We start from the raw sequence: 114009 nt of genomic DNA, 5'->3' as shown, positions 1-114009 counted from the left end.
GGCGTATCGCGGCGCGCCCGTCGCCGACGCGGAGGAGCACCTGATCGGGCTCATGGAGCACTCGGTGCTCGGGCAGCGCTACGTCTACGACGGGCTGCAGGACGAGGCCGTCCTGGATTGCTTCCGGCGGGCGCTGTGCGGTCAGCAGCAGCAGGCCGAGCTCGAGATCGTCGACGCGGAGGGAAAGCCGGCAGGCAGCCGTGCCCAGTCCGTCACGCTGAGTCTCGAGGTCGATGAGGGCGAAGAGCTGCCGAGCGCCGAGACGCTGCTGGACGGTGCGCCGTTCACCGTCGTGCGGACCGTCGGCGAGCTGGATGGCACCGTGCGTCTCGTGGCGGCCTGGTCCGACGGCAGCGGCGTCGTCGCGGCGTACTGAGACGGCCTGAGACGGCGTACCGGACTGAGACTGCGTACCGGAACTCGTTGCTGTCACTGGGGAGTTGCGTCCGATGAGCGTGGTCCCAGGCTGGAGGGGAGCGCCGGTCGGGAAGCTCGAGAGGGCCTATGGTCGGCTGCTTCCACTCCACTTTACATAACGTACATTATCGGCGGTTCATCGGGAGGGGTGGAGCGGTCGATCTCGTGCAGCTCGCTCTGCGCACTCTCGATGAGCAGAGCGCCACATGCCGGCAGACGCCTCTCAGCGCGTCTGGACGAACTTCAGCTGGTGCCCCTCGGGATCGCGCACCCAGGCGAACCGAAGCCTGCCATCCGGCGAGTGCGTCGGCTCGACCAGATTGCGTGCGCCGACGGAGACCGCGCGCTCATGGGCCGCGTCCACGTCCTCGCACCACAGTGCGATCTCCGCGGACGGTGTACCCGGTGTCGTCACGCCCAGCCTCACGAGCTCGTTCGCTGTCGCCGCCGACGTCAGCCCGATCCGCGTGCCCGCGGCGTCGATCTCCACATGGGTCGGCGGACCGTCCTGCGGCGTGCGAAACGCTTCAGCGAAGCCGAACGCCGTGTAGAACGCGAGGCACTGCTCGACGTCCTCGCAGAAGAGGTTCACCTGGATCTGACTGACCTGGACCTGTGTGACCGGGTTCATGATTCGAGCGTACGACGCTCGCGGCGGGCCCGACGCTCCATGAGCCACACGATGACGACGGCGAGCACGTCGACCGCGATGAAGAACAGCATGAACGGCCCACCCATGCCCACCGAACGATCGATGGTGAAGCCGCCGCCGTCGGCGAACAGGGCCGCCAGCAGCATCATCACCACGTTGTTCGCGACGTGGAAGGCGATCGGAGCCTCGAGCCCTCTGCTGATCACGGCCATGGCGGCCATGCTGGCGCCGAACAAGGTGTAGTAGGCGAACAGCCACGGATCGGCGGACAGATGCACGGTGCCGAACACGAGGCTGGAGCCGGCCAGCCCGACGACGACGGCCGCGCGGGCCGGCCGGATCCACGAAGCCACGGCCGGCATGATGGCCCCGCGGAACGTGATCTCCTCGGCGGCGGCCTGCAGCGGCGTCGTCAGCACGACGGCCGCGATCAGGGCGATCGTCGTGCCCGAGACGGCGAAGCCGCCGACGCCTGCCGTCGAGGGGTCGACCAGCGACATCACGGCAGTGGCCACGAGGACGAGGGCGCCGAAGATCACCAGGTACAGCCCGCCACGACCGAACCGGACGCGCCCGTCCGCCTGGAGCAGCCGACGCCATGGGGTGCGGCTCAGCCAGGCGGTCAGGATCAGGGTGGGCACCGCCATGATGACGAGGCTGGCATTCGTCGCCAGCAGCATCAGCGGCGTCATCTGCAGGTTCTCCGGATCACGGTCGAACAGCAGCACCTCGGCGATCATCGCGGCGATGCCGAGCACGAAGCTCGTCCCGACCATGAGGACCACCGCGGCGACGACGATCACCAGAGGCTTCCACCAGCTCATCCGGACATGCGCACCGAACGGCCGGTTCGGGGCGGGATGGGATAAGTGGGCGGAGCCGGTCGGCAGACCGGGCGCCGCGGGGGCTGCGCCGTCCGGGGCGACGGCGGGTGCGGTTCCGACGGGCTGCCGCGGCATCGACGTATGCGGGCCGGGGGTCTGATCCGGGCCGGGGCTCGGATGGGGACGAGCTGAGGAGGAGGATGCGATGTTCATGCTCCCAGGCTGGCGCCTCTCCCCTGGCTCTGCCATGGCGTTTCGGCGGCTCAGCGCTCCGTCCCGTGGCCGGTGTTCGACGCCGCCGCCTACGACCTTCGTCGTCCCCGCCCGTCGGATGGGGTGATGAGTCAGCCGCGCACGGCGGTCGCGCCGCTCCCCCGGCCCGCGGCGATGAACCAGCACACCGAGATCGTGCAGCCGATCACCATCGTCACCGCCATCGGCAGCGAGGAATGCGTGCCCGCGATGCCCACCAGGGGTGCCGCGATGGAGGCGGCGAAGGAGAAGCCCAGGCCCAGCATCGCCGAACCGGTCCCGGCGAACTCCCGCGCCTGATCGGCGGCCAGAGCGCCGCCGTTGCCGAAGATCAGCCCCTGCGGGGCCACGGTGAAGAAGAACGCCGGCAGCACGATCCAGGCGGGCGTATCCAGGAACAGGCTGCCGATCAGCAGAGAGAAGCTCGCCGAGGACACCAGGATCAGGCCCACCCGGATCAGGCGGCGCGGATGGATCGTATGCGTCAGGCGCGCCGAGAGCAGGGACAGCGCCATCATTCCGCAGGAGTTGATCGCGAAGCTCACCGAGTACTCGGTGGAGGTGAACCCGAGCATCTCCTGGACCACGAACGACGACGCGGAGACGTAGGCCATCAGCGCGAACGCGGAGAAGGCGTTGACCAGCATGTAGGCGACGAAGATCCGTCGGCCCAGCAGCGTGCGGCAGTTTCGCAGGAACGTATGGAATCCCCCGGAATGGCGGCGCGAGACCGGCAGCGATTCGGGAATCCGCACCAGCACACCGATCAGCGACAGCAGGGACATGCCCGCGATTACCAGGAAGATCTCGCGCCACTGACCGACGATCAGGATGAGGCCGCCCAGCAGCGGCGCGACGATCGGGGCGATGCCGCCGACGCCCTGCATGATGTTCATGGTGCGGAACAGCTCGGGGCCGTCGGTCATGTCGATCAGCACGGCGCGACCCAGCACCATCCCGAATCCCCCGCCGATGCCCTGGATGACGCGCAGCACCAGCAGCATCTCGGCGCTGGAGGCGAAGGCGCAGCCGAGCGAGGCGAGCAGGCACAGCACGATGCCCAGCAGCAGCGGGGCTCGCCGGCCCAGACGGTCCGAGAGCGGGCCGGCCACCACCTGGCCGCTGGCAGTGCCGAGGAAGAACGCGGTGATGGTCAGCTGCATCCGCGAGGCCGTGGTGCCGAGTTCGTCGGCGACCTCCGGGAAGGCCGGGATGTACATGTCGGTGGCCAGCGGGCCGATCGCGCTGAGAGTAGTCAGCACGACGATCACCATCACGGTGACCTTGTCCCGCGTGCGCCTCAGATCCGCTTCGCTGGGCAGATGCGCGATGTCGTGATCGGCCGGATCCTCCATCACCGGGATGGCACCGGTGATGGTCGGGATCGAACCGGTGGTGGTCGTAGGGATCGAGCCTGTGGAGGTCAGGGGTTCATCGCGATGATCGTCACGGTCGTCATCGCGCCGGGGGTCGGGGGCGGCGGAAGCCACGGGGGTCCTTTCACGCTGAAGGGGTCGCGCCGCGCGGCCACGGAGAGACCGTGGAGGGGAGGCGGCGCGAGCCCTCCATGCTATGACCGGGCTGTACAGCGCTGGAAGAGGATTTCCCTGGGTGAGATCTCGGCACTCTGCCCGGGTCCCGACCCGGGGTCCCAGCTGGGATCAGAGCGCGGGGCGGGCTGGGGCCGACGTCGCCGGAGCGATGCCGCCGGTTCCCTCCAGATCGGCGAGTCGCGCCTGGTAGGTGGGGTCGGTGCGCTTGAGCCAGCGGATCACTGCTGAGGTCACCGGGATCATGAGGTACTGGACGGCGACCTTGTAGACGAACCCGAGAATCGTGTACTCGGCCCACTGCTCGACGGTGGTGATACCGATCGCGGCCGAGGCGATGGTGCAGAAGATGATGGTGTCGACCAGTTCTCCCAGGCCGCTCGAGGTGAACAGCCGGCCGATGAGGCCCCGCTCCCCCATGCGCCGCTTCATGCGGCTGACCACGAACGAGTTCAGGGACTGGCCGGCGAGGAACCCGGCGAGCCCGGCGAGGACCACGATCCAGACAGGGCCCAGGGCCAGTTCCAGGGCTTCCTGCTTGGCCTGGCCGTAGTCGTCGCCCAGCGGCGGCAGGGCGATGATCACCCAGTAGCTGAGGGAGGCGAGGATGCTGACGGAGAAGGAGGTGAGGACCGCGCGGCGGGCTGCGCGGGGGCCGTACAGCTCGGTGACGATGTCGCCGAGGACGTAGGCGAGGGGGAAGAGGAAGAAGCCGCCGTCGGTGATGATCTCGAAGCCGATGCCGGGGATGGTGCCGAAGCTGACCCCCTTGGCGGCGCCGATGCCGGAGAGGATCACCACGGTGACCATGGCGGCGAGGAGGATGTCGAAGTGGGAGCTGCCCCGGTCGGCGTAGACGGCGCCGGCCGGGCTTCCAGACGGGACGGGCGGGGTGGTCTGCGGAGTGCTGTCGGTGGTGTTCACCGAGGCAGAGTACACAGCCGGCCGGGTCGCAGCCACGTGACTGCGACCCGGCCGGAGCGGGACGCGGGGTGCGGTGTCGGAGTTCTCAGATACCGATCGCGTCGTAGTCGGAATCGCCGACGAAGCTCTCGAACTGCTCCTCGCTGCCGTGCCAGAGATTGGAGTCCCCGGCGAACGGTCCCGAGGAGGAGTACTGCCACATCTCCCAGGCCCACCAGCGGCCCGGAAGCACGGTGGGCGGATCCTCGCGATATGCCGCCAGGAACAGCGGCGAGTTCACGGGAGTCCAGTCCCCCACCACGTCGTTCCACCAGTTGAGGTTGGTGTACAGCACGGGACGGCGGCCCGTGTGCTCGAGGTACCGATTGGAGAAGCCCATGATCCACTCGCGCATCTCCTGCGCGGTATAGCCGTAGTTGCGCGGCAGGCCTGTGTACTCCTCGAGGTCGACGAGGCCGGGCAGGGTGCGCCCGTCGTCGCTCCAGCCTCCCCCGTTGTTGACGAAGAAGTCCACCTGCTCCTCGGGCCCTCCGGAATCGGGGCGGGCGAAGTGGTAGCCGCCGCGCACCAGGCCGGCATTGCCGGCCCCGAGGTACTGGTGGTTGAACGCCGGGCTGCGGTACGAGCGGCCCTCGGTGGCTTTGACGTAGGCGAAGCGGGAGCCGGCTGCGGCCTGGGCGGCCCAGTCGACCTCACCCTGCCAGCCGGAGACGTCCTGACCGTAGATACCGGCGGCGTTGGCAGCGGGTGCGAGCACAGCGGCGGTGCCGGCGCTGAGGGCGGCAGCACCCAGCACGCCACCGCGCAGGACGGAACGGCGGGAGGAGGCGGTGGCCGGTGGGCTCGCGGGAGGCGCGAGGTGTCGGGGACGGTAGGGAGGCATGTCAGTCTCCTGGGGAAGCGGGGAAGCGCAGTGCGACGGATGCCACACCGGCTCCACCGTATGCAAGCGCGCAACCGGCGCGGCGACCTGCGCAACTACGGCGTGTCGTGGCGAAACGGACACGCCGCGCGATCTGTGGTCACTGCGAGGGTGCTTGTGTGTCGCTCTGCCCCGTCGTGCGGGGTTCGACGAAGGCGCGCAGGGTCCCCAGGATGGTGGTCGCGGCGAGCGAGGTGATGTCCCGCCCGTCCATCTGTTCGCGCACCATGAGATCGACGAACACGCCCACCAGCAGCTGGGCGAGATCCTCCGGCGGCAGCAGCGGGCGGTCCCCCGCCTCCTCGATGCGCGTGGTCAGCAGCTTGCCGATCTCGTCCCGCAGCCGCTCGCGCTGGACGGCGAGCTCGGCCCGCATGGTCGTATCCCGCAGCGATCGCGCGATGGCATCGGAGTACAGCAGGTACCACTGGCGCCCGAAGGGCCGGATCCCCTCGAAGACCGCGATCATCACCTCCGCGTCGTCGATCTCGGAGATGCTCTGGGGCTCCGCGGGGTCGGTGCGGGTCGAGACCAGGGCATTGGCGACCGCCGAGTTCGCGATGGCCAGCATCTCTTCGGTGACCGAGGCGAACAGTGCGGCGAAGACCTCCTCCTTGGTGGAGAAGTTGGAGTAGAACGCCCCTCGCGTGAAGCCGGCTGCGCGGACCAGGTCGTCCACGGTCGCGCCGTCGATGCCCTTCTCGACGAAGACGTCGAGCGAGGCGCGCACCAGCTTCGTGCGGGTGTTCTCCTTGCGCCGGGTGTCCGCGGACTCGGGCAGCGGGTCGAACAGTTCGGTCATGGGGTCCTCGGAACGTCGGGGAGGGATCGTGTGCAAGGCCTCACATTCGACGGTGAGGAGGAGGGCTCGCGTGACTCCAGAGTATCCCATCGATACACTCCTGTATCGAATGCAGGAATGTTCTGGATGCGGATCCTGGTCCCGTCGGCCCCCGTCGCTGCCCTGACCGGGCCGCACGCACCGACAGGCCGGTTCTCCCCTCGATGGACGGGGCCTCCCTGCGTTCGGGGCTGCAGCGCGTCCTGCGCCGCAGTCGCCCGCTGTTCTGCTGTCTCCGCTTCACCGCTGCGCCCCTTCGGAGGTCTCGTGTCCTCGTTCCTGTACCGCCTCGGCCGCACCATGGCCACCCTGCGATGGAGGATCGTCGCACTCTGGACCGTCCTGCTCGTCGGCGTCGGCGGGCTCGCCGTCGGGCTCGGCGGGACCTTCTCCAACGAGTTCGAGATCCCCGGCACCGAGGCCCAGAGCGGCATCGACAACCTCGCCAACCGCTTCCCCGAGATGGGTGGCGCCTCCGGCACCCTGGTGCTGCAGGGGGACGACGGCGGCACGGTCGATGAGCACCAGGACCAGATCGAGGACCTCATGGCCGAGATCGGGGAGGTCGAGGGCGTCGCCTCCTCCCCCTCCCCGTTCGACGACGTCTCCCCCGGCACCCGCTCCGACGATGACACCGCGATCCTCGCCCAGTTCCAGATGGACGGACAGATCGGCGAGTTCCCCGAGGAGTCCGTCGAGCAGATCGAGGACATCGCCGCCGAGGCCGACGCCGGCCCGCTCGAGGTCAGTCTGGGCGGACAGGTCCTCCAGGAGACCGGCGTCTCCTTCAGCATCGGCGAGGTCATCGGCATCATCGCCGCCCTGATCATCCTCGCGATCGTCTTCCGCGCGCTCGTGCCCGCCGTGATCCCGATCCTCACCGCGATCATGGGCGTGGGCACCTCCATGGCCGGCGTCATGGCGCTCTCGGCCGGGATCGACATGCCCTCGGTGACCACGTCCCTGGGCGCCATGCTGGGCCTGGCAGTGGGCATCGACTACGCGCTGTTCATCCTCTCCCGCCACCGCGACCAGCTGGGCCGAGGCGAGGACGTGCGCGAATCCATCGGCGAATCGCTGGCCACCTCCGGCAGCGCGGTGATCTTCGCGGGGCTGACCGTGATCATCGCCCTGGTGGGCCTGTTCGTCACCGGCATCCCGTTCCTGACCATCATGGGCGTCGCGGCCGCCGCGACCGTCGCCCTGTCGGTCGTGGTCGCCCTGACGCTGCTGCCCGCGATCATGGGCATCCTCGGGGAGCGGCTGCGCCCACGCCGGGCGCGCCGGCTGATGGCCGAGAACGGCGGCGTGATGCCCGACCGGGCCACCGGCGCCGCGGAATCGAGAGCGAGGTCCGCCGGCCGCGTCAGCACCGCCTGGGTGCGCCTGGCCACCAAGGTGCCGGCCCTGACGATCCTGGTGGTCGTCCTCGGCCTCGGCGCCCTGGCCATCCCGATCAAGGACCTCCAGCTCGCCCTGCCCGACCAGGGCACCGACGCCGAGGGCTCCTCGACCCGCGAGACCTACGACCTCATCGCCTCGGAATTCGGCCCCGGCCACAACGGGCCCCTGCTGGTGACCGCGGACATCATCAACACCACCGACCCCCTCGGCGTCGTCGACGAGCTCGAGGCCGACATCTCCTCCCTCGACGGGGTCCAGGAGATCCAGCTGGCCACCCCCAACCAGGGCGCCGACCTCGCCGTCATCGTCGTCATCCCCGAGGGCGGGCCCACCGCCCAGTCCACCAAGGACCTCGTCCACGAGATCCGCGCCGACGCCGGCTCCTGGGAGCAGGACCTGGGGATCTCCGAGGTCACCGTCACCGGCAACACCGCCGTCGGCATCGACGTCACCGAGAAGCTCACCGGAGCGCTGCTGCCCTTCGGAATCTTCGTCGTCGGCCTCTCCCTGATCCTGCTCGCCCTCGTCTTCCGCTCCGTATGGGTGCCGATCAAGGCGTCCGTCGGCTACCTGCTCTCCGTCGGCGCCGCCTTCGGGGTCACGGCGATGGTCTTCGAGTACGGCTGGTTCAACGGGCCGCTGAACGTCTCGGTCAACGGCCCCGTCGTCGCCTTCATGCCGATCATGGTGATGGGTGTCCTCTTCGGGCTCGCCATGGACTACGAGATGTTCCTGGTCACCCGCATGCGCGAGGAATTCGTCCACACCGGCGACGCCAAGGAGGCGATCGAGCGGGGCTTCACCGCCAGCGCCCCCGTGGTGATCGCCGCCGCGCTGATCATGGTCTCGGTATTCGCCGGGTTCGTCACCTCCGGCGAGTTCATGCTCCAGCCCATCGCGGTGGGACTGGCCGCCGGCGTGCTGGTGGACGCCTTCGTGGTCCGCATGACCCTGGTCCCCGCCGTGCTCGCCCTGCTGGGCCGCCACGCCTGGTGGCTGCCCCGCTGGCTGGACCGGGCACTGCCCATGGTCGACGCTGAGGGCGAGGGCCTCAAGGCCGTCCTCGAGCACCGCCGCTGGACCGAGCAGCACGGAGTCCACGCCCTGCGTCTCGAGCGCACCGTCGCGCCCCTGCTCGGCGCCGAGGGCACGATCGGCCCGCTGACCGGTCAGGTCGCCCCCGGCACGCTGCTCGTGGTGCGCTCGGCCGACGACGCCGCCCGCGCCTCGTTCCTCTCGCTGGTCGCCGGCCGGCTCGAGCCCTCCTCCGGGATCCTCGCCGTCCACGACCGCCTCGCGCCCGACGACCTCGCCGCCATCCAGTCCCGCGTCCACTGGGTCCCCTCCGGGGCGGACGTCGCCGCACGGCTGCGGGAGGTCGACGGCCGCGGGGCCGGCCGCGCCCTGATCGTCATCGAACGGCTCGAGGACCTGGCCCACTCCGCCACCACCGCCGACGACACGCTGGTCGAACGCCTCGACGAGCTCCTGGCCCACGGGGCCACGATCGTCACCGGCTCCCGCTCCCCCGACCCCGTCGAGGCCGAGCACCATCTCGCGCGCACCCTGCGCGATCCGCGCCGCCTGCTCGCTCTGACCATCCAGCGCTCCAGCACCGCCGTTGCCGAAGGCTCCGCCGTCTCCGTTCCTGAAGGAGCACTCGTATGACCCGCCTGGCCCACCCCCGCACCCTGATCGTCGTGCTCGTGCTGCCCCTGCTCGTGGCCGGTCTGGGCCTGTGGGCGCTCAGCGGGCGCGTCGAGGCGCTCGAGACCGTGCCCGCCGCCGTCGTCAACCTCGACGAGGGCGCCGAGATCCAGGACGAGAACGGCGAGACCCAGCAGGTGCCGCTGGGACGCATGCTCGCCGGCGGCCTCACCCACCCCGAGACCGTCGAGGACCAGCAGACCCCGGAGACCACCGGCTTCGACTGGCAGCTGACCTCCCAGGACGACGCCGAACAGGGCCTCGAGGACGGCACCTACGCCGCCGTCGTCGTCATCCCCGAGGACTTCTCCGAGCGCCTGACCACGATCGGCACGCCGGAGTCCACCCAGGCGATCCTCGAGGTCACCACCAACGACGCCAGCGGACAGATCAACGCCATGATCGCCACCGCCGTGGCGGAGGCCTCGGCCTCCACCGTCGGCGGCCAGATGGCCGAGCAGTATCTCGACGGGCTCTACCTCGGGTTCAACGACATCAAGGACGGATTCGAGGACGCAGCCGACGGGTCCGACGACCTCGCCGAGGGCACCTCCGAGCTCGAGGACGGCACCCAGGATCTGGCCGACGGAGCCGGCGAGCTCTCCGACGGCGCCACCCAGGCCGCCGAGGGCACGCGAGAATTCTCCGGCGGCGTGTGGAGCCTGGCCGACGGCGCCGGCCAGACCGCGGACGGCACCCAGGACCTGGCCGACGGGCTGGACGAGCTGGCCACCGGCGCCGACGGGGCCGCGGACGGCACCGAGGACCTCGCCACCGGGCTGGACGATCTCGCCACCGGCGCCGAGGATCTCGCAGGCGGCGTCTCGGACCTGCAGGCCGGGATGAACGGCACCGACTCCGAGCCCGGCATCCTCGACGGGGCAGACGCGCTCGCCGCCGGCGTGGAGGGCGACGGCACCGCGGAGAACCCGGGCCTGGTCGAGGGCTCCGAGCAGCTCGCCACCGGCGTGGAGACCTTCGCCGACGGGGTCGAGGAAGCCGGAGCGGCCGTCTCCGGCGACGGCAGCGCGGAGAACCCGGGCCTGGTGCCGACCGCACAGAGCGTGGCCGACGGCGCCGAGGAGCTGGCCGACGGCGCGCAGCAGACCGCCGACGGCGCCACCGAGCTCGGCAGCGGCGCTCAGAGCGTCGCCGACGGCGCGGGCGAACTGGCCGCCGGGATCGAGGGTGAGGGCACCGAGCAGGACCCGGGCATGGTCCCGCTCGCCGAGCAGATGCTGGCCACCGCCGAGTCGATGCTGGCCGAGAACCCCGATGATCCGAACGCGCAGATTCTGAAAGCGCAGGCCGAGGGCATGCTCGGCTACGCCGAGGGCGTCGAGACGGGCCTGAACGGTGATGGCAGCGCGGAGAACCCGGGCCTGGTCGCAGGCACCGAGCAGGTGGCCGCCGGGCTGAACGGGGACGGCTCGGAGGAGAATCCCGGTCTCGGAGCGGGCGCTCAGCAGCTCGCCGCCGGCCTGAACGGCACCGCGGATCAGCCGGGCCTGGTCCAGGGCGCCCAGGGCGTGGTCACTTATGCCGAGGGCGTCGAGACTGCCTTCGAGGGCGACGGCACCCAGGACAACCCCGGCTTGACGGCCGCCGCGGACCAGCTCGCCACCGGCGCCCGCGCCTCCGCCGACGGGGCCCCCGCTCTCGTCGACGGCGTCACCGGCCTGCAGGACGGGCTGCACGAGTACGCCGCCGGCGTCGACCAGCTCGCCGAGGGAGCCGACCAGCTCGCCACCGGTGCCCGCGCCAGCGCCGACGGCTCCGGAGAGCTGGCCGACGGGCTCGATGATCTGGCGGAAGGCACCCGCACGAGCGCGGACGGCGCCGATGAGCTCGCCGAGGGCACCGGCCAGCTGGCCGACGGCGCCACCGAGCTCGGCGAGGGCTCCGACCAGCTCGCCGACGGCAGTGAAGAGCTCGCCGACGGCACCAGTGACCTGGCAGATGGTTCCGAGGAGCTCGCCGATGGGACCGGAGAGCTCGCCGACGGCACCGACGAGCTCGCGGACGGCCTCCATGAGGGCGCCGACGGGGTCCCCAGCTACAGCGAGTCCGAGCGGGCCCGCATGAGCGAGATGGCCACGAACCCGGTCGCGACGGACGCCGAGCGCGAGAACGCGGCCGACGACGCCTCCACGGCCACGTTCCCCTTCGTCACGGCGCTCGCGCTGTGGCTGGGAGCGTTCGCGAGCTTCCTGCTGCTGCCGGCCCTGTCCCGGAAGCTGCTGGACCGGGCGGTGCCGATGGGCATGGTGGTGCTGCGCTCCCTGGCCCCCGCGGTGGTGATCGCCGTGGTCCAGACCGTCGCGGTCCTCGCCGTGCTCACGGCCGTGGGCGTCTCCCCCGTCTCCCCGCTGGCCGTGGGGGTGGTCGCCTTCGCCGGGGCGGTGATGTTCGCGGCCCTGCACCAGGCGCTGATGACGGTGCTGGGAGACCGGATCGGACGGATCACCTCGATCGTGGTGATGGTGCTGCAGGTGGTGACGCTGGTGGGCATCGTCCCCGTGGCCAGCGCTCCCCCGCTGCTCGCCTCGGTCAGCTCCTTGATGCCGCTGCCGATCGTCACGCAGGGGCTGGTCCACGCCGCCCTGGGCGGGACGCTCGTGACGACCTCCGGCACGCTGCTGTCGATCCTCGCCTGGGCGCTGGTCTCCCTCGCCCTGACGTTCGTCGCCTCCCGGTCCGCGCGCCGCGCCGATCGCTCCGAGCGGGTCGCGATGGGGGCCGTGCCCTCCCCCGCGTGAGGCGATAGCGCCGGACGGTCGGGCTCACAGCACGTCCGTGAGCGGTTCCCGGCGATCCGGGCTCGCCGGGAACCGCTGCTCACTGGAAGTCCCTGGACCTGCCCGCCGCAGGCAGGTCCAGGGACGCCACGTCGTCGGCCATCAGGTTCACCGCGCCGCTGCGGTTCTCCACAATCCCGCGCAGCACGATCGCTCGGGAGGTGCGCAGCAGCACCCGGTGACGGTGCCAGAACCCCTGGGAGCAGACCACGTTGAGGATCCCGGTCTCGTCCTCGAGGCTGAGGAAGGTGACGTTCCCGGCGGTCGCGGGCCGCTGGCGGTGGGTGATCACCCCGGCCACCCGGATCCGGGAGGAGTCCTCCGCCGCCCGGGTGCCCTCGATGCTCAGCACCTTCTCGGCCGTGAGCTGTTCGCGCACGAGCGCCATGGGGTGCTCATCCAGCGTGATCCCGGTGGCCCAGGCATCGGCGGAGGCCAGCTCGGTATCGCTCATGCCGGGCAGCATCGGGGCCCGGGCCCCCACCGCCAGGTGCGGCAGCGTCTCCGGGGACTCCTGGGCGGCGGCCCCGGCGGACCACAGCGCCTGCCGGCGGGAGCTGGCCAGCTGATCGAGAGCGCCCGCGGTGGCCAGCGCCTCGAGCTGGCGGGCGCTGAGCTGGACCCGTCGGGCCAGATCCGGGACCGAGACGAAAGGGCCGTGCTCCTCGCGCTCGGCGACGATCGCCTCCGCGGTCTCGGTGCTGATCGAGCGCACCTGGTCCAGCCCCAGCCGGATCGCCGGGCCCTGCGCGGCCGCCTCCCCCTGGACCTGCTGGCGCGGCGGATCGACCCGGTACCCGTGGTGATCGGCGTCGGTCTCCAGATCGGTGCGGGCGCGGCTGGCCAGCACGTCCGGGCCCCGGGTGAGCACGCCGTGCCGGCGCGCATCGGCCACCAGCGACTGCGGCGAATAGAAGCCCATCGGCTGGGAGCGCAGCAGCGCCGCCGTGAACGCCGCCGGATAGTGGCACTTCAGGTACGAGCTGGCATAGACCAGGTAGGCGAAGGAGTAGGCGTGGGACTCGGGGAAGCCGTAGTTGGCGAAGGCCAGCAGCTTGCGGTGGACCGCCTCGGCGTCCTCCCCCGTGATCCCGTGCGCCGCCATCCCCGCGAACAGCGCGTCGGAGAGCTCGAGCATCTTCTCGGTGGAGCGCTTGGATCCCATCGCGCGGCGCAGCCGGTCGGCCTGGGCGGGCGTGAAGTCGGCGACGTCGACCACCATCTGCATCAGCTGCTCCTGGAACAGCGGGATCCCCAGGGTGCGGCCCAGGGACTTCTCCAGCAGCGGATGGATGAAGGTGACCTCCTCCTCGCCGGCGCGGCGACGGATGTAGGGGTGGACGGAGCCGCCCTGGATGGGGCCGGGCCGGATCAGGGCCACCTCCACCACCAGGTCGTAGAACTCCCGGGGCCGCAGCCGCGGCAAGGTGGAGATCTGGGCACGGGACTCCACCTGGAACACGCCCACGCTGTCCCCGGCGCACAGCATGTCGTAGACCGCCGGGTCCTCCTGCGGCAGGGTGCGCAGCTCGAAGCGCTGGCCGTGGTGCTCGGCGACCAGGGCCAGGGCATGATCCAGGGCGGTGAGCATCCCCAGCCCCAGCAGATCGAACTTGACCAGGCCCGCCTCGGCGCAGTCGTCCTTGTCCCACTGCAGCACGCTGCGGTCCTCCATCGCCGCCCACTGCACGGGGCACACCTCGATCACCGGGCGGTCGCACAGCACCATCCCCCCGGAGTGGATGCCCAGGTGGCGCGGGGCATCGCGCAGCGACCGGGCGAGGTCGACCACGTCCTGGGGGATCTCCGCCCCGGCCAGTGAGGAGAAGGAACGCTCGACGCGGCGGGAGAAGCCGTCCTGCGCGCCGGTGTCGTAGCCGAGCGCCCGGGCGGCATCGCGCACCGCGAGCTTGGCGCGATAGGTGATGACGTTGGCGACCTGCGCGGCGTTCTCCCGGCCGTAGCGCTCGTAGACGTACTGGATGACCTCCTCGCGGCGGTCGGAGGCGATGTCGATGTCGATGTCCGGCGGGCCGTCCCGCTCCGGGGCCAGGAACCGTTCGAACAGCAGCTGGTGGCCGACGGGCTCGACCGCCGTGATGCCCAGCGCGTAGCAGACCGCGGAGTTCGCGGCCGAGCCGCGCCCCTGGGCGAGGATCCCCTCATCCAGGCAGAACGCGATGATGTCGTGGACGATCAGGAAGTATCCGGGAAAGCCCAGGCCGGTGATGACCTCCAGCTCGTGATCGATCTGCGCCCACGCCCCGGGAACCCGCTCGGGGGTCTCGGGCGTGGGCCGGGGGCCGTAGCGCTCGCGGCCCTCGATCTCGACCAGCTCGATCAGCCAGCTGGTCTCGTCGTGCCCGGCCGGCACCGGGAACGGGGGCAGGTTCGGAGCGAGCAGGTGGAGGTCCAGGGCGCAGTCCCGGCCCAGCCGCGCGGCGGCCGAGATCGCGCGCGGGTAGCGGGGCAGCAGCTGGACCATCTCCTCGCCGCTGCGCAGATGAGCGGGGCGGGAGGAGAGGTAGGGATCCGCCTCGGCCAGCGGCACCCCGGCGCGCAGCGCGGCATGGGTGTCGGCCACATGCTTGTCGACCGGCCGCGCGTAGTGGGCGTTGGTGGTGGCCACCAGCGGCAGGGAGATCTCGTCGAGCCCGTGGGACTCCCGCACCAGGCGAGCACCCTGGGCCAGGGCGTCGTGGAGCTCGTCGGCCGCTCCCCCGCCGCCGGCGACCAGCTCGACGGCCACATTGCCCGCGCCGAACAGCTCCAGCAGCCGGGCGATCGCCTCGGCCGCGGCCTGGGCCGCACCCTCCAGATCCCCCACCTCCAGGTGCGGGGCGACGGCGCGGGTCACCGATCCCTTGCGGCAGCCGGTGAGGATCTGCCAGTGCCCCTCCCGCGCCGCACGGCTCAGCTCGGCCAGCCGGTAGCGGGGGGTGCCCTTCTCCCCGCTGTCGAGGTGGGCGCGGGCGATGGCCGCCGACAGCTGCCGGTACCCGTCCGTGTCGCGCACCAGCACCAGCAGGTGCTCCCCGTCCGGGTCGCTGATGCCGGTGCGGGGCGCGGAGGTCACCGGGGTGGCGCTCGCCGCCTCGGAGCCCGGTTCGAGACCGAGGGTGAGCTCGGCCCCGAACACCGTGGCGATGCCCTGCTCCCCCGCGGTGCGTGCGAAGCGCACCGCGCCGGGCAGTCCGTCGTGATCCACGAGGGTGATGGCCCCCAGTCCCAGCCGGGCGGCCTGCTCGACCATGTCCTCCGGGCTCGAGGCGCCGTCGAGGAAGCTGAAATGCGAATGGGCGTGCAGCTCGGCGTAATCGACGCTCGCGGTCGGGCGGTAGGTGTCGCCGGCCGGCGCGGCGGGCTTCTCGACGACGACCGGCGGGGTCGTCACCTGGGCAGGGCGGTCCGAGAGGATCGCCTCGAGATCCTTCCACGCGGGCGGCCCCAGGAACCATCCGGCCATCGCTCTTCTCCTCCGACTCTGCTCTCTGACTGGTCTCCTACCGCTCGTTCCTCGCAGTACGTCGATCAGACTCTGCTCTCTGACTGGTCTCCTACCGCTCGTTCCTCGCAGTACGTCGATCAGTCGTACAGTCCTTCCAGCGACCAGCGGCCGGTGCGGGACAGGGCCAGCACGGCGGTCTCCTCCGCGCTCGCGCCGCGCACCACCAGCTGCAGACGGGCCGAGCGGTTGCCGTCGCGGGTCCACCAGCGCTCGTCGATCACGGTGGGAGCACCGTGGGCGAGCACCGGGTGCGGGGAGCCGGCGCGCAGCCCCGTCCGCTGCAGCAGAGGCGTCCCGGGCGCGGCGACCAGAAGACGGGCGGGCGGGGCGCTGAGCAGACCGCGGGCGGTGACCACGACGGGCCGCCCCTCGGCGTCCTCGAGGGCGACCGCCGGCGGCTCGCGGAACACCGTGGCGGGCACGGGGCGCGGCAGCGACCCCGGCCAGGGGCCCTCACGCCGGGCAGGCTTCTCCGCACGCCAGGGCACCAGCTGCACCTCCTCGGCCAGCAGCCGTCCTCCGACCACGGCGGGGACCTGGACCGCGTCCTCCCCCGCCAGACCCTGAGCACGGGCGAAGGCCCGCGAGGCCCGCTGAGCCGCCTCCCCCGCGCTGCCCCACAGCGCCGGGGCGCTCTCCCCCGCCGGCGCCAGCTGCAGCGGGTGCAGACCGAGCCGGGTGATCGCGCCGGTCGCCGGTCCCCCGAGCCGCGAGCGGGTGATCCAGCCGTCGCACTGCCAGCGGATGCGGTCGACGACGTCGGCGACGCTCAGCGCGCCGTCGTGCCGCCAGGTGCGCTCCATCTCCTCGCCGCCCTCGGTGCGCGCCACGATCCGCAGCCGCGTGCACACCAGGCCGCGGTCCACCAGCATCCCGTGCAGCTCCTCGGCCAGCGGACGCGCGATGAAGGCCGCCTGGTCGGTGCGCACCAGCGGCGTCTCCAGGGTGGTCTCGGCCAGGATCGGCTGAGTGGGATGGTGCGTGGCGGGCGGGGCCGGCTCCTGGCCGCGGGCCAGCAGGTGCAGCGTGGCGACATCGGGACCGAAACGATCGGCGACCGCGGCGGAGGGCAGGGCCGCGAGATCCCCCAGGGTGGCGATCCCCAGACGCTGGAGCAGGTCCACCGTCTCGGCCAGATCCAGCCGGCGTCCGGGCCGGGTCGCGGCGGGCTGGCCGCGATGGCCCCACCCGGGGCCGACGGGGGCGCTGCCGAGCGCGGCGATCGGGTGCGGGGCGAGGTAGTCGGCGCTGCGGCCGGGGTGGACGATGCGTCCGGGCGTGGCTGCCAGCAGCGCTGCGAAGGGACCGTCGGCGATCCCGACGCTGCAGTCCCAGCCGGTGAGGTCGGCGACGGCATCGATGATCGCCTCGGCCAGGGCCTCCTCCCCGCCGTGGTGGCGAGAGGGGCCGCGGGCCGCCATCAGCACGGTGCCCGGCCGCAGCACGTCGACCCCCGCGGCGACGGTGTCCACGGCGGCGGCGACCAGCTCGAACAGGGAGGACTCATGCTCCCGGTCGGCCTCCAGCACCAGCGCCTCGGGGCAGGCCGCGCGGGCGGCCCGGAGCTTCATCCCCGGCAGCGCCCCGGCCTCCCGGGCGGCGGCTCCCGCATGGGTGAGGCGATACTGGTCGACGAGGATCACCGGATCATGGGCGGGGTCGATCGTCCCGTCGGCCCCGTCGGTCTCGAGGCGACGCTGATGGCGGTCCAGCGCCGCGACCAGCGGCCAGTCCGGGACGATGACGGCGACGGTCCGGGTGGCGGCGTTCCTCTCGAGGGTGCTCATCCCGCCCTCCGCGCATCGTGCAGGGTGAGGTGGGAGGCGACGGGAGCGATGTCCGCGCGCTCCGTGGAGGAGGCGGCACCCGCAGGCCCCCGCGGCGCGGCGGGCGCGGTCGAGGGTGCATCCGCCGTCGCGGAGACGGCCTCGACCATCCCTCCGGCGTGCGGGAGCAGGACCTCGACCTCCTGGTGCCCGGCGATGCCGCGACCGGTGGAGGCGACTGCGAGCCGGCGTCGGCGCAGACGCCCCGAGCCCTGGCCGAGCCCGTGCCAGACGCGGGTGGTGGAGGTCAGGGTGATGTCTGCCCGGCCGGGGGGACGTGCGGCCAGGACCAGGGTGTCCGCACTGCGCACCCGGCTGAGCAGACTGCGCCACAGCGCTGGGGTGAGCTCGAGGTCGGGGCCGAGCACGAGCACTCCCACTCCGTCGGCCAGAGCGGTGAGCACCTGCGGACGCTGCTCCCCCGAGGCCGGGGCGAGGGCGAGACGCTCGGGATCCAGCCCGGCATCGAGGGCGGAGCGGAGCCCGAGATCGGGCATCCCCGCCACCGCGCACCAGGAGTCCTCCCCTGCCGCGGCGACCGCGAGGGCGAGCAGCAGCGACGTGGTGGCGGCCCCTTCGACCGCCACCGAGCCGCCCGCGCTCAGACCGGCGTGAGGGAAGAGGCCGGCCAGCGGGGCCGGGACCGGCAGCAGGGTCCCGGAGACCTGACCGGGCGCGATGGGAGCCGGGGCGGAGGCAGGTGAGGCGGAGGTCGAGGTGCCTGCGGGAGCGGCTCCCGGGGGCGCAGGGGCAGCGGACCTCCCGCCCTCGAGACTGCGCAAAGCGGTGCGATCGATCGGTCCGCCCCACCGGGCGGCGCTGCGTTCGGCCGCGCCGAGAGCCGCGCGGGCGCGATGAAGCCGCTCCTCCTGCGTCGCCTGCGGGACTGCCGCGCTCATGGTCACCTCCGTACCGCCACCCTCCTCGTCGTTCGAACAACAGTTCGAATGCTACGCCCGGATGGAGGTGTGCTCAAGAGAGGGGGTCTTCACATCGAACAACAGTGCGAAGACTCGCAGGAGGGTCCGACAGACGGCGCTGGGCACTCGCGGCCGCCGGCCGGACTCTTTGCGATGATGAGTCCAAGCCCACCGACGTACCCCCACGGAGAGGACCGCTCATGCGCGCACTGGTGCTGCAGGAGAAGAACCGCATGTCCATCGAGGAGGTCGAGCCCGCCGGGTCGCCGGGGCCCGGTGAGGTTCGCATCGCGATGCACACGGTCGGGATCTGCGCCTCTGACGTGCACTATTGGACCGACGGCAAGATCGGCCCGTTCGTCGTCAAGGAGCCCATGGTGCTGGGCCACGAGGGCGCCGGCACCGTGGTCGAGGTCGGCGAGGGCGTCACCCACCTCTCCCCCGGTGATCGCGTGGCGATGGAGCCCGGCGTGCCGGATCCTTCCTCGCGGGCCGTGCGCGAGGGCAACTACAACGTCGATCCCGGGGTCCGGTTCTGGGCCACTCCTCCGGTCGACGGGTGCCTGACCGATGAGGTCGTCCACCCCGCGTCGTACACGTACAAGCTCCCCGAATCCCTGAGCTTCGCCGAGGGCGCGCTCATCGAGCCGTTCTCCGTGGGAATGTTCGCCGCCACCAAGGCCGGCATCGCTCCGGGTGATGTCGCCGCGATCGTGGGCAGCGGCACCATCGGGATCATGACCGCTCTGGCTGCACGCGCCGGCGGCGCCAGCCGTGTGTTCATCAGCGATGTCCAGCCCCAGAAGCTCGAACTGCTCGACGGACTGGAGGGCATCGTCCCCGTCGACGCCACCCAGGAGGACCTCGGGGAGCGGGTGCGCGCGGAGACCGGCGGATGGGGACCTCAGGTCGTCTTCGAGGCCTCCGGCGCCGCCCCTGCCTACAAGAACCTCTGGTCCCTGCCGGCGCCCGGCGGCCGGATCGTGCTGGTGGGCATGCCGGTCGACCCGGTGCCCTTCGACATCGCCACCGCGCAGAGCCGAGGCGTCTCGATCGAGACGGTGTTCCGCTACGCCAACGTGTACCAGAAGGCGATCGACCTCGCCGCGAGCGATGCCGTGGACCTCAGCCGCTTCGTCTCGCAGTCCTTCGCCTTCGAGGACTCCGTGCAGGCCTTCGAACGGTTCCTCGAAGGACGGCCGACGGACGTGAAGCTGCAGATCACCCTCTGAGACGCGCCATTCCCTGCGACGCGAATCCCTGAGGCGCGAACTCGCCAGGGGCCCGGACAGCGATCACCAGCACGCAAGATCCGTGGAACCGTGGGAATGCGTCCCCAGTTCCCACGGTTTCGCGGAATTCACGCGGTGTCGGAGGCGTGGTTCTCTCCGGGGGCCGCGAGAGCTGCTCGCCGCTGCCAGAACACGACCGCGCTGGCGGCCGCGACGTTCAGTGAGTCGACGCCGCCGGCCATCGGGATCACCACGTGCTCGTCGGCCGCCTTCAGCGTGGCGTTCGTCAGGCCGTGCCCTTCTGCCCCGAGGACGAACGCGACCTTGCGGCCGCCACGCAGGTCGACCTGGTCCAGCGCGACCGCGCTGTCGGTGAGCGCCAGAGCGAGGACGTCGAAACCGGCATCGTGCAGCAGGTCGACGCCGTCGTGCGGCCCGTCCTCCCCTGGTGGGTGCGGCGCATGCGGCCAGGCTCCCAGGCGCGTCCACGGCACCTGGAACACGGTGCCCATCGAGACGCGGATGGACCGGCGGTAGAGCGGGTCGGCGCAGCGCGGGGAGACCAGCACCGCGTCGACGCCGAGAGCGGCGGCGGAGCGGAACATCGCTCCCACGTTGGTGTGGTCGACGATGTCCTCGAGCACGGCGACGGTGCGGGCCGTGGCCAGCACGTCGGCGGTGCGGGGCAGCTGCGGGCGCTGCATCGAGGCCAGGGCCCCGCGGTGGAGATGGAACCCGGTCAGCTGCTCGATCAGCGCCTCCTCGCCCACGAACACGGCAGCGTCGGGGAAGCGCGTGTACAGCGGGGCGAACCGCTCCAGCCACTTCTCGCTCATGAGGAACGAGCGCGGCTGCATGCCTGCCTCGATCGCGCGCGAGATCACCTCATAGCTCTCGGCCATGAACAGGCCGCGCTCGACCTCCACGCGCGAGCGCAGCCGCACGTCGGTCATGCGCAGGTAGTCATCCAGCGCCGGATCCGAGAGATCGGTGATCCGGTGCAGCTGCGGGTCGGGCACAGCGGGGTCAGTCCAGCGACAGGGAGCGCGCGGTGAAGCGGTCCCCGTGCTGCTCGGCCACCAGGGGCAGCCCGAAGGTGCGCGTGAGGTTCTCCGACGTCAGGGTCTCTTCGATCGGGCCGGCGGCGACGAGGCCGCCGTCGCGGAGCAGCGCCACGTGGGTGTAGCCGGGCGGAATCTCCTCGACGTGGTGGGTGACCAGTACGGTCACCGGCGTGGCGGGGTCCTTCGCCAGGCGGCCGAGTGTGCGCACCAGCGATTCCCGGCCGCCGAGATCCAGGCCCGCGGCGGGCTCGTCCAGCAGCAGCAGCTCGGGGTCGGTCATGAGGGCACGCGCCGCCAGGACGCGCTTGCGCTCCCCCGTGGACAGCGTGCCGAACATGCGCTCGGCGAGGTCACCGACGCCGAAGGCGGCCAGCAGGGTGCGGGCACGCTGGAGGTCGATGTCGTCGTAGGCTTCGCGCCACCGGCCTACGACCCCGTATCCCGCGGTGACCACGACGTTCTGCGCGGTCTCGTCCGCCGGGATGGTGTCGGCCAGCTCCTGGCTGGCCAGTCCGATCATCGGGCGCAGTTCGAAGATGTCGACCTTGCCGAGCTGTTCGCCGATGATCCGCACCGTGCCGCTGGTGGGGTGCATGCGCGCGGCGAGCAGGAGGATCAGGGTCGACTTCCCGGCGCCGTTGGGCCCCAGGACCGCCCAGCGCTCGCCCTCGGCGATGTCCAGGGAGAGGGAGTCGAGAATGTTGTGTCCCGAGCGGCGGACGACGACATCGGTCAGTGAAGCTGCTGCGACGGCCATGGTCCGAGCCTATCGTCCGGATCCGTGCCCACGTGACGCGCCGGCGCCGGTTCGAGACGTCGGAGTGCTCACGTGCCGCCCCTCATGCAGGGGCATGTGCACGCGCTCGCACCCTCGACGATCGCGCCCGATCCGCGGCCGCGTATGGAGCGCGCGTGACCTCTAGACTGACCGCGCCCGAACCGCCGATCCAGGAGGTCGATGTGCCGCACCGCCCCGTCTCTGTGCACGCCCCGCGAGGGTCGGTCGCGGCCGCTGTGATCCGCGAGGGCATCGACGCCCTGCTCAGCACCTACGGCGAGAACCTGTCCCTGGAGTTCCCCGCCGACGTTCTGGCCGACGCGGAGCGCGCAGCGGCCCGCGACATCGCCGGCGCCGAGCGCACCGACCGCACCGGTGTCCCGTTCGTGACCCTGGATCCGGAAAGCTCCACGGACCTCGACCAGGCGATGCATCTAGAACGCCGGGGCGAGGGTTTCCGGGTGCTGTACGCCATCGCCGACGTGCCCGCGTTCGTCGAGCTCGACAGTCCGCTCGATCACGAGGCGCGGCGCCGCGGGGAGACCGTCTATCTCCCCGATCGTCGGATCCCGTTGCACCCCGAGGTGCTCTCCGAGGGCGCCGCCTCGCTGCTTCCCGGGCAGAGCACGCCGGCTTTCGTCTGGGTGCTCGATCTCGATGCCGACGGCGAGATCCAGCGCATCGACCTGGAGCGTTCGCAGGTGCGGTCGATCGAGAAGCTCAGCTACGACCGGGTCCAGGACGATCTCGACCAGGGCACGGGCCACCCCACGATGACCCTGCTGCAGGAGATCGGCGAGCTGCGCGCCCAGCGCGAGGCGGACCGCGGAGGCGCAAGTCTGAACGTGCCCGAGCAGGAGATCATCGCCGAGGGCGACCTGGTACGACTGACCTGGCGCCGCCCCCGCCCCATCGAGGACGCCAACGCACAGATCTCGCTGATGACCGGGATGGCCGCTGCCCAGCTGATGCTGGAGCACGGCGCGGGGATCCTGCGCACCATGCCACCGGCACAGCAGCGGGCAATCGATCGCTTCCGACGCCAGAGCGAGATCCTCGGCGTCCCCTGGCGCCACGACCAGGCCTACGGGGAGTACCTGCGCTCCCTGGACTGGCGCGAACCGGCCCACCTCGCTCTGCTGAACCAGGCCACCTCCCTGTTCCGCGGCGCCGACTACGCGGCCTTCACGAGCAGGGAGGAGATCCCCGAGGATCCTGCCCAGGCCGCGATCGCCGCCCCGTACGCACACACCACGGCGCCGCTGCGCCGGCTGGTGGACCGCTTCGTGCTGCTGGTGTGCCACGCGCATGTCCAGGGGCGCCGGCCGGAACCGGAGCTGCTCGCCGCCCTCGGGCAGATCCCCGATGCCATGCGCTGCACGGGCTCGACGGCGGGCGAGCTGGAACGGCGGGCGATCGACCTGGTCGAGACCGCGGCGCTGGCGGCCTTCGAGGGCGAGACGTTCGAGGCCGCCGTGATCGAGCGCCGGGAGGCGAGCGGATCCGGCGACGGCGGCACCGCGACGCCGACCCGGGTCGAGGTCCAGCTGACCGACCCGCCGGTCACCGCCTGGGTGCCGATGGACGCCGAGATGGGCGAGGTCGTCCGCGTGCGGCTGGAGTCCGTCGAGGCGACGGCGGGCCGCGCGGTGTTCGTCCCCCTCCAGGAGGGTGCCGCATGAGCGCGGCGGGACCGTCGGCCCGGGATCTCGTCGCCCTTCCCCGCGCCGCCGTGCTGATGCTGTGGGCCTCCGCCTACCTGCGCGGGAACCTCGGCCCCGATGACGCCGCCGAGATGAGCTACGGCGTCGGGCGCAGCGGGCCCGGGGACGGAGGCGAGGACCTCTTCACCTGGATGACCGGGCTGCGACGGCTGCCCCTGGCGCAGCTGCGGCTGGTGCTCCCCGTGCCCGGCCGTATCGCCGGCCTGGTCGGCCCCCCGGCGGCTCTCCCGGCTGCCCTCGAATCTGAACAGGCGATCGTGGTCACCGGCGCCGGGATCGCCGACCACACCCTGATTCCCACGGTCGCGCCGGTCACCGATCCGGGCGGCATGGTCCACGCCGTGACCTGGGAGCGCTTCGACGCCCCCGTGGGCTCGCAGGTCACCCCGGCCGCCACCTCGGGGCACGCCCGGGAGGAGCTGCTGCGCGCCATGCGCCGCGTGGCCGAGGGGAGCATCGACCTGGACCTGGTGCCCGACGAACCGGTCGAGTCCGCGCGGATCCCGCCGACATGGACCTCGACCGCGCTCCCCCGCCATGTCGACGACAGCGCGGCACACCTGCTGGTGCTCGCGGCTCGCACGCTGATCCTGACCCGCTCGGAGATCGACGAGGGCTCGGGCCACACCGTGCATCTCTCGGAGGCCCTGGCACGACGCGGACTGCTGGACGAGCTCCACGATGTCGCCCGGGGTGCGCTCGTGGAAGCGGTCGAGCGCATCGTGGCCGCGGAGATGGGCTGACCACGACCGGTCGCCGCCCTCCGAGGCGCCGTGGCGGTCGGGCGGCCAGACAGACACCGATCGCTCCGTCCGCTCCGACCGCTCCGTCCGCCCAGAGCAGCCCTCAGCGCCGCTGTGCGAGCACAGTCCGGTAGACGTCCAGCGTGCGCTCGGCGATCGAGGTCCACGAGAAGTGCTCCGAAGCGCGCCGGCGGGAGGCCTCCCCCATCTGCTTCGCTCGCGCAGGATCGGCGAGCATCCGGGTCAGTGCCTCGGTGAGGTCGGCGACGAAGCGGTCCGGGTCGACCGGGGTGCCCGTGCCGTCGCCGACCTGATCGATCGGCACCAGGTACCCGGTCTCCCCGTCGGCCACGACCTCGGGGATCCCGCCGGTGGCGGAGGCGACCACGGGGGTGCCGCAGGCCATCGCCTCGAGATTCACGATGCCCAGCGGTTCGTACACGCTCGGGCACACGAAGGTGGTCGCGTGGGTGAGGACCTGGGTGAGCTCATGGCGGGGCAGGTGCTCGGAGATCAGATGGACGTTCCCCCGCTCCGCCGCGAGCTGGCTCACCAGGTCGTTGACCTCCGCGGCGATCTCTGCGGTGTCCGGCGCGCCGGCGCACAGGACCACCTGGTGATCGGCGGGCAGGTCGCGCACCGCGCGCAGGAAGTAGGGAAGCCCCTTCTGCCGGGTGATGCGGCCGACGAACACGATCGTCGGCGCCTCCGGGTCGATGCCGCGGGAGGTCAGCGCGGAGGTCTCCGGATTCGGCGCCCACTGCTCGATGTCGATGCCGTTGTGGACGACGTGGACCCGTGCCGGGTCGACCGTGGGGTAGGCGCGCAGGATGTCCTCGCGCATCCCGCCGGAGACGGCGATCACTCCGGCGGCGCCCTCGTAGGCGGTGCGCTCGGCGAACGAGCTGACCCGGTACCCGCCGCCGAGCTGCTCCGCCTTCCACGGCCGCAGCGGCTCGAGCGAATGCGCGGAGAGCACGTGCGGCATGCCGTGCAGCAGCGAGGCCATGTGCCCGGCGAAGTTGGCGTACCAGGTGTGGGAGTGGACCAGGTCCGCCCCGGCGCAGTCCGCTGCGATCAGCAGGTCCGTCCCCAGCGTGGTCAGGGAGGCGTTGGCACCCTCGAGCTCGACAGGGGCGGCGTACGAGGAGGTGCCGGGCTCGTCCCGCTGGGCGCCGAATGCGCGCACACGGACGTCTATATGGGGTCGCAGCACCCGGGTCAGCTCGGCCACGTGCACCCCGGCGCCGCCGTACACCTCCGGCGGATACTCCTTGGTGAGCAGATCCACGCGCATCTCGGACTCCCTCTCTGCTCGGGCCCAGCGCCTCGAGCGTCCCATTGTGCCGGTCCCGGCGTGATGGCTGCCACGTCTGGACTATCCTCGCACCATGTCGTCCAAGAAGGTCCTCGCCATCGTTCTCGCCGGCGGCGAGGGGAAGCGGCTGATGCCCCTGACCCTCGACCGGGCCAAGCCCGCCGTACCCTTCGGCGGCATCTATCGTCTGATCGACTTCGCCCTGTCGAACATCGTCAACTCCGGGTACCTGCGCATCGTGGTGCTGACGCAGTACAAGTCGCACTCCCTGGACAAGCACATCGCCTCCACCTGGCGTATGAGCTCCCTGCTGGGCAACTACGTCGCTCCCGTGCCCGCGCAGCAGCGTATGGGCAAGCACTGGTACCGCGGCTCCTCCGACGCGATCTACCAGTCCCTGAACCTCATCCACGAGGAGAAGCCGGATTACGTGGTCGTCGTCGGCGCCGACCATGTCTATCGCATGGACTTCTCCCAGATGCTCGATGCTCACATCGAATCCGGCAGGCCCTGCACGGTCGCCGCGATCCGTCAGCCCATCGACCAGTCCGACCAGTTCGGCGTGATCGAGACCGACCCGTCGGACCCGACGGCGATCAAGGCGTTCGTCGAGAAGCCGACCCAGACCGAGGGGCTCGCCGATGATCCCGGCTCCATCCTCGCCTCGATGGGCAACTACATCTTCACCGCCGACGCGCTGGTCGAGGCCGTCACCCGGGACGCGCAGGACGACTCCAGCAAGCACGACATGGGCGGCGACATCGTGCCCTACTTCGTCCAGCAGCAGGCGGCCGGCGTCTACGACTTCATCCACAACGATGTCCCCGGCTCCACCGACCGCGACCGCGACTACTGGCGCGACGTCGGGACCCTGGACGCGTTCTACGACGCCCACATGGACCTGATCGCTATCCACCCGGTGTTCAACCTGTACAACGACGCGTGGCAGACGTTCACCGGTCACCGCACGGTGCCGCCGGCGAAGTTCGTCCACGCCGGTCCGGGGCGCGTGGGCACCGCGGTCGATTCGATCATCTCCCCCGGAGTGGTCGTCTCCGGATCGCAGATCTCGAACTCGGTGGTCTCGCCCGGGGTGCGGCTGAACTCGTGGTCGACGGTCTCGGACTCGGTGATCATGGACGGTGTCTCCGTGGGCCGCCACAGCCAGATCCACCGCGCGATCCTCGACAAGAACATCGTGGTCCCGCCGCGCACGCAGATCGGGCTGGATCCGGAGGCCGACCGCGCCCGCGGCTGGGTCGTCACCGACTCGGGGATCACCGTGATCGGCAAGGGAACGGTCATCGAGCCGTGAGCGCGGAGGCCTCGCCGACCACGCACGCCTCGCCGGCCACCGAGGTGGCCGGGCTCCTGGTCTCCGATGTCGACTCGACGTTCCTGACCCAGGAGGTCATCGAGCTGGTGGCCGACCATGCGGGAGTGCGCGACCGGGTCGAGGAGATCACCGCCGCCGCGATGCGCGGAGAGCTCGATTTCTCCCAGTCGCTGCGCGCGCGGGTGGCGCTGCTCGAGGGACTCGACGAGTCCGTGCTCGCGCAGGTGCGCGACGTGCTGGAGCCAACGCCCGGAGTGCTCGAGCTCGTCGACCGCGCGAAGACCGCCGGCTGGAAGATCGCTCTCGTCTCCGGCGGGTTCCACGAGGTGATCGACGAGCTGGCCGCCTCAGCCGGCGTCGATCACGTGCTCGCCAACCGCTTCGAGACGGTCCAGGGGCGCTTCACCGGGAACGTGGCCGGGCCGATCATCGACGGGGCCGCGAAGCGCCGCACCCTCGAGCAGCTCGCCGAAAACTACGCGATCCCCGCCTCCCGCGTGGTGGCGATGGGCGACGGCGCCAACGACCGCGAGATGCTGAGGGCGGCCGGCACCGGGATCGCGTTCCGGGCGAAGCCGGCGCTGCGCGAGGTGGCCGACGTGATCCTGGACGGCGAATCGCTGCTGGATGCGTGGCCGCACCTGGAGGCAACCGCCCGGAGCTGAAGGTCAGGGCCGCACGATGGTGTGCAGCGTCAGCGTCTTCTCCTCGAGCTGATCCCAGTGCGCCAGATCGCCCGAGAGGACGCCCATTCCGCCGGTGGGCATCCCGATGCGCGCCTGGGCGACCGATCCCGGGTCTGAGTCGTCGCCGGCCAGTAGTGAGACCAGCGAGGCCATCGTCGGCTCATGCCCGACGACCATCACCACGGGATGCTTGTCCTTGACGTCGTGCAGCAGGGAGAGCACCTCGCCCGCACCGCCGCTGTAGATGTCCTCGTGGAGGGTGACCTTGCCGTCGAAGTCGGGCATCGCGGCCCGCACGGCGTCCCACGTCTGCGTCGTGCGCAGTGCGTCCGAGACCAGCACGCGGGAGACCCGGACGTTCTGCGACTCGAGGTACTCCCCCACCAGCCGCGCCTGGGACCGTCCCCGCTCGGCGAGCGGACGCTCATGGTCCGGTTGTCCGGAACCGCTGTCCGCCTTGCCGTGGCGCATCAGCAGCAGCAGGCGGGAGTCGGGGTCGGAGGATGACATGGGGGTACGTTCACGCCTTTGTTCGAGGGTCTGCAGTCGATCCGGATGCGGATCAGTGTCCCATGCCGAGACCACCGTCGACCGGGATCACGGCGCCGGAGATGTAGGCGGCGTCGTCGCTGGCGACGAAGGCCACCACGCGGGCCACCTCGTCCGGCTCGGCGAACCGTCCCGCCGGGATCGCCGCACGGTAGGTGGACTGCTGGTCCTCGGACAGCGCCTGGGTCATCTCGGTGTCGATGTAGCCGGGGGCGACCACGTTGGCCGTGATGCCCCGGGAGCCGAGCTCACGGGTCAGCGCACGGGCGATGCCGATGAGGCCCGACTTCGAGGCCGCGTAGTTGACCTGTCCGGGAGAGCCGTACAGGCCCACCACGGAGCTGATCAGCACGATGCGGCCCTTCTTCTTGCGGATCATGGACTTGATGACGCGCTTGACGGTGCGGAATGAACCGGTGAGGTTCGTGTCCAGCACCGACTCGAAGGAGTCGTCACTCATCCGCATCAGCAGCTGATCATCCGTGATCCCGGCGTTGGCCACCAGCACCTCGATGGGGCCGTGAGCCTCCTCAGCGGCCTTGATCGCCGCATCGAGACTGTCGCCGTCGGTAACGTCGGCGCCGACGGTGAGGGCACCATCAGGACCGCCTTCACCGGACCTGCTGGTCACGGCCACCTTGTCGCCGCGGCGGAGGAACTCCTCCGCGATGGATCGTCCGATGCCCCGGTTCCCACCGGTGATCAGGACACTGCGCGGCTCGGGGGTGGCGTCGGTCATCGTGGCTCCTTGCTGCGAAATCAGTTGAGAGGACGTGCGGAGTGCTGCCCCGCAGGCGTCGTGGGCATGCACGGCCCGTCCACTGGAGACAGCAGGCCTCGTGGGGCGGGCGTGCTCTACGATACGGGGCGAGACAGTGTCGGGATCCTCGGGGGAAGCCCGTCCAGGAACGTCAGCCTCCGGAAGGTGCTACCAGATGGCATATCGCTTCAACCCTCCGCCCAACTGGCCGATCGAGGACCCGAACTGGACCCCACCGCCGGGATGGCAGCCGGACCCGTCGTGGGGCCCCGCTCCCGAGGGGTGGAACTTCTGGATCGAAGCAGGTCCGGGTGAGGCGGCCTCGGGCCAGGACGAGCCGGCCGGCGGTGCTCCGGCATCCCAGCAGGAAGCATCCGCTCCCGAGGAAGGAGCCTCGCTGGAGGATGAGGCACCGCTCGACGAGGACGCCACCCGCGTCGGCTCTTCGGGACCCGCCACCGGAGCCGCTGAGCCGGCACCGGCCTCGGACGGCTCGGGAGCCCATGCGGCGCGCGGCGGTACCGGTGCGGACTCGCGCCCGGAGGCTTCTGGCGCGGAGACGGCAACCGGCGCACCGGAGCCGGAGGAGGCCGCGTCTCTCGAGGAACCGCCCGTGGAGCCGGCCGATCAGGACGTGCAGAATACCCCCGCCGCCGACACCGGCGCTGGCGCGGAGGATGAGGCGACTCGTGTCGCCGCTCCCGCCCAGCAGCCCGGGGGGACAGCCCCCGATGACGGCACTCGGGTGAGCGGTCGCCGTGCGCAGTACGGCCCGGTGGGCTCAGACGACGACGCGACGCGGCTGGCGGGCTCCGGCCAGGCCGGCGGTCCGGTGGATCCGGCCGACGACGCGACGCGGGTGGCGGGCTCCGGCCAGGCCGGCGGTCCGGTGGATCCGGCCGACGACGCGACGCGGGTGGCGGGCTCCGCTCAGCCCGACGACGCCGTCTCCGGTGATGGATCCGCGACGGACGACGGAACGGGCCCGGAGGCGGGCGAGTCCTCGGGGTCGGGCTCCGAGACCGCTGAGTACACGGGCCCCGATCTCGACTCGGACCTGGCGCAGCAGACGCCGTACGAGAGCGCCGGGCCCGTCTCCGGCGATGATGCCTACGCAGGTGCCGGCGACAGCACGGGCGGAGCCTCGCAGGACCACGGTGGCGGGTCCGCCGCGGCAGCGGGGCCGGCCGGTGGCGCCGCCGCATACGGCGCCCAGAGCGGCCCCGCTCAGGGTGGTGCCGACAATGGCTTCGGCCAGCCGTCGCCGAGCCAGGGCTATGGTCAGGCCTCGCCGGATCAGGGCTACGATCAGTCGTCGCCGAGCCAGGGCTATGGTCAGGCCTCGCCGAACCAGGGCTACGGCCAGCCGTCGCCGAGCCAGGGCTTTGGTCCGAGTTCAGCGAGTGGTGCGCCGGGCGACGACACCGGCTCTGGCTGGACAGCGACCACAGCACCGGGCGAGAAGCCCCAGAAGGGCGTCATCGCCCGGTTCTGGTGGGTCGGATGCATCGTCCTGCTCCTCATCGCCGCCCTGATCGCCGCCATCGCCGGCGTCGCGTTCTTCAGCCTCCGGGACTCCGGTCCAGATGCGGGCGGCAGCCCCAGCGAGGAGTCGTCGCAGGAGACCGCCACCGATCAGGAGAGCCCCACGGACGGGCAGAGCCCCACGGAGGAGGAAGGCGGAGGGGCGGCATCCCCGGATCCGACCACTCCCCTTCCCACCATCAGCTCCGACGCCGAGGAGAAGGAAGTCACCGGCGAGAACGGTTCGGGAACCCTCGCTGTCGACATGGAGTGGCTTCCGCCCGAAGATCTCCCCAGCATGTACGGCGGCACTGTCGAGGCGGGCGAGAACAGTGAGTACCTCGTCGTGACGGCGAAGATGACTGTCACCGAAGGGGCCATGGAATTCCCGAGCTACGGCCTCGCGGTCACCACGCCGTACGGCGGCAACATCTCCGCCGCCTCCGCGAGTTACGGGCTGGACGAGTCGGGTCTCGACTACGACAGCTCCTACGAGTTCCAGGCCGGTGAGGAATACACCGTCAAGCTCCTCTTCGATGCCAAGCGGGCCGGCGGCATGAAGCTCGAGTACAACAACTACACCGACGTATACACCTGGGACGTCCCTGCGTGAGCACGCGCTTCAACCCTCCGCCGAACTGGCCGGAGCCGCCCCACGAGGAGTGGACCCCGCCGGCCGACTTCCGGCCCCAGCCCGACTGGGGGCCGGTGCCGGCCGGATGGCGCTTGTGGCTGACCGGGAAGGAGAGCGGCAGGGATGAGGCTCCACTGCAGGACTCGGAGGACGTCCCGGCCAGTGGGGCTCGGCCGCGTCAGCGCGTGGAGGCGTATCCGGTCTCGGTGATCAACCCGGGAATGTGGGCCGAGAACCACCTCGAACAGGAGGACTACGGGTTCCCGCCCGCCAAGCCCGTCAAGGACCGCCCGCGGCTTCGCCTCGGAGTGACGATCACCGTCACCGCGCTCGGCTTCGTGCTGGCCGCACTGACCGCGGTCATGTTCGTGCTGCTGGTCGACTTCGCGATCGAGGACCTCCCGGAGATGGTCTCCGGGGCGGCCGGGTATCTCGACGGCGCGATGCATGTCCCCGGCGCGACCGGGTTGCCGCACGCCATGATCGGGGCGGAGGGAGCCGCGGGCGCCAGCGCGTCCGCGTCCTGGGCCGGATGAACCGGGGGTCGGCACGTCGGCGCGTGCTCCTCGGCCGCGAGACCCTGATCGGCCTGGTCGTGGTCGTGCTCGCCGCGGCGATATGTGTGGCGCTGGGATTCTGGCAGTACGGTCGCTTCGAGGACCGCCGCGATCAGGCGGCCGTGGTCGAGACGAACTACGAGGCCGCCCCGGTCCCCCTCGAACAGGTGCTTCCGGAGCCCGACGCCGCCCTGGCGTCCGATGCGGACTGGACCCCGGTGCAGATGCGCGGCAGCTACTGCGCCGAACCGGACTGCGTGCTGTATGTCCGCAACCGCCAGCTCTCCGGGCATGTCGGCTTCTGGCAGCTGGTCCCGTTCCGCGCCGACGACGGCACCTCGCTGCTCGTCGTGCGCGGCTGGGTCGAATCGCACAGTGAGGAGTCCAGCCCGGCCGATCCGCCGCCGGTGCCCGAGGGAGAGCGGACGATCACCGTGCGGCTGCGCCCTGCCGAACCGGTCCTGGACCGCGAGATGCCCCCGGGACAGGTACATTCGGTCAATCCGCCGCAGATCGCGGGGGTCCTCCCTGACGACGGGACCTCGCTGGTCAGGACGGCCTACGGGGAGCTCGTGTCGGAGAGCCCCTCCGCACCGCGTCCGGAGAGTCTCCCGTCCCCGGATACCTCGCTGGGATCCCACCTCTCCTATGCCGTCCAGTGGTGGGTCTTCGCCCTGCTCTTCCCCGCTGCCCTGATCTATCGCACCCGGCGTGCACTGCAGGATCTCGAGGCCGACGAGGCTGACGGGACCGACGAGGCCGCCTACAGCAAGCGTGACCGTACCCGCGACCACCGCGCCCGCCTCCGGCAACGGACCCGGCGGCGGGGCCACGACGAGGAGGAAGAGGATGCCCTCATCGACCAGCAGGAGCAATGACCGGCGCAGGGTGACGGGCTCCCGGTTCCTGCCCGGGCGGCGCCCGCGCCGCATCGCCCACCGTGGGTTCGCGCCGGACGGCGCCGAGAACACCCTGCGTGCCTTCGAGGCCGCGCTGGAGGCGGGAGCCGACATGCTCGAGACCGACGTACGGGCCACTGCCGACGGGCTGGCTCTCACCGTCCACGACGAAGATCTGCAGCGGGTCGCCGGTGACCCGCGCCGGATCGACCAGCTGACGGCCCACGAGGCCGGCTCCGTGCGCCTGGCCGGCGATGAGCCGCTGGCGATGCTCGAGGACGTGCTGGGAACGTTCGTCGACGTCCCGGTCAACGTCGACATCAAGGCGTCCTCGGCGATCGGGCCCGCTGTTGCGGCGATCGCCCGCACCCGCAGTGCGCACCGGATCTGCCTGGGCGGTTTCGACGAGTCCGTGGCGCGCAAGGCCGTGGCCACGGTGCGCGCGTCCACCGGGGTGACGCCGGTGCGCAGCCCGGCCCGCCGCACCGTCGCCTCGTTCTACGCCGCACGCGCCGTCGAGGCGCCCGACGCGGTCATCCGCCGCCTGCTCGCCTCGTACGGTGCTCTCCAGGTCCCCCTGAGCTACAAGGGTCTGCCGGTGGCCACCCCGGCCAACATCGCCGCGGCCCATCGCGTCGGGTGCGAGGTGCATGTGTGGACGGTCAATGACCGTGTGACCATGCAGAATCTGCTGGCCAGCGGCGTGGATGGTATCATCACCAATCGCGTCGACGTGCTCTCGGAGCTGCTCGACGGCGAGTGACCACAGGTCACCAGCCATCGCGGCGCGAGCACCCCGGAACCGTGCCGGTCGGGAACAATCCCGGCCCCCGGGGCGTTGACCCCTTAAGACCTCCCGGGCGGCACTCCGCCCGAACCACCATCCCCCGGCAGGAAGCGAGAACCGCATGAACAGCCGCAGCCTGCGAGGCACCCGACTGGGCTCCCTCTCCATGGAGACCGACGAGGGCGTCCTCGCCGCACCGCGCCAGGAGGCGATCTACGACTGCCCCAACGGCCACACGATCGTGCTCCCGTTCTCGGTCGAGGCCGATGTGCCCGGCGCGTGGGAGTGCCGTTGCGGCGCTTCGGCCGTGCTCCGTGACCACGACAAGCCCGAGGCGAAGCCCGGCAAGCCCGTGCGCACCCACTGGGACATGCTCCTGGAGCGTCGCAGCGAGGAGGAGCTCCAGGTCCTCCTGGACCAGCGCCTGGAGCTGCTGCGTGCCGGCAAGCTCCACCAGCGCCGCAACCTCTGAGGGTCCCAGGCCCGTCCGATACGCCCCTGCGCCCCCGTCCCGCCGATCGGCGGGGCGGGGGCGCAGGCACGCGGTTCCGGGTGGCGGGCCCGAGCCGACGTTCCGGGTGGCGGGCCCGAGCCGACAGTGTGCTGGCCGCGACCCGAGCCGACAGTGTGCTGGCCGACCCGAGCCGACAGTGTGCTGGGTGGCCGGCTCGACCCGCCAGGGTGCAGGGCTCGCCGACGCCGCATGGGCGCGCGAACCGCCGAATTCAGTCCTGGGTGATCGTGGGCGGCGGACCGTCACGGCGGGTGGCCGGATCGCCCGCGCCCGCGCCGTGCGCGGTGTTCCGTGAGGAGCGCTCCGTCTTCTCGGCCTCGAGGATGATCTCCCCGTCGATCACGCCGTTGCCGGTGCGCCGGTAGAGGACTCTGCGAGCTCCGTCGGAGCCGCTGCCCAGACCCATCGCCTTGACCGAACGGCGCTGGACCGGCGTGAACAGCAGCACGATTCCCAGCAGATCGGTGAGGATGCCGGGGAAGAAGAAGAACAAGGCCGCGAGCATCGTGAAGGCAGGACGCGAGAGGTGGTCCTGGACGTCTCCCCGGCCGCGCACAGCGCGCACCAGGGACCGCAGCCGCACGGCCGACTGCTGGCCGGCGGCCACCAGCAGGGCGACGGCGATGACCCAGCCCACGGCGATGATCAGCACCGACCACCACAGGCTCGAGTTGACCCCGATCAGGACGAGGATGGCGAGCTCGGCAAGGCCCAGTACCACGATCGCGATCGGCAGCAGCGTACCCAGCCACGACCGCGAGGTCTTCCGCGGCGACGTACTCGATGGAGTGCTCACGCGGTTTCCCTTCCTTCGTCCCATCCGGCGTCCACCGGAGGGATCCAGGCTAGCGCAGGCGTCCGAATAGCTGCTGGGTGCGCCGTGACAGCCCCCAGAGCGTGACCAGCACCAGAGCCTCCCGGACGATGCGCGGCGACATCTTGCTCGCGCCCTCCGTCCGCTCGTCGAAATCGATGGGCACCTCGCAGATCACCGCCCTCTCGTCCCGGGCCCGCCGGGTCATGTCCACCTGGAAGCAGTACCCCTGCGAGGCGATGCGCCCCGCCACGATCCGCTCGAGCAGCTCTGCGCGGAAGACCCGGAAACCGGCGGTCGCGTCGTGCACGCCCAGTCCCATCAGCACCCGGACGTAGCGGTTCGCTCCCCGCGAGAGCAGGAGGCGGGTCAGCGGCCAGTCATGGACGCGGCCCCCCGGTACCCAGCGGGACCCGATGGCGAGATCCGCGCCCCGGCGCACGGCCTCCAGCAGCGACGGAAGCTGTTCGGGCCGGTGGGAGGCGTCGGCGTCCATCTCCACCAGCTGCTGATAGCCGCGCTCCAGCCCCCACCGGAAGCCTGCGAGATAGGCGGGGCCGAGTCCCTCCTTGCCCGCTCGGTGGAGCACGTGGACGTGGTCGTCCTCGCGAGCGACGGCGTCGGCCCATTCGCCCGTGCCGTCCGGGGACGAGTCATCGACCACCAGCACATGGGCCGCGGGCACCGCCTCCCGCAGCCGCGCCAGCGTGCCGGGCAGCGCCGTGCGCTCGTCGTAGGTGGGGATCACGACGAGGGAGGGCGGCAGCGGTGCGGTCGATGGCCGCGGGCCCGGATCCGACCCGCGCGGGCTCATCCGTCCCTCCCGCGCCGGCTCCCGCCGCGGCCGCGCGACGGCGCCAGCGCCCGCCGACGGCTCGTGAGCGCGGCGAGGAACCCGGCCGCGCCGAGGGCGGAGATCCCGATGGCTATCCACGGGCCCGCCGCCACGGCGGGGGTGATGCCCGTGCGCAGCGGGACATCAGCGACCACGGAGCCCTGGTCCCAGTGGTCGACGAAGTCGAGCCGGCGGCCCTCCGGCGTGTAGATCGCCGAGTGGCCGACGGTCGAGACGTGGACGACGCTGCGGCCGGAGACGACAGCCATGACCTTCGCCTCGGCGAGCTGCTGTATCGCTTCGTGGGAATCGCCGAACAGGGCGTTGTTGGACTGGACCACGATGACCTCGGCGCCGTCCCGGACGACGTCCCGGACCAGGCCGTCGTAGGCGATCTCGAAGCAGATCAGGACGCCGGCGGTGTCCTGCCCCTGACCGAGGGCCGCCAGGTCCATCGTGCCGACCTCCTCCCCCGGGATCATGTCGCGGGAGACCAGGTCGACCTTGTCGCTGAAGGTCCGGAAGAAGTCGCGGTACGGGATGTACTCCCCGAAGGGGACCGGATGGCGCTTGGAGTACACGTAGGGCGAGGAGCCGTCGGGCGTGTAGAGCACCGACTGGTTCAGGCGCTCGGTCTCGCCGACGGCCGTCTGGGTGCCGATGAGGATGGGGGCGTCCGCGGCCGCCGAGGCCTCGGTGAGCTGCTGGGCCAGCGACGGATCCTGCCGCGGGTCGTAGCCGGTGGAGTCCTCGGGCCACACGAGGAGATCGAGCTCGTTCCCGGAGGCCTCCGCCTGGTCGATGGTGTCCTGCGTGACCGAGAGGTGGTTGTCGAAGACGTCCTCCGGCATCGCCAGCGTGGCCGGGTCGATCCGGTCCATCGACCCCTGGATGCCGCCGATCGCCATCGTCGGGCGGTCCGCAGGGGCACGGTTGACGGGGAACGGGACCACCACGGTCGAGAGGATCGCGGCGACGGCGACCGCGAGCGGCCACACGCCGGAGAATCCGATCAGCCCCCGGTGCCGGCGTCCCGTCAGCGACAGCGCACCGTGCAGCACCATCTGTCCCAGCAGGGCGACGGTGAAGGCGAGCCCGGGCACCCCGATCCAGGGCCCCAGGTTCAGCAGCGGCGAGTCCTGCAGCGCGAAGGCGCTGGACCCCCACGGAAGTCCTCCCCACGGCACGTGGCTGCGCAGGCTCTCCACGCCCGTCCACAGCGCGGCGACCACGATCGCGGAGGCGACGGTCAGGCCGCGGCGGAGCATCACCGTGCGGGCGAGCAGACCGAAGACGACGATGTAGAGCGCCTCGAAGATGCCCAGTGCGATCCACGGCATGGTGCCCGCGTAGGTGTCCGCCCAGACGGTCAGCGGGATGAAGAAGGCGAGGCCCCAGGCGAACGAGACCAGCGTCGCCACCCAGATCGAACGCACCAGCAGGCCCGCGGACAGCAGCGCGATCGCCACCGGCAGCAGCATCCACATCCCGTAGGGAGGGAACGCCAGCAGGGCGCAGCCGCCACCGGCGACGCCGCACACCAGAGCCGCCGGCCACGGCGTGGGGTCGAAGTCGTCGCGAGTGCGCCCCCGGGACGCTGCTGCGGCGGGGGCTCGGGTGGTCGCCGTCATCCCAGGACCTGCTCGAGGCGGTCGTGGACCACGATGCCACCGACCACCGTGCGCAGGGCGCGGGGCGTCCCCTGGTCCAGGTCCGGCAGCAGCGGGGTGCGCGAGCGCGGGTCCGTGGACCAGGTCTCGACGCGCTCGGCGCGCGACTGCACCGTGAGGTCCCACGGCTCCCAGAGGACGAACGTGGCCTCGATACCGGTCTGCAGGGATCCGGGATGCCGGCGGCCGGCGACGCGCTGCCCACCGCGGGTGGCGGCGAGGAAGGCGGCGCGGTCGCTGATGCGCTGCGCGGCCGGGCTGTGGCGGGCGGCGGCTCGGACCCAGTCCCAGGGGTCGGCGGCATCGCTGCGTCCCGCGGAGCCGAAGGCCAGCGGGACGCCCGCGGCCAGCAGGTCGAGGTAGTCGGCGCTCTCGGCGACCGGGGCGATGACGCGCACCCCGTCCCGCTCCCCCGTGGGACCGGGCAGGCGAAGCACGATCCCTCGTGCAGCGGCCTCGGCGTCCCCGGCGGGATCCGGCGCCGTGCCGTCCGAGGTCGCCGCGGCGTCGACGAACCCCGGGGTGACCAGACAGCCCGTCGCGTCCACCACGTCGGCGCCGTCGTGGATCCGGCGCGCCGTGTCCTCCGGGCCCGTCCACGCGATCAGTCCGTCCGCCACCAGCATCGCGGCGGCCTCGGGATCCTGGGCGCTGTAGAGGACGATCCCGGTGTAGAGCACGGGAGCGGCACGGTCGGTCGCGGTGCGGTCGTTCTCGGTCACGCGCTCCAGGGTCTCGTGCGCACCTGGGAGAACGCTCATCGATCGATCTCCTGGGCGACCAGCCCGCGTCGCACTCCCTGGATGGCGGCACGCGCGATCGCTCCGAGGCGCTCGTCGGCGGTGAGCTGGTCGAGCAGATCGATGACCTGCCGGCAATGGCGCACGAAGTCCCCGGGAGGCAGATCGCTGCCGTCCAGGGCGGCCGCGAGATGCGCCCCGCGGGCCCATCGGTGCACGATCGCCGCGACCGCCGGATCCGGCGGCGGGGTGGGATCGATGCCGTGGCGCGACTCCGCGCTCTGGAGCTCGGCCGCGATCCGGGCGGAGGCCGCCAGCGCGGCGTCGACCGCGGGATCGTCGATGACCTCCGGGGCCCGGTCGTCCCGGCGGGCCTCATGCACCGCGGCGGAGACCACTGCAGCCAGACCGGCGGGGTCCAGCCCGGTCCAGGCCCCGTGCTCCAGGCATTCCGCGATCAGGAGGTCACGGTCGCTGAACAGCCGCCGCAGCCGCAGCCCACTGGTCGTCGGCCGCAGCGTCTCCTCCCGCGTCTGCCCGAACTCACCGGACTGGTGCGCGTCCCCGCGGTCCGGGGGACTGTCCGCGGCCTCGGGGTGTGCTGGATCGTCGCGGTCCTCCGTCCCGTCCGCGCCCTCGCTCGTCCGTGCCAGGTAGCCCAGCTCGACCAGCAGATCGGCCAGGCGATCGAACTGGCGGGCCAGGGAGCTGGTGCGGCCCTGGATGCGCCGCTGGACGCCCTCGAGGTCGGTGCGGGCCTTCCGCCAGCGACCCACCCAGCGCAGGTGCGAGGCGAGATCCGGGCAGTCGCCGCAGGGGTGCGCGGCCAGCTCCTCCCGCAGCCGGAGCAGGGTCTCATCGGTCGCGGCGGTGGACGGCGGGCGCTCCGCCCGCCGGCGCACTTCCCGGCGGGCGTCATCATCGTGCCCGGCCAGACGCTGACGCAGAGCCGCGGCGGTGTCCTTGCGGACCTTGCCGCTGCCGAGCGCCTCGGGACGGGGCAGACGCAAGCTGTCGATGACCGCCGGCGGGGACTTCACGTCTCCCGGGCGCAGGCTGCGGCGGCGGCCCTCGGTGTCCAGCAGATCGATCTGCGGCCCCCCGAGCACGGAGCGGTCCACGTCCAGGACCACGCCGTAGCCGCGGCGCTTGCCGCCGGGCAGCGCGATGATCTCGCCTCGGCGCAGCCCGCCGAGCACCGAGCGGGTACGGTCCTGCTGCGCCGCGGACCGGGCGCGGGAGAGGGACTTCTCCCGCTCGGCGATGCGCTCCTGGATGCTCGCGTACTCGAGCAGATCACCGTGATCGCAGGTGATGGCCTCCCGATACGACTCGGCGGTGTCCTCGAGCTCGCGGGCGCGGCGGGCGAGCCCGACCACGGAACGGTCGGCCTGGAACTGGGCGAAGCTCATCTCGAGGCTCTCGCGGGCCCGGGAGAGATCGAACCGGTCCAGCAGGTTGACCGCCATGTTCGGCGTGGGGCGGAACGCGGAGTGCAGCGGGTAGGTGCGCCGTGAGGCCAGTGAGCCGACGGCATCCGCGTCGAACCCGGGCCCGGCGACCACGATGGCGTGGCCCTCGGTGTCGATACCGCGACGGCCGGCACGGCCGGTCAGCTGCGTGTACTCCCCCGGTGTCAGATCGGCGTGCTCGACGCCGTTGAACTTCACCAGCTTCTCGAGCACGACGGAGCGGGCGGGCATGTTGATGCCCAGCGCCAGGGTCTCGGTGGCGAAGACGACCTTGACCAGGCCGCGCGCGAACAGCTCCTCGACCACGGTCTTCAGCAGGGGCAGGATCCCGGCATGATGGGCGGCGTAGCCATCCAGGACGGCGCGCCGGAACGCAGCGATCCCCAGGACCTCCTCGTCCTCGACGCCGATCCCCTCGAGCCGCTCATCGAGGACAGCACGGATCTCGCGGCGCTCCTCGTCGTCGGTCAGCCGCAGCCGGGCCCTCGCGCACTGCTGGACCGCGCCCTCGCAGCCCGCGCGGGAGAAGATGAACAGGATCGCCGGCAGCAGTGCGGCGTCGTCGAGCAGGCTGATGATCTCGGGGCGTCGCAGCGGACGCGGGATGCCGCCGTACCCGCGATCAGCGCCACCTGCGCTGTCGCGTCCGCCGCGGTTGCCTTCGCGTCCGCCGCCTCGGGGGCCGCCGCGATCGCCGCGGCCGCCGCGCTTGTGCGGGGGCCGGTGCTGACCGGACCCGCGGGGACGATGCCTCCCGCGCGTGCCCTTGCGTCCGCTCGGTGATCGGCCGCGGCCGCCTCCGGAGCGTTCGTCCACCGGCAGCGAGAACGAGGTGACGCGCTCGATCTCCGGGTTCACCTGGCGCTGCCCGCGAGCGCCGGGGCCGTGGGAGACGACCGGCCTGCCCTCGGTGTCGACGAAGAGGTCCAGCAGTTCGTCACCGATCACCACGTGCTGCCACAGCGGGACGGGCCGGGTCTCGGAGACGACGATCTCGGTGGTGCCGCGGACCTCCTGCAGCCAGGCGCCGAACTCCTCTGCGTTGGAGACCGTGGCTGAGAGGGCGACCAGCTGCACCGAGGGGTCGAGGTGGATGATCACCTCTTCCCACACCGGCCCGCGCAGGCGGTCGGCGAGGTAGTGGACCTCGTCCATCACCACGAAGCCCAGATCCTCCAGGAGCGAGGAGTCCGCGTACAGCATGTTGCGCAGCACCTCGGTCGTCATCACCACGACATCGGCGTCGGGCCGGATCGAGGTGTCGCCCGTGAGCAGTCCTACCCGGTCGTGGCCGAGCCAGTCGACCAGCTCGCCGAACTTCTGGTTCGACAGCGCCTTGATCGGAGCGGTGTAGAACACCTTGCGCCCGCGGGCGATCGCGAGGTGCACGGCGAACTCGCCGACGACGGTCTTGCCGGCGCCGGTCGGAGCGGCCACCAGCACAGAGCTGCCATCCTCCAGGACCCGGCAGCCCTCGAGCTGGAAGTCGTCGAGGTCGAAGGGGTACCGGCGGGTGAAAGCACCGAGTTCGGAGGCGGCGAGCCTCTTCTCGGCCGCCCACCTCGCGTACTGCTCCGATGGCGAGGGCTGCTGCGACGGCGTGGGCGCGCCGGCCGGAGCCGGTGCCCCGTCCTGCGGAGCCGGTGAACTCGGGCTGTGGGGCTGATTCGGTGAGGTCACGAGATTCCTTCGCCGGTGCTCGCCTCCCCGGCGCGCGAGGCCGAGAGGTCGGCGAGCAGTCGCACGGCACCGGGCAGCACCCGGGCCGTGATGGGCAGCAGGGAGCGGGGCTCACCGTCGGCATAGGCGCGCAGCGCGCGCCCATGGCGGAGCCCGATCGTCACGTCGCGGACCGGGCGGATCCCCACCCCGTCGAGCGACGTGTGGGTGCCCCGGAAGACGCGGGGGAAGAAGCGCAGGAGATCGGCGCGGCCGAGTCCCTCGATGGTGAGCAGCTCCAGGGACCCGTCGTCGACGCGGGCCTCGGGCACCATCTGCATCCCCCCACCGTAGACGCCCGTGTTGCAGAGCGTGAGGACGGTGGCATCCAGAGCCGTGCGCTCGCCTCCGTCGACCTCGAGCCAGTACGGGAACGGCTTGAACGCGGAGAACTCGCGCATCACGGCCGTGGTGTACCGCACGGTGTGCCCGCGCTTGGAACCGTTGGCCCGCGCGTTGACCAGGGCGTCGAAACCGAGGTTGACGTTGCCCAGAGCCAGCGAGCGATGCGGCAGCGCGTGCTCCCCGGCGGCGACGATCTCGATCGCGTCGATCGCGACCACCGGCCGGGACAGGGCGTGCAGCAGCGCTCGCGTGGACTCCTCGGGATCATTGGCAGGCAGCCCCAGCGCGCGGGCGAAGTCGTTCCCGCTCCCGGCGGGGACGATGCCGAGCCGTACCGGGCTGCCGGCGACGATCTCCGCACCCAGGGAGACGGTGCCGTCACCTCCGACGACCACGAGCGCCGTGAGAGTGTCCCGAACTTCCTCAGCGCGAGCCCGGGCCACATGGGCCGAGGGGCCGGAGAGGTCGACGACCGAGATACCGGCCAGGCGCAGCAGGTGGCCGACCTGCCGTCCCACCCGATGTGCCGCGCCGCGGGCCGCAGTCGGGTTCGAGAGCAGCCCCACCCGGAGTCTGCTCACCGGCCGTCCGCATCATCGAGGTCCGAGGGGCCGTCGATCGGCTCCACCTCATCATCGAGGCGGCTGGCTTCGTCGTCGGCGAGATCCTCGTCCCCGCTGCGCTTGTCCTGGCGGCGGTCGTGGAGGATCGCGATGGCCACAGCACCGAAGAACAGGCTCGCGATCGCGAGCGACATCGCGATCAGTGTGAACGGCTCCGGTGTCGGCACCATGACCGCCGTGAAGCCGAAGCTGAGGAAGATCACCCAGCGCCAGGCCTTGAGCATGGTGCGTCCCCGGAGGATGCCGAGGAAGTTCAGCAGCACCAGCACCACCGGCATCACGAAGGCGATGCCGAAGGCGAGCATGGTCTTGACGAGCATGGCCAGGTACTCGTCGTACTTGATCAGCTGCTGGACTTCTTCTGAGTCGGGCGTGAAGCTGAGCAGGACGGGAACCAGCTGGTTCACGGCCCAGTAGCCGGCGACGCAGCCCAGGAAGAACAGCGGGACCGCGGCCCCGAAGAACCCCATGGCATAGCGGCGCTCGTTCTTGTGCAGGCCCGGCATGACGAACAGCCAGGCCTGGAGCATGATGATCGGTGAGGACAGCAGCAGGCCCGTGTAGGCGGACATCTGCAGACGGACGTTCAATCCCGTGCCCACGCCCTGGAAGTTCAGCTCAGCCTGCATGCCTTGGGCGGCGGCGAGCACGAAGGGCCGTTTCAGCGCTTCGAAGACCCAGGGGAAGACGAACCAGCCGACGATCGAGAGGATCAGGACGGCGACAGCGCTGATCACGAGGCGATTGCGCAGTTCGACCAGATGCTCCCCCAGGGACATCCGTCCTTCGGGATCCTTGGACCGCCGCGCCGCCGTCCGCCCACGTCCCTGCGTATCACTCGCCACGGGTCTGCTTCCTCCCAGCATTCTGGGTCCGGGCGATCACTCGCCCGGACCCGTCAACGTCGTTCAGCGACGAGGTGCTCAGTCGCGACGGTAGGAGTCGTCGTCCTCACGTGCGCGGACGGGCTCGCGATCGGCGCGCTCGGCCTCGTCGCGCGGATCGTACTCGCGGTCCTCGCGCGGACGGCGCTCCTCGCGCTCGCGATCGGCCCGGGAGGAGGCGGTGCGGCGGTCGACGACCTCGTCCTCGTCCTCATCCTCGGCCTTGCCGCGCTCGTCCCCGCGCAGCTCCTCCACCTCGCTCTTGAAGATGCGCATGGACTTGCCCATGTTGCGTGCCAGTCCGGGCAGCTTGTTGGCACCGAACAGAAGGATCACCAGCACGACCAGCAGGATGATCGCCCAGGGATTGCGAAATAGGTTCATGGAATTCCCTTTCAACTGCGCCGCGATGTCGCACGGGCGCACCCATCATCCCACAGCGGACTGGGCACTCGACGAGCCGCTCCGGGGCGGCCCGGCCCACCGCGCGGCGGGTCATCTCAGACTAGCGGCTGCGGCTCGTGGTGGCGGCCGGCTGCGGCCTGCGCCACGGTCACGATCGTGTCTCTCAGATCACGTGGCGAGAGGACCTCCACCGCGCCGGCGGATTCGAGGACGGCGTCGACCAGCGCGGCCCGGACCGGGCGGTCCAGGCGGGCGAAGGTGACGTCGTCCTGTCCGTCGCGCAGCTCGGCGGCATCGAACGACTCGGCCACCCAGCGTCCCGGTGGGTCCAGGCGCACCCAGACCTCCCCGTCCACGCGCCCCTCGAGCGCAGGGCCGGTGCTCGGTTCGGCACGCAGCGGCGGGGTCCCGTCCGGCAGGACCTCCACGATGCGGTCCAGACGGAATCGGCGCTCCCCGCCGGCGAGCTCGCACTCGGCGAGCAGATAGGAGCGGGCACCGTCGGTCTCGATCCGCAGCGGTCGGACGCGCCGCACGCTGGTCCCCGCGCGGTCGGCCGAGGAATAGCGGATGGTCAGGCGGCTCTCCTGGGAGTCCTCGTCCGCGCGCAGCGCGTGGTGGACGGCGGCGAGCACCGTCTCCGCCCGGTCGGCGGTGCGCGAGGCCATCTCGTCGGACGCGGCGGCGTCGGCCAGTTCGGCGCGGGTCGGCGGCGCCTCGGAGCCGCGCGCGGTCCCGTCGGCGTCGATAGCCCCGGCGTCGGGCACCTCCCCGAGGCCGGCGAGCAGCTTCCGGCGGGCGCCGGCGACGATGCTCTCCGCCTGCCCGGCCGACGGTTCGAGGGCGGCGAGGCCTGCCAGCAGTGCCGTGACCTCGACGGCGCTGAGGCGCAGAGCGCGGCGCAGCGGCTCCGCGTTGCGGACGCGGACGGTGCCGTGCTCCCACTCCGCCTCGATGAGGTCCTCCCAGCCGGTGCCCATGTCGCCGCAGACGAACAGCACCTGCAGATCGGTGACCAGCTGCTTCTCCGTGATGCCGAGGGCATCGGCGAGCTCACCGAGGTCGGCCTCCCCGCGGGACATCACATAGGACGCCTCGGAGATCAGCCGGGAGAGCAGATCGTTCCCGGTCGGAGTGGTCCGGATGCGCGGAGCGGGCCGCACGGTCGCGGCGTCGACGGCCGCCGTATCGGGCTCACCCGAATGCGTCTCGGCGATGGCCGAGAGGACTTCGCCCAGTTCGCGGCGCCAGGCGCTGGGCTCGACCAGCTCGACCCAGCGCACATCGCCGAGGACCAGCCTGCGCGCCGCCGGGCGGGGCAGGGAGGGCAGCTCGACGCGCTCCTCGTCCAGGGCCGCTCCGGCACGGTCACGGAGGTCGAGGGCCTTGTACGGGGCCGCGTCCAGCACGGCGACGGACTGATCGTCACTGTCGTGCATCTTCTCGAGCACGCTGGAGAGGTCCGTGTGCTCGGGCCGGGGCTGCGTGGCCGGGGCGCCCTGCGCCGGGAAGGACTCGATGCGGGAGGCACGGAACACCCGCGGGGCGGCGCGGTCGAGATCCCAGCCGTGGACATACCAGTGGCCATCGTGGACACCCACCACCCATGGCTCGACGGTGCGCTCTGCCGGGGCACCATGTGTGCCGCGATAGACGAATCGCACCGAGCGGGCCGAGGTCACGGCCTCCAACAGCGGTGTGAGCACCGGGAGCGACTCCACTGCGCCGCGCGGGGTGCGTCGCAGCAGATCGGGGTCCGCGTCGTGTCCGAGGCTGAGCAGCTTGGAGCGGACCCGGCGCGCGGCTCCGCCGGCGGCGGCATCGTCCCAGGCACGGCTCGCGGCCAGCAGCACCGTGTACTCCTCGGTGGTGAGGTCGAGGACGGCTCCGGACTCCGCGGCGTCGATCCGGTAGTAGACGGTGTTCTCGTCGAACAGGTCACGGTCGGTCACCAGCGGCAGACCGAGGTCGAGGATCGCCGCCTTGTCGCGCTCGAACATGCGCTCGGCGGCCTGCTCCGACGGGGCCTGGGCGTAATCGGGGATGACGGCGAACAGCTTCGCGCGATCGATGCGCCGGCGGGAGCCGATCGTCATGATCACGTTGAGCATTCTTTCCACACTCTTGGCAGCCACCTGCACAGACTAACCGTCCCCTGGCGCGCGCGGCCCTAAGCTGGGCCCATGCTGCGTTGGGAACGAGGAACGGTGACCGGGGTCCGAACGTCCTGGCACGGGGTCGAACGGCTGCACGTCGAGCTCGACGGCGAGGATGATGAGCCCGCAGGCGGTGAGACGGTCGAGGCGATCGCCTATCCGGAGCTGACCGGAACTCCCGCGCGGGGAGAACGCGTACTGCTGAACACCAATGCGCTCCGTCGTGAGCTCGGAACCGGCGGAGATGCCCTGGTGGTGGCGCGCCTCGACGTGCTGCCGACATCGGCGGAACCGGCCGGGCACATGATCAAGGCCCGGTACACACCGACGCAGACCATGGTCGATGCGATCGACGATCCGGACAGCGAGCACTACGAGACGATCCGGGCGGCGCAGGACATCGAGGGCATGCCCGTGGTGGTGGCGGACCTGCACTCGTCCCTGCCCGCGATCCTCGCCGGAATCCGTGCCCAGCGGCACTCGGCGCGCATCGCGTACGTCCACACCGACGGGGCCGCCCTGCCGGCGGCGTACTCGCGCGCCGCGGCAAGGCTCCGCGAGGCCGGGCTGCTCGCGGCGGTGATCAGTACGGGCCAGTCCTTCGGGGGCGACCTCGAGGCCGTCACGGTGCATTCGGCGCTGCTCGGAGCGCGGCACGTGGTCGCGGCCGACGTGGTGATCGCGGTCCAGGGTCCCGGGAATCTCGGTACCGGCACCGGGTGGGGCTTCTCCGGGATCCAGTCCGCCGAGGCGCTGCACGCGACCGCCGTGCTGGGCGGCACCCCCGTCGCCACGCTGCGGGTCTCCGGAGCCGACCCTCGTCGTCGTCATCGGGGACTCTCCCACCACTCCTCCACCGTGTACGGCCGGGCGACGCTGACCCCGGTGCATCTGCCGCTGCTCGAGCGCAAGTATCACAAGTACAACGGTTTTCATGCGTCGGTTCGCGAACAGGTGAAAACGTCGATCATGGAGCCTGCTCGCGCCAGAGGCATCGAGCACCAGCTCGCCGAGGTCGATGCACGAGGTCTGCGGGACGCTCTCGAGGACGTCCCGGTGCGGCTGTCGACGATGGGCCGCTCGCTCGCCGAGGACCCCGAGGCCTTCCGCTATGCGGCGATGGCAGGGCGCTGCGCCGCCTCGCTGATCCCCTAGCCCGAGGGAGCGGATGCCGGGACGCTGTGCGGACGGCACCGGAATCCGAGCCGCTCCCACCGGGGCCGTCCGAACCGGGGTCTTCCGAACCGGGGTCTGCCGGACCGGGGCTCCCGGACCGGTTCCGCAGACGTGGCGCACTCAGCCGACGTCGGGGGCCTCTCCACGTTCGCGCACCAGGTCGCGCAGCCGCCGGGCTGCCGCGATGCCGCGCTCACCGTCGTAGCGCTGGATCGCGTTCAGCGCCAGAGTCGTGCCGTCGGCCAGATCGAGGTGCGCCCACGGATCCCCCACCGGGAACCTGATGGCGAGGATCTCGGCCCAGTCCAGCGTGCGTGCCCGGAAGACGTTGCGCACCTCGAGGGAGTCCGGCCCGGCGATCAGCCGCACCGACGCCTCGAGGTGGCAGAAGAGGAGGATCAGCACGCCCACGGCCACCAGGCCGAGGCGGCCACCGAGCAGGAGACCGGGGATGACGACCGCACCTGCCACTGTCCCGCCGAGCACGACCACTCCCGTGATGTACCCGGCGATACGCACCATCCGCGGCCGGATCACGACGGTCGCCGGCTCCCGGCCGATGGGATGCTCCGGCTCCCTCGGATCCATGGTTCTCAGATACGGCAGGCCTGGATCGCCGTGACCAGGATCGCCCGGGCGCCGACGTCGTAGAGGTCGTCCATCATCCGGTGGGCGGCCTTGCGCTCGACCATCGCCCGCACGGCGTGCCACTCTCCCCCGTGCAGCGGGGAGACCGTCGGCGATTGGAAGCCGGGGGTGATCTGTACGGCCTGCTCCATCAGGGCGGTGGGGATGTCGTAGTCCAGCATCACGTGCTCTCGGGCCACCAGCACTCCGCGGATGCGGCGCTCGAGGACCTCGAGGGAGTGGGCCGCGGTCTCCTCCAGCTCCATCCCGGGCCGGGAGAACAGGACCGCCTGACTGGTCATGATCGGTTCTCCGAAGGGTTCGAGCCCTGCCTGACGCAGCGTCGTGCCGGTCTCGACGACGTCGGCGATCACATCGGCCACGCCCAGACGGATCGAGGACTCGACGGCTCCGTCGAGGTGGACCACCTCGGCGTTGATGCCCCGTTCGGCCAGGTAGTCGCCGACGAGGTTCTCGTAGCTGGTGGCGATCCGGGCGCCCTCCAGGCTCGCCACGTCCTCGCGCGTCCCGATCGGGGCCGCGAAGCGGAACGTGGAGCCGGCGAAGCCGAGCGGCAGGATCTCCTGCGCGGGAGTGCGGGAATCCAGCAGCATGTCCTGGCCGGTGATGCCGACGTCCACGGTGCCGGAGCCGACGTAGACCGCGATGTCCCGGGGGCGCAGATGGAACAGCTCGACGTCGTTGTCCTCGTCGAGGACGACGAGCTCCTTGGCCATGCCGCGGCGGCGGTAGCCGGCCTCCTGCAGCAGATCAGCGGCGGGCTCTGACAGGGCGCCCTTGTTGGGAACAGCGATGCGCAGCACGGATACTCCTTCGCCGCCGCGGGGCGGCGCACGGAACGGGGACGGATGGTGGTCAGGGGTGGAGAGGGGCGATGCTGACGTGCGGGCGAGTTGCGTGGGACCCGGCGACCGCCGGGCCCGACGGTCTCGCCGTCGGATCTCGGATCAGAGCCGGCCGTAGACGTCCTCGAGGGTGATGCCCTTGGCGACCATCATCACCTGCAGGTGGTAGATCAGCTGGCTGATCTCCGTGGCCGCGTCGTCATGGGTCTCATGCTCGCAGGCCATCCATACCTCGGCCGCTTCCTCGACGATCTTCTTGCCGATCCCATGGACCCCCGAGTCCAGTTCGCGGACGGTGCCCGACCCTTCGGGTCGGGTGCGGGCCTTCTCGGTGAGCTCGGCGAACAACGCCTCGAAATCCTTCACGGGGCGTAGCTTACGCGTCATGACGGGGAGGCTGCGTGCCCGGCCGTCGACCGGATGTCGACGACTCATGGACAGGCGATCTCACCGGGTGCTCGCGGTGGGATCCGGGGGCGGATGCTCCGTGGCCGCGTCCTGCTCCGGGGCTCGACTGCGGCCATGCGTCAGCCACCACACGAGCAGACCCGTCAGGGTCGCAGCGATGACCAGTCCCACCAGTGCGATGAACAGAAGGACGACCACGAACGGATTGCGGAAGAGGTTCAATGGGTACTCCTGTTCGTCGCTGAGCGGCCGCGTCGTTCGTCGCACGACCCGGGGTCCACGGTACGGGGACTCGCGCGCAGCGCGCTCATTCCTGGCGGACCGTCGGATCCAGGTGGGCTGTCTCGACGGTGACCCGTTCGTCGTGCTCGCGCCGGTTGCGCACCCGCCACCAGACGAAGAACCCCGTCAGCGTGAACACGCCGTAGAAGAGGTACATCAGGGCGCTGGCGTAGTAGCCCGCACTGACCAGCAGGGGGACGCCGACGATGTCGACGGCCACCCAGATCAGCCAGAACTCGACCCAGCCCTTGGCCATCCCGAAGGTGGCCAGGAGGCTGCCCACGAAGATCCACGCGTCGGCCCAGACGGGCTCGTAGGAGCCCAGGGCGCGAAAGATCGGGGTGAGCCCGGCGGTGCCGCCGACCATGGCGACGAGCAGGAGGATGCGGGTCCGCCAGGAGGCCCACTCGGGCTCGACGGCGGTGCCGCCCTCGTGCCGAGCCTGCTGCCAGCGGACCCAGCCGTAGATGCTGGTGGCGATGAACATCACCTGGCGGCCTGCCTGGCCGAGCAGATCCACGGTCCCGGCGCTGCCGAACAGGGAGCCCAGGAACACCGTCAGCAGCAGCGCGTTGCCGGCGATGCCGATGGGCCAGGCCCAGACCTTGCGGCGCATGCCGCCGAGCGCGCTGAGCAGGCCGAAGAGGTTGCCGAGAACCTCGCGCCAGAGGATGAACTGACCGCCCGCGAACTCGAGTCGCGCGTCGAAGAGCCACTGCAGAAGATCCATGCCGGTCCTTTCTCCGCCGATGCAGTGGCTCCGGGGGGAAAAGGGGTTCCGGCAGGCCGCCGGGAGGCGCCAGGGCGCGCCGGCGACATGCAGGACGTGCGCCTCTCATCCAGGCTGTACTGTCGGTGCCGGAATTCCACCGGCTCCACCGCCGAAGCGGGTCGCGGACTGTCACCGCCGGCTCGGACTTTCACCGACCCCGGAGCACGTCACTGGTCGTGACGGGACAATGCTAGCCGCCTCGCGTCGTGACCGGCGGGCCCGTGGCCGAGTGTGGCGAACGCCCTCCCGCCGGGGCAGCGGGCACCGGTCAACCCCGACGATTCGGGGGCTGAGCCCCCCCCCGATCGCTCGGGCTCCTATGGCACGGACTTCACGAGCCCCGGTGAGCGGCGTGCGAGGTTCAGTGACCCCCGTGGCCTCGCGCCAGCTCCCGCAGGGCCGTGATCTCCTCGGCGGCGTCCTGGGCCTTGTAGATCGCGGAGCCGGCGACGAACACGTTCGCTCCTGCCTCGGCGCAGCGTTCGATGGTCTCGCGGCTGACCCCGCCGTCGACCTGGATGGACACCTCGAGGTTGGCCTCGCTGATCGCGCCGCGGGCGCGGCGGATCTTGGGCAGCATCGTCTCCAGGAAGCTCTGCCCGCCGAATCCGGGTTCGACGGTCATGATCAGCAGCATGTCGAACTCGCCGATGACGTCCAGCAGCGGTTCCACCGCGGTGGCCGGGCGCAGCGCCACGCCGACGGCGGTGTTCTTGCGGCGCAGTTCGCGGGCGAGCTTGATCGGCGCCTTGGCGGCCTCGAGGTGGAAGGTGACCGAGTCCGCGCCGGCCTCGGCGAAGGCGGGGGCCTGGCGGTCGGCGTCCTCGATCATCAGGTGAGCGTCCACGGGGATGTCGCTGCGTCCCACGATCTGCTCGACGACGCTGGGGCCGAAGGTCAGGTTGGGCACGAAGTGGTTGTCCATCACGTCCACGTGGACGCTGTCGGCGCTGGCGATCTTGTCCAGCTCGGTGCCGATGCTCATCAGGTCCGCGTTGAGGATGCTGGGGTGGATGTACTGGCCATCGGTCGAGTACGGGGAGTTCATGAGGGCGAGGTTCCTTCCGCGAGGGGGATCGGGTGCTTGCGCAGCAGGGAGATGTACATGGCGTCGGTGCCGTGCACGTGGGGCCAGAGCTGCACGGCGGGCCCCTCCCCGAGGTCCACCTCGTGGGCCTTGGCCGGTTGGATCGCGGCGCGCACGGCGTCTCGGGCATCGAGCTGCTCGACATCCTCACGTCGGGAGAGGACGTCGGTGACCACGAGTCGGGTCTCGGCGAGGTGCGGGGAGCACGTCACGTAGGCGACGACGCCTCCGGGCGCGGTGGCGTCCAGCGCGGAGGTCAGCAGGTCGCGCTGGAGCACGCCGAGGTGGCCGATGTCCCCGGGCGTGCGGCGCCAGCGGGACTCGGGGCGGCGGCGCAGGGCGCCCAGACCCGAGCACGGCACGTCGACCAGGACCCGGGAGAAGTGCCCGGGCAGTTCCGCACCGATCTCGGTGCCGTCGGCGGTGCGGGTGGTGATCTCGCAGCCGGCCTCCTGCAGGGGCGCGATGGAGCGGTCGACGAGTTCGGTGCGGTGGGGCTGGACCTCGACCGCGAGCAGGTCGGCATCGTGGTCGATGGTCAGCCCGCCCAGCAGGGCCGTCTTTCCTCCGGGGCCCGCGCACAGGTCCAGCCAGTGGGCATCGTCCGCACGGACGAGATCGTCCGCACCGAGGGCGAGGGCGAGCGCTGCGAGCTGGCTGCCCTCGTCCTGGACGGCGACCCGGCCCTGCTTGACCGGGTCGATGCCGCCGGGGTCCCCGGACGGCCAGGAGGCGGCGAAGATGCTGAGCTCGCCGGCGCTCGCGCCGTGGTCGATGAGCTCGTCGAGATCGATGAGGCCGGGGCGCATGACCAGGGACACTGCCGGAGCGGCGTTCTGGGCGGCCAGCAGCTCATCGATCTCGGACCGGTCGCGACCGTTGCCCGCGAGGGCGTCGGTGAGCGCCCGCACCACCCAACGGGGGTGGGAGTGGACCATGGCGAGATGACCGGTCAGGTCACGCTCGCGAGCTGGAGCGACCTCGGCGATCCACTCCTCCAGGGGCTTCTCCCCCACCCGGCGCAGGATCGCGTTGACGAAGCTCGCGGCGCCGGCGCCCACCTCCGAGCGGGCCAGTGCCACGGTCTCGGAGGTGGCGGCATGCGGGGCGACGGTCATGTCCAGCAGCTGATAGGCGCCCAGGCGCAGCACGTCCAGCAGTGCCGGGTCGACGTCGTCCAGCGGGCGGTCGATGCAGGCGGCGAGGATCGCGTCCAGGCGACCCTGGGCGCGCAGGGAGCCGTAGAAGAGCTCGGTGGTGAAGGCGGCATCGCGACCGGAGAGCCGATTGCTGCGCAGCAGGCGCGGAAGGACGAGGTTCGCGTACGAGTCCTCCTCGCGGACCAGGCGCAGCCCTTCGTAGGCCACCTGCCGAGAACCGGTGGCGCGGCGACCGCGCTCGGAGGGCCGTGAGGAGGACCAGCCACGGCGGGGGCCGCCCTGGCCGCGGGAACCCGAGCGCTCCCGCCCCTTCGCGTCGCGACCGCCGGAGGGGGCCGTCCCGCGCCCCTCCTCCCGGCGGGCCCGGTCATCGCGGCCACCGCTGTCGCGGGCACGAGCGTCTCGGCCACGACCATCACGGCTGCGGTCGTCGCGACCGGCGTCCCCCCGTCTGCGGCGCTGGTCGTTCATGCCTGCTCCTCGTCGTCGTCCAGATCGTGTGCGAAGGCGGCGCTGCTGCCCTCGCCGAGGGCCGCGCCGCGGGCCCAGTCCGCTGCCCGCATCGGCCGCTTCCCTGCCGGAGCGACCGTCGCCAGGGCGACGACGTCCGTGCCGGTGCCCACGAGCACCTGGCGGCGGGTGGTCTCGATCCGTCCCGGCGGCACGGGCGGGTGCTCGGGCGGCGCTTCCAGACCGAGAACCTTCAGGCGGGATCCGGCCAGGACCGTCCAGGCTCCCGGGTGCGGGCTCATGCCGCGGATATGGGCACTGACCTCGTCGGCCGGGCGGGTCCAGTCGATCCGGGCCTCGGCCGTGGTCAGCTTCGCGGCATGCGTGGCCAGCGAGTCGTCCTGCGGGGTGAGGGTCGCGGTGCCGGCTTCGAGGGCATCCAGCGCGGACAGCAGCAGATCGGCTCCCTCCTCGGCCATCCGGGCCAGCAGCTCTCCAGAGGTCTCGTACTCGCCGATCGAGGTCCGCGCGGTGGCGATGACGTCGCCGGTATCGAGGCCCTGCTCGAGGCGGAAGACGCTCATACCGGTCTCGCGCTGCCCGGCCAGAACGGCACGCTGGGCCGGGGCGGCGCCGCGCCAGGCCGGGAGCAGGGAGAAGTGGAGGTTCAGCCAGCCGTGGGCAGGGATGGACAGTGCTGCCGGCGGGACCAGGTTCCCGTAGGCCACCACGGGGGCGGCGTCGGGCGCGAGCTCGCGGATCTGCTGCTGGGTGTCCTCGTCGCGGAGCGTCGCAGGGGTCAGCACCGGTACCCCGGCCTCGAGGGCGAGGGACTTCACAGGACTGGGAGTGAGCTTGCGGCCGCGCCCCGCGGGGGCGTCGGCTCGGGTGAGTACCCCGACGACGTCGTGGTGCGAGTCGAGCAGGGTGCGCAGGGAGGGAAGGGCGGCCTCGGGGGTGCCGGCGAAGAGCAGACGCATGATGCCCCGAGTCTACGGGGCCGACTCCCCGGACCGGCAGCGCTGGATGCGCCGACCGGACAGGTGCAACCAGCAGGACGAGCGGCCCGGATCCTCGGCGGGCGCCTGCTTAGAGTGGGCATATGTCGAACCCGGTCCGCGTCGTCCGCTGAGGGACGCCGCCCGATGGATCTGCTGTGAGGGGCGTGGTGTGATGCTCGACGAGCACCGGCCCGGACACCCGGTCGGCAGCCCCGCGTACCGGCGCATGCTCGTGGCTCTGGTGTGCGCGGGCATCGCCACCTTCGCCCAGCTCTACTCCCCGCAGGGAATGCTGCAGCTGATCTCCGCGGATCTCGGCGTCGGCCCCGAACAGGCGGCGCTGACGGTCTCGGCCGCGACCGGCGGCCTCGCTCTGGCCGTGGTGCCCTGGTCCTTCGCGGGAGACCGGATCGGGAGGCTGCGGGCGATGGTCCTCGCGGTGTCCGCGGCCACGACGCTGGCGCTGGTCGCGGCGTGGGCACCCAGCTACGAGCTGGTCCTGGTGCTGCGGCTGCTGGAAGGTGCGGCTCTGGGCGGTATCCCGGCGCTGGCCATGGCGTACCTCTCCGAGGAGGTGGACGAGCAGGCCCGGGCGATCGCGGCGGGCTGGTTCGTGGCGGGAACCACCGTCGGCGGGCTCCTGGGACGCGTGGTCGCCACTCCGATCGCCGATGCGCTGACCTGGAGGGCCGGGATGAGCGCCGTCGCGCTGCTCTCGGCCGCCGCTGCCGCCGCCTTCGTGCTCACGGCCCCGCGGGAACGGCGATTCGTGCCGCCGGACTCCGGGACGGGTTCCCGGCGATGGGCTCCCCGGGCGGCGCGCCTGACCCGCACGCTGCGCGATCCCGGCCAGCTCGTCCTGTTCGCGTGCGCATTCCTGCTCATGGGTGGCTTCGTCGCGATCTACAACTACCTCGCCTTCCACCTCACCGCGGCGCCGTACCGGGTGTCGGCGGGCGTGGTGGGGCTCGTCTTCCTCGCCTACCTCGGCGGGACCGTCTCCTCCCCCGCCGCCGGGCGTCTGGCCACCCGGTACGGCCGGCTGCCGGTCATGCTCGCGGCGATGGGTGTGATGCTGCTCGGGCTCCTGCTGACCATCGCCGGGCCCCTGCTCCTGGTGCTGGTGGGCCTGCTGGTGATGACAGGCGCCTTCTTCGCGGCGCACTCGATCGCGAGCGGCTGGGCAGGGGCCCGGGCCGAGGGGGCGCGCTCGCAGGCGACGGGACTGTACAACCTCGCCTACTACGCGGGCTCCAGCGTGCTGGGATGGAGCACGGGCCACGTCTACGAGGCGTTCGGGTGGCCCGCCACCGTGGCGGTCGTGGGAGCCGGCGTGATCCTCGCCGCCGCACTGGCGCTGGGAGTGCTGCGCACGCAGGGCGGATGACGCCGGAGCCCTGCGGCCGGAGGGCCGGGACGACGGGCCGCGGCGCCCGCAGCCGGCCGCTGCGGAGTCCGGCGCGCGACCGGCGCGAGATCAGTAGACGAGCCCGAATACCCAGACCGCGAGGGTCATGGTCGCCGCGGTGATCAGCACGATGCCGATCAGGTTCAGCCATACTCCCGCCTTGGCCATCTGCGGGATCTGCACGTATCCCGAGCCGTAGGCGATCGCGTTCGGCGGGGTCGCCACCGGCAGCATGAAGGCCGAGGTGGCGGCCAGCGCCACCGGGATCGCCAGCAGCATCGGGTCGATACCGATCCCGGTGGCGACCGCGGTGGCCACCGGCAGGAATGTCGCGGCGGTGGCGGTGTTCGAGGTCAGCTCGGTGAGGAACAGGATGCCGGCGGCGGCGATCACCACGATCAGCACCATGGGCAGTCCGCCGAGCTCCTGGGTGACCTCGCCGATCCAGTCCGTCAGCCCGGAGCTGGTGAACTGGGCGCTGAGGGCGAGACCGCCGCCGAACAGCAGCAGCACGCCCCACGGGAGCTTCACCGCCGCCTCCCAGTCCAGCAGGCGCACCCCGCGGGCCGCTCCGGCCGGGAGCAGGAACAGCAGCAGGGCGACGAGCATGGCGATGCCCGCGTCGCTGATGGGCGGGTCCCCCTCGCTCACCAATCGCCAGATCAGGGGGACGAACACCCAGCTGAGGGCTGCGAGCACGAAGATGGTCAGCACACGGACCTCTCCCGAGGAGATGCTGCCGAGCTTGCGGCGCTCGTCCCGGATCAGCTCCGCCCCGCCGGGGATCTCCGTGATCTCGGGACGGAAGATCACCTTGGTCAGCAGTACCCACGCGATCGCCATGAACACCAGCGCCAGCGGAGCTCCCACGACCATCCACCGGCCGAAGCCGATGGTGACGTCGAAGTCCTGGCTCATGTGCGCGGCGAGCAGGGCATTGGGCGGGGTGCCGATGATGGTGGCCAGCGAACCGATCGAGGCGGAGTAGGCGATGCCGAGCATCAGCGCGGCCCCGAAGTTGGAGCGGACGGCCTTGCTGGCCGTGCCCTCGGCCGACGGGTCGGGATCGACGCCTTCACCCGGCTCCTCGCCCTTGGTCGCGGCGTCCTCGAGGCGGAGCTTGTTCACCAGCAGCAGCACCGAGACCCCGATGGGCAGCATCATCACCGCGGTGGCCGTGTTGGAGACCCACATGGAGATGAATCCGGTCGCGACCATGAAGCCGAGGATGAGCAGCGACGGGCTGGTGCCGATGGCGGCGACGATCGCGAGGGCGATACGTCTGTGCAGGTTCCAGCGCTGCATGGCCAGCGCCAGCATGAAGCCGCCCATGAACAGGAAGACGATGTTGTTCCCGTAGGAGCCGCCGACGTCGTCGAAGCCGACGTCGGTGTTGAGGACGGGGAAGACCACCACCGGCACCAGGGCCGTCGCCGGGATCGGCAGCGCCTCCGTCATCCACCACACGGCCATCAGGACGGCGGTGGCGGCCGTGAGCCGGGCGGCGTGGGGTGCCTCGGCCGGCATGATCAGGTAGATGACCACGGCGGCCACGAGCCCGACGGCGAGACCGAGGCGCCGGACCAGAACGGTGCGGCCCGGCGCGGCCGGCGCCCGCTCCCCCTCGGAGAGATCGTCCCGGTTCCCGTCCCCTTCGGCGTGCTCGGTCTCGACGAGGTCGTCGCGCCCTCCGGGCCTGTCGCGTCTCTCGGGAGTGCCGCTCTCGACGCGTCGGTCCCCTCCGGCACGTGCGTCCTGTCCCTCGGGCCCCTCAGGAGTGCTGGACGTCGTCGGTCCCTCGCGCATGATCTGTGCCCTCCGTCGCCTCGTCGCGATCTCTTCGGTGCGACCGATCACACTACGGGACGTCGGCGGCGGAGGCGAGCAGGCCGGTGCGGGCACCGCCCCGAGGCACGGTCGCGACGCCGACGGGACCGCGCCTCGGGGTCAGAACACGTCGGGCGGATCCAGGCGCACCCGCAGCGACCCGCGAGCCTTGCGGGCCGAGCGCGCGGCCACGCCCGCTCGCAGCGCATCGGCGAGCTCACGGGAGCGGCGCGGGTCCAGACGCACCACGGCCCGGGCACGGCCTGCCGACTCCGGCTCCTCGAGGTCGACGGGGCCGAACACGTCGGTGCCGTCCGGCAGATCCGTGGTCTCCAGGTAGTTGCGGCAGGCGTCCTTGTCACCGACGATCTCGGCGACCCTGCTGAACGGAGGCAGGTCCAGTTCCCGGCGGTCGGCGAGGACGCGGTCGAGGAACACCCGCGAGCGATGGGCGACCAGGTCACGGATCGCAGGCAGTGTGGCGGTGCCGACGACCAGCACGTGCCCGCCCTCGTCCGCGGTGCGCACCAGTGCGATGGCGTTGCGCCAGCGGCGCACGGCCTCGACGTCGGCATCGAAGGCGGCGCGGGCGAGCATGGCGTCGGCGTCCAGGAGCAGTGCGGCGGCAAAGCGACCCGGGGGTGCGGGCTCGGCGCCCGGGGTGGCGACCACGATCCCGTGCTCAGGGACGTTCTCGTCCTCGAGCGCACCATGGGCGCCGCCGGCGACTTTCAGCGGGACGTCGGGAAAGCCGCGGTGGAGCTCCTCGGCGGTGCGGGTGGAACCGATGACCATGGCACGCACCTGGGTGCGGTCGCATTCGGGGCAGCGATACCCGTCCTCGCGGCGCCCGCACACCCGGCAGTGCAGCGGGCCGCTGCGTCCGGTGACCGACAGCGGGGCGGCGCAGTTCGGGCAGTGGGCACGGGTGCCGCAGAAGGTGCAGGCGATGGCCGGTACGTATCCGCTGCGCGGGACCTGGACGAGCACCGGGCCGCGCTCCAGTCCGCGCCGGATCACGCGCATCGCCTCCTGGGGCAGCCGGGAGCGCCCGGAGGGGCCCTCCCGTTCGCGGAGGTACTGGTCCATGGCGACGATGTGCGGGCGCACGGCGGTCACGGGCGCCGGGAGCGGCTCGAGCCGGGCCAGGTAGCCCGCCTCCGCGAGTGCCTGCAACGGGACCGAGTCGCTGGCCGCCAGGAAGAGCAGGGCGCAGCGCTGCTCCGCGGACCGGCACTGCAGGACGGTGCGGACGTGGGGATACGGGGCGCGGGGCTCCTCGAGCAGGTCGTCGGCCTCGTCCCAGCAGATCGCCAGGGCGAGGTTCGCCACCGGTGCGAAGGCGGCGGAGCGGTTTCCCAGGACCACGCGGGTGGCGCCCCGGAGGATCCGGCGGAACGTGCGGTAGCGCTTCTCGGGGCCCTCGGTGCCCGCCAGGATCTCGTGCTCGATGCCCCTGTCCGCCAGGACCCGGCTGAGCCGGGCGATGTCCCGCTGGTCCGGGGCGATGACGAGGGCTCCCTGATCGGGCCCGAGGTCGGCGATGGCGTCGGCCGCCACGACGGTCCAGGGATCGGCGGCGTCGAGGGTGATGGTGGCACGTGGCACCGGGCCGGTCGGCTGCCCGGCGCGGGAGATCAGAGCGGCCAGGCCGGGGTAGCGATCGCCCGGGCGCGGCGCGGGAGCCCCCGTGTCCGCGTCGTCGCCGACGTCCTGGCCGGCAGCCTCATCGCCGGCGGCGCCGTGGCCGGCATCCTCTCCGTCGGCGTCCTCGCGATCGGAGGCCTCGGTGTGGGCGTCCTCGGAGGCCTGCTCCTGCTGGACCGCCTTGTCCTCCGCGGCGCGGTCCGCCTTCTCCGCGCGGGCATGGCGCGGCGGGAGGGCCAGGCGCAGCACATCCCCCACCGTGCCCGCGCAGCGCTGGGCGACCTCCTCGCAGACCCGCATCATGGCCGGCGGGACCACGACGTCCTCGGAGACCAGGCGGCGCAGGGGCGCCAGGGGGCGGTCGGTCGACGCCTCGGCGTGCCGCCCCAGCACGATGCCTTCGGTGTCCTTGCCCGAGAAGCGCACCCGTACCCGCATACCGGGCCCGGCTGCGGCGGTATCGGGGGTGACGGCGTACTCGAAGGGACGGTCCAGATGCGGCAGCACGCCCACCAGGCGCACGCTGGCCACGGGAAGCTCGTCGACGACGTCGAAGCCTGCGGTGGTGCGCAGCGTCCCGTCCCGGGGCGCCGATCCGCGTTCCGGGGCGGGAGGTTCGGGGGCGACGGGGGCTGTGAAGAGGCTCTCCTGCTCCCCGAGCGGTCCCACCGCCGCCGGCGTGGCGGACGTGTTCAGCGCTTGTGCACCGCCACCAGGTCGCACACGAAGATCAGGGACTCGCCGGGGGCGATCACGGGCGGTGCGCCCATGTCGCCGTAGGCGAGCGAGGCGGGGATCTCGAGGCGGCGGCGCCCGCCGACCTTCATGCCCTGGACGCCCTGGTCCCAGCCGGTGATGACCTGGCCGACGCCGAGCTGGAAGCGCAGCGGCTCGCCACGATCCCAGGAGGCGTCGAACTGCTCGCCGGTGGAGTGGGAGACGCCCACATAGTGCACGTCGACGACGTCGCCGCGGGCGGCCTGCTCGCCGTCCCCGACGATCAGTTCACTGCTGACCAGCTCGGTGGGCGCGGGGCCTTCGGGGTGCTCGATCTCGGGCTTGCTGCGATCCATGGGTCCTCCTGGGATGTGCGGAAGGGGCCGTCGTGCGGCCGCCTCCGCCGGGACGGTGTCGGTGTCGTGGGGTCAGTCTGCCTTGTGCGCGGCATCGAGCACGTCGATGACGAACAGGAGGGTCTGCCCGGCGAGCTCGTGCTCGGACTCGCCCTCCTCACCGTAGGCCTCGGCCGGGGGGACCACCAGCATCACCTGGGATCCGACGGGAAGGTCCAGCAGGTTCTCGTCCCAGCCGGGGATCACCTTCTGCATGCCCTGCGGGAAACCGAACGGCGCCCCACGCTCCCACGAGGAGTCGAACTGCTCACCGGAGTCCCAGTTCCATCCCGTGTAGTGCATGGTCAGGTAGTCGCCCTCGCGGGTGGCGTCCCCGGCGCCCTGGATGAGGGTCTCGCGGACGGTCTCGGTGGGTGCCTCGCCCTCGGGCGCGGACTCCAGGGAGGGTGCGCCGTTCTCGTCGAGGCTGACGGCCGGGAAGGTTCCGGAGGGCTCCTGCGCCTCGCCGTCGGCGCGCAGCGGCGAGACGACACGGTCGATGTCGGAGGCCTGGATGAGCGCGTAGGACTGCCCGGACGTCGTGGTCTGCCAGCCGGCCATCGCGACGCGCGAGCCGATCGGGACCGTGGTGAGGAACGCGAACGCCTCGTCACCGAGCGTCTCCGCGGTGACCTGCACGCCATTGGCCGGGGCGCCCTGCCACCAGGATTCGAGCACGTCGCCGGTGCTCGCGTCCGAATAGACGCTGCGCCAGATGATGGTGTCGCCCTCGGCGATCGTCTCGCCGTCCCCGGGGGTGATCAGAGCCGAATCGGGCGCGGTGATCTGCACCGGCGGGGTGAACTCGATCGTGGGCTCCGCCTCGAGGTCGTCGCTGACCGTCACGGCGGACAGGGCCGGGTCGCCGCCGCCGTCGGAGGCCGCCGCGGTGTTCTCGGCATCAGCGCCGTCGTCGGAGCAGGCGGCCACGCCGGCAACCGTGGTCGCAGCGAGAGCGGAGGTCAACAAGGTGCGGCGGCGGATCAAGAGCAGGCCTTTCGGATCGGGAGCCCCGAGCGGGGCACGTGCACCAGGGTACGGGGCGCGCGGCCCCGGATTCTCAGGCGGGCGGCGGATCATCGCTCGCCGATCCGGTCCCGGACCGGCGGATCTCGGCCAGGAGCTCGTCGACCGCGGGGAGCTCGGTCGCGAACGGGTCGAGGACCTGTACCGGCATGGACCCGGGACGGGTCAGGCGCATCGTGGTCCAGTCCACGACATGGTCGACGCCATGCTGCTGAGCGGCGGTGACCACCTGCCCGCGCAGGTGCGCCCGCGTGGTGGCGGGAGCGACCTCGCGGGCGGCCTCGATGCGCTGCTCGGAGAGGACCGCCGGAGCGAGCCCGCGGGCCTGGAGACTGGCGAAGAGGCCCTGGCCCGGCGAGATGTCGTGGTAGGCCAGGTCGAGCCGTTCCAGCGCCGGATCCGAGAGCTCGACCCCACGGCGCTCGGCGACCTGCGAGAACAGGCGCTCCTTGATGGCCCAGTCCAGACGGGTCGCGGCCCAGCTGCGGTCCCCGGTGCGCACCGCGTCGATCGCTCTCTGCCAGGTCTCCAGCACGTCGCGCTCGGCGCTGTCGGAGCCCTCGGTCTCCTCGGTGAACTCGGCGGCCAGATCCAGCCAGCGCTGCTGGATCTCGACCGCCGAGGTGGTCCCGCCGCCGGCCGTGGGAATCGGCGCCTGCCCGGTGAGGTCGCGCGCGACGGCGCGGATGGTGGCGATGTCGTCGGCCAGGGTCAGATCGGGCAGGGCCCGACCCGACTCGATGGCGCGCAGGACCAGGTCGGTGGTGGCGAAGCGCAGGTGCGTGGAGACCTCGCTCATCGTCGAGTCGCCGACGATGACGTGCAGGCGGCGGTACCTGGTGGGGTCGCCGTGGGGTTCGTCGCGGGTGTTGATGATCGGACGGGTTCGGGTGGTGGCCGACGAGACCGCCTCCCACATGTGGTCGCTGCGACGGGAGAAGACGAAGCGGGCCCCGTCCTCGTCACGCACCACTCCCCCGGCGCCGGTGACGATCTGCCGGGTGACCAGGAACGGCAGGAGGTACCGCGGCAGGCGCGTGAACTCGCCGCGGCGGTCGACGAGGTAGTTCTCGTGGGAGCCGAAAGCATTGCCCTCGGAGTCGACGTTGTTCTTGAGCAGGTGGATCCGAGCGTCCTGGCCGTCGGCGGCGAGGCGCTCCCCCGCCTGCTCGGCGAGGTCGGCGAAGATGCGTTCGCCGGCGCGGTCCTGGGCGACCAGTTCCCACCAGTCGTCGCATTCGGCCGTGGCGTACTCCGGATGGGAGCCGACGTCGAGGTAGAGACGGGCGGCGTTGGGCAGGAAGACGTTCGAGGAACGGCCCATGGCGACCACGGGCCGGAACAGCTCGCGGGCCGCGTTCTCCGGCTCGAGCGCGCGGGTGCCGTCGGCGTGCACGCACACCAGCCCGAACTCGGTCTCCAGGCCTCCGACTCGACGCCTCATCGGGTCACTGGCCGCCCTTCTGGACGAAGGAGCGCACGAAGGTCTCGGCGTTGGACTCCAGCACGGAGTCGATCTCGTCGAGCAGGTCGTCCGCAGCCTGGGCCGAGGCATAGGTCTGGCCGCCGCTGGCGCTCTCGGTGCTGCCGTTGTCGTCGTCCGGCTCGGGACCGGATGCATGCAGTGACTGCTGGGACACGGGATTCTCCTCGGTGGTCGGGGGCTGTGGTCGGTCTGCGGAATCGTGGTGTCAGCGCGGCCGTCGTGCGGAGACGCCGGCGTCGGGGCCGAGCATCATCCTCAGTGCTCGCCGACGGCTCGGCGCAGCGAGTCGAGGATCTGTTCGACGCCCCCGCGGAGGTCGATGCCGTGGGCCTGGCACCAGGAGGCGGAGCCGAGGCGCGGATCCGCCAGGCGCAGACGGTGTCCGCCGTCGGGCCCGGCCAGGGTGATCGCGTCCCACCCGGCCGAGGGGACGTGCTCGCGATGGGCGGCGATGAGGCGGCCGCGCAGGTGGGCGCGGGTCGACGCGGGCGGGGTGGTGATCGCCGCGTCCACCTCCTCCTGCGCCACGAGCGTGCCCACGGCGCCGGCTGCGCGCAGCTTCGCGAACAGGCCCCGGCTGGGACGGAGGTCGCTGAACTGCAGGTCGATCAGGGACAACCGCGGATCGCCCCACTCCAGGCCGTGCCGGGCGCGGTAGCGTTCGAGCAGCTGCAGCTTGGCGACCCATTCGATGCGGTCGGCGGCCAGCGCGGGATCCTGCTCGAGCAGGTCCAGCAGCTCGCCCCACGTGCGCAGTACCGCCGCGGTCTCCTCGTCGCCCGGGTCGCACAGCGGCTCGAGCGCCTCGAGGTGGGCGCGCTGAATCTGGAGGGCGGTGAGCTCGCGCCCGTCGGTCAGGGGCACGGTCGCTCTCAGCGTGGGGTCGTGGCTGATCGTGTGCACGGCCGCGACCGGGTCGGCCAGGCGCAGATCGGGAAGGATCGCATGCCCGGTGCGGTGCTCGGCCTCCAGCGCGGCGAGCACCAGGGAGGTGGAGCCGAGCTTGAGGAACGTCGACTCCTCCAGCAGGTTCGCGTCACCGATGATCACGTGCAGGCGGCGGAAGCGCGAGGGGTCCGCATGGGGCTCGTCGCGCGTGTTCACGATCGGCCGGTTCAAGGTGGTCTCCAGTCCCACCTCGGCCTCCATGAAGTCAGCGCGGGAGGAGATCTGGTAGCCGGGCTGCTCGCCCCGGGGACCGAGGCCCACACGACCGGCGCCCACGAGCACCTGGCGGGTGCTCAGGAACGGGAGCATCGCGGCGGTGAGGCGTTCGAACGGCACCTCGCGCTCGACGAGGTAGTTCTCGTGCGTGCCGTAGGACGCGCCCTTGCCGTCGGTGTTGTTCTTGTAGAGGGTGACGCCCGGGATGCCGTCGGCGGCCTCGAGGATTCCCATGGCGCGGCGAGCGATCTCCTCCCCAGCACGGTCGGCGACCACGGCCTCGCGGGCACGGGTGACCTCGGGGGCGGAGTACTCCGGGTGCGCGTGGTCGACGTACCAGCGCGCGCCGTTGGCCAGCACGGCGTTGCCGATCGAACGCTGGGCCGCCCAGCTGAGCACCTCGGCGTCATCGCCGTCCGGGGCGGTCTCGGGGCCGGCGGCCGGGGCATCCAGCTCGACGCTGGGCAGGCTCGGGGCGCTGGGCAGGTGCGCCTCGTGCACCTCGTCGGTGAGCTGGGTGGGGTGGGCTGCGGCGCGCTGCAGGTCGAAGCCGCGCGCGTCGCGCAGCGGGGTCTCATCGCCGTAGTCCCAGCGTACGCGGGATCCGCGCTCGCCCTCGTGCGGGTCCAGCAGGGCGTAGGCGCCGACGACCAGGTGCGAGAGTCCGACGGCGCTGCCGGCACCGGCGCGCGAGCGGGTCTCGGGATCGGTGTGGAGCACACCGAACTCGGTCTCGATCCCCATGACGCGCTCGGTGGTGAGGTCGGTGACATCCGCCAGGCCCGCCGGGCCGCCGGCCTGATCGCTCGTGTCAGTGCTCATCCCCGCACCTCCTCGACCAGGGGCTCCTCCGCCTCGGCCGCGCGGGAGCGTCCCTGCAGCGGGACCACTGCCTCGATCCGGCGGCCCTGCTTGCCGCGGGTGCCGGAGACGCGAGCCCAGTCCTCGGGGTGCGCCGCCGAGGGCATGTCCTCGTTCTCGACGAACTCGGCGGTGATCGCCTCGCGCAGATGCTGTGCGGTCAGTCCCACCGACCCGCTGGCCAGCTGGTCCTTGACCGCGAGCTTCTTGGCGCGGTCGGTGATGTTGCGCAGCGTCGCCCCGGAGACGAAGTCGCGGAAGTGGAGGGTCTCCTCGGAGCCGTCGGAGTACTCCAGGCGCACGAACGCCGAGGCCGGGCCGTCGTCGTAGATGTCCTGTGCCGCCACATCCAGCAGCTGGTCGCGGTCCTCCCGCATCGGGACGGACTCGTCGAGATAGAGCCCCAGGATCTCGCGGCCCGCCTCGAGATCGGGACGGCGCACTCGGATCTTCACGTCCAGCCGGCCGGGGCGCAGGATCGCCGGATCGATCATGTCCTCACGGTTGGAGGCGCCGATGACGATGACGTTGTCGAGGTCCTCGACGCCGTCGATCTCAGCCAGCAGCTGCGGCACGATCGTGGTCTCGACGTCGCTGGAGAGGCCGGAGCCGCGGGTGCGGAACAGGGCCTCCATCTCATCGAAGAAGATCACCACGGGGTGGTCGGCGGCGGCCTTCTCGCGAGCGCGCTCGAAGACGAGGCGGATGGAGCGCTCGGATTCACCGACGTACTTGTTCAGCAGCTCCGGGCCCTTGATGTTGAGGAACGCGGAGTTCTCGAGGGCTTCGGCGACGCTGACGCCGCGCACCTCGGCCGAGCGCAGCACGAGCTCGTGGGCGACGGCCTTGGCGATCATCGTCTTGCCGCAGCCGGGCGGGCCGTACAGCAGCACGCCCTGGGGCGGGCGCAGACCGTAGGTGCGGTAGAGGTCCTGCTGGAGGAACGGCAGCTCGACGGCGTCGCGGATGGCCTCGATCTGGCCGCCGAGCCCCCCGATCTGGTCGAAGGTGACGTCGGGGACCTGCTCGAGGACGAGGTCGGTGATCTCGGCGCGGTCGATGCGCTCCATGACCAGCTGCGCCTTCAGGTCGACCAGCACGTGGTCACCAGGGTGCAGCGCCTCCTCGGCCAGGGCGCCGGCGCGGCGCAGCACCCGGGTGTCGTCGGGGGCGACCGCCACGATCACGCGGGTGTCGGGCAGGGACTCCACGACGGGCACGACGTTGCCCGCATCGCTCGGGGCCACCGCCTCCACGGCGGCCAGCGACTCGTTCAGTCGCAGCTCGGCGCCGGGTTCCAGACTCTCCAGGTCCAGGCTCGCGGCCGTGGCCACGCGCAGCCGGCGGCCGTTGTGGAGCACGTCGATGGTGGTCCCCTCGGTGCGGCGCAGGAACGTGGCGTAGGAGTTCGGCGGATCCCCCACCCGCTCCAGGTCGGCCTTGAGCTCGACGATCTGGGCGCGGGCGGCTCGGAGCCCGCTGGTGAGGCGGTCGTTGTGGGCGGCCAGCTGCTCCAGCTCGGCCGTCATCTCCGCGTAGGTCTTCATCGTCGCGGCCTCTCCTTCCCTGTCGTCGCCGGTCGGCTCAGCGGTCCCGGCCCTGCCGGATGTCGCGCAGGGCGCGCTTGAGCTTGCGCGGGGCGACGCCGCGCTCCCCCAGGTCCTGCGGGCCCCATTCGCTGTCCGAGCCGCCGAAGCCGTCGTTGGCGGGATCGTTCATCTCCTCCTCGACCCGCGAACCGGGAGCCGGGCGGGTCACGCGCGTCAGGGCCGACGTGCCGTGGGCCGTGCGGCGCGAGGTGAGCAGGAACCCGGTATGGGCGTTCATGCGGTGCTCCGGTCGCACCGCGAGCCCCTCGAGGTGCCAGGGACGCACGAAGGACTCCCAGGCGAAGGGCTCGGTGAACTCCCCATGGTCGCGCAGCGCCTCGGCGGTGCGGGAGAGCTGGGTGACCGTGGCGACGTAGGCGAGGAACACGCCCCCGGAGACGAGCACCTCCGCGGCGGCCTCGATGCATTCCCAGGGGGCGAGCATGTCCAGGACGACGCGGTCGACGGCGGGCCCGTCGGGCGCCAGCGTCGGGGCGACGTCCTGGAAGTCGCCGACGGTGAGATCCCAGGACGGGTTGGGGCCGCCGAAGAAGGTCTCGACGTTCTCCCGGGCCACCTCGGCGAAGTCCTCGCGGCGCTCGATCGAGTGCAGGCTGCCGTCGGGGCCGACGGCGCGCAGCAGCGCCGTGGTCAGGCCGCCGGAGCCCACCCCGGCCTCCAGCACGCGGGCGCCGGGGAAGATGTCGCCCCACATGAGGATCTGGGCGGCGTCCTTGGGGTAGATGATGGCGGCGCCGCGCGGCATGGAGAGCATGTAGTCGGCGTACAGCGGGCGCAGCGCCTGGTATCTGGTGCCCCGGTTGTCCTCGACGACCACGCCGTCCTCGGCGCCGATCAGCTGGTCGTGGCGCAGCACGCCGCGGTGGGTGTGGAACTCGCCGCCGGGCTTCAGGGTGATGGTGTGCAGCCGGTTCTTGGAGTCGGCGAGCTGGACCTTGTCGCCGAGGTCGAAGGGGCCGGTGCGGTCCAGGCCGCGGCGGGGCGCGCGGGGCGCGGGGCCCTGCGCCCCGGTCCGGGCTGCGGGCTGCGACGGCTGATCAGTCATGCGTTCCAGCATATGACGCGCGGTGAGACGGACGGGAGGAAGGGAGGCGATGTTCACCGACCGCGCAGAAGCGCATTGACGTCGGCGCTCATGATCACCCCGTGCACCGCCCCCTCGGCGTCGGTGACGAGGTAGCCGGGCATAGGGCGGGCGAGCATCACCGAGACCAGCGCGTTGCCGCGCAGGGAGGCGTCGAGTCGGCCGATCGGGCCGACGGATCCGGCGACCGCGCTGACCGGGGTGGCTGCGCGCCGGTCCGCCGGGACCGCGGCGGCGGCGACGGGATCGATGCGGTAGGCGCTGCCGATGTGCCCGGACCCGGGCGGGGCGGGGTCGAGGATGAGCACGTCGTCGAGGTCGCCGGTGGTGCCCAGCTCGGCCAGGGGCCGGCTCGGCGGGACGATTCGCATCGGATGGGCGAGGCTCTCCGCGTCGAGGGAGTCGACGCGGTGGCTGAGGTTCGCCGATTCCAGTGCCCGGGAGGCGCCCTGCCACAGCATGCCCGCGATCAGGACGGCCCACAGCACGGTCAGCAGCGAGAGTGTTCCCGCCCCGTCGGCCCGCACGATCCGCACCAGGGGAAACACGACCACCAGCACCGCGATGCCGCGACCGATCCAGGCGGTGATGCGGGTTCCCAGCAGCGGGTTGCGCAGCACGCCGGACAGCAGGGACTCCAGGGCGCGGCCGCCGTCCATCGGCAGCCCGGGGAGCAGATTGAACAGGGCGAGGGCGATGTTCAGCCACGAGGACAGGCCCCAGAACACCGCGGCGGACGAGCCGGGCTCGGACAGGGACGCGGCGCCGGCGGTGAGGGCTGCGAGCACCCCGTTGCTGATCGGGCCGGACAGGGAGATCACCAGCGAGGGCAGCGCTCCCAGCGCCTCCCCGCGGTACTGGGTGTGCCCGCCCCACAGGGTCAGGGCGATGTGGTCGACCGTGGCGCCGAACGCCCGGGCGCTGAGGGCGTGCGCGGATTCGTGCACCAGCACGGAGACGATCATGAACAGGGCTATGCCCAGGGACAGCAGGATGGGCGTCAAGGGATCCGTCGTGCCGCCCCGGGCGAGCCCGGGGTGGATGATCACGGCGAGGATCAGCACGGTGACGAGCGTGCCCGGGCTGACACGGATCGGCGGCAGCGGGCCGAGGCGCAGCGTGGGGCTCTTCATCATCCGTCTCCTTCGGGCCGGGGACGGCGGCTCCCCAGGACAGGGCGAGGATATCCGCTGCGCCTGCACCCCGGCTCCGTCCCGTCGGCGGAGCCTATGATGGAGCGATGAGTCGAATCGCCATCACGGCTTTCAGCGGATGGAACGACGCGGGAGAGGCCGCCACGGGGGTGATCGAGCACCTGCTCGAGGTGTGGCCGTCGCGTCCTGCCGGAGCGGTCGATGCCGAGGAGTACATCGACTTCCAGGTCAACCGGCCCGAGATCCGCACGACGGAGGCGGGCCTGCGCGTGATCGACTGGCCCGACACCGAGCTGCGCATCCTCCAGCCCCCGCGGGGACCGGAGATCGTCACCGTCCTGGGCCCGGAGCCGTCCCTGCACTGGAAGCGCTTCTGTGACGAGGTGCTCGAGCAGATGCAGATCCTCGACGTGAGCTCCGTCATCTCGCTGGGCGCGCTGCTGGCGGACTCGCCGCACTCGCGCCCGCTGCCGGTCTCCTCTGCGGTCGAGCCCGGGTCCGCCGAGCCGGTCGAGGACTCGGAGCTGTACTCCGGTCCGGTCGGGGTGCCGACGATCCTGGCGCGGCGCGCCGCCTCCGCCGGTCTCCGCACCACCAGCATCTGGGTGCAGGTGCCCCACTACGTCTCGCAGAACCCCTCGCCGAAGGCGGTGCTGGGTCTGCTGCGGGAGGTCCAGGAGCGCGTCAGCGCGCCGATCCCGATCGAGGAGCTGATCGAGGACGCGGAGGCGTGGGAGCGCGGTGTCGACGAGCTGGCCCGCACCGACGAGGACGTCGCGGAGTACGTGCGGCGACTGGAGCAGGCGCAGGACGCGGCCGGGCTGCCCGAGGCCAGCGGCGACGCCATCGCGAAGGAGTTCGAGCAGTTCCTGCGGCGGCGACGCGAGTCGGAGTAGTCCCCCTCCTTCCCGCGCGGCCCCCCTCCCGCGCGGCCCCCCTCCCGCACGGCCTCCTCCCAGGTGGTCTTCCTCCCGGGCGGCCTGCTTTCCGCGCGACGTCGCGGCGCAGGACATGGCCCACCACGACGGCTCGCCGACCCGTGCCGCCCGTTCCCCCGATCCGTGTCTCCTGCGCCACGGATCGGGGGAACGGGCCGGCGCGTCGGACCGGGGGAACGGGCCGGCGCGTCGAGTCGGCCCGGGGCCGCCCGGCTGCCGGCCGCTCAGCTCGTGCGCGGAGTCAGGTCCAGTCCGAACAGGGCGTCCGCCGCGGCGGGCACATCGCCGGGAGCCCGGTCGCCGGCCTCGGGGGCTTCACCGCTGCCGGCCGAGTCGGAGGCCCAGGCGTCCAGGGCGCTCAGCGCGGACGGCGTGTCCAGGTCGTCGCGCAGCGCGCGGCGCAGCGCCTCGACCGTCTCCGGGTGCTGCCCTCCCTGTTCGGCGGCGCCCCGGTAGCTGTGCAGACGGCTCGTGGCGAGGTCGACCTCCTCGGCGGACCATTCCCAGTCGGCGCGGTAGTGATGGGCCATGAGCACCAGCCGGACCACCATCGGGTCGATGCCATCGCGCACCAGTCGGTGGACGAAGACCAGGTTGCCCAGGGACTTGCTCATCTTCTCGCCCTCATGGGCGACCATGCCGCTGTGCATGTAGGTCCCGGCGAAGCCGCGGCCCAGGGCCACGGCATGCGCCGCGCCGAGGTCGTGATGGGGGAAGATCAGATCGCTGCCACCGGCCTGGACGTCGAAGGGCAGGCCGAGGCCGTCCTCGGCGATGCAGACGCACTCGACGTGCCAGCCGGGACGGCCACGGCCCAGGACACCGCCGTCCCACGCGGGCTCGCCCTCCCGTTCGGCGCGCCACAGCAGCGGATCGAAGCGGCCCCGCTTGCCCTCGCGCTCCGGGTCACCGCCGCGCTCGGCGAAGACCGAGAGCATCTGCTGCTCGCTCCAGCCCGAGACATCGCCCAGCGCCCCGTCCACAGCCAGGTCGAGATACCAGTCCGGGCCCGCAGCGTCCTCGGCGGGGACGGGATACGCGCGTCCGCGCTCGTGCACGCGCTGGACCAGAGCGATGATCCCGTCCATGCTCTCGCTGACGGAGCGATAGGTGTCCGGGGCGAGGATGCGCAGCGCCTCCATGTCCTCGGCGAACAGGGCGGTCTGCGAGGCGGCGAGCTCGCGCCAGTCGACCCCGTCGCGGGCGGCACGCTCCAGCAGCGGGTCGTCGACGTCGGTGACGTTCTGGGCGACGTCCACCTCCAGCCCCGTGTCCAGCAGCGCACGCCGCATCAGGTCCGCGGCGTGATACGTGGCCGCATGCCCCAGATGGGTCGCGTCGTACGGCGTGATCCCGCAGACGTACAGCCGGGCGCGACCGGGCATGATCGGGACGAGGGGCGCCACCCGCCCCGTCCGGGTGTCGTGCAGCCTCAGCGGGATGTCGGAGGCGGGAAGGGGCGTGATCGACGGGGAGGTCCAGGAAAGCACCGTCCGATCATACGGGCCGTGCGAGGCCTCAGGCGCCGCCGAGAGGGTCGACCACTCCGAGCCACAGCAGAACCAGCAGCACCAGGCCAGCGGCCACGCGGTAGAGGACGAAGGGCAGGTAGGAGCGGTTCTCGATCAGCCGCATGAACCACACGATGACGGCGTATCCCACCCCGAAGGCGACGGCCGTCGAGATGATGATCGCCACCAAGGAGGGCTCCCCGGCCGCGGCTGCGGCGGCACGACCGTCGGCGGACAGCAGCGCCGGCACCTCCTTGGCGGCCTTGTAGAGGCCGGAGGCGAAGACGGCCGGGATGGCGAGGAGGAACGCGTAGCGTGCGGCGGCCTGACGGGTGTAGCCCATGAGGAGGCCTGCGGTGATGGTCCCGCCGGACCGTGAGACGCCGGGGATCAGGGCGAGGGCCTGGGCGAGGCCGAAGAGGATGCCGTGACGGACGGTGAGGGTGTCCAGCTCCTTGCGCTGAGGAGCGATGCGGTCCGCCAGTCCGAGCAGCACACCGAATCCGATCAACATCGACGCGGTGATGTAGAGGTTGCGCAGGCCGTGATCGATCTGGTCCTCGAACAGCAGTCCGAGCACGCCGATCGGGATCGACCCGACGATCACCAGCCAGCCCATCCTCACGTCCGGATCGGACTGGGGGACCTTGCCGGCCAGGGCCTTGAACCACTTGCCGATGATGCGGGTGATGTCCTTCCAGAAGTACATCACCACGGCCGCTTCGGTGCCGAGCTGGATGATGGCGGTGAAGGCCGCGCCCGGGTCCTGGCCGGGATCCATGAGCTCACCGACGACGCGCACATGGGCGCTCGAGGAGATCGGGAGGAACTCGGTCAGTCCCTGGACGAGCCCCAGGATGATCGCCTCGATGAACGACATGGACTCTCCTCGGGGAAGGACGGACGGCGCACTCGGGCCGACATGTTCATCGGCCTCGGACAGAGTACGCGGCGCCGGGCTCGATGCCCGGCGCCGCGTGGGGACCTGTGGTGAAGATGGCGTGCACGTTCTACGACCCGCTCATGGAGCGGTCTCAGCGCTCGGCGTCATCCTCGTCGTAGTCGCCGTCCTCGTAGTCATCGTCATCGTCCTCGTCGTCCTCGAACTCATCGAGGTCGTCGAAGTCGTCGTCATCCTCATCGTCGTCGTCCTCGGCGTCGAAGACGATGAGCGGGGTGGCGATGTCGTAGGCGTCGAACAGAGCGTCGTCGTAGGTGTCGAAGGCCGTGGTCAGACGTTCGGTCGCGGCGTCCAGGGCCGGATCGTCGTCACCGCGGGACGCGGCGGCGGCCTCGTAGTGACGTTCCAGGGCAGCGATCAGCGCAGCGAGAGCGGAGCGAGGATCCGTGTTCATGGTTGGACGGTACCGCGTCGGACGGCAGAATGGACAGTGGAACCGGCCGGGCCGGGGTCACGACTCTGCTCGTCGGGCAGCGGCGGCCCCGGAGCCGGCCGATACGCGTCTATGCACACAGGAGGATGCCGTTGTCCGGAGGCCAGCAGCCCCTCGCGGCTCGAATCGAGCACGTGCGCGATCCCCGCGGGATCAGGGATCTGCCGCTGGAGCGGGGACGCCGCGCGGAGGACTACGAGTTCCAGATCATCACGGTCCCGCGCAACAGCTCCGTGGCCCAGGTGCGGGCCACACTGACGGAGCAGGCCGAGTACGGCCGGTGGGAGCACGCCCGCACCCGCCTGTACATGGGCGGGGGCAAGAAGGTGTGGATGCGGCGACGCATCATCCGTGTCGAATCCACCCTCGGGTACTCCCCCGTGATCGAGATCTGAGATCGCCGGCCCGTCCACAATCCTCCCGGACGGGCGGGAACCGTCCCGCATCTCTGGTGCAATAACCGTGTGCCCGTTGCTGCTGCCCCGCTGATCCCGCTCGTCGTGCTGCTGGTGCTGTACCTGCCGCCGGCGCTGGTGCTGGCCTGGGTCGACGGGCGCGAACACCGCCTGCCCAATCCGTGGGTCGGCTCGATGACGGCGGCCGTGGCCGCCGCTCTGGCGATCACGGCGGCCGCCGTCCCCGCCCTGCGCGGCGGGCTGCGTACCGCTGTCGTGCTGGCGCTGGTGCTGGGGGTCGGCGCGATCCTGATCGCCCTGGTGGCGCCTGCGCTGCTGGGTATGGGCGACGCGAAGACGGTACCGGTGGTGGTGCTGATGTGCACCGCACTCGGCGGGGACGTGCTGATCGCCGGGCTGCTGGGGATCGCGCTGGTCGCGGGCGCCGCCGGGACCGTCGTGGTGGCCGTGACCCGCCGCGCCGGCGTGCGCTTCGCTCTGGGCCCGGTGCTGCTGGCGGGGCCGTTCCTGGGCCTGCTGGGCGCTCCGGTGGTCCGCAGCGCTCTGGGGACGGCCTGAGCTCAGGGGCCCTGCGACGGCTTCCCGGCGGCCTGGCGCTGGCGCCGCGCCTCGTACAGGGCGATCGAGCCTGCGATGGAGGCGTTCAGCGAGGAAGCGCTGCCGGTCATGGGGATCTCGGCGACGACGTCGCATCCCTCGCGCCAGCCGGCGCTCATCCCGATCGTCTCGTTGCCCACGACGATCACGACGGGGCCCGTGAGATCGACGTCGGAGATCGCGCGGCCACCGGCCTCGTCGAGACCGAGCACCGTCCAAGGTTCGCCCTCCCCGCGCCGGGAATCGACCCAGTCCAGCACGTCGCGGTGCGAGGCCCGTCGCAGCACGGGCTGGGCGAAGATCGACCCGGTGCTGGCACGGATGGCGGCCGGATCCCAGGGGTCGGCGCTGTGCCCGGTGATGATCAGGCCAGCGCCACCGAGTGCGTCGACGGTCCGGGCGAGGGACCCGATGTTGCCGGGACTCGAGGGCCGGTCGAAGACGACCAGCAACGAATCGGACGACGGCGTCAACCGGTCGAGGTCGTCGCTCGGCACCGCGGCCAGGGCGAGCAGCTCGGGGACCCCCTCCTCGCGCTCCCCCAGCTCGGCCATCAGCTCCGCATCGACCTCGACGACCGGCGCCGGCGGCGAGGCCAGGAGCTCGCGGGCCCACCGGGAGGGCCGCTCCCGGCCGTCGGACAGCAGCGCCCGGATCTCGACGCCATGGGCGATGGCCCGGGTGATCGGCCTGACCCCTTGGACGATCATCTCTCCGCTGCGGGAACGCTTGGTGCGGTTGGTCAGCAGGGACTGCCACTGCTGGAAGAGGGCGTTACGACGGGCGAGCCGCGCCGGGAGCCTGGTGCCGGTTCCGTGCGACCGCGTCATGCGCCCGCCCCGTCGTATCCGAACTGTCGCCACGCCTCGTACACGGCGATCGAGACGGCATTGGCGAGATTCAGGGAGCGCCGGGCCGGGAGCATGGGGATCCGCACCCGGGCGGTCACCCGGGGGTGCTCCAGGGCCGAGGCCGGCAGGCCGGTCGGCTCCGTGCCGAACAGCAGCACATCCTCGGGGGCGTAGTCGATCTCGTCGAAGGTCGTCTCGGTATGCGCGGTGAAGGCGAACACCCGCGCCGAGGGCGCGGCTGCCAGGGCGCGGTCCAGATCGGGGTGGATGCTCACATCGGCGAGATCGTGGTAGTCGAGCCCGGCCCGGCGCAGTTTCGCGTCCTCGAGATCGAAGCCGAGCGGCTCGATGAGGTGGAGCCGGGCCCCGGTCACGGCGGAGAGCCGGATGGCGTTGCCGGTGTTCCCGGCGATCGCGGGCTCATGGAGGAAGACGTGGACCATGCCGACGATTCTCCCACGGTGCTCCGTGGTGACCCGGGTCGTGACCCGGCGGTGCCTCAGCCGGCCGGTGACGCAGAAGAACCCCGCTCCACGATCGGAGACGGGGTCCCACAGGGTGTCCGAGAGGGGACTTGAACCCCTACGCCCTAATACGGGCACTAGCACCTCAAGCTAGCGCGTCTACCAATTCCGCCACCCGGACAGGCGGCCGCCGCAGCGACTGAAGAAGATTAGCACGGGCCGGCGCTCGAAATGGGCCCCATCCGCCTCCTGCCAGCACGGACGTGAAGACAATCACGCCATGACGCCGATCCGGCCGGTCCGCATGAGTGTGCGGAGGAGCTCCAGTGCCGCCTCCACGCGGGCGACGAAGGGGCCGGCGGAGCTGTCCGGCAGGCGCTCGGCGAGGTCCTGCAGGGCGGCAGCGGCCAGGACGACCATCGTCGGGTCGGGGTCGATGAGCGAGTCCGGATCCCAGGCCTCCAGAGTGGCCAGGGTCTGGTCGAGCTCGTCGGAGGCGGCGTGCTGGGTCGCGGTCAGCAGGTCCACCCGGGCCCGGGTGGCCAGTGCTGTGCAGCGTCGCAGCAGCGGTGTCGAGACGTCCGGGCCGATGGGCGCAGTGTCCGTGGCCGGATCGGCTGTGGACTTCGCCGTGGGCGGGGACGTGGCGGGGACGATCGTGGCAGAACCGGCTCGCTGCGGGTCGATGGGGTCGTTCTCGCCCCCGAGCCCTTGGTCCAGGTCCATGAGTCACTTCCTCGTGCTCGATCCAGCGGCGTCCGACGAGACCCGTCGGGCGCCGCCACTTTACTACTCCTTTGCTGAACCCGACAAGGGAGCACGGTGTCGTCAGCCCGGCGTCCCGGGGCCCGAGGCGCGCCGGGCGACCTCTCCGCGCGCCGCCGCCAGCATCTCGGTGACGGGGGCCGCGGTGACCGCGAGCATGGAGCGCACCTGCATGTCGGCCTGGTGGGCCAGCATCTCGAGACCGTCGGCGACGGTGCCGCCGCGCTCGGCGACCAGGGCCGCCAGCGGGGCCGGCCACGGGTCGTAGAGCACGTCGAGGAACACCTGCGGCACCGCGAGCGGCTCGCGCCGGCGCCAGTCGGCGGCGACCGTCTCGGCGCCGCCGACGGCGAGGGCGCTGACGACGACCTCCGCCGTCAGGGCAGCGTGATTGTCCTCCCACGCCACCAGCTCGACGGGGGTACCGGCCCGGGCGGCGAGGGCCTCCAGCGGTGCCAGCTTCTCCGGGCTGCGTGCCGTCAGCACGATGGTGCCGGTCCCGAGAGCGACCAGGGCGGCGACCGCGCTGAGCGCCGTCGACCCCGACCCGATCACCGCGCCCCGCACGGGCCCGGCAGTTCCGGAGCCGGCGGGTGCGACGCCGTGATCGCCCAGTGCCGCCACGATCCCGTGGACATCGTGGTTCTCCGCCCGCCACGTGCCGTCGGGGCGACGGATCAGGGTGTTGGAGACGCCCAGGGCGCGCGAGGTCTCATCGGACTCGGCGGCCAGCGCGAAGGCCTCCGGCTTGCCGGGCATCGTCACGCTCAGGCCGTCCAGCTCGCGGCCGGCGCCGCCCTGCACGAATGCCTCCAGCTCGCCGGCGGGGACGTCGTAGCGCTCGTACGTCGCGTCCTCGATACCAAGGGTGCGGTAGGCGGCGGCATGCAGGACGGGCGAGAGCGAATGCGCGACCGGCGAGCCCACCACCGCGAACCGGGAGGGGGCGGTCACCCCTTCGCCTCCGCCCAGGCCTGCCATTCGGCCACGTTCTTCTCGTGCTCCGCCCAGGTCTCGGCGAACTTCGTCTCCCCGGTGTCGGTGTTGACCGTCACGAAGTACAGCCAGTCGCCCTCGGGCGGGTCGATGGTCGCATCCAGCGTCGCGCCCCCGGGGGCGGCGATCGGCCCCGGGGGGAGGCCGGTGTGGGCGTAGGTGTTGTACGGGCTGTCGGTGGCACGCTCTTCGTCGGTGGTGCCGACGCTGGCGCTCTTGCCGGTGACGTAGTGGACCGTGGAGTCGAACTGGAGCCTCATCGGTTTGCCGCCGGCATCACCGGCGCCCTCGAGCCGATTATGGATGGTGCGCACGACCTTTCCGTAGTCCTCGGCGTTGCTGGCCTCGAGCTCCGCGAGGGAGGCGATGGTCAGCGACTCGTGCCACTCCTCCTCCGGGATCTCGCGAGCTGTCAGCTCCTCCTCCATGCGCTCCCACATCATCGAGATGACCTCCTCGGCGGTGGCCTCCTCGGGGATGTCGTAGCGGCCCGGCCACAGGTATCCCTCCATTGACTCCGCCGGGTTCTCGGGGATGCCGTAGGAGGTGTAGTCCTCGGCAGCCGCCTCGAAGTCCTCCACCGGGATCCCTGAGGCCTCGGACAGGAGCGGCCAGATCTGGGTCAGACGCAGCCCCTCGGGCACGATCACCCGGTGTCCGGCGAGATTCGCGGGATCCATCAGGGCTTCCAGCGCGTCGGCGGCGGGCATCTTCTGCTGGAGCCGGTAGACGCCCGGCTCGATGCCCGAGGCGTCGGGCGTGTTGGCGAAGAGATTGACGAACGGGCCCGTGGTCTTGATGACGTCGTGCTCGACGAGGGTCTGTGCGATGTCGGTGCCGGTGTCGCCCTCGGCGACCTCGACGACGGCTTCCCCGCTGCCGGGCCCCGGGTAATCGGCCGCCTCGGTCTCGACGCTGACGTTGGAGGTGAGCCACCGGTATCCCTGGACGCCGCCGACGCCGAGCCCGGCGACCACCAGGATCACCAGCAGCACAGGGAGCACCGAGCGCACGAACCCTCCGCGCCGCGGACTGCGCCGGCGGCCTCGATGGCTGTTGCCCTTCGCCGGCGCCGCGCCGTGATCGCCGCTGCTGGATTCCTCCTGTGTGAGCTCCTCCAGGGACAGCTCGTCGTCGCTCATGCGGTGCCCTCCTGATCGGTGCGTTCCGCCTGCTCGGAATCGTCCTGCGCGGCAGGCACGAGCTCGCCGGCGCGTGCTGCGGTCGACCGTTCGATGTCCAGCGCCTGCTGCAGGATCATCACGGCGGCGACCTGATCGACGACCTGCCGGTGCTTGCGTCCCTTGCGACCCGAGGTGTGCAGCGCCTGGTGTGCTGTCACCGTCGTCAGCCGCTCGTCGAGAAGGCGGATCTCGACGTCGCCGACTCCCGTGGTGTCCTGCGGGCCCTGTGCCAGGACCGTGGCCAGTTCTGCAGCGAAGTCGCGGGCCTTGGCGGCGGCAGGTCCTTCGGTCCCGTCCAGGGAACGCGGAAGCCCGACCATGATGACACGAGCTTCCGTCTCGCGCGCCTCGAGCGCCACGCGCGCGGCCGCGGACTGCCGTTCGACGGTCTCGACCGGGGTCGCCACCAACCCGTCGCGGTCGCTGCGGGCGAGCCCGACCCGGACATCTCCGACATCAACCCCCAGACGGACTCCGCGGGGAAGCCCCGCGACATCCTGGACGTCGTCGGATGGCCTCATGCGGTCACGGCCGCCTCGATAGTGCTGCGCACCGCGGCGAGGGCATCGGGGATGCGGGCGGGCTCACCGCCGCCTCCCTGGGCGAGGTCGGGCTTGCCGCCGCCGCGTCCGCCCATCGCCTCGGCGGCGGTGGCCAGGATCTTCCCGGCGGCCAGGCCCAGATCGCGGGCTCCGGGGCTGGTGGCGACGACGAGCGCGGCGCGCTCGTTCTCGTGCCCGGCCACGGCGACCACGGCAGGCGCGTCGTCGCCCAGGCGCGAGCGCAGGTCCAGCGCGAGGGTCCGCAGATCGCCGGCGGCGATCCCCTCCCCGGCGTCGTGGGCCAGCAGCCGCACCCCGGCGACGTCGACCGCTTCGCCGGCCAGGCGCCCGGCCTCGGCCTGCAGCTGCTGCCCGCGCAGTGCGGCCAGCTGCTTCTCCATGTCCTTGGTCCGCTGGGTCAGGGCGCGCACCCGGTCGGGCAGGTCGTCAGGAGATCCCACCTTCAGCAGCTCGGAGAGCTGGGAGACCAGGGCGTGCTCCTTGGCCTGGTAGCGGTAGGCGGACAGGCCCACCAAAGCGTCGACGCGACGCACGCCGCTGCCGATGGAGGACTCCCCCATCAGCTGCACGGTGCCGATGGCGCCGGTGCTGGGGACATGGGTGCCGCCGCACAGCTCACGGGACCAGTCCCCGCCGATGGAGACGACCCGGACGATGTCGCCGTACTTCTCGCCGAACAGGGCCTGGGCACCGAGCGCGCGAGCCTCGTCGATCGGCATCTGCTGGTCGGTGACCGCGAGCTCGTCCTGCAGCAGGGTGTTCACCCTGCCCTCGATCTGCTCGAGCGCGCTGTGCGGGACGCCCTGGCCGTAGCGGAAGTCGAAGCGCATGCGGCCCGGCGAGTTCTCCGAACCGGCCTGGGTCGCGCCCTCACCGAGCTCCTCGCGCAGGGACTGGTGGACCATGTGCGTGGCGGTGTGCGCGCGGGCGATCGCGCCGCGGCGGGCGGTGTCGATCGCGGCGACCGCCTCGGTCCCGGTGGCGACCGAGCCTTCGACGAGACGGCCGCGGTGGACGATGAGCCCGCGCACCGGGGCCTGCACGTCGTCGACCTCGATCAGGCCGCCGCCGGCGATGGTGATCTGGCCCTGATCGGCGAGCTGGCCGCCGGCCTCGGCGTAGAACGGGGTCGAGGCGAGGACCACCTCGACATCCGCCGGGGCATCGACCGCGTTGACGAGCTCCCCGCCGACCAGCACCGACTCGACGGTGGTCGCGACGGTGGACTCCGTGTAGCCCAGGAACGGCACGCTCTCGCCGCGCTGGGTGAGCAGCCGGTTGTAGATCGCCGTGTCGGTGTGCCCGGACTTCTTGGCGGCGGCGTCGGCGCGGGCGCGCTCGCGCTGCTCCTGCATGGCGCTGCGGAAGGCAGTCTCGTCGACCGTGAGGCCGACCTCGTGGGCCATCTCGACGGTGAGGTCGATCGGGAAGCCGTAGGTGTCGTGGAGACGGAAGGCGTCCTCGCCGGGGACGGAGCGGCCCCCGCTGCCCTTCACATCGCTCACCAGCTGATCGAAGATCGTGGTGCCGGTCTCGAGGGTGCGGCGGAACGCCTCCTCCTCGGCGTAGACGATCTCGGAGATGCGGCCGAAGTCTGCCTCGAGCTCCGGGTAGGACTCCACCATCACCGACTGCGAGATGGGCAGCAGCTGCGGCATGGACGGCTGGGTGTGGCCGAGCAGCCGCATCGAGCGCACGGCGCGTCGGATCAGGCGGCGCAGCACGTAGCCGCGGCCTTCGTTGCCGGGCCGGACCCCGTCGGCCACCAGCATCATCGCGCTGCGGACGTGATCGCCTACGATGCGCAGACGGACGTCGTCCTCCTCGTCGGCCCCGTAGACCCGTCCGGTGAGCTCCTGCGCCTTCTCGATGACGGGGAAGACCTGGTCGATCTCGTACATGTTCTGCTTGCCCTGCAGCAGATAGGCGACGCGCTCGACACCGAGCCCCGTGTCGATGGACTTCTGGTCGAGCTCACCGAGCAGCGGGTAGTCCTTGCCCGTGCCCTCGCCGCGCAGGTACTGGTCGAACACGAGGTTCCAGATCTCGATGTAACGGTCCTCGGCGCGCTCGTCACCCGGCCATTCGGGGACCGTGCCGGTGACGGCCTCGGGTCCGTACTCCGGGCCGCGGTCGTAGTGCCACTCGCCGCAGGGACCGGCGGGACCCGGCTGGCCGGTGTCCCAGAAGATCTCCTCGCGCGGCAGACGCACCACGCGGCGGGGCTCGAGCCCGATCACCTCGGTGACGTGGCGGTAGGACTCCTCGTCGTGCTCCCAGACGGTGAACCACAGGCGCTCGGGATCCATGCCGAGCCCGCCGGCGTCCTGGCTGGAGGTCAGGAACTCCCAGGAGAGGTCGATCGCACCCTGCTTGAAGTAGTCGCCGAAGGAGAAGTTCCCCGCCATCTGGAAGAACGTGCCGTGGCGCGTGGTGCGGCCGACGTTCTCGATGTCGTTGGTGCGGATGCACTTCTGGACGCTGACCGCGCGCGCGTACGGAGGCTTCTCGGTGCCCACGATGTACGGGATGAAGGGAACCATGCCGGCGATCGTGAACAGGATCGAGGGGTCCGAGGAGACCAGCGAGGTGCTGGGGACGACCTCGTGCTGCTTCGAGGCGAAGAATTCGAGCCAGCGGCGATGGATCTCTGAGGTGCGCATGTCTGGGGAGGTCCTTCCTGAGACACCTGGGGCGGGCCCGCGGCGGCGCCGGGCGGGCGGTGCGGACACGAAGGCCCCGGTCAGGGTACCGGAGTACTCCTGCCGGGGCCTTTCGCGTCGCGATCAGCGCATGTCAGCGCGCGTAGTACTCGACGACCATCTGCACGTCGCAGGTCACGGGGACCTCGGCGCGCTTGGGCCGCGAGACCAGCTTGGCCTTGAGCTGGTCGAGCTCGACCGACAGGTACACCGGGGTGGAGGCGTAGACGTCGGAGTTACCGCCCTCGGCGGCGATCTGGTACTGGTCCATGGCCTGAGCCTTCGGCTTGACCTGGATGGTCTGGCCGGGCTTCACGCGGAAGGAGGGCCGGTCGACCACCTTGCCGTCGACCATGATGTGGCGGTGCACGACGGCCTGACGGGCCTGGAGGATGGTGCGGGCGAAGCCTGCACGCAGCACGAGCGCGTCGAGACGCATCTCGAGCAGCTCGACCATGCTCTCGCCGGTCAGGCCCGCCTCCTTCTTGGCGTCCAGGTAGGAGCGGTGCATCTGCTTCTCGCGCAGTGCGTACTGGGCGCGCAGACGCTGCTTCTCGCGCAGACGCACGGCGTAGTCGGACTCGGTCCGACGGCGAGCACGGCCGTGCTCGCCCGGGGGGTACGGGCGCTTCTCGAAGTACTTGATCGACTTCGGGGTGAGCGGGAGCCCGAGGGCTCGGGACAGGCGCGCCTGCCGGCGCGCACGGGTGACGTTGGTCACGAGGTCTACCTCTGTTCGCGTGGTTGAATCCTGATCTTGCAGCCGCGGATTCAGCGCCCCACACTACCCCAGCGCACACCGCTGCTCAACGGACATCGGCCCCGATCAGCGCCCGGGTCCTGTGGAGTCCCCCACAGCGCCGCGGAGGGCGCCGCCCTCAGCTGCCGCGCGCGTCGTCCGAGCGCAGGATCCTGCGCAGCGCCTCGACCCGCCGGCTGGTGCGGTCCTCGTTGCCGTGGTTCGTGGGCCGGTAGTAGTCCACCCCGACGAGATCGTCCGGGGCGTACTGCTGGGCGACCACGCCGTGCGGCGCGTCGTGGGCATACCGGTAACCGGTGCCGTGGCCCAGCTTCTCGGCCCCGGCGTAGTGCGCATCGCGCAGATGAGCCGGTACCCCGGTGCCCTTGCCGGCCCGGACGTCGGCGATCGCCGCATCCAGCGCCCGGTAGGAGGCGTTCGACTTCGGGGCGGTCGCGATATGCACCACGGCCTGGGCCAGGGGGATCCGGCCCTCGGGCATGCCGAGCATCTGGACGGCCTGCATGGCGGCGACCGCCACCTGCAGGGCGTCGGGGTCGGCCATGCCGACCTCCTCGCTCGCGGCGATGACGACGCGGCGGGCGATGAAGCGCGGGTCCTCCCCCGATTCGATCATCACGGCGAGGTAGTGCAGTGCGGCGTCGACATCGCTGCCGCGCATGGACTTGATGAAGGCGCTGGTGACGTCGTAGTGCTGGTCCCCGGCGCGGTCGTAGCGCAGCGCGGCGCGGTTGACCGCCTGCGACAGGGTGGCCGCGTCGATCTCCCGGGATTCCTTCATCAGTGCGGCGGCCGCGGCGGCCTCGAGCGAGGTCAGTATCTTGCGTGCATCTCCCCCACCCAGGCGCAGCAGGGCCTCGCGGGCCTCGGACGTCAGCGTCACCGCGCCGTCCAGGCCCCGCTCGTCGTTCAGGGCGCGATCGATCAGCTCGTCGAGATCCGAGCGCTCCAGCGACTCGAGCGTGAGCACGATCGAGCGGGACAGCAGCGGGGAGATCACCGAGAAGTACGGGTTCTCGGTGGTCGCGGCGATGAGGGTGACCCAGCGGTTCTCGACGCTGGGCAGCAGGGCGTCCTGCTGCGATTTCGAGAAGCGGTGCACCTCGTCGATGAACAGGACCGTCTCGCGGCCGACGGTCCGCAGCCTCGAGCGCGCCTGGTCGACCACCTCGCGGATGTCCTTGACGCCGGCGAGCACTGCGGAGACCTCGACGAACTCGCGGTCCCCCGACTGCGCGACGACGTAGGCCAGGGTGGTCTTGCCCGTGCCGGGCGGGCCCCACAGGATCACGGAGCTGGGCGCGGTCCGGGCGTCGTCGGCCGCCACCAGGCGGCGCAGCGGGCTGCCGGGCTCGAGGGCGTCGTGCTGGCCGACGATCTCCTCGAGGCTGCGCGGGCGCATCCGCACCGCGAGCGGGGCGCGATGGTCGCGGTTGCGGTCGGACAGCGTGCGCGGGGTCGGCGCATCGCCACCGAGCGAGAACAGGTCCTCGTCCATACCCTCAGCCTAGGTCGGGGACGCCGGCGCCGCAGGTCCTGCGCCCGCGGCCGTGCACCGCCGCCGGGCGGCAGGACGCGCTCAGGCCCATGCCTCGCCACCGAGCTCGCGGGCCAGCCGCCCCGGCCAGCCCGGGCCCTCGTAGATCATCGCCGTGTACCCCTGGACCAGGTCGGCCCCGGCCGCCAGGCGGGCGCGGACGTCGGCAGCGGTGGTCACTCCCCCGCAGCTGATGATGGCGGCCTCGCCCGGCAGTTCGGTGCGCAGCAGTCGCAGCACCTCCAGGGAGCGCTCGGCGAGCACGGGTCCGGACAGCCCGCCCGCGCCGATGGTCTCCAGCCGCTCGGGCTCGGTGCGCAGCGATGCGGGACGGGCAATGGTGGTGTTGGTCGCGATGACGCCCGAGAGGCCGACGTCGGTGGCGAGGGCTGCGACGGCCCGGAGGTCCTCGTCGTGGAGATCAGGCGAGATCTTCACGAGCACGGGGAGCTCACGGCGCAGGCGTCGTCGTGCCCGGGAGACCTCGTCGAGAACGGCCTCGAGCACGGGCCGGAGCATGTCGACGCTCTGGAGGTCACGCAGCCCCGGGGTGTTCGGGCTGGAGACGTTGATCGCGAGGTAGCTGGCGTACGGCGCGAGCAGACGGGCGGAGAAGCGGTAGTCCTCCGCCGCATCCTCGAGGGGGGTGACCTTCGACTTGCCGATGTTCACACCGATCACGGCGCGCTGGCCGCGCTCGGTACGGCGAGCGGTCGCGAGATGCCGGGCCAGTGCCTCGGCGCCGTGATTGTTGAAGCCCATCCGGTTGATGAGGGCGCGGTCCGGGATCAGCCGGAACGATCGCGGGCGGGGATTGCCGGGCTGGGGCTTGGCCGTGACCGTGCCCACCTCCACATGGCCGAAGCCGAGGTCGAGCAGCGCCAGCGGCACCTCACCGTCCTTGTCGAAGCCGGCCGCCAGCCCCAGCGGGCTGTGATGGTCGGCGCCCAGGACATGGCGGGCGGGACGGTGATCGTGCAGCGGGTCAGGGGTGGCGAAGGCTGCCCGCAGCAGTCGCCGACCGCCGGGCAGGTTCTGGGCCGCCCGCAGCGAGCTGACCGTGAGGCGGTGCGCCTGCTCGGCATCGAGCCGGCTGAGGCCGCGGCGGAACAGCGTCTCGTACGGCCCGCGTCGGGAGGTGTCGTCTGTGGTCACGGGGATACCGTACGCGGTCGGGCGTCGTCGGGACGCGGCCGAGGGGCCGGCACCGACGCGGCTCACCGGGTGCGTCGGCCGCGCACCATGTAGATCAGCGCCACCGCCGGCAGCAGCAGCGGCACGAAGCCGTAACCGCGCCCATAGACCGACCACACGGTGGCGTCGGCGAACAGCTCGGGATCGAGCAGGCTCAGCGTGCCCACGGCCAGCACGCCGACCAGTTCGAGGGTGCACAGCGCCTGGGCCAGGGGCGAACGGCGGCCGCGGCGGATCAGGGCGAGGGTCACGGCGATGTAGGTCAGCGCCGCCAGCAGCGAGAAGCCATAGGCGACGGGCGCGAAGGAGAAGTCCCGCAGGATCTGGACCAGGCTGCGGGCCGTCGCGGAGAGGGCGAACAGCCCGTAGACGATGATCAGCACGGCCTCGAAGCCGCGTGAGCGAGACTGCTCCCCCGCACGCGGCGCAGCGGTGGGGCGCTTCTCCCCGTCGGTCGTGTGCCTCATGTCATCGCTCACGCGAAGCCTCCCGGCCAGATCTGATGAAGGCGCATCAGCAGCACCACGGACGTCAGGGCGACCACGGCGATCGCGAGGCTGCCCCAGCGGCTGCGCTCCCACACGCCGACCCACACGCCGGCGACGGCCATGGCCAGGCCGGTCAGGAGATAGCCGTAGAGGGTGACCCGGTCGGCCGGGGCACCGCCGGCGAGGTCCTCCAGCCCCAGCACGACGGCGAGGACGACCCAGACCACCGCGACCAGCGCACATGCACCGAGCAGGACCAGATCGGCCCGCAGATCGCGCACCGCGTAGTAGATGCCCAGCAGCGCGGTCACCACACAGACCACCGACACCAGGATGCTCAGCGCCAGCATCGACCGTCCCGTCCTCGTCATGTCCGGGCCGTGGAGATGCCACGGCCTGCCGGCTCTGCGTCAGCGGGCCGCACGGGGCGACCGGCAGGTCCGCGCCAGCTCTACGATGGAACCATGCCCACCATCACCGTGTCTGACACCTCCCTGCGCGACGTCGATACCGACGTCCTCATCCTGCCGCTGCTCGCCGGGGCCGGCGACGCCCCCTCGAGCGTCCCCGGAGCTCCGGAGATCTCCGAGGTCATCGCACCTCTGGACGCCTCCGCAGCCCGCGGCGACCTCCACCGGATCCCCTCCTACGGCCTGACCTCCGCCGGCTCGCTCCTGCTCGTGGGCATCGGTGAGGAGGATCTCTCCGAGGCCGACGACGAGGACCTCCGCCTGGCGTTCGGCGCCGCCACCCGCTCCCTGACGGGCACCGCCGGCGCCGCGATCGCTCTGCCCGGCGGCACTGCCGCCCAGCAGGCCGCGGCTCTGGAGGGCGCGGCCCTGGGTGCCTATGCCTTCACCGCCCACAAGACCGGCTCGGGCTCGTCCGCCCCGAAGCCGGCTCTGGGCTCGATCACGCTGCTGAGCGAGGACGCCGCCGCGCCGGCCATCGCCGCCGCGGCCGAGCGTGCCGGTGTGCTCGCCGACGTCGTCGGTCTCACGCGCGATCTGGTCAACACCCCGCCGAACCTGCTCTACCCCGCCGAGTTCGCGCGCCGGACCGAGGAGGTCGCTGCCGACCTGCCGCTGACGGTCACGGTGCTGGACGAGAAGCAGCTCGCCGAGGGCGGCTACGGCGGCATCGTCGGCGTCGGCCAGGGCTCGACCCGTCCCCCGCGTCTGGTGCGCGTCGAGTACGCGCCGGAGAACGCGCGCAGCTCCGTCGCGCTGGTGGGCAAGGGCATCACTTTCGACACCGGCGGCATCTCGATCAAGCCCGCCGCCGGCATGGACGACATGACCTCGGACATGACCGGCGCCGCGACCGTGCTGTCCGCGACGGTAGGCGCCGCCCGGCTCGGGCTCGACGTCAAGGTCACCGCCTTCCTGGCGCTGGCCGAGAACATGCCCGGGGGCGGCGCCCAGCGCCCCGGTGACGTGGTCACGATGCGCAACGGCAAGACGGTCGAGGTGCTCAACACCGACGCGGAGGGCCGCATGGTCATGGCCGACGCCCTGGTCGACGCGGTCGCCGACGAGCCCGACCTGGTCATGGATGTGGCCACGCTCACCGGCGCCGCCGTGGTGGCGCTCGGCAAGCGCACCGCCGGGGTGATGGGCACCCAGGCCGGTCGCGACGCCGTGATGGAGGCCTCCGAGCTGACCGGCGAGCCGTTCTGGCCCCTCCCCTTCCCGGCGGAGCTGCGGGCGGACCTGACCGGTCGGGTGGCTGATCTGCGCAACATCGGCGAACGCTGGGGCGGGGCCCTGACCGCCGGCATCTTCCTGGCCGAGTTCGTGGGTGAGACGGAGTGGGCCCACGTGGACATCGCCGGCCCCGGGTACGCATCCTCCCCGCTGGGATACATGGGCAAGGGAGGCACCGGCATGAGCGTGCGCACCGTGCTGCGGGTGCTCGAGGACCGCGCCTCCGCCCCCGCCGCCTGACCCGGGATGCCCGGCCCCGCTGGGCATCCTGCGCAGCGAGCCGAACGGCACCGCCTGGTGGCCTAGCATGGGACCCGCAGGCGGTGCCGTCGACCAGCCCGGTCAGCGCGCCGCGTAGAACACCCACACACCGAGGAGCACACAGGTGGCGGATACAACCACTGACCAGTTCGACGTCGTGATCCTGGGCGGTGGCAGCGGCGGCTATGCGGCCGCGCTGCGCGGAGCCCAGCTCGGCCAGAAGATCGCTCTCGTGGAGAAGGACAAGCTCGGTGGCACCTGCCTGCACCGCGGCTGCGTCCCGACGAAGGCGCTGCTGCACGTCGGCGAGCTCGCCGACACCCCGTCCGAGGCGTCCGAGGTCGGGCTCGAGCTCACCGTCGGCTCGGTCGACGTCGAGAAGATGCTCGGCTACAAGGACAAGATCATCGGCCGCCTCTACAAGGGCCTCCAGGGCCTCGTGAAGGCGCGCAAGGTCGAGTACGTCGAAGGCTTCGGCCGTCTCACCGGTCCGCAGACGGTGACCGTCGAGACCGAGTCCGGCACCCGCGAGCTGACCGGCAAGAACATCGTGCTGGCCTCCGGCTCCTACTCCAAGACGCTGCCGGGGATCGACCTCGGCGGCCGGTTCCTCGACTCCGAGACCGCGCTGCAGCTGCCGGAGGTGCCCAAGAACCCGATCATCCTCGGCGGCGGCGTCATCGGCGTCGAGTTCGCCTCGGTGTGGAAGTCGCTCGGCGCCGAGTCCGTGACCATCGTCGAGGGCCTCCCCCATCTGGTGGCCAACGAGGACGAGTCGCTGTCCAAGGCTCTCGAGCGGGCCTACAAGAAGCGCGGCATCACCTCCTCGCTGGGCGTGTTCACGGAGAAGGCCGAGCAGACCGACTCCGGCGTGAAGGTCACTCTGACCGACGGCACGGTCTTCGAGGGCGACTACCTGCTGGTCGCCGTCGGCCGCGGGCCGACGACCTCCGGGCTGGGCTACGAGGAGCAGGGCATCGAGATGGACCGGGGCTTCGTCCTCGCGAACATGGAGACCCTGGAGACCAACGTCCCCGGCATCTACGCCGTCGGCGACATCGTCCCCGGCCTCCAGCTCGCCCACCGCGGCTTCCAGCAGGGCATCTTCGTCGCCGAGCGCATCGCCGGCCAGAACCCCGCCCCGATCATCGAGTCCGGCATCTCGCGCATCACCTACTGCGAGCCGCAGCTGGGCTCCGTCGGCCTCACCGAGAAGCAGGCCAAGGAGCAGCTGGGCGAGGATGCCGTGGAGACCTACGAGTACAACCTCGCCGGCAACGGCAAGTCCCAGATCCTCGGCACCACCGGCTTCATCAAGATGGTGCGCGAGAAGAACGGCGCGATCGTCGGCGTGCACATGATCGGCTCGCGCGTCTCCGAGCTCATGGGCGAGGCCCAGCTCATCGTCAACTGGGAGGCCTACCCCGAGGATGTCGCCTCCCTCATCCACGGCCACCCGTCGCAGCACGAAGCCATGGGCGAAGCCGCCCTGGCGCTCGCCGGCAAGCCCCTGCACGCCCACGCCTGAGCCCACCAGGAGGAGAACCCCCATGTCTGAAACCGTGAAGATGCCGGCGCTCGGTGAGTCCGTCACCGAGGGCACCGTCACCCGTTGGCTCAAGGGCGTCGGCGACACCGTCGACGTCGACGAGCCGCTGCTCGAGGTCTCGACCGACAAGGTCGACACAGAGATCCCCTCCCCTGTCGCCGGCACCATCGAGAAGATCCTGGTCGAGGAGGACGACGACGCCGAGGTCGGCGCCGATCTCGTCGTCATCGGCGACGGCTCCGGCTCCTCCGACGAGGGCTCCGGCGACTCGGGCGCGCAGCAGGAAAGCGAGGAAGCTCCTGCCGCCTCCGACGAGCAGACCGAGTCCGATGGCGGCTCCGACCAGGGCTCCGCGCCCTCCGGCGAGGGCGAAGATCTCGCCTCCGACGAGACCGTCGCCCCCTCCACCGATGAGGAGGCGCCGGCCGGAGAGTCCGAGAAGCCCGCCGATGCGTCGGACGAGGCCGGTTCGGGTGCCGCCGGTGGCGCCGCCGCCGGCGAGGAGGTGACGATGCCGGCCCTTGGTGAGTCCGTCACCGAGGGCACCGTGACCCGCTGGCTCAAGAGCGTCGGCGAGAGCGTCGAGGTCGACGAGCCGCTGCTCGAGGTCTCGACCGACAAGGTCGACACCGAGATCCCTTCCCCGGTCGCGGGCACCGTGCTCGAGATCCGCGTCCAGGAGGACGACGACGCCGAGGTCGGTGCCGTGCTCGCAGTCGTCGGCGACTCCTCCGGAGCGTCCGCGGGCGGCGATGAGCCGACGCAGCAGGCTCCGGCCGCCGAGGAGAAGGCGGAGGAGAAGGAGCCCGAGCAGGCAGAGGCCGCGGAGAAGCCGGCCGAGGGGAAGGCCGAGCAGGCCGCGGAGAAGCCGGCGGAGGAGAAGGCCGAGCAGTCGGCGGCGCCGACGCAGAGCGAGCAGCCCGCTGAGGCCAAGGCCGATGCCCCCCAGGGGCAGGAGAAGCAGGACCCCTCCGTGCCCGAGACGACCCCGAAGGCCGCGGACTCCGTCACCGGCGCCGAGTCCTCCGGCTACGTGACGCCGCTGGTGCGGAAGATGGCGGCCGATGCCGGCATCGACCTCTCCACGGTGACCGGGACGGGCCTGGGCGGCCGGATCCGCAAGCAGGACGTCCAGCAGGCCATCGACGAGCAGAAGGCCGCTGCCGAGGCGGCGTCCGCCCCGGCCGCGGGCGCTCCCGCCGAAGCTCCCAAGGTCGAGGCTTCCCCGCTGCGCGGCACCGAGGAGAAGATGTCCCGGATCCGCAAGATCACCGCGAAGCGCATGGTCGAGTCCCTGCACGAGCAGGCTCAGCTGACCACGGCGGTCGAGGTCGACATGACGCGGATCGCCAAGCTGCGCGGCCGCGCCAAGGATGCGTTCGCTCAGCGCGAGGGCGCGAAGCTGACCTTCCTGCCGTTCCTCATGATGGCCGCGATCGAGGGTCTGAAGGTCTACCCCAAGCTCAACGCCACCATCGACGGAGACACCGTGAAGTACGCCGCGGCCGAGAACATCGGCATGGCAGCGGATACCGAGCGCGGGCTGGTCGTCCCGGTCATCAAGAACGCCGGCGACCTGAACCTGGCGGGCCTGGCCCGTCAGATCGGCGAGCTGGGCTCGAAGGCCAAGAACAACAAGCTCGGCCCGGACGACCTCTCCGGGGCGACGTTCACGCTGACCAACACCGGCTCGGGCGGCGCACTCTGGGACACCCCGATCGTGCCCAGCCCGCAGGTCGGCATCCTCGGCACCGGCACCATCACCAAGCGGCCCGCGGTGGTCCAGAACGCCGAGGGCGACGACTCGATCGCGATCCGCTCGATGATGTACCTGTTCCTCTCCTACGACCACCGCCTGGTCGACGGGGCGGACGCCGCTCGCTTCCTCACCTTCATGAAGAAGCGTCTCGAGGACGGCGCGTTCGAGGCGGAACTCGGCCTCTGAGCCCGTAGCCCGCCCGTCCTCGCGCGGCGGACGGCATCCGCAGGGCCCGGCACCGATCGATTCGGTGCCGGGCCCTTGCTGTGCCCTCGCCAGCTCTTGCTGTGCCCGCCGCCAGATCGCGCTCGGACGCCCTGCGAACCGTCGCCGGCGCCCTCGTGCGCTGTGTGACGGGTGTTCTCCTCGGGGCCTGCGGGTCAGGGACTCTCGTCGGTGTCGTCCACCGTCCGGGTGCGCTGCACGAGCCACCGGGAGCCGTCCCAGCGCAGATCCAGGTCGACGACGGTCGCCTCCGTGGCCGGCACGGTCCGCGTGGAGCCGTCGGCCTCGATCACCTCGTGCTCGGCCGTGGACGTCTCGATCTGCAGACGTGCCGTACCGTCCGCAGTCGGTTCCCGGACGAGTTCGGCCTCATGGACCACCGGGCCGCCGCCACGGACCTCCACCCCCTCGTAGGCCTCACGCACCTGGTCGTCCTCTGCCAGGGCCTCGCTGCCCTCGAGGGCGGCCGGCTCCTCCGAGATGCCGGTCACGTAGGAGTGGCGGGTCCCTGCGAGCTCTGTGGCCAGTGCCCACGGATCCTCGATCTTCGGTACTGCGGCCTCGGCCGAGGCAGGAGCAGCAGCGGGGCCGGCTCCTTCAGCGGAGGTCCGTGGCCCCGAGTCCGGGAACAGGATCAGCCAACTGGCGACGCCGAGGACCGTGCCCGCCACCAGCACGACCGCGGCGGACAGCACGGCGGTGCGACGAGTGCGGCGCCCTGCCAGCACCTGCCGGACGGCCGTGGCCAGCCCGCGCGCACCGGTCCGCCACGACGAGCCGGTCACACCGCCGCCGCCGATGTCGCGGGAGGCGGTATCGCCGACATACCGCGTCCGTGCCCGGACCAGGCGCGGAGCCGGCAACGGCGCCGCAGCGCGAGTGGCCGCGGAGCCCTTCGCCGGAACCTCGTCGTCCCCCGAGGCCTCCTCGGGCGGCGTTCCCGCGCCCTCCCCCGGGTCGTCCTCGGGCGGCGGTCCCGTCTCCTCCCGCGGCATCTCATGCCGCGGCTCGTCGATCCGGCGCCGCAAGGTGCGCTCCTGATCCTGGAGCACGGAGTCGACCCACGCCCGGTCCGCGCGCTGCGCCGAGACCTCGGTCCCGGGCGCCAAGCCGGTCAGGTCGAGCAGCACCACGCTGCCGTCGGCCCGGATCCCGATCCCCTGCCCGGGCGCGGCGCCCAGCGCCCAGCCCCGCTCATGCAGGGCGTCCACCACCGCGTCGAGATCCTCGCGTGCGCGGGCCTGCGCCATCCGCTCGGCGGTCGCCGGGCTGCCGTCGACCGCGGAGCGCCGGCCTCCGCGAAGGTCTAGCGGCCGGGCGGACTCCCGCACGTAGCCCTCGTCCCCGATCTCCAGCACCGTCGGCGCTGCCGAGGCACCGGCGACCTCGAGCGCAGCGAGCAGCTGCATCTCGGCGCGCACACTCTCCAGGCCGGTCGGCGTGAGCGCTTGGACGTGCAGGGCCATACGGTCACCCCGGACACGGACCTGCGTCTCCTCGCGATCGCGGTCTCGCCGCTGCGCGGCGCCGAGCTCGGACAACAGGCGGCGCCCTGCCCCGGCGGAGCGTCCCAGCCCACCGTGCAGGGGGCCCGGCCCGTGCTCGAACCGCTCCTGATCGAAGTCCTCCATGGGTCCAGTGAACCCCGTCACTCCGGTGCCGACCGCTGGCCGTCCACAACGCACTGGTGAGGGCCGGAGTAGCCTGTGTGCGTGCTCGACGTCATCCGCCTCGGTTTCAGCGAACCCCTCCCCGAGGGAGACCGCCATGAGGAGTTCGACCTGCCTCCCGGTCCGGTCGACTTCCGCTCCGCCTGGGATATCCAGCGCCGCCTCCACGCCGAGGTCGTCGCCGGCATCCGGCCGGACACGCTGCTGCTGCTGGAGCATCAGGCCGTGTACACCGCCGGCAAGCTCACCGCTGATCACGAGCGCCCCCGCGACGGCGCCGAGGTGATCGACATCGACCGCGGCGGGAAGATCACCTGGCACGGGCCGCAGCAATTGGTCGGCTACCCGATCGTCAAGCTCCCGATCCCGATCGATGTCGTCGGCTTCGTGCGCGCGCTCGAGCACACTCTCATCGGCGTCTGCGGGCAGATGGGCGTGGACACGCTCCCGATCGAGGGTCGCAGCGGCGTATGGGTCGCCCCGCAGGGCGAGGAGGCCCGCAAGGTCTGCGCGATCGGGATGCGGGTCTCCAAGCGGGCCACCATGCACGGCTTCGCCCTGAACTGCGCCAACGACCTCAGCTGGGCGGAGAACGTCATCCCCTGCGGTATCGACGACGCCGGCGTGACCAGCCTCAGCCGCGAGGCGGGCCGTCGCATCGCCGTGGCCGATGTGATCGACGAGGCCGAAGAGGCGATGACGGAACTGGTGGCGCACCGCACCTCTGCTGCCGTGGTATGACGTGCGCCGGGCCCAGGCCCGCTCGGTAGACTTCCCGGAACGTCGAACGTAGGAGGCATGAGGGTGACTGTCGCTCCCGAAGGCCGGCGCATGCTGCGCGTCGAGGCACGCAACGCCGAGGTACCCATCGAGCGCAAGCCCGAATGGATCAAGACCCGCGCCGTGATGGGTCCCGAGTACAGCGCCATGAAAAAGCGCGTGCACGGGCAGGGCCTCCACACCGTCTGCGAGGAAGCCGGCTGCCCCAACATCTTCGAATGCTGGGAGGATCGCGAGGCGACCTTCCTCATCGGCGGCGACACCTGCACCCGTCGCTGCGATTTCTGCGACATCGCCACCGGCAAGCCCATGGCGGTCGACCCGATGGAGCCGGTGAAGGTCGCCCGATCGGTGAAGGACATGGGCCTGCGCTACTCCACGATCACCGGCGTCGCCCGCGATGACCTGCCCGACGGCGCCGCCGGCCTGTTCGCACAGACCTGCCGCCAGATCCACTCGGTCAGCCCCGGCACCGGCGTGGAGCTGCTGATCGACGACATCAAGGGCAACGGCGAGGCGCTCCAGCAGGTCTTCGAGGCCGGGCCCGAGGTGTTCGCCCACAATCTCGAGACCGTCCCGCGGATCTTCAAGCAGATCCGTCCGGCCTTCCGCTACGAGCGGTCGCTGGACGTGATCACCCTGGGCAAGGACGCCGGCATGATCACCAAGTCCAACCTGATCCTGGGCATGGGTGAGACGACCGGAGAGATCCTCGAGTCCCTGCAGCGGCTGCGCGACGCCGGCTGCGATCTCATCACGATCACGCAGTACCTGCGCCCGTCCAAGAAGCACCACCCCATCGACCGGTGGGTCAAGCCCGAAGAGTTCGTCGAGCTCTCCGAGGCCGCCGAGGAGATGGGCTTCCTCGGTGTCATGGCCGGACCGATGGTCCGCTCCTCCTACCGCGCCGGGAAGCTCTGGGCGCAGGCGATGAGGAAGCTCGGCCGGGAGATCCCGGAGAATCTCCGCCATCTGGATCAGGACCAGCCCGCCCGTCAGGAAGCTGCGAGCGTCGTCGCCCGCAGCAATCAGGCTGCCGCGAGCTGAGGCTCGCGCGCCCCCGAGAGGACCCACACCCATGGCCCGCAACAGCGAGACCAAGCCCGCCAAGGGCGCGAAGAACGCCGACGGCTCGAAGAAGCCGGGGCGCTTGAAGCAGATGCTCGAGGTGTTCAAGTACACCCAGGACGTCGACCGCACCACCCTGCCCCTGATGATCCTCGCGGTGGTGGCCTCCATCGCCGCCGGCATCCTGGTCAGCTGGCTCGTGTTCAACAGCCCCTGGTACGGCATCTTCCTCGGACTGGCCGTCGGCGTGCTGGTCGCGATGCTGATCCTGGCGCGCAAGGCCGAGCGCGCCGCCTTCAGCCGCATCAAGGGCCAGCCCGGCGCCGCCCTGGCCGCGATGCAGTCGATACGCCGCGGCTGGGACGTCGCCGACGAGCCCGTCCAGGTCGATCCCCGCAGCCAGAAGATGCTCTTCCGCGCCTCCGGCCGCGCCGGGATCGCCGTGGTGGCGGAGGATTCCTCCGCCATCTCCATGAAGCTGCTGGAGAAGGAGCGGCGCAACATCCGCCGGGTGCTCCAGCACGAAGGCGTCCCGGTCCACCAGATCGTCGTCGGCGACGGCGAGGGTGAGGTCCCGCTGCACAAGCTGCCGACCCACATGACGCGGATGAAGAAGGTCCTCACCAAGGATGAGTCCGCACAGGTCAGCAAGCGGCTGACAGCGCTGCACCGCTCGATCCGTCAGGCTGTTCCCAAGGGCGTGGACCCGATGCGGGCACGCCCGAACCGCAAGGCGATGCGCGGCCGCTGACTCGCGGCGCCTCCCCTCCTGACGCCCCCGCCCGGTTCCGACCGCGCGGGGGTTTCGTCTGTCGGAAACCTGGGACGCTTCCTCACCGGCTCGGCTCCCCGCGAGCCGTGGTTATCTCTCCGTTACGTGGGTTATCGAAACGTGACCATATTTATCGCACCAGGTCACGGGCGTAGAAGCACGAGGGTGACGGGCGTAGAGGATCGCCGCGCGACCGCGATGAGGTGCCCCGCGCATCGGCACCGGAGAGGCAGACCCGTCGCGAGGGCAGAGCCGTCAGACGGTGACGGCGGCGGTGCCGGCGGCCGTGTCGTGGAGGGGCTGCGCGTCCTTGTTCCACACGACGGCCGGGATCAGCAGCAGCATCAGACCCGTGCGCACCGCAGCTCGCAGCGGCATCGGCATCCGTCCGCGCACCGGGAGGATCCGGACCCGCATCACGAACTGGCCCGGCGTGGCCCCGAAAAGGCTCATGAACAGCAGGTTCACGACCACGAAGAGGACCAGGTTGGCCGTGGCGTCGTACTGGAAGAACAGCGCCGAGATGGCCACGCACAGGCCCCAGTCGATCACGACCGAGACGGGACGGCGCCAGAACGGGGCGACTGACCCCGACCCCTCGGCGGGCAGGCCGAGGTCCGCCCCCGCGACATAGTCCGGATCGGACGGCACGCCGCCCATCCACGACCCCAGATCCTTGCGCTCGACCACGACGGAAACCCTAGACCCCGGATCTGGGAGCGGCTGCCCGCTCTGCGGTCATGGGAACCGGCTCGCACCGACGGCGCATATGGTGGACGGCACCCGAGATGCGGTCCGCACCCGTGTGCCCGGATCTCGACATGGTGATGACCCCCTCGGGGTTCGACAGCACAAACACGCGCCTGTGGGCGCGGATGGAGGAAATGTGTTCAACAGTCCCAGCGAGGTCGTGAAGTACATCGAGGAAGAGGGCGTCGAGTTCATCGACATCCGCTTCTGCGACCTTCCCGGCATCATGCAGCACTTCAACGTGCCGGCGAGCACGTTCGATGCGGAGGCGATGGAGACCGGTCAGCTGTTCGACGGTTCGTCCATCCGCGGGTTCCAGGCGATCCACGAGTCCGACATGAAGCTGATCCCTGATCTGCGCACGGCGTACGTGGACCCGTTCCGCGAGCGCAAGACGCTGGTCATCAACTTCTCGATCGTCGACCCGTTCACGGACGAGCCCTACTCCCGCGACCCGCGCACGGTGGCCCAGAAGGCCCAGGAGTACCTGACCTCGACCGGCATCGCCGACACGGCGATCTTCGCCGCCGAGGCCGAGTTCTACATCTTCGACGACGTGCGGTTCAAGACCAGCATCAACTCGGGCTTCTACCAGATCGACTCCGACGAGGCCGTGTGGAACACCGACCGCGACGAGTCCGAGTTCGGCGGCAACCAGGGCTACAAGACCCGCGTCAAGGGCGGATACTTCCCCGTCTCCCCGAACGACCAGATGTCCGATCTGCGCGATGACATCTGCGCGGTCCTGGACCAGGTCGGCCTGCAGGTCGAGCGCGCCCACCACGAGGTCGGCACCGCGGGCCAGCAGGAGATCAACTACCGCTTCAACACCCTGCTGAACGCGGCCGACGACGTCATGAAGTTCAAGTACGTCGTCAAGAACGCCGCGTGGGAGTCCGGCAAGACCGCGACGTTCATGCCCAAGCCCCTGTTCGGCGACAACGGCTCCGGCATGCACACCCACCAGTCGCTGTGGAAGGACGGCGAGCCGCTGTTCTTCGACGAGCGCGGCTACGGCGGCCTCTCGGACATCGCCCGCTGGTACATCGGCGGCATCATCGAGCACTCCCCCTCGCTGGTGGCCTTCACCAACCCCACGGTGAACTCCTACAAGCGTCTGGTGCCGGGCTTCGAGGCGCCGGTGAACATGGTGTACTCGGCCCGTAACCGCTCGGCCGCGATCCGTATCCCGGTCACCGGTTCCACCCCGAAGGCCAAGCGCATCGAGTTCCGCGCACCGGACCCCTCGGCCAACCCGTACCTGTCCTTCGCCGCCCAGCTGATGGCCGGCATTGACGGCATCCGCAACCGCATCGAGCCGCCGGAGCCGATCGACAAGGACCTCTACGAGCTGCCCCCGGAGGAGCACCAGCAGATCCGTCAGCTGCCGGACTCCCTCGGCGCCGCCCTGGACGCCCTCGAGGCCGATCACGACTACCTCACCGAGGGCGACGTGTTCCCCCAGGACCTCATCGAGACCTGGATCGAGTTCAAGCGCACCCAGGAGATCGATCCCTTCCGGTTCCGCCCGCACCCGCACGAGTTCGAGCTCTACTACGACATCTGAGCTGACGGAGACATCTGAGCCCTCTGGGCTCTCGAGCTGACGCTCCCCGAGCCGTCAGCTCGATCAGCGGCCCCCGACCTGCATCCGTGCAGGGCGGGGGCCGCTTTCCGGACGGACCACGGGGTGGCCGCGTCCGGGCGCCCCTCCCCCGCCTCGCCCGCTGCGTCGCCATCCGGGCGCCGTAGAGAACGGAACCCGCCCGATGTACATGACGACCGACGTGCTCGTGATCGGACTGGCGATGCACCTGGTGGTCGTCGCCGTCGTGGCGCCCGGTCTCCGTGCGCTGTCCGGGGCGCGCCGCTCGTGGGTGGTCAAGCCGCCCTACAACGCCTCACAGATCGCCTCCCGCAACACCTGGCCGTTCACGATGGCCGGACTGGGCGGAGCATTGGTGATGTCCCTGCCGGCGACCGTGTTCGAGTTCTTCGGACGCGAGGATCTCCGGCAGCTGTGGTGGAACCTGCCGTTCATCTGGCTGGCCATGCTCGTGATCGCCGTGTCCTGCTTCTGGTGGCCCGCTCGCCTCGCGCCGCGCTGGTACCGGCGCTGGGCCGCCCGCGGCGGCACCCGCGACGTGATGCCCTGGACCGAGGAGGAGATCGCTGCGATCCGCGCCCGCCCCGAGGGTCGGCGCCGTCGCGGCCTCCTGCGGGATGTCCAGCGGTGCCGGGAGCTGACGGCCACCCAGATCACGGAGCGAGCGGGCGGCCCGGTCCCCTGAATCGGCTGGGTCAGTCCCCTGAATCGGCCGGCTCAGTCCAGCGCGGCCATCCCGCCCTTGGCGCGCAGCAGCGACAGCAGCAGTTCCTGCGGACCCGACGACGCCTCCAGGGCGCACTCGTCGGGCTCGAAGGACCACGCGCTGCGCAGGGAGCGGAACACCTCGAACTCGGCGTCACCGGTGCGCAGCGGCACCACCTGGTAGCCGCCGGCCTCGGGCAGGTGGATGATGAACGCGCCCGTGAGGTCCGGCATCTCCCGCACGGTGCCGTCCTCATCCAGCAGCTGTTCGGCGCGGACCACGGCCACACCCTGGAGCGCATAGTCGCCGCGCACCTTCTTCGAGGTCTTGATGTCGGCGCTGAGCAGCGTGTTGCCGATACGGACGATCGCATCGGTGGTCCCGGCGTAGCCGACGGTATGGTTCACGACCGTCTGCTCGACCTCGACGAACTCGGGCTGGTAGTCCTCGAGGAACCGGCCGTAGCCGTCCAGGCGCACGTCGGCGCGGGTGATCAGCGCCTGCGGGTCCTTCTCGGCGGCGAAGGCTCCCTGCGAGGAGCGCATGTGGTCGGCGAGCTCGCCGATCTGGGCGGCGGTGGGGCGCGCGCCGCTGGTGCCCCACAGCTCACAGGCGGAATGGACCAGGGTGCCGAAATCCGCCGCGGTGCGCGTGTACTCGGTGGCGGCCGCGGCGATGCGCTTCTGGGTGCCCCACTTGTCGCGGGCGACACGGGCGATCTCCGCCGCGGCCCGGCCGGGATTGCGGTCCAGCCACGCGTACATCTCCAGTGCTCGCTTGGAGGCCATGGTGGCGTACCAGCCCTGCAGGTGGTCCTTGGCGCGCATGCCCGCGACCGTGGTGATCGAGGGGTACAGCAGCGGTCCGTCGGGCTCGAGGCGGTACATGCGGCCACGCGGGGTGTCGGCGCTGAGAGTGGGGGTCGTCATGGCTCCTCGGGAGGACGCGATAGGACGCGGGTCGGTGACAGGGGGCGGAGTTCACGGTACGCCGACGGCGGCCTCCGGCCGTGGTGACAGCGCCGTACGCGCCGAGAATCACGCGGCGGCGGGTCACCCTTCGGGGCCGAAGATGAGTCGCTCGGCGATCAGCCGGGCCCGGCGGGTCAGCCGCAGGTACCGCTCCTCGAGCTCGGAGGCGGAGCCGTCCTCGCCATCGATGAGCTGGGCGAGGGCCCGCAGTTCGGTGCGGTCGGTGGGGAGCACGTCCCCCTCGCGGCCCTTCCACAGGAACAGGCAGCGGCGGACCTGCCAGGCCAACTTCCACGCCTCCGAGAGCTCCTCGGCTTCCCGGGCGGAGATCAGGTCGGCCCCAGCGGCGGCCTCGAGCTGGCCCAGCGTGCTGGTGGTGCGCAGCCCGTCGACCTCGTGAGCGTGCTCCATGGCGAGGATCTGGGCGCTCCACTCGACGTCGGTCATCCCGCCGCGGCCGAGCTTGACCTGGCGGGAGGGATCGGCGTTGCGCGGCAGGCGCTCGGACTCCACGCGAGCCTTCATGCGGGTGATCTCCCGCCGCGCGCGCTCGTCGAGCCCGCTCGCCGGGTAGCGGTGCCGGTCCATCTCCTCCCGCAGCTGCGCCGCGACGGCCTCCGAGGCCACCACGGGCCGGGCGCGCAGCAGCGCCTGCTTCTCCCATGTCTGCGCGTCCCGCCGGTAGTACTCGATCCATGCCTCGGCGCTGCGGGCGAGCATGCCGTTCTTCCCCTCGGGGCGCAGGTCCGCGCTGACCTTCATGTCGGTGCCGGCGGCGGGGGCGTTGAGGATGCGCTGGACCTGGGTGGCCACAGCCACCCCGATCTCGCCGGCGGCGTGCCCGGCCCCGCGATCGATGAGGAGGAACTGGACGTCGGCGTCGGAGGCGTAGCCCATCTCGCGGGCACCGAAGCTGCCCATCGCCACGATCGCCATCTCCACCCCGAGGGCGCGCGCCGGGTCGGAGCGGCGCTCGCGCAGGCGTTTGGCGGTGTCGACATCGACCTCCTCGACGCTGTCGAGGGTCTCGGCGCCGGCGCCGACCACCTTGCGCTCGCGGGCGACGACATGGAAGGCGACCAGCAGCCCCGCCTCCAGCACCGCCTCGGCGAGGTCGGTGAGGGCGCGGGCGACCTCGGTCGCGGAGGAGAGACCGGTCAGGTGTGCCAGGGCGATCCGCAGCAGCTCCCGGTTGCGGGTGCGCCGCAGGACGTCGCGGGCCACCTCGACGGAGTCGACCCGGGAGATGACGGCGAGGAACTCCCGGCCCAGGACGTCGCGGGAGAGCGGGCGCAGATGCTCGTCGCGGGCGAGCCAGCGCACCGCCTCGGGGATCTGCACCAGCTGTTCGCCGACGAAGCGACTGCCGGAGAGCACCCGGGTCAGCCGTTTCGCGGCCAGGCCCGAGTCCCGCAGCAGGCCCAGGTACCAGTGGGCGGAGCCGATGGTGTCCGAGAGCCGGCGGAACGCGAGCAGGCCGAGGTCGGGATCGATGCCGTCGGCGAACCATTCGAGCATCGCGGGCAGCAGCTGGCGCTGGATCTTCGCGCGCCGGGAGATGCCCTCGGTCAGGGCGGTGATGTGGGTCAGGGCGCGGGCCCCGTCGCGGTAGCCGATCGCTGCCAGGCGGGCCGTGGCCGACTCCGGGCTCAGCCGGATCTCGCCGTCGCTGAGCGTGGAGGCCGTCTCCAGCAGGGGGCGGTAGTAGATCTCCTCGTGCAGCTGGCGCACGCGGCGGCGGGTGCGGTTGTACTTCTGGTCGAACTGGTCCGGCGTCAGGCCCAGGGTGCGTGCCAGGCGTCGCAGGTCGGCTGGGGAGGTGGGCAGCACCTGGGTGCGGCGCAGTCGGTGCAGCTGCATGCGGTGCTCGACGCAGCGCAGGAACCGGTAGGCGGCGTCCATCTCGGCGACGTGGTTGCGGGAGATGTAGCCGCCCTCGCCCAGCCGGGCGAGCGACTGGAGCGTGGAGCGCGCATGCAGACCCAGATCGGTGCGGCCGTGGACCATCTGCAGCATCTGCACGGTGAACTCCACGTCCCGCAGGCCGCCGGGGCCGAGTTTGATGTTGCGGTCGGCCTCGCCGTGCGGGATGTGGGCGATGACCCGGCGGCGCATCGCGCGGGAGTCCTCGACGAACCCCTCGCGGGTGGAGGCCTTCCACACCCAGGGCTCGACCATCTCCTCGAATTCCCGGCCCAGCTCGAGGTCGCCGGCGGCGGCGCGCGACTTCAGGAGGGCCTGGAACTCCCAGGAGTGGGCCCACTGGGTGTAGTAGTGGCGGTACGAGTCCAGGGTCCGCACCAGCGGACCGTCCTTGCCCTCGGGCCGGAGGTTCGCATCGACCTGCCACAGGGACCCCTCGGCCGTGCGGTCCGAGCACACGCGAGCCAGCTCCCGGGCGAGGGCGGAGCCGATCACCACCAGCTCCTCCTCGGCGGCATCGTCGACGGGGGCGACCACGTGCATCACGTCGACGTCGGAGATGAAGTTCAGCTCGCGCGCTCCGGTCTTGCCGAGCGCGATCACGGACCAGCGGACCTTCTCGTGGTCCTCGACGGTCGCCCGGGCGATCGCGGCGGCCGCATCCAGGGCGGCGTCTGCCAGGTCGCTGAGGGCGGTCGAGACCCGCGGCTGGAGAGCTTCGGGGGACGCGGCGAGGACATCGGCGGCGGCGATCTGGATCAGTCGTTCGTGGTAGGCGACCCGCAGGTCGTCGCGGGCCTCCCGCCCGGACTCGGCGGCGACGGGCACGGGGGCCGACGGGTCGGCGCCGACCGCCCGCAGCAGCCGCTCGCGCACGGCGGCGGCCGGCGTGGCCAGCTCGTCATCGCCCTCGCGCAGCGCCTCAAGCAGCTCCGGGTGCCGGGTGAGGACGTCGCCGAGCGCGACGGACGTGCCCAGCAGCCGGATCAGCCGGTCGCCGGCGCTGCCGGGCGTCCCGATGCCGGCGAGGAACTCGTCCTTCAGCGCTTTGTGTCCGCAGCCCTCGGCGGCTTCGGCCAGGCGGAGCAGACCGATCACCGCATCATCGCCGTCGGCCGTGGCTCCGATGCGGGCCACGGCTCCCTGGGGCAGCCCGGCCAGGGCCGGGTCGGCGAGGAAGCGACTGACGCGGTCGGTCCGGGTGAAGCCGAGGCGGGCGAGGCCGCCGGCACCGGTCGCGGGCTGGGAGGTCATCGGCCGGCGCACCTCAGACCCGGCCGAACGTGGAGGCCAGCTCGTAGTCGGTCACCTGCTCGCGATAGCGCTGCCACTCCTGTTTCTTGTCGCGCAGGAAGAACTCGAAGACCTGCTCGCCGAGGGTGCCGGCCATCAGCTCGGAGGATTCGAAGTTCTCCAGCGCCCGGAACAGGTCGGTGGGCAGCGGTTCGATCCCCATGGCGCGGCGCTCGCGCTCGGTGAGGTCCCACACCGCGTCCTCGGCGCCCTCGGGCAGCTCGTACTCCCCCTCGATGCCGGCCATGCCCGCCGCCAGCAGGGCTGCGAAGGCCAGGTACGGGTTCGCCGCGGAGTCCAGCCCCCGGAACTCGACGCGCGAGCTGGTGCCCTTGGTGGGCTTGTGGAAGGGCACCCGCACCAGCGCGGACCGGTTGTTGTGCCCCCAGCAGATGTAGCTCGGCGCTTCCTGCGCGCCCCACAGGCGCTTGTAGGAGTTGACCCACTGGTTCGTCACGGCGCTGTACTCCGGGGCGTGCCGCAGCAGGCCCGCGATGAACTGGCGGCCGGTGCGGGAGAGGCCGTACTCGGCGCCGGGCTCGTGGAAGGCGTTCTTGCCGCCCTGGAACAGCGAGAGGTGGGTGTGCATCCCGGAGCCGGGCTGGTCGATCATCGGTTTGGGCATGAAGGTGGCCACCTGCCCCATCGACAGGGCCACCTCCTTGACCACGGTGCGCAGGGTGACGATGTTGTCCGCCGTGGTCAGCGCGTCGGCGTAGCGCAGGTCGATCTCGTTCTGGCCGGGCCCGTTCTCGTGGTGGGAGAACTCGACCTGGATGTTCATCGCCTCCAGGTGCTCGATCGCGGTGCGACGGAAGTCCTGGCCCTGGCCGCGGTGGACGTGGTCGAAGTAGCCGGCGTTGTCGATCGGGACCAGCCGGTCGCCCTGGGTGTAGGGCTTCTCGAACAGGTAGAACTCGATCTCGGGGTGGGCGAAGAGCTCCAGGCCCTTCTCCTCGGCGCGGGCGAGGATGTCGCGCAGCACGCGGCGCGGGTCGGCGGCGGCGGGTTCGCCGTCGGGGGTGAGGACGTCGCACATCATGCGTCCGGTCGCATTGGTCTCGCCGCGCCAGGCCAGCAGCTCGAACGTGCCCGGATCCGGGCGCAGGATCATGTCTGATTCGTAGCTGCGGGTCAGGCCCTCGATGGTGGAGCCGTCGATCCCGATGCCCTCGGTGAAGGCCGTCTCGAGGTCCGACGGAGAGATCGCGATGGACTTCAGCGTCCCGGCGATGTCGCAGAACCACAGACGGATGAACCGCACGTCGCGGTCGGAGACGGTCCGGATGACGTCATCGTGGAGATGTTCCATGCAACCAGTCTGCCGCACGGGCAGCGGGCAGCGGGCAACGGGTAACGGGCCGCGGGCGGCCGCGGCCCGATCCCGGTCAGAGCGCCTTGATGTACCAGCTGCCGTCGTCCCCCCGCGCCATCGGCACCTCGGTGTCGATCCCGGGCACGCTGATCGCGATCGTCCCGTCGTCCCGGGGCTCGGCCTCGAGCATGTCCTCGGTGACCATCGCGGCCGCCTGCGGCGACAGGGCCTGGTACTGGTCGCTGTCGGTGATCGTCTCGACGCAGGCGGTGGCGGAGGCCCCCTCGACCGGCTGATCGGTGGCCGGGTCCAGGACGAAGCCGCAGGCCGCTTCGGCGTTCTTGTCGCCCAGGGCCTGGATGAAGCCGATCATCTGCTCCTTCGCCGCCGAGACGTCCTGCTCGCCGACTTCGCCCGCGTTCTCGCCGCTGCCGGCGTCCGAGGGAGCCTCGCCGCCACCGTCGCTCGGACCGGTGGCCTCGCGGGTAGCCTCCGGGTCGCTCTCCTGCGACGCGGTCTCCTGGCCGCCCGTCTCCCCCTCGTCGCCGCCGGTGCACGCCCCCGCCCCCGCCGCGATGGCGAGGACGCCCAGACCTGCAGCCGCGCGGCGAACCGTCGTGCGCATGATCGAACTCATCATCCATCCTCCCTCTCGGCGCCGGCGCGGATGCCGACGGGCCACAAGGCTCCCATATGGCCGCCCCACGAGGCCTGGCGCACCGTGCCCGGAATCGATCGGGCTCGCCGGCTCGGCGGGCACGCGGAACTAGACTGCCGGGTACGGACCTGCCGCAGCTGCCGGTGGTCCGGGCCGCGGGGCGCGATCGAGGAGTCCCGCGACCCTCGTCGTCCATGCGCCTCCAGGAGCACATCGTGAGCACCCCCTCCGGCACCGGTTCCTCCGGTCCCGCCAAGGTCCGCATCCGTCATCTGCAGGACGCCAAGGAGCGCGGCCGGCCGTTCTCGATGCTCACCGCCTACGATCAGTTCTCCGCCCAGGCCTTCGAGGCGGCCGGGATCGACGTGCTGCTGGTGGGCGACTCCGTCGGCACCACCGTGCTCGGCCACGACTCGACCACCGCCACCACCCATCAGGACATGCTCACCTTCACCGGTGCCGTCGCCCGCAGCGTCCACCGCCCGCTGATCGTGGCGGACCTCGCCTTCGGCACCTACGAGACGGGCCCGGCCGACGCGGTCCGTCACGGTGTCGAGCTGATCCGGGCCGGCGCGGAGATGATCAAGCTCGAGGGCGGCCACGCGATCGTCCCCCAGATCCAGGCGCTGACGCAGGCCGGCATCCCCGTGATGGGGCACCTCGGTTTCACCCCGCAATCGGTGAACTCGCTGTCGGGCCACCGGGTCCAGGGCCGGGACGCCGCGGCAGCCGATCAGCTCGCCGAGGACGCGGTCGCGCTGCAGGAAGCCGGGGCCTCCGCGATCGTGCTCGAACTCGTCCCGGCGCAGGTCGCCGCACGCATCACCGAGGTGGTGCATGTGCCGACCGTCGGTATCGGTGCCGGCCCCTCCTGCGACGGGCAGGTGCTGGTGTGGCAGGACATGGCCGGCATGTCCGGATTCCACGGCAAGTTCGTCAAGGCTTTCGGAGATCTGCGCGCCGATCTCCAGCGCGCGGCCGCGCAGTACCGCGACGAGGTGACCGAGCGGTCCTACCCCGGCCCGGAGCACTCCTTCGACTGACCTCAGCCGGCCGAGCGAAGAGCGCCGCGGGGTCAGTTCTCCAGGGTCAGTTCTTCGGCTCGGACCCTTCCGCGGATCCGCCGTAATCCTCCCACTCCTGGTCCTCCTCCTGCCACGCCTCGTTCCGGGCCGCAGCGATCTTCAGCGCCTTCTCGGCCTCCGCACGCGTGGAGTAGGGCCCCATCAGCTCGGTGCCGGGCGACTGCCGGCCCTCTTCGACGTTGCCCGTGGTGAGGTTGTAGTAGAACTCGGTGCCCTCCGTCACGTCGGGCTCCTTTCCGCATCGGTGAGAGACTGGTGGATATGACTGTAGAGCAGAAATGGATCCGTCCAGAAGGACGAGAGGTGCTGGTCCCCGGCACCGTCGGCCCCCGTCGTCCCGTGCCCGCACGCATCGAGCGCCCCGAGTACGTCGACAAGGACGAGGCCGTCTCCGATACCGGGCCCCACATCCAGAGCGCGGATGTCATCGAGCGCGTGCGTGAGGCCTCGCGCATCGCGGCGATCGCTCTGCAGGCCGCCGGTGAGGCCGCCCAGCCGGGCGTGACCACCGACCGTATCGACGAGGTCGTCCACGACGTCCTGATCCAGCACGGGGCCTACCCCTCCACTCTCGGCTACCTCGGGTACGAGAAGTCGTGCTGCACGAGCCTGAACGAGGTGATCTGCCACGGCATCCCGGACTCGACGGTGATGCAGTCCGGCGACATCCTCAACGTGGACGTCACCGCCTACATCCACGGGGTCCACGGAGACACCAACGCCACCTTCGAGGTCGGTGAGGTCGATCCCCGCGTCCAGGACCTGGTCTCGCAGTCCCACGAGGCGATGATGCGGGGCATCAAGGCGGCGAAGCCGGGCCGCCAGGTCAATGTCATCGGGCGCGTGATCGAGAAGTTCGTCGCCCGCCACGGGTACGAGTCGGTGCGCGACTACACCGGTCACGGGGTCGCCGAGGGCTTCCACAACGGCCTGGTCATCCCCCACTACGATTCCGCGCCGATGTTCGACGACGTGATCGCCGAGGGCATGACGTTCACCATCGAGCCGATGGTCGCGATGGGCTCGCAGGACTGGGAGCAGTGGGACGACGGCTGGACCGTGGTCACCAAGGACCGCTCCTTCAGCGCCCAGTTCGAGCACACCATGGTCATCACCGACCAGGGGCCGGAGCTGCTCACCGTCCTCTGAGCGGACCGTCCCGCGCTCGCTCGGGCCACCGCCGGCCGCCTCGTCGGCGGGGTCGGCAGCGCGGCTCGTCGGCGGGGATCCGGGTTGTTTGGCACACTATGGCCAGCGATGGGCGGACAGACCGCCGGGACCCGGCACACGGAACGAGGACAGATCATGACCGAGCAGGCGTTCGGCATCGACATCGGCGGCAGCGGCATCAAGGGCGCGCCCGTGGATCTTGCGTCGGGGGCGCTCGCCGCGGACCGGCTGCGGATCAAGACCCCTCAGCCCTCCTCACCGGACGCGGTCGCCGACACGGTCAGCGAGCTCATCGAGAGCTTCGACATCAGCGAGGGCATGCCCGTCGGCGTGACCTTCCCGGCCGTCATCCAGCAGGGAGTGGCCCGTACCGCCGCCAACGTCGACAAGTCCTGGATCGGCACCGACGCCGACGCCCTGTTCACCGAGCGCACCGGGCACGACGTGTTCGTGGTCAACGATGCCGACGCCGCCGGCATCGCGGAGATGGAGTTCGGTGCCGGCCGCGGCCAGCAGGGCGTGGTGCTGGTGATCACGCTGGGCACCGGCGTGGGCAGTGCGATGTTCGTCGACGGGCGCCTGGTGCCGAACACGGAGCTCGGGCACATTCCGCTCAAGGGCGACTCGGCCGAGAAGTACATGGCCGAATCCGCTCGTGAGCGCAAGGACCTGTCCTGGAAGAAGTGGGCGAAGCGGCTCCAGAAGTACTTCTCCCTGGTCGAGTTCCTCTTCAGCCCGAACCTCATCATCGTCGGCGGCGGGGTCTCCAAGGAGCACGAGAAGTTCCTCCCGCGCCTGGAGCTGAACACCCCCATCGTGCCGGCGGAGCTGCGCAACGAGGCAGGCATCATCGGCGCTGCGGCACTTGCGCGACGGTCAGAGGATGATGTCGACGGATCCGGCTCGACGTCCTCTCGCGAGCAGACGTCCTCGCCGTCGACGGCGTCCTCGGGGAAGCAGGCGAACTCGAAGACGTCGTCGAAGCAGGCGAGCTCGACGACGTCCGCGGCGAGCACCGATGCCACGGAGAACGCTGCGACGTCGACCAGGTCACCGGCCGAGGAATCCGCCGAGAGCACCGCCTCGACGAAGGCATCGAGCGCCACCAAGAGCTCGTCCGGGAAGGCCACCGGCGCGCAGAAGTCGTCTGCGAAGAGCTCCGGCACGAAAGCCACCACGTCCGGTCAGAAGACCACGAGCCAGAAGAAGTCCACGAGTCAGAAGAAGGACTCGGCGCAGTCGACATCGGGTCAGAAGAAGGACTCGGGGTCCGACGCCTCGACCCGTCAGCAGACCGGGGCCCAGAAGAAGGATTCCGGCCGGTCCGCCTCCAGCCGGAAGCAGACCTCGGCGCAGAAGAAGGACTCTGGCTCGGCCACCTCCGGTCAGAAGAAGACCGCTTCCGCGTCGAAGAGCTCCGGCTCGAAGAGTTCGGCCCGCAGCGGCAACAGCACGTCGGCGTCTTCGTCCCGGTCGTCGTCCGGGGCGAAGACGTCAGGGTCGACCAAGTCGTCAGGGTCGACCAAGTCGTCGGGGTCGAGGAAGACCTCTGCGCCGAAGAAGAGCTCTGCGCGGAAGTAGGGGTCCGGCGGGAAGCAGGCAGGCCGGACGCGTCTGCCGATCAGGCCGCCCCGGGGGTGAGCGCAACTTCCTGGTCTGGTGCGCGACGTGAGCACGCTCAGGCAGGGTGACTCGGCGCTGACCGCCACATTGCTGCACCTCCCTACCGGCGCAGCGGTGGCGGAGGGTGATGAGGGACCAGCCGGCCTGTAAGCCGGGTTCTGTGAGCGGCAGTCATCCATCTCGGATCGCCGTTGCCGACGACCTCCAGCGGTCCACCCGGGAACTCGGGCTGGCACCCTCGAACGTTCCCTGTACGACCTTGCTCCCGGTGGGGTTTACCGTGCCGGCCTCGTCACCGAGACCGCGGTGGTCTCTTACACCACCCTTTCACCCTTACCGCCCGCGCCCCGAAAGGCTCAGGCGGCGGTCTGCTTTCTGTGGCACTGTCCCGCGGATCACTCCGGGTGGGCGTTACCCACCACCGTGCCAGGCGGAGCCCGGACTTTCCTCGGCCCCGGAGCGCGAGCCCCGAGGACGCGACTGCCCGGCCGACTGGTCCGCCGTCCAGTTTACGCCGACCGCGCACTCGGGCCGCCAGTGAGGTCGTCACCGACGGTGCGCTGACGTGCGCAAAGTCTCGCGACTGCGCCTCCCGAGGTGCCATGGCAGGGCGGATCGGCCTCCGAGAATGGAGAGATGCTGATCCTGCTGCCGCCCTCGGAGACCAAGACACGACCACCCGAGGCCGAGGCCCGCCCGCTCGACCTCGAGGCGATGGCGCTGCCCGAGCTGCTCGAGGCCCGACGGACCATGCTGCGGGCCGCCCAGCGGACGGCGGGGACCCAGGACGCCGCCGCGAAGCTCGGTGTCCCAGCCTCCTCCCCCGAGCTCGTCCAGCGGATGGCAGACCTCGAGCACGAGCCGGCCGCTCCCCCGCTCGCGGTGTACTCCGGGGTGCTCTACGACCAGCTGGACCCCGCGCACCGCCCCGCGCCGGACCGCCGCCTTCTCGTCCAGAGCGCATTGTTCGGACTCGTCGACGCCGGCACCGACCGGATCCCCGCCTACCGGCTCTCGGCGACCTCCGCCGTCTCCCGACTCGGGAAGGCCGGCTCCTGGTGGACCCAGAGGCTGCGGCCGACGGCGCAGCGCCTGCAGAAGGAACAGGCGGAGGGTGGATCGCCGGTGGTCATCGACTGCCGCTCCGGCTCGTACCGTTCGATGATGCAGCTGCGCACCGACCCGGCAGTGCGGGTCCTCGAGGTCTCACCCGTCCAGGAGCGCGGCGGTGCGCGCAAGGTCGTCTCCCACGATGCCAAGCGCTACCGCGGACTCGTCACGCGATCGCTGCTGGCGGCCGGCACGACTCCGGCCTCGGCCGATGACGTCGTGGATCTGCTGCAGCCGGCCCTCGGCGGCGGTCTCCGCGTGGAACTGGAGGGAGACCGCCTCGTCATCGTCGACCACATCGCCTGACCTGGCTGGTCCACTGGGCGGCTGGTCCGCTGGGCGGCGGGTCAGCCGGCGCGGCCGCCCCAGGGATCGGTCGTGTGCTCGCTGATCACGACGTCCAGGCCGGGCACGGCGTCGCTGAGCAGGTCGCGGGCCAGCGGCAGCCAGAGCGCCTCGCTCGCCGCGTGCGGGACGTCGATCAGCGCCGGCACCGCCGCGTGGTCCGCAGCGGCCTCGAGGTGCTCCAGAGCGGGATGGTGGCGCAGATCCGAGGTGATGTAGGCGTCCACACCTGCGGCGAGGGCCTGCTCCAGGAAGGAGTCGCCGGCGCCCGGGCACACGGCCACGGTCCGGACAGGCTGGCTCGCCGGGCCGGTGTGGACGACTCCGCGGGCCGTGGGCGGGACGATGCCGGCCACGGCTGCGGTCAACTCGGCGACGTTCATCTCCCGTGGCAGGCTGCCGATCGCCCCGAGGCCGAACAGCTGTGACCCGTGGGCTGCCATCGTGCTCTCCGGGGGCGGCACGAGGGCCCGAGGATCCTGGAGATCCAAGGCGCTCATCCAGGCGCCGACGGTGCCGAGCGTGGACCGGTCGACGTTGGTGTGACCGCACCACAGGGCGGTGCCGGCGCGCAGCAGGTCCGTGACGACGGCGCCCTTGCCCTGGTCCGCGGGCAGGAAGCTGGCCCCGCGCAGCAGCAGCGGGTGGTGGGTCACCAGCAGCTGGGCGCCGCGGTCCACGGCCTCCTCGGCGACCGCCACTGTGGGGTCCACGGCCAGCAGCACCCGTCGGACGTCGGCCCCTCGCTCCCCCAGCACCAGACCGACCCGATCCCAGGACTCCGCCCAGGACAGCGGATAGGTCTCCTCGAGCAGACCGGTCACGGATCCCACCGTGGCCGCCGCCAGAGGACCGACAGTGTGCGGGCGGCTCATGAGCCGAGCGCCCGGGCCTCGACCAGCGCCGCCTGGTAGGCCTTCCACGGCATCAGCACGCACTTCACGCGCGCGGGGAACTTGGCGGCTCCGAGCAGGGCGACGCCGTCACCGATCAGCTCCTCGTCGCCCTCGATGCGGCCACGCGATCCCATGGCCGCCTCGAAGTGCTCCCGCACCGGATCCATCTCGGCCACGGTGCGGCCGATCAGGAGGTCCGCCATGATCGACGCGGCGGCCCGGCTCATGGCGCAGCCGATCGCGTCATAGGAGACGTCCTCGATACGCTGGCCCTCGCCGCTGCCACTGAGATGCAGGCGCAGGGTGATCTCATCCCCGCAGGTGGGGTTGACGTGGTGGACCTCAGCGTCGAACGGCTCGCGCAGGCCCTCGTGCAGAGGGCGCTTGTCGTGCTCGACGACGAGCTCGGTGTACAGGGAGTTCAGTGCTGTGCTCATGAGAATGATCCGAAGAAGTCGGCGGTGTGCCGGACGCCCGCGATGAGAGCGTCGACCTCCGCGGCGGTGGTGTGGAGGGAGAAGCTCGCGCGGGTGGTCCCGTGCAGCTCGTAGCGGCGATGCAGCGGCCAGGCGCAGTGATGCCCGACGCGCACCTCGAGGCCGAGGGAATCGAGCACCTGGCCGACGTCGTGCGGGTGGCGGCCTGCCAGGGCGAAGGACACCGCGCCCGCCCGTTCCGGGGAGGCGGCGGGGCCGATGATGCGGATCCCGTCGATCGCTGCCAGCCCGCGCAGCGCCCGGTCGGTCAGGGCCCGTTCGTGCTCGGCGACCTGCTCCATGCCGAGAGCGGTGAGGTAATCGCAGGCGGCGGCGAGGCCGACGGCCTGGCTGATCGGGGGCGTGCCGGCCTCGAACCGGGCCGGCGGCGCGGCGAAGGTCGAGTGGTCGAGATGGACCACTTCGATCATGGATCCGCCGGTGCGGAACGGGGGCAGCGCCGCGAGGTGTTCGTAGCGGCCCCACAGCACGCCGATGCCGGTGGGGCCGTGCATCTTGTGGCCGGACAGCGCGACGAAGTCGACGTCGAGTGCGGCCAGGTCGATCGGCATGTGCGGGGCGGACTGGGCCGCATCCAGGACGGTCAGCGCGCCCACGGACTGTGCGGCCTCGACCAGCCGTGCGACGGGATTCACGGTTCCGAGCACATTGGACTGGTGGGCGAAGGCGACGACCTTGGTGCGCTCGGTGACCAGTGCGTCCAGACCGGTCAGGTCCAGGGTGAAGTCGTCGGCCAGCGGGATCCAGCGCAGCGTGGCGCCGGTGCGCCGGGCCAGCTCCTGCCAGGGGACCAGGTTGGCGTGGTGCTCCATCTCGGTCACCAGGATCTCGTCGCCCTCGTGCACCCGCAGGTGCTCCGGGGTGGACTCATCACCGTTGCCGAGGGAGTAGGCGACCAGATTCAGCGCCTCGGTCGCATTGCCGGTGAAGACGATCTCGTCGGGTGTGGCGGCGCCGAAGAACGCGGCCACCGTCTCGCGCGCGTCCTCGAAGGCGTCCGTGGCGGCCGTGGCCATCCGGTGAGCGCCGCGCTTGACCGCTGCGTGGTCGTGGGTCAGGTAGGCGACCTCGGCGTCGATCACCTGCTGGGGCCGCTGCGAGGTGGCGCCCCCGTCCAGGTAGATCATCGGGGTGTCCTCGTCCAGCATGCGGCCGAGGATCGGGAAATCCGCCCTGATCGCCTCGACGTCGAACGGTCTGCTCGGTGCACTCACCTGCGCGGCTCCTCCTTCGATAGGTGCCGGTCGCGGTCACCCGGGCGAACTGTGCGAGAACGGTCCGAGCCTGCCGCGATGGTCCTCCAGTATAGGAACCGCCCAGGCGGCTGCCCGAGGCCATGAGATCCTGTCCACATCCGTTCCATCCCGTCAGGAGGATCCGCCATCGACACCCTGATCCTGCTCCTTTTCGGCGTGACGATCCTTGCCTTCCTGATCGTGATCATCGGCCGGCTGCTGGTGCGTCGCAACCGTGATCGTGAAGAGGCCGAGGCGGCCGGTTTCCCCGGCGGTGAGCGGCCCCGTACCGATGAGGAACGTGCCCAGGACCGGCGGACCGCGGTCGTGTGGGGCTGCGCGGCGCTCGCGGTGCCGTGCCTGCTGGTGCTCGCCTACGTCGTCACCCGCTGACGAACGCTTCCCTCCGGCCGACGCACACCCCGCTCCGAGGGTCCACAGCCCGGCGCACGCCGTGAGGTCGGTGCGCCCCGTGAGGCGGTGCATGCGGTGAGGTCGGTGCACCCCGTCGCCGGGCGCGAGCCGGAGCTGAGCGGTGTCCGTGCACCGTGTCTCGTGGTGGGTCGTGAGGGGCTCGAACCCCCGACCTTCTGGGTGTAAACCAGACGCTCTGACCAGCTGAGCTAACGACCCGGACGGGAGCTGCGCCCCCGGACCTCCTTCAGGTGACCCTTTCTATCGCACGCCGCGCGCCCGCGCGCGAGGCGCGGTCACCTCGCGGGCGAGGCCGCCGCGAGGGCGGTGATCAGCTCGGGCGGCTGGCCAGGCGGGTCCCCGTCCAATCGGGCGCGAGGCTCACGGTGGTCAGGACGCGCAGACCGGCGACCCCGGCGCTCTCCTGGATCTCTCCCGGGGGCACGTGCCCGTCGCGGCCCGCCTTGGGGGTCAGCACCCACACGGGCGCGCCGGGCGCCAGGGTGGTGAGGGTGTCGACCATCGCGTCGGTCAGGTCGCCGTCACCATCGCGCCACCACATGATCACGGCGTCGACGATCTCCTGGCAGTCCTCGTCCTCGAGCTCACCGTCGATGAGGTCCTCGATCGCGTCGCGCAGATCCAGGTCGACATCATCGTCGTAGCCGAACTCCTGCACGATCTGGCCCGAGGTGAACGTCAGCGCCTCGGCAAGAGAGCTGGGCGAAGGGGCGTCGGCCGACGGTGACAAGAAAAGGCTCCTCACAGGATGGGGCAAAGCAGATACGGCAGGTCCGGCCGTGCCCGAGGGGACGGTGGACCGAACTCTGCGCGCCGATTCTATGTCACGAGCCACCCTCCTGCACTACAGGGGCGCACGCGGGTGAGATTCGAGGTGGCACCGGGCGATGAGGGCCGTCCGCACCCTCCGCCACCTGCGGGCCTGTGACTCCGACGCGCCCGTACGGGGTGTCCGGCGTCTCACACCTGAGGAGGGATCGTGAAGGTCCCTCCACGCCCCGGCGACGGTAGGCTTGCTCGGACCGAGGCCGAAGGAGCCGGGCCCGCCGGCGTTCCACTGCTCCCACGGCCGGTCCATCGCCTCCCGAAGAGAGAAGGACAGTGTGAGTTCGCACGAGACCCCTCGTCCCATCGGCATCAACCTGCCCAGTCACGCGCAGGATCCCGACCCGGAGGAGACGCAGGAGTGGTTGGACTCGTTCGACGGACTCGTCGAGCACCGGGGCGACGAGCGCGCCTCGGAGGTCGTCCAGAGCCTCATCCAGCACGCCCGTGAACGCGACCTGGAGCTTCCGGAGTCGCTGACCACGGACTACGTCAACACCATTCCCGTCGAGGAGCAGCCCGAGTACCCCGGTGACGTGGAGCTCGAGAAGGAGCTGCGCAACATCAACCGCTGGAACGCAGCGATGCTCGTCCATCGCGCCCAGCGCCCCGGGGTCGCCGTCGGCGGCCACCTCTCCAGCTACGCCTCCATCGCCACGATGTACGAGGTCGGCTTCAACCACTTCTTCCGTGGCCGCAACCACCCCGGCGGCGGCGATCACGTCTTCTTCCAGGGCCACGCCTCCCCCGGGATCTACGCGCGCGCCTACATGATGGGCCGCCTCGGCCAGGAGGATCTGGACGGCTTCCGCCAGGAGTTCTCCAGCGAGCACGGCATGCCCTCGTACCCGCACCCGCGGGCGATGCAGGACTTCTGGGAGTTCCCGACGGTCTCGATGGGCATCGGCCCGGTCGCGGCGATCGAGCAGGCCTCCTTCGACCGCTATCTCAGCAACCGCGGGCTGAAGGACACCAGCGAGCAGCACACCTGGGCGTTCCTCGGCGACGGCGAGATGGACGAGGTCGAGTCCCGCGGCGCGCTGCACATCGCCGCCAAGGAGCACCTGGACAACCTCACCTTCGTCATCAACTGCAACCTGCAGCGGCTCGACGGGCCGGTGCGCGGCAACGGCAAGATCATCCAGGAGCTCGAGGCGCAGTTCCGCGGCGCGGGCTGGAACGTCATCAAGGTCGTCTGGGGCTCCGGCTGGGATCCCCTGCTGGCCAAGTCCACCGACGGGGCGCTCATCGACCTGATGAACGCCACTCCCGATGGTGACTACCAGACGTACCGCGCCGAATCCGGCGGCTTCATCCGGGACAACTTCTTCGGGCGCGATCCGCGCACCAAGGCGCTCGTGGAGGACCTCTCCGACGACGACATCTGGTGGAAGCTCAACCGCGGCGGGCACGACGCCCAGAAGGTCTACGCCGCCTTCCAGGCCGCCATGGCCCAGAAGGGCAAGCCGACCGTCATCCTCGCCCAGACCGTCAAGGGATACCGGCTGGGGACGAACTTCGCGGGCCGCAACGCGACCCACCAGATGAAGAAGTTCACCCTCGAGGATCTCAAGGCGCTCCGCGACACGCTGCGCATCCCCGTGACCGATGAGCAGCTCGAGTCCGGCAGCGTCTACGACGCCCCGCTCTACCTGCCGGATGACGACGCCCCGGTGATGAAGTATCTCAAGCAGCGCCGCGAGGAGCTCGGCGGGCCCATGCCCTCACGCAGCACCGAGCACAAGGCGCTCGAGCTGCCCGGCGACAAGGCCTACGAGGTCACCCGTCGCGGGTCGGGCAAGCAGGAGATCGCCACCACCATGGCACTGGTGCGTCTGCTCAAGGACCTCATGCGTGACAAGGAGACCGGCAAGCGCTGGGTCCCGATCGTCCCC

Annotated in this window: 98 protein-coding genes, 2 tRNA genes, 1 other RNA gene, 1 pseudogene and 1 riboswitch (2 of these 103 only partly in view); of the genes and pseudogenes, 32 read left to right on the top strand and 70 right to left on the bottom strand. The window is 71.3% G+C overall.

The window, feature by feature from the left end:
* Positions 1–376, top strand: partial view of a hypothetical protein gene (locus ACFQRJ_RS03495; RefSeq protein WP_377017072.1) — the 3' portion only. 194 nt of this gene lie to the left of the window's left edge; the window shows 376 of its 570 coding nt (coding positions 195–570); its start codon lies off the left edge, out of view; its stop codon occupies positions 374–376.
* Positions 377–640: 264 nt separating this feature from the next.
* Here ACFQRJ_RS03495 and ACFQRJ_RS03490 read toward each other — a convergent pair whose 3' ends face one another.
* The 6 genes from ACFQRJ_RS03490 to ACFQRJ_RS03465 all read right to left on the bottom strand — a co-directional run bounded on the left by ACFQRJ_RS03490 (position 641) and on the right by ACFQRJ_RS03465 (position 6343).
* The gene (locus tag ACFQRJ_RS03490; protein WP_377017070.1) at positions 641–1048 is read right to left on the bottom strand and encodes a VOC family protein; all 408 of its coding nucleotides are present in this window, start codon (positions 1046–1048) and stop codon (positions 641–643) included.
* Positions 1045–1893 (bottom strand): CPBP family intramembrane glutamic endopeptidase, encoded by an 849-nt coding sequence (locus tag ACFQRJ_RS03485; RefSeq protein ID WP_377017068.1) that lies wholly within the window; start codon positions 1891–1893, stop codon positions 1045–1047. The genes ACFQRJ_RS03490 and ACFQRJ_RS03485 overlap by 4 nt, the downstream gene beginning before the upstream one ends.
* Before the next feature lie 344 nt (positions 1894–2237).
* Entirely contained in the window at positions 2238–3635 is a 1398-nt protein-coding gene (locus ACFQRJ_RS03480) for a multidrug effflux MFS transporter (RefSeq protein ID WP_377017066.1), read from the bottom strand.
* Positions 3636–3806: 171 nt separating this feature from the next.
* Positions 3807–4619: a queuosine precursor transporter gene (locus ACFQRJ_RS03475; RefSeq protein WP_377017064.1), complete on the bottom strand. Its 813-nt coding sequence runs from the start codon at positions 4617–4619 to the stop codon at positions 3807–3809.
* Positions 4620–4704: 85 nt separating this feature from the next.
* Positions 4705–5502: a GH25 family lysozyme gene (locus ACFQRJ_RS03470; RefSeq protein ID WP_377017062.1), complete on the bottom strand. Its 798-nt coding sequence runs from the start codon at positions 5500–5502 to the stop codon at positions 4705–4707.
* A gap of 139 nt (positions 5503–5641) precedes the next feature.
* Positions 5642–6343, bottom strand: a complete 702-nt coding sequence (locus ACFQRJ_RS03465) for a TetR/AcrR family transcriptional regulator (RefSeq protein WP_377017060.1) — start codon at positions 6341–6343, stop codon at positions 5642–5644.
* Between the two features lie 306 nt (positions 6344–6649).
* Between ACFQRJ_RS03465 and ACFQRJ_RS03460 the strand changes: the two genes are divergently transcribed.
* On the top strand, positions 6650–9454 hold the full coding sequence (locus ACFQRJ_RS03460) for an MMPL family transporter (protein ID WP_377017058.1): 2805 nt from the start codon (positions 6650–6652) through the stop codon (positions 9452–9454).
* Positions 9451–12252: a YhgE/Pip family protein gene (locus ACFQRJ_RS03455; protein ID WP_377017056.1), complete on the top strand. Its 2802-nt coding sequence runs from the start codon at positions 9451–9453 to the stop codon at positions 12250–12252. Before ACFQRJ_RS03460 ends, ACFQRJ_RS03455 begins: the two co-directional genes overlap by 4 nt.
* 79 nt (positions 12253–12331) lie before the next feature.
* On the opposite strand, the gene ACFQRJ_RS03450 is transcribed toward ACFQRJ_RS03455, so the two are convergent.
* The 3 genes from ACFQRJ_RS03450 to ACFQRJ_RS03440 form a co-directional block, all read right to left on the bottom strand.
* Positions 12332–15757 (bottom strand): error-prone DNA polymerase, encoded by a 3426-nt coding sequence (locus ACFQRJ_RS03450; RefSeq protein ID WP_377017054.1) that lies wholly within the window; start codon positions 15755–15757, stop codon positions 12332–12334.
* Positions 15758–15876: 119 nt separating this feature from the next.
* Positions 15877–17586, bottom strand: coding sequence for a DNA polymerase Y family protein (locus ACFQRJ_RS03445; RefSeq protein ID WP_377017052.1), 1710 nt, complete (start codon positions 17584–17586; stop codon positions 15877–15879).
* Complete coding sequence (locus ACFQRJ_RS03440; RefSeq protein WP_377017050.1) at positions 17583–18524, bottom strand: hypothetical protein; 942 nt, start codon at positions 18522–18524, stop codon at positions 17583–17585. Before ACFQRJ_RS03440 ends, ACFQRJ_RS03445 begins: the two co-directional genes overlap by 4 nt.
* 221 nt (positions 18525–18745) lie before the next feature.
* Here ACFQRJ_RS03440 and ACFQRJ_RS03435 point away from each other — a divergent pair, with 221 nt between their 5' ends.
* A complete protein-coding gene (locus ACFQRJ_RS03435; RefSeq protein ID WP_377017048.1) occupies positions 18746–19777 on the top strand; it encodes an NAD(P)-dependent alcohol dehydrogenase in 1032 nt (343 codons plus the stop codon).
* 128 nt (positions 19778–19905) lie between these two features.
* Here ACFQRJ_RS03435 and ACFQRJ_RS03430 read toward each other — a convergent pair whose 3' ends face one another.
* Both ACFQRJ_RS03430 and ACFQRJ_RS03425 read right to left on the bottom strand, forming a co-directional pair.
* Entirely contained in the window at positions 19906–20730 is an 825-nt protein-coding gene (locus ACFQRJ_RS03430; protein ID WP_377017274.1) for a TrmH family RNA methyltransferase, read from the bottom strand.
* 73 nt (positions 20731–20803) lie between these two features.
* Positions 20804–21598, bottom strand: coding sequence for an ABC transporter ATP-binding protein (locus ACFQRJ_RS03425; protein WP_377017046.1), 795 nt, complete (start codon positions 21596–21598; stop codon positions 20804–20806).
* 155 nt (positions 21599–21753) lie between these two features.
* Here ACFQRJ_RS03425 and ACFQRJ_RS03420 point away from each other — a divergent pair, with 155 nt between their 5' ends.
* On the top strand, positions 21754–23301 hold the full coding sequence (locus tag ACFQRJ_RS03420; protein WP_377017044.1) for an RNB domain-containing ribonuclease: 1548 nt from the start codon (positions 21754–21756) through the stop codon (positions 23299–23301).
* Positions 23298–24086 (top strand): hypothetical protein, encoded by a 789-nt coding sequence (locus ACFQRJ_RS03415; protein ID WP_377017042.1) that lies wholly within the window; start codon positions 23298–23300, stop codon positions 24084–24086. Before ACFQRJ_RS03420 ends, ACFQRJ_RS03415 begins: the two co-directional genes overlap by 4 nt.
* Positions 24087–24189: 103 nt before the next feature.
* On the opposite strand, the gene glgA is transcribed toward ACFQRJ_RS03415, so the two are convergent.
* Positions 24190–25428, bottom strand: coding sequence for a glycogen synthase (glgA, locus tag ACFQRJ_RS03410; protein WP_377017040.1), 1239 nt, complete (start codon positions 25426–25428; stop codon positions 24190–24192).
* Positions 25429–25477: 49 nt separating this feature from the next.
* Between glgA and glgC the strand changes: the two genes are divergently transcribed.
* Together glgC and serB are read left to right on the top strand one after the other, a co-directional pair.
* Complete coding sequence (glgC, locus tag ACFQRJ_RS03405; protein WP_377017038.1) at positions 25478–26719, top strand: glucose-1-phosphate adenylyltransferase; 1242 nt, start codon at positions 25478–25480, stop codon at positions 26717–26719.
* Positions 26716–27405 (top strand): phosphoserine phosphatase SerB, encoded by a 690-nt coding sequence (gene serB / locus ACFQRJ_RS03400; protein WP_377017036.1) that lies wholly within the window; start codon positions 26716–26718, stop codon positions 27403–27405. The genes glgC and serB overlap by 4 nt, the downstream gene beginning before the upstream one ends.
* A gap of 3 nt (positions 27406–27408) precedes the next feature.
* On the opposite strand, the gene sixA is transcribed toward serB, so the two are convergent.
* On the bottom strand, positions 27409–27936 hold the full coding sequence (gene sixA / locus ACFQRJ_RS03395) for a phosphohistidine phosphatase SixA (RefSeq protein WP_377017034.1): 528 nt from the start codon (positions 27934–27936) through the stop codon (positions 27409–27411).
* 52 nt (positions 27937–27988) lie between these two features.
* Positions 27989–28714 (bottom strand): beta-ketoacyl-ACP reductase, encoded by a 726-nt coding sequence (locus ACFQRJ_RS03390; RefSeq protein WP_377017032.1) that lies wholly within the window; start codon positions 28712–28714, stop codon positions 27989–27991.
* A gap of 196 nt (positions 28715–28910) precedes the next feature.
* Here ACFQRJ_RS03390 and ACFQRJ_RS03385 point away from each other — a divergent pair, with 196 nt between their 5' ends.
* From ACFQRJ_RS03385 to ACFQRJ_RS03365, 5 genes are all read left to right on the top strand, one after another.
* A complete protein-coding gene (locus tag ACFQRJ_RS03385) occupies positions 28911–30872 on the top strand; it encodes a hypothetical protein (protein WP_377017030.1) in 1962 nt (653 codons plus the stop codon).
* Positions 30869–31429 (top strand): hypothetical protein, encoded by a 561-nt coding sequence (locus tag ACFQRJ_RS03380; protein WP_377017028.1) that lies wholly within the window; start codon positions 30869–30871, stop codon positions 31427–31429. Before ACFQRJ_RS03385 ends, ACFQRJ_RS03380 begins: the two co-directional genes overlap by 4 nt.
* Complete coding sequence (locus ACFQRJ_RS03375) at positions 31426–32328, top strand: SURF1 family protein (RefSeq protein WP_377017026.1); 903 nt, start codon at positions 31426–31428, stop codon at positions 32326–32328. Before ACFQRJ_RS03380 ends, ACFQRJ_RS03375 begins: the two co-directional genes overlap by 4 nt.
* Positions 32300–33112 carry a glycerophosphodiester phosphodiesterase family protein gene (locus ACFQRJ_RS03370; RefSeq protein ID WP_377017024.1) on the top strand — a complete coding sequence of 271 codons (813 nt, stop codon included), beginning with the start codon at positions 32300–32302 and terminating at the stop codon, positions 33110–33112. Before ACFQRJ_RS03375 ends, ACFQRJ_RS03370 begins: the two co-directional genes overlap by 29 nt.
* A gap of 145 nt (positions 33113–33257) precedes the next feature.
* Positions 33258–33608 carry an RNA polymerase-binding protein RbpA gene (locus ACFQRJ_RS03365; RefSeq protein ID WP_377017022.1) on the top strand — a complete coding sequence of 117 codons (351 nt, stop codon included), beginning with the start codon at positions 33258–33260 and terminating at the stop codon, positions 33606–33608.
* A 253-nt stretch (positions 33609–33861) separates the two neighbouring features.
* On the opposite strand, the gene ACFQRJ_RS03360 is transcribed toward ACFQRJ_RS03365, so the two are convergent.
* The 9 genes from ACFQRJ_RS03360 to ACFQRJ_RS03320 form a co-directional block, all read right to left on the bottom strand.
* Positions 33862–34446 carry an FxsA family protein gene (locus tag ACFQRJ_RS03360; protein WP_377017020.1) on the bottom strand — a complete coding sequence of 195 codons (585 nt, stop codon included), beginning with the start codon at positions 34444–34446 and terminating at the stop codon, positions 33862–33864.
* A gap of 49 nt (positions 34447–34495) precedes the next feature.
* Entirely contained in the window at positions 34496–35278 is a 783-nt protein-coding gene (locus ACFQRJ_RS03355; protein WP_377017018.1) for a polyprenol monophosphomannose synthase, read from the bottom strand.
* Positions 35275–36930 (bottom strand): apolipoprotein N-acyltransferase, encoded by a 1656-nt coding sequence (lnt, locus tag ACFQRJ_RS03350; protein WP_377017016.1) that lies wholly within the window; start codon positions 36928–36930, stop codon positions 35275–35277. Before lnt ends, ACFQRJ_RS03355 begins: the two co-directional genes overlap by 4 nt.
* On the bottom strand, positions 36927–37730 hold the full coding sequence (locus tag ACFQRJ_RS03345; protein ID WP_377017014.1) for a hypothetical protein: 804 nt from the start codon (positions 37728–37730) through the stop codon (positions 36927–36929). The genes lnt and ACFQRJ_RS03345 overlap by 4 nt, the downstream gene beginning before the upstream one ends.
* Positions 37727–40861 carry a DEAD/DEAH box helicase gene (locus ACFQRJ_RS03340; RefSeq protein WP_377017012.1) on the bottom strand — a complete coding sequence of 1045 codons (3135 nt, stop codon included), beginning with the start codon at positions 40859–40861 and terminating at the stop codon, positions 37727–37729. The genes ACFQRJ_RS03345 and ACFQRJ_RS03340 overlap by 4 nt, the downstream gene beginning before the upstream one ends.
* Positions 40858–41826 (bottom strand): diacylglycerol/lipid kinase family protein, encoded by a 969-nt coding sequence (locus ACFQRJ_RS03335; RefSeq protein ID WP_377017010.1) that lies wholly within the window; start codon positions 41824–41826, stop codon positions 40858–40860. Before ACFQRJ_RS03335 ends, ACFQRJ_RS03340 begins: the two co-directional genes overlap by 4 nt.
* The gene (gene tatC, locus ACFQRJ_RS03330) at positions 41823–42647 is read right to left on the bottom strand and encodes a twin-arginine translocase subunit TatC (protein WP_377017008.1); all 825 of its coding nucleotides are present in this window, start codon (positions 42645–42647) and stop codon (positions 41823–41825) included. The genes ACFQRJ_RS03335 and tatC overlap by 4 nt, the downstream gene beginning before the upstream one ends.
* 144 nt (positions 42648–42791) lie before the next feature.
* The gene (tatA, locus tag ACFQRJ_RS03325) at positions 42792–43136 is read right to left on the bottom strand and encodes a Sec-independent protein translocase subunit TatA (protein WP_377017006.1); all 345 of its coding nucleotides are present in this window, start codon (positions 43134–43136) and stop codon (positions 42792–42794) included.
* A gap of 116 nt (positions 43137–43252) precedes the next feature.
* Positions 43253–45292 carry a WYL domain-containing protein gene (locus ACFQRJ_RS03320; protein WP_377017004.1) on the bottom strand — a complete coding sequence of 680 codons (2040 nt, stop codon included), beginning with the start codon at positions 45290–45292 and terminating at the stop codon, positions 43253–43255.
* 48 nt (positions 45293–45340) lie between these two features.
* Here ACFQRJ_RS03320 and ACFQRJ_RS03315 point away from each other — a divergent pair, with 48 nt between their 5' ends.
* Positions 45341–46468, top strand: coding sequence for a DUF3866 family protein (locus ACFQRJ_RS03315; protein ID WP_377017002.1), 1128 nt, complete (start codon positions 45341–45343; stop codon positions 46466–46468).
* Between the two features lie 141 nt (positions 46469–46609).
* On the opposite strand, the gene ACFQRJ_RS03310 is transcribed toward ACFQRJ_RS03315, so the two are convergent.
* From ACFQRJ_RS03310 to fmt, 8 genes are all read right to left on the bottom strand, one after another.
* Positions 46610–47077 carry a PH domain-containing protein gene (locus ACFQRJ_RS03310; RefSeq protein WP_377017001.1) on the bottom strand — a complete coding sequence of 156 codons (468 nt, stop codon included), beginning with the start codon at positions 47075–47077 and terminating at the stop codon, positions 46610–46612.
* A gap of 5 nt (positions 47078–47082) precedes the next feature.
* Positions 47083–47940, bottom strand: coding sequence for an ATP phosphoribosyltransferase (gene hisG / locus ACFQRJ_RS03305; protein WP_377016999.1), 858 nt, complete (start codon positions 47938–47940; stop codon positions 47083–47085).
* Positions 47941–48084: 144 nt separating this feature from the next.
* Positions 48085–48348, bottom strand: a complete 264-nt coding sequence (locus tag ACFQRJ_RS03300) for a phosphoribosyl-ATP diphosphatase (protein ID WP_377017272.1) — start codon at positions 48346–48348, stop codon at positions 48085–48087.
* Between the two features lie 81 nt (positions 48349–48429).
* Positions 48430–48657 carry a hypothetical protein gene (locus ACFQRJ_RS03295; RefSeq protein WP_377016997.1) on the bottom strand — a complete coding sequence of 76 codons (228 nt, stop codon included), beginning with the start codon at positions 48655–48657 and terminating at the stop codon, positions 48430–48432.
* 40 nt (positions 48658–48697) lie between these two features.
* Positions 48698–49402: a nicotinamide riboside transporter PnuC gene (gene pnuC / locus ACFQRJ_RS03290; protein ID WP_377016995.1), complete on the bottom strand. Its 705-nt coding sequence runs from the start codon at positions 49400–49402 to the stop codon at positions 48698–48700.
* A gap of 93 nt (positions 49403–49495) precedes the next feature.
* Positions 49496–49613, bottom strand: a riboswitch (FMN riboswitch).
* A 192-nt stretch (positions 49614–49805) separates the two neighbouring features.
* Positions 49806–50492, bottom strand: coding sequence for a ribulose-phosphate 3-epimerase (gene rpe, locus ACFQRJ_RS03285; protein ID WP_377016993.1), 687 nt, complete (start codon positions 50490–50492; stop codon positions 49806–49808).
* Positions 50489–52162, bottom strand: a complete 1674-nt coding sequence (locus tag ACFQRJ_RS03280) for an RsmB/NOP family class I SAM-dependent RNA methyltransferase (RefSeq protein ID WP_377016991.1) — start codon at positions 52160–52162, stop codon at positions 50489–50491. The genes rpe and ACFQRJ_RS03280 overlap by 4 nt, the downstream gene beginning before the upstream one ends.
* Complete coding sequence (gene fmt, locus ACFQRJ_RS03275) at positions 52159–53121, bottom strand: methionyl-tRNA formyltransferase (protein ID WP_377016989.1); 963 nt, start codon at positions 53119–53121, stop codon at positions 52159–52161. The genes ACFQRJ_RS03280 and fmt overlap by 4 nt, the downstream gene beginning before the upstream one ends.
* Before the next feature lie 193 nt (positions 53122–53314).
* Between fmt and ACFQRJ_RS03270 the strand changes: the two genes are divergently transcribed.
* On the top strand, positions 53315–54529 hold the full coding sequence (locus ACFQRJ_RS03270) for an MFS transporter (protein ID WP_377016987.1): 1215 nt from the start codon (positions 53315–53317) through the stop codon (positions 54527–54529).
* 90 nt (positions 54530–54619) lie between these two features.
* Here the strand turns inward: ACFQRJ_RS03270 and ACFQRJ_RS03265 are convergent, their stop codons facing one another.
* The 10 genes from ACFQRJ_RS03265 to ACFQRJ_RS03220 all read right to left on the bottom strand — a co-directional run bounded on the left by ACFQRJ_RS03265 (position 54620) and on the right by ACFQRJ_RS03220 (position 67500).
* Positions 54620–56356 (bottom strand): SLC13 family permease, encoded by a 1737-nt coding sequence (locus ACFQRJ_RS03265; protein WP_377016985.1) that lies wholly within the window; start codon positions 56354–56356, stop codon positions 54620–54622.
* A gap of 141 nt (positions 56357–56497) precedes the next feature.
* The gene (locus tag ACFQRJ_RS03260; RefSeq protein WP_377017270.1) at positions 56498–58597 is read right to left on the bottom strand and encodes a primosomal protein N'; all 2100 of its coding nucleotides are present in this window, start codon (positions 58595–58597) and stop codon (positions 56498–56500) included.
* 119 nt (positions 58598–58716) lie between these two features.
* Positions 58717–59097, bottom strand: a complete 381-nt coding sequence (locus ACFQRJ_RS03255; protein ID WP_377016983.1) for an FKBP-type peptidyl-prolyl cis-trans isomerase — start codon at positions 59095–59097, stop codon at positions 58717–58719.
* A gap of 72 nt (positions 59098–59169) precedes the next feature.
* Positions 59170–60066: an FKBP-type peptidyl-prolyl cis-trans isomerase gene (locus ACFQRJ_RS03250; RefSeq protein WP_377016981.1), complete on the bottom strand. Its 897-nt coding sequence runs from the start codon at positions 60064–60066 to the stop codon at positions 59170–59172.
* Between the two features lie 130 nt (positions 60067–60196).
* Positions 60197–61606: a Pup--protein ligase gene (gene pafA / locus ACFQRJ_RS03245; protein WP_377016979.1), complete on the bottom strand. Its 1410-nt coding sequence runs from the start codon at positions 61604–61606 to the stop codon at positions 60197–60199.
* A 4-nt stretch (positions 61607–61610) separates the two neighbouring features.
* Positions 61611–61802, bottom strand: coding sequence for a ubiquitin-like protein Pup (locus ACFQRJ_RS03240; RefSeq protein WP_377016977.1), 192 nt, complete (start codon positions 61800–61802; stop codon positions 61611–61613).
* Positions 61803–61903: 101 nt separating this feature from the next.
* Entirely contained in the window at positions 61904–63634 is a 1731-nt protein-coding gene (gene dop, locus ACFQRJ_RS03235; RefSeq protein ID WP_377016975.1) for a depupylase/deamidase Dop, read from the bottom strand.
* Positions 63631–65220 carry a proteasome ATPase gene (arc, locus tag ACFQRJ_RS03230; protein ID WP_377016973.1) on the bottom strand — a complete coding sequence of 530 codons (1590 nt, stop codon included), beginning with the start codon at positions 65218–65220 and terminating at the stop codon, positions 63631–63633. The genes dop and arc overlap by 4 nt, the downstream gene beginning before the upstream one ends.
* A gap of 37 nt (positions 65221–65257) precedes the next feature.
* Entirely contained in the window at positions 65258–66328 is a 1071-nt protein-coding gene (locus tag ACFQRJ_RS03225; protein WP_377016971.1) for a tRNA (adenine-N1)-methyltransferase, read from the bottom strand.
* A gap of 53 nt (positions 66329–66381) precedes the next feature.
* Positions 66382–67500, bottom strand: coding sequence for a site-2 protease family protein (locus ACFQRJ_RS03220; protein ID WP_377016969.1), 1119 nt, complete (start codon positions 67498–67500; stop codon positions 66382–66384).
* Between the two features lie 107 nt (positions 67501–67607).
* Here ACFQRJ_RS03220 and ACFQRJ_RS03215 point away from each other — a divergent pair, with 107 nt between their 5' ends.
* Positions 67608–68417 carry a PAC2 family protein gene (locus tag ACFQRJ_RS03215; protein ID WP_377016967.1) on the top strand — a complete coding sequence of 270 codons (810 nt, stop codon included), beginning with the start codon at positions 67608–67610 and terminating at the stop codon, positions 68415–68417.
* Between the two features lie 266 nt (positions 68418–68683).
* Here the strand turns inward: ACFQRJ_RS03215 and mshC are convergent, their stop codons facing one another.
* The 3 genes from mshC to ACFQRJ_RS03200 form a co-directional block, all read right to left on the bottom strand.
* A complete protein-coding gene (mshC, locus tag ACFQRJ_RS03210) occupies positions 68684–69949 on the bottom strand; it encodes a cysteine--1-D-myo-inosityl 2-amino-2-deoxy-alpha-D-glucopyranoside ligase (protein ID WP_377016965.1) in 1266 nt (421 codons plus the stop codon).
* A gap of 28 nt (positions 69950–69977) precedes the next feature.
* The gene (locus tag ACFQRJ_RS03205; RefSeq protein WP_377016963.1) at positions 69978–70850 is read right to left on the bottom strand and encodes an undecaprenyl-diphosphate phosphatase; all 873 of its coding nucleotides are present in this window, start codon (positions 70848–70850) and stop codon (positions 69978–69980) included.
* 154 nt (positions 70851–71004) lie between these two features.
* A complete protein-coding gene (locus ACFQRJ_RS03200) occupies positions 71005–71325 on the bottom strand; it encodes a DNA primase (protein ID WP_377016961.1) in 321 nt (106 codons plus the stop codon).
* A gap of 125 nt (positions 71326–71450) precedes the next feature.
* On the opposite strand from ACFQRJ_RS03200, the gene ACFQRJ_RS03195 reads away from it, so the two are divergent.
* Together ACFQRJ_RS03195 and ACFQRJ_RS03190 are read left to right on the top strand one after the other, a co-directional pair.
* Positions 71451–71759 carry a DUF5703 family protein gene (locus tag ACFQRJ_RS03195; protein ID WP_377016959.1) on the top strand — a complete coding sequence of 103 codons (309 nt, stop codon included), beginning with the start codon at positions 71451–71453 and terminating at the stop codon, positions 71757–71759.
* A gap of 69 nt (positions 71760–71828) precedes the next feature.
* Positions 71829–72338, top strand: a complete 510-nt coding sequence (locus ACFQRJ_RS03190; RefSeq protein ID WP_377016957.1) for a hypothetical protein — start codon at positions 71829–71831, stop codon at positions 72336–72338.
* Positions 72339–72340: 2 nt separating this feature from the next.
* Here ACFQRJ_RS03190 and ACFQRJ_RS03185 read toward each other — a convergent pair whose 3' ends face one another.
* The 13 genes from ACFQRJ_RS03185 to ACFQRJ_RS03125 all read right to left on the bottom strand — a co-directional run bounded on the left by ACFQRJ_RS03185 (position 72341) and on the right by ACFQRJ_RS03125 (position 84252).
* Positions 72341–73207 carry a TrmH family RNA methyltransferase gene (locus ACFQRJ_RS03185; RefSeq protein ID WP_377016955.1) on the bottom strand — a complete coding sequence of 289 codons (867 nt, stop codon included), beginning with the start codon at positions 73205–73207 and terminating at the stop codon, positions 72341–72343.
* The gene (locus ACFQRJ_RS03180; protein ID WP_377016953.1) at positions 73204–73671 is read right to left on the bottom strand and encodes a tRNA (cytidine(34)-2'-O)-methyltransferase; all 468 of its coding nucleotides are present in this window, start codon (positions 73669–73671) and stop codon (positions 73204–73206) included. Before ACFQRJ_RS03180 ends, ACFQRJ_RS03185 begins: the two co-directional genes overlap by 4 nt.
* Positions 73672–73787: 116 nt before the next feature.
* Positions 73788–73873, bottom strand: a tRNA-Leu gene (locus tag ACFQRJ_RS03175).
* A 92-nt stretch (positions 73874–73965) separates the two neighbouring features.
* Complete coding sequence (locus tag ACFQRJ_RS03170; RefSeq protein ID WP_377016951.1) at positions 73966–74418, bottom strand: hypothetical protein; 453 nt, start codon at positions 74416–74418, stop codon at positions 73966–73968.
* Positions 74419–74520: 102 nt separating this feature from the next.
* Positions 74521–75411 carry a shikimate dehydrogenase gene (locus tag ACFQRJ_RS03165; RefSeq protein ID WP_377016949.1) on the bottom strand — a complete coding sequence of 297 codons (891 nt, stop codon included), beginning with the start codon at positions 75409–75411 and terminating at the stop codon, positions 74521–74523.
* The gene (gene mltG, locus ACFQRJ_RS03160; RefSeq protein ID WP_377016947.1) at positions 75408–76595 is read right to left on the bottom strand and encodes an endolytic transglycosylase MltG; all 1188 of its coding nucleotides are present in this window, start codon (positions 76593–76595) and stop codon (positions 75408–75410) included. The genes ACFQRJ_RS03165 and mltG overlap by 4 nt, the downstream gene beginning before the upstream one ends.
* Positions 76592–77158, bottom strand: a complete 567-nt coding sequence (gene ruvX / locus ACFQRJ_RS03155; RefSeq protein ID WP_377016945.1) for a Holliday junction resolvase RuvX — start codon at positions 77156–77158, stop codon at positions 76592–76594. Before ruvX ends, mltG begins: the two co-directional genes overlap by 4 nt.
* A complete protein-coding gene (gene alaS, locus ACFQRJ_RS03150; protein WP_377016942.1) occupies positions 77155–79863 on the bottom strand; it encodes an alanine--tRNA ligase in 2709 nt (902 codons plus the stop codon). The genes ruvX and alaS overlap by 4 nt, the downstream gene beginning before the upstream one ends.
* Before the next feature lie 133 nt (positions 79864–79996).
* The gene (gene rpsD / locus ACFQRJ_RS03145; RefSeq protein WP_377016940.1) at positions 79997–80623 is read right to left on the bottom strand and encodes a 30S ribosomal protein S4; all 627 of its coding nucleotides are present in this window, start codon (positions 80621–80623) and stop codon (positions 79997–79999) included.
* Positions 80624–80780: 157 nt separating this feature from the next.
* Complete coding sequence (locus ACFQRJ_RS03140) at positions 80781–82160, bottom strand: replication-associated recombination protein A (protein ID WP_377016938.1); 1380 nt, start codon at positions 82158–82160, stop codon at positions 80781–80783.
* An 81-nt stretch (positions 82161–82241) separates the two neighbouring features.
* The gene (locus ACFQRJ_RS03135; protein ID WP_377016936.1) at positions 82242–83354 is read right to left on the bottom strand and encodes a quinone-dependent dihydroorotate dehydrogenase; all 1113 of its coding nucleotides are present in this window, start codon (positions 83352–83354) and stop codon (positions 82242–82244) included.
* Between the two features lie 62 nt (positions 83355–83416).
* Positions 83417–83860, bottom strand: a complete 444-nt coding sequence (locus tag ACFQRJ_RS03130; protein WP_377016934.1) for a hypothetical protein — start codon at positions 83858–83860, stop codon at positions 83417–83419.
* Between the two features lie 8 nt (positions 83861–83868).
* On the bottom strand, positions 83869–84252 hold the full coding sequence (locus tag ACFQRJ_RS03125) for a hypothetical protein (protein WP_377016932.1): 384 nt from the start codon (positions 84250–84252) through the stop codon (positions 83869–83871).
* Positions 84253–84345: 93 nt separating this feature from the next.
* Between ACFQRJ_RS03125 and ACFQRJ_RS03120 the strand changes: the two genes are divergently transcribed.
* From ACFQRJ_RS03120 to sucB, 3 genes are all read left to right on the top strand, one after another.
* A complete protein-coding gene (locus ACFQRJ_RS03120) occupies positions 84346–85827 on the top strand; it encodes a leucyl aminopeptidase (protein ID WP_377016930.1) in 1482 nt (493 codons plus the stop codon).
* Between the two features lie 145 nt (positions 85828–85972).
* Positions 85973–87376 carry a dihydrolipoyl dehydrogenase gene (gene lpdA, locus ACFQRJ_RS03115; protein ID WP_377016928.1) on the top strand — a complete coding sequence of 468 codons (1404 nt, stop codon included), beginning with the start codon at positions 85973–85975 and terminating at the stop codon, positions 87374–87376.
* Between the two features lie 22 nt (positions 87377–87398).
* The gene (gene sucB / locus ACFQRJ_RS03110; RefSeq protein ID WP_377016926.1) at positions 87399–89342 is read left to right on the top strand and encodes a 2-oxoglutarate dehydrogenase, E2 component, dihydrolipoamide succinyltransferase; all 1944 of its coding nucleotides are present in this window, start codon (positions 87399–87401) and stop codon (positions 89340–89342) included.
* Positions 89343–89536: 194 nt separating this feature from the next.
* Here the strand turns inward: sucB and ACFQRJ_RS03105 are convergent, their stop codons facing one another.
* Entirely contained in the window at positions 89537–91012 is a 1476-nt protein-coding gene (locus tag ACFQRJ_RS03105; protein WP_377016924.1) for a hypothetical protein, read from the bottom strand.
* 81 nt (positions 91013–91093) lie between these two features.
* Here ACFQRJ_RS03105 and lipB point away from each other — a divergent pair, with 81 nt between their 5' ends.
* From lipB to ACFQRJ_RS03090, 3 genes are all read left to right on the top strand, one after another.
* A complete protein-coding gene (lipB, locus tag ACFQRJ_RS03100) occupies positions 91094–91792 on the top strand; it encodes a lipoyl(octanoyl) transferase LipB (protein ID WP_377016922.1) in 699 nt (232 codons plus the stop codon).
* Between the two features lie 63 nt (positions 91793–91855).
* Complete coding sequence (gene lipA, locus ACFQRJ_RS03095; RefSeq protein WP_377017268.1) at positions 91856–92878, top strand: lipoyl synthase; 1023 nt, start codon at positions 91856–91858, stop codon at positions 92876–92878.
* A 31-nt stretch (positions 92879–92909) separates the two neighbouring features.
* Positions 92910–93650, top strand: coding sequence for a DUF4191 domain-containing protein (locus tag ACFQRJ_RS03090; protein ID WP_377016920.1), 741 nt, complete (start codon positions 92910–92912; stop codon positions 93648–93650).
* A gap of 276 nt (positions 93651–93926) precedes the next feature.
* On the opposite strand, the gene ACFQRJ_RS03085 is transcribed toward ACFQRJ_RS03090, so the two are convergent.
* The gene (locus ACFQRJ_RS03085) at positions 93927–94361 is read right to left on the bottom strand and encodes an RDD family protein (RefSeq protein ID WP_377016918.1); all 435 of its coding nucleotides are present in this window, start codon (positions 94359–94361) and stop codon (positions 93927–93929) included.
* A 196-nt stretch (positions 94362–94557) separates the two neighbouring features.
* Here ACFQRJ_RS03085 and glnA point away from each other — a divergent pair, with 196 nt between their 5' ends.
* Complete coding sequence (gene glnA, locus ACFQRJ_RS03080; protein ID WP_377016916.1) at positions 94558–95988, top strand: type I glutamate--ammonia ligase; 1431 nt, start codon at positions 94558–94560, stop codon at positions 95986–95988.
* 202 nt (positions 95989–96190) lie between these two features.
* Entirely contained in the window at positions 96191–96712 is a 522-nt protein-coding gene (locus tag ACFQRJ_RS03075; protein ID WP_377016914.1) for a hypothetical protein, read from the top strand.
* 32 nt (positions 96713–96744) lie between these two features.
* Here ACFQRJ_RS03075 and ACFQRJ_RS03070 read toward each other — a convergent pair whose 3' ends face one another.
* The 4 genes from ACFQRJ_RS03070 to ACFQRJ_RS03055 all read right to left on the bottom strand — a co-directional run bounded on the left by ACFQRJ_RS03070 (position 96745) and on the right by ACFQRJ_RS03055 (position 102872).
* Complete coding sequence (locus ACFQRJ_RS03070; RefSeq protein WP_377016912.1) at positions 96745–97662, bottom strand: hypothetical protein; 918 nt, start codon at positions 97660–97662, stop codon at positions 96745–96747.
* Between the two features lie 123 nt (positions 97663–97785).
* Complete coding sequence (locus ACFQRJ_RS03065) at positions 97786–100881, bottom strand: bifunctional [glutamine synthetase] adenylyltransferase/[glutamine synthetase]-adenylyl-L-tyrosine phosphorylase (RefSeq protein ID WP_377016909.1); 3096 nt, start codon at positions 100879–100881, stop codon at positions 97786–97788.
* A gap of 13 nt (positions 100882–100894) precedes the next feature.
* Positions 100895–102232 (bottom strand): glutamine synthetase family protein, encoded by a 1338-nt coding sequence (locus ACFQRJ_RS03060; protein ID WP_377016907.1) that lies wholly within the window; start codon positions 102230–102232, stop codon positions 100895–100897.
* Positions 102233–102308: 76 nt separating this feature from the next.
* Positions 102309–102872, bottom strand: a complete 564-nt coding sequence (locus tag ACFQRJ_RS03055) for a hypothetical protein (protein ID WP_377016905.1) — start codon at positions 102870–102872, stop codon at positions 102309–102311.
* A gap of 215 nt (positions 102873–103087) precedes the next feature.
* Here ACFQRJ_RS03055 and panB point away from each other — a divergent pair, with 215 nt between their 5' ends.
* Positions 103088–103936 carry a 3-methyl-2-oxobutanoate hydroxymethyltransferase gene (gene panB, locus ACFQRJ_RS03050; RefSeq protein WP_377016903.1) on the top strand — a complete coding sequence of 283 codons (849 nt, stop codon included), beginning with the start codon at positions 103088–103090 and terminating at the stop codon, positions 103934–103936.
* Positions 103937–103982: 46 nt separating this feature from the next.
* Here the strand turns inward: panB and ACFQRJ_RS03045 are convergent, their stop codons facing one another.
* Entirely contained in the window at positions 103983–104201 is a 219-nt protein-coding gene (locus tag ACFQRJ_RS03045; protein WP_377016901.1) for an SPOR domain-containing protein, read from the bottom strand.
* A gap of 38 nt (positions 104202–104239) precedes the next feature.
* Between ACFQRJ_RS03045 and map the strand changes: the two genes are divergently transcribed.
* Both map and ppgK read left to right on the top strand, forming a co-directional pair.
* On the top strand, positions 104240–105127 hold the full coding sequence (gene map, locus ACFQRJ_RS03040) for a type I methionyl aminopeptidase (RefSeq protein ID WP_377016899.1): 888 nt from the start codon (positions 104240–104242) through the stop codon (positions 105125–105127).
* A gap of 156 nt (positions 105128–105283) precedes the next feature.
* Positions 105284–106024, top strand: a pseudogene (gene ppgK, locus ACFQRJ_RS03035) (polyphosphate--glucose phosphotransferase); the annotation flags it as partial.
* 878 nt (positions 106025–106902) lie between these two features.
* Here the strand turns inward: ppgK and rnpB are convergent.
* An RNA gene (gene rnpB, locus ACFQRJ_RS03030) (RNase P RNA component class A) lies at positions 106903–107267 on the bottom strand.
* Between the two features lie 140 nt (positions 107268–107407).
* Here rnpB and ACFQRJ_RS03025 point away from each other — a divergent pair.
* Positions 107408–108187: a YaaA family protein gene (locus ACFQRJ_RS03025; RefSeq protein WP_377016897.1), complete on the top strand. Its 780-nt coding sequence runs from the start codon at positions 107408–107410 to the stop codon at positions 108185–108187.
* Between the two features lie 41 nt (positions 108188–108228).
* On the opposite strand, the gene ACFQRJ_RS03020 is transcribed toward ACFQRJ_RS03025, so the two are convergent.
* Genes ACFQRJ_RS03020 through ACFQRJ_RS03010 form a run of 3 tightly spaced genes read right to left on the bottom strand, consistent with a single transcriptional unit; the run spans position 108229 to position 110833 of the window.
* Positions 108229–109050: a Nif3-like dinuclear metal center hexameric protein gene (locus ACFQRJ_RS03020; protein ID WP_377016895.1), complete on the bottom strand. Its 822-nt coding sequence runs from the start codon at positions 109048–109050 to the stop codon at positions 108229–108231.
* A gap of 47 nt (positions 109051–109097) precedes the next feature.
* Positions 109098–109559 carry a Fe-S cluster assembly sulfur transfer protein SufU gene (gene sufU / locus ACFQRJ_RS03015; RefSeq protein ID WP_377016893.1) on the bottom strand — a complete coding sequence of 154 codons (462 nt, stop codon included), beginning with the start codon at positions 109557–109559 and terminating at the stop codon, positions 109098–109100.
* Entirely contained in the window at positions 109556–110833 is a 1278-nt protein-coding gene (locus tag ACFQRJ_RS03010; RefSeq protein ID WP_377016891.1) for an aminotransferase class V-fold PLP-dependent enzyme, read from the bottom strand. The genes sufU and ACFQRJ_RS03010 overlap by 4 nt, the downstream gene beginning before the upstream one ends.
* A gap of 198 nt (positions 110834–111031) precedes the next feature.
* Here ACFQRJ_RS03010 and ACFQRJ_RS03005 point away from each other — a divergent pair, with 198 nt between their 5' ends.
* On the top strand, positions 111032–111247 hold the full coding sequence (locus ACFQRJ_RS03005) for a hypothetical protein (RefSeq protein WP_377016889.1): 216 nt from the start codon (positions 111032–111034) through the stop codon (positions 111245–111247).
* 163 nt (positions 111248–111410) lie between these two features.
* On the opposite strand, the gene ACFQRJ_RS03000 is transcribed toward ACFQRJ_RS03005, so the two are convergent.
* Both ACFQRJ_RS03000 and ACFQRJ_RS02995 read right to left on the bottom strand, forming a co-directional pair.
* Positions 111411–111487, bottom strand: a tRNA-Val gene (locus ACFQRJ_RS03000).
* 112 nt (positions 111488–111599) lie between these two features.
* Positions 111600–112019, bottom strand: coding sequence for a DUF3052 domain-containing protein (locus tag ACFQRJ_RS02995; RefSeq protein ID WP_377016887.1), 420 nt, complete (start codon positions 112017–112019; stop codon positions 111600–111602).
* Between the two features lie 373 nt (positions 112020–112392).
* On the opposite strand from ACFQRJ_RS02995, the gene aceE reads away from it, so the two are divergent.
* Positions 112393–114009, top strand: the 5' portion of a protein-coding gene (aceE, locus tag ACFQRJ_RS02990; RefSeq protein WP_377016885.1) for a pyruvate dehydrogenase (acetyl-transferring), homodimeric type. The gene runs 1128 nt beyond the window's last position; 1617 of the gene's 2745 nt are visible here — the first part of the coding sequence; it begins with the start codon at positions 112393–112395; its stop codon lies off the right edge, out of view.

The sequence above is a fragment of the Brachybacterium sp. GCM10030252 genome, assembly GCF_042666535.1.
Lineage (GTDB): Bacteria > Actinomycetota > Actinomycetes > Actinomycetales > Dermabacteraceae > Brachybacterium.
The sequence above is the reverse complement of the archived record's forward strand: the minus strand, read 5'-3'. Positions and strand labels throughout refer to the sequence as shown.

Excerpts from the sequence above, each read along its gene's own strand:
- ACFQRJ_RS03490 (WP_377017070.1), bottom strand. The coding sequence starts at position 1,048 with ATGAACCCGGTCACACAGGTCCAGGTCAGTCAGATCCAGGTGAACCTC.
- ACFQRJ_RS03485 (WP_377017068.1), bottom strand. The coding sequence starts at position 1,893 with ATGAGCTGGTGGAAGCCTCTGGTGATCGTCGTCGCCGCGGTGGTCCTC.
- ACFQRJ_RS03470 (WP_377017062.1), bottom strand. The coding sequence starts at position 5,502 with ATGCCTCCCTACCGTCCCCGACACCTCGCGCCTCCCGCGAGCCCACCG.
- ACFQRJ_RS03465 (WP_377017060.1), bottom strand. The coding sequence starts at position 6,343 with ATGACCGAACTGTTCGACCCGCTGCCCGAGTCCGCGGACACCCGGCGC.
- ACFQRJ_RS03455 (WP_377017056.1), top strand. The coding sequence starts at position 9,451 with ATGACCCGCCTGGCCCACCCCCGCACCCTGATCGTCGTGCTCGTGCTG.
- ACFQRJ_RS03450 (WP_377017054.1), bottom strand. The coding sequence starts at position 15,757 with ATGGCCGGATGGTTCCTGGGGCCGCCCGCGTGGAAGGATCTCGAGGCG.
- ACFQRJ_RS03445 (WP_377017052.1), bottom strand. The coding sequence starts at position 17,586 with ATGAGCACCCTCGAGAGGAACGCCGCCACCCGGACCGTCGCCGTCATC.
- ACFQRJ_RS03440 (WP_377017050.1), bottom strand. The coding sequence starts at position 18,524 with ATGAGCGCGGCAGTCCCGCAGGCGACGCAGGAGGAGCGGCTTCATCGC.
- ACFQRJ_RS03435 (WP_377017048.1), top strand. The coding sequence starts at position 18,746 with ATGCGCGCACTGGTGCTGCAGGAGAAGAACCGCATGTCCATCGAGGAG.
- ACFQRJ_RS03430 (WP_377017274.1), bottom strand. The coding sequence starts at position 20,730 with ATGACCGACGTGCGGCTGCGCTCGCGCGTGGAGGTCGAGCGCGGCCTG.
- ACFQRJ_RS03425 (WP_377017046.1), bottom strand. The coding sequence starts at position 21,598 with ATGGCCGTCGCAGCAGCTTCACTGACCGATGTCGTCGTCCGCCGCTCG.
- ACFQRJ_RS03415 (WP_377017042.1), top strand. The coding sequence starts at position 23,298 with ATGAGCGCGGCGGGACCGTCGGCCCGGGATCTCGTCGCCCTTCCCCGC.
- glgA (WP_377017040.1), bottom strand. The coding sequence starts at position 25,428 with ATGGGACGCTCGAGGCGCTGGGCCCGAGCAGAGAGGGAGTCCGAGATG.
- glgC (WP_377017038.1), top strand. The coding sequence starts at position 25,478 with ATGTCGTCCAAGAAGGTCCTCGCCATCGTTCTCGCCGGCGGCGAGGGG.
- sixA (WP_377017034.1), bottom strand. The coding sequence starts at position 27,936 with ATGTCATCCTCCGACCCCGACTCCCGCCTGCTGCTGCTGATGCGCCAC.
- ACFQRJ_RS03390 (WP_377017032.1), bottom strand. The coding sequence starts at position 28,714 with ATGACCGACGCCACCCCCGAGCCGCGCAGTGTCCTGATCACCGGTGGG.
- ACFQRJ_RS03385 (WP_377017030.1), top strand. The coding sequence starts at position 28,911 with ATGGCATATCGCTTCAACCCTCCGCCCAACTGGCCGATCGAGGACCCG.
- ACFQRJ_RS03375 (WP_377017026.1), top strand. The coding sequence starts at position 31,426 with ATGAACCGGGGGTCGGCACGTCGGCGCGTGCTCCTCGGCCGCGAGACC.
- ACFQRJ_RS03370 (WP_377017024.1), top strand. The coding sequence starts at position 32,300 with ATGCCCTCATCGACCAGCAGGAGCAATGACCGGCGCAGGGTGACGGGC.
- ACFQRJ_RS03365 (WP_377017022.1), top strand. The coding sequence starts at position 33,258 with ATGAACAGCCGCAGCCTGCGAGGCACCCGACTGGGCTCCCTCTCCATG.
- ACFQRJ_RS03355 (WP_377017018.1), bottom strand. The coding sequence starts at position 35,278 with ATGAGCCCGCGCGGGTCGGATCCGGGCCCGCGGCCATCGACCGCACCG.
- lnt (WP_377017016.1), bottom strand. The coding sequence starts at position 36,930 with ATGACGGCGACCACCCGAGCCCCCGCCGCAGCAGCGTCCCGGGGGCGC.
- ACFQRJ_RS03345 (WP_377017014.1), bottom strand. The coding sequence starts at position 37,730 with ATGAGCGTTCTCCCAGGTGCGCACGAGACCCTGGAGCGCGTGACCGAG.
- tatC (WP_377017008.1), bottom strand. The coding sequence starts at position 42,647 with ATGTCCCTGGGGGAGCATCTGGTCGAACTGCGCAATCGCCTCGTGATC.
- tatA (WP_377017006.1), bottom strand. The coding sequence starts at position 43,136 with ATGAACCTATTTCGCAATCCCTGGGCGATCATCCTGCTGGTCGTGCTG.
- ACFQRJ_RS03315 (WP_377017002.1), top strand. The coding sequence starts at position 45,341 with ATGCTGCGTTGGGAACGAGGAACGGTGACCGGGGTCCGAACGTCCTGG.
- ACFQRJ_RS03310 (WP_377017001.1), bottom strand. The coding sequence starts at position 47,077 with ATGGATCCGAGGGAGCCGGAGCATCCCATCGGCCGGGAGCCGGCGACC.
- pnuC (WP_377016995.1), bottom strand. The coding sequence starts at position 49,402 with ATGGATCTTCTGCAGTGGCTCTTCGACGCGCGACTCGAGTTCGCGGGC.
- rpe (WP_377016993.1), bottom strand. The coding sequence starts at position 50,492 with ATGAACTCCCCGTACTCGACCGATGGCCAGTACATCCACCCCAGCATC.
- ACFQRJ_RS03280 (WP_377016991.1), bottom strand. The coding sequence starts at position 52,162 with ATGAACGACCAGCGCCGCAGACGGGGGGACGCCGGTCGCGACGACCGC.
- fmt (WP_377016989.1), bottom strand. The coding sequence starts at position 53,121 with ATGCGTCTGCTCTTCGCCGGCACCCCCGAGGCCGCCCTTCCCTCCCTG.
- ACFQRJ_RS03270 (WP_377016987.1), top strand. The coding sequence starts at position 53,315 with ATGCTCGACGAGCACCGGCCCGGACACCCGGTCGGCAGCCCCGCGTAC.
- ACFQRJ_RS03265 (WP_377016985.1), bottom strand. The coding sequence starts at position 56,356 with ATGCGCGAGGGACCGACGACGTCCAGCACTCCTGAGGGGCCCGAGGGA.
- ACFQRJ_RS03255 (WP_377016983.1), bottom strand. The coding sequence starts at position 59,097 with ATGGATCGCAGCAAGCCCGAGATCGAGCACCCCGAAGGCCCCGCGCCC.
- pafA (WP_377016979.1), bottom strand. The coding sequence starts at position 61,606 with ATGAGGCGTCGAGTCGGAGGCCTGGAGACCGAGTTCGGGCTGGTGTGC.
- dop (WP_377016975.1), bottom strand. The coding sequence starts at position 63,634 with ATGAGCACTGACACGAGCGATCAGGCCGGCGGCCCGGCGGGCCTGGCG.
- arc (WP_377016973.1), bottom strand. The coding sequence starts at position 65,220 with ATGAAGACCTACGCGGAGATGACGGCCGAGCTGGAGCAGCTGGCCGCC.
- ACFQRJ_RS03225 (WP_377016971.1), bottom strand. The coding sequence starts at position 66,328 with ATGACTGATCAGCCGTCGCAGCCCGCAGCCCGGACCGGGGCGCAGGGC.
- ACFQRJ_RS03220 (WP_377016969.1), bottom strand. The coding sequence starts at position 67,500 with ATGAAGAGCCCCACGCTGCGCCTCGGCCCGCTGCCGCCGATCCGTGTC.
- ACFQRJ_RS03215 (WP_377016967.1), top strand. The coding sequence starts at position 67,608 with ATGAGTCGAATCGCCATCACGGCTTTCAGCGGATGGAACGACGCGGGA.
- ACFQRJ_RS03205 (WP_377016963.1), bottom strand. The coding sequence starts at position 70,850 with ATGTCGTTCATCGAGGCGATCATCCTGGGGCTCGTCCAGGGACTGACC.
- ACFQRJ_RS03200 (WP_377016961.1), bottom strand. The coding sequence starts at position 71,325 with ATGAACACGGATCCTCGCTCCGCTCTCGCTGCGCTGATCGCTGCCCTG.
- ACFQRJ_RS03195 (WP_377016959.1), top strand. The coding sequence starts at position 71,451 with ATGCCGTTGTCCGGAGGCCAGCAGCCCCTCGCGGCTCGAATCGAGCAC.
- ACFQRJ_RS03185 (WP_377016955.1), bottom strand. The coding sequence starts at position 73,207 with ATGACGCGGTCGCACGGAACCGGCACCAGGCTCCCGGCGCGGCTCGCC.
- ACFQRJ_RS03180 (WP_377016953.1), bottom strand. The coding sequence starts at position 73,671 with ATGGTCCACGTCTTCCTCCATGAGCCCGCGATCGCCGGGAACACCGGC.
- ACFQRJ_RS03170 (WP_377016951.1), bottom strand. The coding sequence starts at position 74,418 with ATGGACCTGGACCAAGGGCTCGGGGGCGAGAACGACCCCATCGACCCG.
- mltG (WP_377016947.1), bottom strand. The coding sequence starts at position 76,595 with ATGAGCGACGACGAGCTGTCCCTGGAGGAGCTCACACAGGAGGAATCC.
- ruvX (WP_377016945.1), bottom strand. The coding sequence starts at position 77,158 with ATGAGGCCATCCGACGACGTCCAGGATGTCGCGGGGCTTCCCCGCGGA.
- alaS (WP_377016942.1), bottom strand. The coding sequence starts at position 79,863 with ATGCGCACCTCAGAGATCCATCGCCGCTGGCTCGAATTCTTCGCCTCG.
- ACFQRJ_RS03140 (WP_377016938.1), bottom strand. The coding sequence starts at position 82,160 with ATGGACGAGGACCTGTTCTCGCTCGGTGGCGATGCGCCGACCCCGCGC.
- ACFQRJ_RS03130 (WP_377016934.1), bottom strand. The coding sequence starts at position 83,860 with ATGAGGCACACGACCGACGGGGAGAAGCGCCCCACCGCTGCGCCGCGT.
- ACFQRJ_RS03125 (WP_377016932.1), bottom strand. The coding sequence starts at position 84,252 with ATGACGAGGACGGGACGGTCGATGCTGGCGCTGAGCATCCTGGTGTCG.
- ACFQRJ_RS03120 (WP_377016930.1), top strand. The coding sequence starts at position 84,346 with ATGCCCACCATCACCGTGTCTGACACCTCCCTGCGCGACGTCGATACC.
- sucB (WP_377016926.1), top strand. The coding sequence starts at position 87,399 with ATGTCTGAAACCGTGAAGATGCCGGCGCTCGGTGAGTCCGTCACCGAG.
- ACFQRJ_RS03105 (WP_377016924.1), bottom strand. The coding sequence starts at position 91,012 with ATGGAGGACTTCGATCAGGAGCGGTTCGAGCACGGGCCGGGCCCCCTG.
- ACFQRJ_RS03090 (WP_377016920.1), top strand. The coding sequence starts at position 92,910 with ATGGCCCGCAACAGCGAGACCAAGCCCGCCAAGGGCGCGAAGAACGCC.
- ACFQRJ_RS03075 (WP_377016914.1), top strand. The coding sequence starts at position 96,191 with ATGTACATGACGACCGACGTGCTCGTGATCGGACTGGCGATGCACCTG.
- ACFQRJ_RS03070 (WP_377016912.1), bottom strand. The coding sequence starts at position 97,662 with ATGACGACCCCCACTCTCAGCGCCGACACCCCGCGTGGCCGCATGTAC.
- ACFQRJ_RS03065 (WP_377016909.1), bottom strand. The coding sequence starts at position 100,881 with ATGACCTCCCAGCCCGCGACCGGTGCCGGCGGCCTCGCCCGCCTCGGC.
- ACFQRJ_RS03060 (WP_377016907.1), bottom strand. The coding sequence starts at position 102,232 with ATGGAACATCTCCACGATGACGTCATCCGGACCGTCTCCGACCGCGAC.
- ACFQRJ_RS03055 (WP_377016905.1), bottom strand. The coding sequence starts at position 102,872 with ATGAGTTCGATCATGCGCACGACGGTTCGCCGCGCGGCTGCAGGTCTG.
- panB (WP_377016903.1), top strand. The coding sequence starts at position 103,088 with ATGCGCCTCCAGGAGCACATCGTGAGCACCCCCTCCGGCACCGGTTCC.
- map (WP_377016899.1), top strand. The coding sequence starts at position 104,240 with ATGACTGTAGAGCAGAAATGGATCCGTCCAGAAGGACGAGAGGTGCTG.
- ACFQRJ_RS03025 (WP_377016897.1), top strand. The coding sequence starts at position 107,408 with ATGCTGATCCTGCTGCCGCCCTCGGAGACCAAGACACGACCACCCGAG.
- sufU (WP_377016893.1), bottom strand. The coding sequence starts at position 109,559 with ATGAGCACAGCACTGAACTCCCTGTACACCGAGCTCGTCGTCGAGCAC.